Raw genomic sequence first — 112,444 nt, forward strand, 5'->3', positions numbered from 1 at the left:
CGTACCTTTTGCCCCTGTAATGCCCTTTTTCCCTTCTCCTACTTTCAAGCTCACCCCACCCTGACGACCGGCTTAGAATATCCGGCCGCCCCATCCTGCTGGATGAGTGCGGCTTTTCTTTGCCCATTTTTCAGTGTGATTCATGCAACAAGTAGTTCAGTACTTCAGCCAGTACAAAGTCAGTTACAAAAACGAAATTCTCTCGGCCTCACGGTGGCCCTGGCCTTGGTGCCAGAGGCCGTAGCCTTTTCCCTCATTGCCGGACTCTCGCCCCTGGTGGGTCTGTATGCGGCCTTCGTCATGGGCTTGGTTACCTCGCTCATCGGCGGCCGGCCGGGCATGATTTCCGGCGCCACCGGGGCTATTGCCGTGGTGCTGCTGGCTCTGGCCAAGAGCCACGGCGTGGACTACATCTTCGCCACCGTCATCTTGGCGGGCGTGCTGCAGGTAGTCGCCGGCTTGCTGCGTCTGGGCAAGTTCATTCGGTTGGTGCCGCACTCGGTCATGTTTGGCTTCGTCAATGGACTGGCTATTATTATCTTCCTCTCGCAGCTGGTGCAGTTCCAGATCGTGGACGCGGCCGGCGCGCACCAGTGGCTCACGGGCTCAGCCCCTCTACACCATGCTGGGGCTGGTAGGCCTCACTATCCTTATCATTGCCGGGCTGCCGCGCCTCACCAAAGTGGTACCGGCCTCGCTGGTGGCCATTCTGGTAGTGTCCGGGCTGGTAATTGGGCTGGGCATTTCGACCAAAACCGTGGGCGACATTGCCTCCATTAAGGGCGGGTTTCCGCCGTTCCACATCCCGGCCGTGCCGCTGACGCTGGCCACGCTGGGCATCATTTTTCCCTACGCGGCCATCATGGCCGGGGTGGGACTGATTGAGAGCCTGCTCACGCTCAACCTGATTGACGAAATCACCGAGACGCGGGGCAGCACCAACCGCGAGTGCGTGGCGCAGGGCGCGGCCAACATCGCCTCGGGCTTTCTCTTCGGCATGGGCGGTTGCGCCATGATTGGCCAGAGCCTGATTAACATCTCCTCCGGGGCGCGGGCGCGGCTCTCGGGCATCGTGGCGGCTGTCATGCTGCTCGTGTTCATCATGTTTGGCGCGTCACTCATCGAGCGGGTACCGATGGCGGCCCTTACCGGCCTCATGATTATGGTGGCCGTGGGCACATTCAGTGGGCCTCGCTGAAAACCTTCGGCAAGATGCCGGTGTCGGACCTCATCGTCATGGTGCTCGTAACGGCCATCACCGTGCTGCTGCACAACCTGGCTCTGGCCGTGCTCATCGGCGTGATTATCGCCGCCCTGGTCTTTGCCTGGGAGAATGCCAAACGCATCCGCGCCCGCAAATACGTGGACGAGGTCGGCGTGCGCCACTACGAGATTTACGGACCGCTGTTCTTCGGCTCAGCCCAGCCTTCGGCGAGAAGTTCGACGTGCTGGACGACCCCAGTGAAGTCATCATTGATTTCAAGGAAAGCCGCGTGGCTGACATGTCGGCCATTGAGGCCCTGAACAAGCTCACCGAACGCTACCACCGGGCCGGTAAAACTGTGCACCTGCGCCACCTCAGCCCCGACTGCCGCCGTCTGTTGGGCAAAGCCGATTCCATCATCGAGGTCAATATTATGGAAGACCCGCTCTACACCGTGGCCGGAGCCAACGTCATGTATTAACATTTGGCTACAACGAAAACACCGCTCTGCAAATCAGGGCGGTGTTTTTCGTTGTGGCCAGTTAGTTAGCTGGGCGCGAAGCGCCCGGCTACCGGGTGATTTCCTGGGTACGCTGCGGCTGGGCCATTTCGTAGCCCTTGCTGATTTCGCGGCGCTCGGCCCGGTCGCTGCTGTGCTCAATCACACTGCTGCCCTGCTGGCTGGCCACGGCATCGAGCGTTTGGCTGATTCGGGCAATTTCGGGCTGGTCTGTTCGGTACGAAACCTTCATCTCCGAGTGGCGGATGCCCTGCCCATCAGTCGTACTCTGAATATCGCCGGTCTTCGCGCCGCTGCCGGCCACGGCTTCTTTCACGGCTTCGGCTTGGCCACGGGCACCCGGCGCTGGCGTAACCTCGTCCACCTTGATAACGACCTGCTTCTCGTCGCCCTGCGGCGCGGGGACTGCTCCGGCGGCCCGGGGCTCCGGCGCCCCCTCGGCTGCCGGCGTGGCCGATGCCTGGTCCATGCTCCGGTCGCGGTTGTGGGGCTGAATGGCGGCGGCCTCGGCGACTACTTGGCGTACTGCACGGTCGGCCTCGCTCTCACTGACGCTAACGCCGGCATATACTTCCTGGCCGGCCTCAGCCCGGGCGTTGGTGTTCGTAATGATGGCGTGGATGATGGCAATATCGGGCTGGTCGTTGCGGTAGGTCATATCGAACTCCGCGCGACGGATGCCCTGCTCGTCAATCGTGCTTCGGATTTCGCTCGTCTTGTAGCTGTACGAACTGTTATCCAGCACCTCCTTCCAAGCCTCGGCGCGGCCGGTGGTGTTGGGGGCAACTTCGTCAATCTTCCACGTCGCGGTTTTCTCTTCAGCGGCCGGCGCGGTGGCCAGCGCCTGGGCTGGGTTTCGTTCGACGTAGCGCGCCCGGTCACGGTTCTCCTGCTGCTCGGTTTCATCCACCTTGCGGCCGGTGGGGGCGGGGTTGTCGTTGATGTACTCCTTCAGCAAAATCAGCCCCGCATCGCGGGCATGCACAAACTGCGCGGTATGCGCGGCGGCTTCTTGCTCGGACTGGTAGGAGCGGAACGGGCGCGACTCCGGCTCCGCGCCAGGACTAGCCACGGCCGCGCCCAGCACGGCCTGATTGAATCGGCGGTCGTCCGCCTCGCGCTGCTCTTGCGCTTCCGGGGTGTTCTCGCGGCGCTGCTGCTCCTGCTGGCGCGCCAGTTGGCGCTGCTCCTGCTCCTGGCGGTGCTGCTCGGCAAGGCGCTGCTGCCGCTCCGCTTCGCGCTGCTGCTCGTCGCGCTGGGCCTGGGCGCGGATTTGCTCGGCATTCAGGCCCTGCCGGGTTAACTCCAGGTCGCGGTTCCAGTCTTTTGCTACCGGATAATCTACCCGCAGGAACGTCTCCTGCTGGCGCTCCGGCTCCGGGCGTAGCTGTTCGCGCTGCCGGTATAGCTCGTGGGTCAGCACCTCCAGCTGCGCGGTGTCGGCTTTGGCCACCGACAACCGCAGTACCGTTTCCCGGTCAGAGCTGCGCTGCACCTCCAGGGCAATGGTGGGGCCGGCTTCCTGGGTGCCGTTCATCTGGCCTACCCGGTCGCTAAGCTGCTGCACCTGCTGCGCGCCGGCTTCGGCCGAGTCGTGGTGATAGGTCACTTTCAAGCCCGTGTGGTACTTGTCGCTGGTGGCGTGCCACTCCACCGGCCGCGTTGGCTCTTTGTAGGCTTCCTGCTCGGCCACGGGCACCAGCGGCCGGGCCGGGTGCAGCTCGTTCAGGTAGTTCATGTTGAACTGCCGCCCCCGGCGTCGCGGTCGTTGGCCAACACGACCTCCCGGGGCTCCTGCTTGTCAATCACCCGCTGAATCAGGGCTACCTGGGCCTCGGTCGGCGTGCCGCTGGTAGCAATGTAGATGGTGTTTTTCTGGTCCTGGCCGCTTTTCAGCTGGTGGTGGGACAACGAATCAATGGCCGACTCACTGACGATGATGCGCTCTACCTGAGTGCCTTTCCCCTCGGTGGGGTGGGATACCCAAATGCCGTTTTTAGGCAATGGAAGCAGGTTCTTGTAGTGCTCATTCTTCTGCTCGACGCTGGCCAGCCCCTCGGCGTTGTATAAGGGAAAGGCCGTGTTCTTATGCTCGTTCTGCTGCGCGGTGAAGATGCGGCCCTGAAAGGCCGGGCTGTCAATAGTCTGGTCCTCGATGCCCCGGCCGTGCAGGTACGTGCGGTCGGTCAGTTCCCGCTTCACGCCCAGCACCTCGGAAATCAGCCGCGTCCGGCGGTCTTCCTCGGCCTGGCGCTCGTGGTCGGGGTTGCCAACGGACAACGCGTTCAGCCGGGTCACGTCGGCGGCCGGGGCATAGGCACGAGTTGGGGCAGGCCCGTCATTCAGATACTCGCGTAGCTGCTGGCGGACCTGCCCCAAATTCAGCCCGTGGCCATCACCGCCCCGGGTTTTCGCAAAATCAATGACGCTGCCCTTGTCCCGGTCGTCGCCGGTATTGAGGTACACCTGATGGTCATCTTTGCGCGTGACGATGAGCACCTCCCCGTCTTTTTCGAGCTGGTGCCAGTCGCCGCGCTTGCCTTCCTTTTTTATCTGGTAGCCCTGCCGCTCGGCGTAGTCTACGAGGTCAATATCACGCTTGAACCGGTCAAGCTCGTTGGGGTCGTTCTCACGGGGTGCATTCATCGCGGGTAGCTTACTGGTGGTCTTAAATGACCAGTAGCTCCGGGCGGGGAAAGAAAAGCGGTGAGAAGTACCGCTCGGCTACCAGGAAGGCTATCCGGTCGTGGTTACGGGGGTAGGGGATTCCGCGCCGCCTGTGGGGGCTTCGGATTCGGGAAGGGGAGGGTTGCCACTGTCAAAGCATTTGAGCTGCTGCTGAAAAGTGGTCAGGGCTTCTACCGTGGGAAACAGGAAGCGGGGACTCTGGCTGTTGGGGGGGATGCGGATTACCTCTGTATCGACGGCCAGGCTGCGGAGCAGGCGCTGCAGTAAGCGCGGCTCTTCGCGTTTGAGGGAGTTGTTTTTCAGGCCCACGATGCTGGTGTAGGGAAGCTCGTGCTGTTCGCAGAACGACTTCAACTCCCCTTTGGCCAGCATCAACAGGCGAAATTGGGCGTAGCGGATGGCGTCGGCATAGGGGACGGAAAGCTTTAGGTCGGGGAAGCCCAGCGGGGCCGAAATGTGTGGAGATGGTACCATGTAAACAGTTGGTGTTATAGTGCAAAAGGTGTGAGTGGACAGATGCTTACGCAAAGAATCCACAAAGACACAAATTGCAGCTAAACGCTGCAAACAGGTAACTCAAAAAGCCAAAATAGTACGATTAGCCGTCGGTCAGCTTAATAGGTGCGGAGGCTGCGGAAACGGACTACTGCGGCTAACGCAGAAACTCTTAAGAAGTTTAAAAGAATTACTTTAGAAATCTTTCAGAACTTTATCAGAACACAGGGCGTAAAGCATCGCCAGTATGCAAGCTGCCCTGTTCTTCCTGCTGGTACTTCTGCCCCTCGCGGCCCTATTGGGGTTGGTGTGGTGGCGCTTCACCGGCAGCGGGAAGGGCAAGCCGGTGGCGCTGGTCGCCACCAGCAACCACCGGTCGGTGCGCTCCTTTCACTATGGGCCAAAGCCAACGCCCGCGCCGGCCGAAGCCGCGCCGCCCTTGTCGGCCGACAACCCCATCTCGCGCTTGATGCCCGAAGAGGATTTTCGGGCCAAGGAGGAGCAGGAGCTGCAGGCGGAAGCGGACCGCATGGAAGCCGACCAAATCACGGCGCGGGAGCTGGCGGCTACGGAATCTGCGGTGGATGCTGCAGCTGAGAATGAGGCCGCTATACCAGCAGAAGTGCCGGCCACTGAGGAGACAGAGGCCACGCCGGCCGATGCTGCGCCACCGGTAGTCTCTTCGGTTCACGCGCTAGGTACGGCGGCAGTGTCGGTTTTTGATAGGCTGGGTATAGACGAGCCGGAAAGCCCGACCACTGCGGGCATGGAAGCAGCGGCAGTTCCAGCTACTGAAACGGCCACTGCGGCTGACACTGCACATTCAGCCCCGGTAGCTGCGGCAGATGATGCCGTGCCGGAATCCCTCTATGACAACCCGATTACGACGGCCGCCCCGACCAAGAACGACCAAGCCAATCAACTGAAGCAGGTAGAGCTACGCCAGCGCAAGCGGGCAGCCCTCGCGGCCAAGAATGCCAGCCAGAAAGCGGCGCTGACAGGGCTGTATCCCGGAAAGTAAGCCGGCCCCGGCGGCCGGCACCCGACCTACTTATGAGCACGCTACCCCATCCTCATTTCTACCCTCCCGCTATGCTACCTCACTCATCCCCGCTACCCGCCGCCCCAGTCTTCCCACTTCTTCCAGTGCCCGCCCCAGCCGCCCCCAGCTGCTTTTAAGACCGGGCCAGACCTGTCTGGCCGGGGCACTGCCGCGTGCCAGCCCTGCGCCAGCCAGCCAGCCAGCCAGCCAGCTGCTGCGCTGCGCCCAATCCGTTTTCCACCGCTTCCGGGGAGATAAGCGCCCCCACACTCCATTTCCAACACCCTTTCCCCCATGTTCACCAACCCCCTTTCCCTGGCCAAGAAATTGGCTGTTGCCGGACACGCCTACCAACCATCCAAAGCAGAGAAACGCGCCTACGCCATGCTGACGGCCCTGGCGTTGTCCAACCGGGCGGCTTTTGCCCAAAGCGGTAGCGCCCAAGGTGCCCTCGAAGGGGTACAGGAAACTGTCGTGGGCATCGTGCAGGTCATCTTCGCCATTATCCTGATTATCGGCCTGATTCGCGTGGTAATGAAGTTCGTGCAGGGTGCCCCGGATGCGCTCGGCTCCCTGGGCTGGCTCGTCGGCGGGGTCATCCTGTGGTTCGGCTTCCAGCTGTTCAAGGACGACTTGGTAGGGGCCGTAGGCGGCGGCGAAGGGGGCGTACGCTAAGCCCTGAGTTTCCGCTCTCATGCGCTCCTACAAGTCTATTGAGCGACCAGCCCAGGTCCTGGGCATGAATATTCAGGACCTGGGCATCATGGTTGGCCTGTTCATCGGTTCCGTGCTGCTGCTCGGATTTCTGGGGATGGCAGTCAAAATTCCCCGCATTATCTACCTGCTCGTCATCGTCGTGGAACTGGGCCTCATCATGGGCCTGCGCTACCTGAGCCGCAAGCAAGCGCCCGGCTTCCTGATGGGGTGGCTCTCCTTCACCTTCATTCAGCCCCGCCGCCTGGCCGTGGGGCCTTTACCAACTCCCGCTCATGACAAAAAGCCAAAAACCACCGCGTTTAGCGCGGTGATGCCGGTGCATAGCTTCGAGGGCGACAAGGTCGTGTTCAAGGATGGGCGCGTCGGCGTGGGCTTCCTGGTCGAGCCGGCCGAAATGGAAAGCTGGACCATTGAAGACTACGAGGCCTTCCAGGCCGCCCTCGTCGGGGTGCTGCGGGCGCTGCCGGTGGGCAGCATCGTGCAGAAAACCGACATCTACTACGACCGGCCTTATCGGGAAGACAAAACCCAGCAGACCTACTTTGAGAACAAGATGAACAAGCACTTCTATGAACGGCTGGTGCTGTTCCAGAAGTCCTACTTGTTCATCTCGTTTGCGCCGGCGGCGGTAAAGTCGCCCAAAACCAACGCGGTGAATGCCCTGGTGGCCCGCGCCGGCGAGGCCGTGCTCAAGAATCCGTTTGCGCAGCTGGTGCAAACCCTGGAGGTGGCCGAAAGCGGCGCGGTCGAATTCATTCAGGGCATCAAGAACCTGGGCGGCGTCACCTTCGAGCGGCTCAGCAGCCAGGAAATCCACCAGCTGTACCTGCAGTACTTCAATCTCAATTTCGACGGCCAGCCCACCCGGCAGGAGCGCGAGATGGGCAACGATATGGGCACGTTCAGCGTGGGGGAGCAGAAGGTTAATGTCCTGTCGATGGTGGGGCAGGGCTCGGACGCTTACCCGGCCGTGAAAAACAGCTACGGCGTTACCGCGCCCATGCTCTACCCGCTCACGCATATTCTCCAGTGCCCGCACGTCCTCACGCAGGCCCTGATGATTCAGGATACCCGCGCTGAGCTAAGCAGTCTGGATACCGACCGCAAGCTGAATGCCTCGCTCTCCTTCCTGGCCACCCAGGATAACCACCTGCGGGCGGCCGAAGTCGAGGAGTTTACCGCCGAGGTGCGGGCCGAAAACAAGCAGATTGTGGGCCTGCACCTCTCGGTTATGCTGTGGGATACCAACGATACCAGCCGGCGGGAAAACGTCGAGCGGGCCACGGCCGCTTTCCGCTACATGTTCGGCACGGAAAGCGTCGTGGAAAGCTACCTGGCCCTGCCGGTGTTCTTCGGCCTGCTGCCGGGCAACGCCAACCAGGTACCCGACCGCTGGCTGACCACCACCGCTGACCGGGGGGCCTGCTACATGCACTGGACCGCGACCTACAAGACGGACCCGGTAGGGGAATACCTCACTGACCGGTTCCGCAATCTGGTGCAGGTGAACCTGTTCAACACGGCGCTGGACAATCAGAATGCCATGGTTATCGGGCCTTCCGGCTCGGGCAAGTCCTACACTTTCGGCAACCTGATTGTGCAGCGCTACGAGAAAGGAGCGCGGCAGATTATCATGGACGTGGGCGGCACCTACCGCAACGTGCTGCAGTCCCTGAACGGGGAGGATTTCGACAACACCTACTTCGAGTACGACCCGCAGCGGCCCATCGAGTTCAACCCCTTCATCGTGCCCCGAGACAAAGCCAACGGGAACAAGTGGCTCTACAACGATGAGAAAACCAACTTCCACCTGGCCCTGATTGCTGCCCTCTGGAAAGGGGGCAAGGATACGGGCCTGGATAAGTCGGAGCGCACCATCCTCAGCCGGTTTCTGATTGAATACTACGTGTATCTCAACGAGCACGACAAGCTGGGGCAGAAGGATGAGGAGTTTCCCGGCATGGAAAGCTTCTACCGCTTCGTGGAGCGCTACGACGCCGATATGCAAAAGCCGGTGTCGGTACCCGGCGAAGGGCAGGAAGCAGACCCGTTGGACGGCGCGCGCCGGCAGTATCAGAAAAACATGAAGTACATCGACATGCACCAGTTCTTCCTGGTGCTGGGTCAGTACATCAGCGGCGGGCGCTACGAGCGGGTGCTCAACGCCAAGCGCGACGTGGATTTGAGCGAGTACCGGCTTATCTGCTTCGACCTGGCCAAAGTGCAGGCCGACCCCGACCTGTACCCGGTGGTGGCCATGCTCATCACCGAGCTGAGCCTGGACCTGTTCCGCAAGTTCCCGGATGACGTGAAGTACATCGCCCTGGACGAAGCCTGGACGATGCTTAGCGGGGTGCTCTCGGAATTCATCGAATCCATGTACCGCACGATTCGGAAGACCAACGGCTCGGTGACCATCATCACCCAGGGCATCACCGAGATTACCAGCAGCAAGATTGGCCCGGCCATCATCAACAACTCGGCTACCAAAATTATCCTGCGCCACATCAACCCGGACTCGCTGGCCCAGCTGCAGGCCCCGCTCGGCCTGACGGGCCACGAGATGGACTTAATTAAGTCGGTGCGCTCTACCGATGCTCTGCGCGAGTTCTTCATCAAGCAGGGAGCAAAAGGGAAGGTATTTGCCCTGGAGGCCTCGCCCCAGCTCGATGCCATCCTGACTTCCAAGCCGGTGGAGCGCAACCACCTCAATAAGCTGGTGAAGTTCTACCAGCAGACCAACCGCCGCCCCAAAGTGGACAAGGCTGGCCAGCTCGTGGTCGGCACCGATGGGGAGATACAGTACGAGGACGTGAAAGTGCAGCGCCTCGACTACGCCGTGGACCAGTTTGTCGAAGATAAGCAGAGCCGCAAGCTCGGGGGAAATGATGAGCAACTTTCTAATGGTGGCCTACGGCATCGACCCGGGGTTTCTGCGCGCCTGTGACCAGACCTTAGCCATTGTGCTCACGGCCTGTCGGTTTCTGACGCCCTCGCTAATGGGCATCGCCCTGCTCTACACCATCGGGCGTGGCTTTATCAGCGGTAGCGGCCTGGCAATGGACTGGGGGCCGATTATCAAGGCTACCTGGATATTCTTCCTGCTCTTTTTCTACCAGAGCCTGATTGATACCCTGGGTACCGGCATAGCGGCCTTTACGGCCCTGTTTTCTACCGACCAATCCGCGGCCGAAGCCCTCAGCGCCCTGACCACGCCGCCGGCGGTGGCGGCAGCGGCCAGTAATGACAATATCGGGATGGGCGACATTGTATCGGGGGCGGCCGCCATGATTAGCAGCATCTCCGATACGCTCAGCTCCTTCACCTTCTCGGGCATTATGACGCGGCTTTTCACGGCCACCACCGTGCTTATCGTCCGGGAAATAATGACGTTCCTGCAACAGTTCATTCTGGGCTTCCTCTACGTTTCCGGGCCTATCGCCATGACGCTCTCCGTCATTCCGGCCTTCGGTCAGTTGGCCATGAAGTGGCTGCAGAACTTCATCGCCGTCCAGATGTGGGGGCTCACGTTCGTGCTGCTGGATACCATGTACGGCTTTTTTGCCGATACCCAGCGGGTCGCGGGTGGCATCCTGGCCAGCGGCGGGCCGGCCCAATCGGTGGATGACACCAAGTTCATGCTCATGTCAGTGGCCTTCGTGATGCTCTACATCATCGTGCCCTACCTCACGTCCATGTTCATCGGCTCCTCGGCCGTGCAGGGCTTTGCCGGCCAGATGGCCGGTATGGCAATGGGCGCGGCGACGACCGTGGCCGGGGTTGCGGCTCCCGGCGGGGGCGGTCTGGCCTCGGCCGTGGGCCGGGCAATGGGCAACGCTGGCGGCGGTAGTAGCAGTGGCGGCAGCGGTGGCGGCAGCGCAGGCAGCTCCAGTGGCGGCGGAAGTAGCAGCAGCGGAGGTGGCGGCGAAGCAAGTAGTTCCGCCTCCTCGGGCTTGCCCTCCATTACCATGTCGGACGCGCTGAACCCTTCCTACCGGCAGCGGGCCTCGGGCCTCTGGACTACCTAAATCCCCTCTTCTGAAAGGGTCTTTTCTGCTGCTCACTCAAGGGGGCGGTAGGGCAGAAAATGCCCAAACGACCTGATTTCAACCTTCCCGCCTGACTTTCTAACCAGTTATACGATGGATTCCGCCAAAGATTTGAGTACCTCCTTCTCCACCATGCGCAACCTGGCGCTGGGGAGCGTTATAGCCCTGCTGCTGGTCGCCCTGGCCTCGGGCTTCCTGGTGTACCGGGCCTACGAGAACAGCGGTAAGCGCGTGTACGTCGTCTCGCAAACCGGCTCGGTGGCGGCCCTTTCGGCCGGCACGGATGCCCACACCGCCTACGAGGCCCGCAACCTGGTGCGCCAGTTCATGCAAACCATGTTCGGCCACGACCAATACACTTACAAGGCCAACCTGGACGCAGCCCTGCCGCTGATTGAGGGCCGCGGGGGCCGCCGGATTTACGAGGGCTTCACGCGGGGCCAAGTGCTGCAGAACTACGAGCGGTACGCCGCCCGCAACGTCGTGACGGTGGATAGTGTGCTCGTGGACATGAGCAAGCGCCCCTGGGCCGGTCAGGTCTACATCAAGCAGCGCATTTTCATCGGGGGCCAGCAGAAAGAGCCGCTGCCGCTGGCAGCCAAGTTCAACCTGGAAGAAACTAACCGCTCGGATGCCAACCCCTACGGGCTGCTGATTACCAACTTCGACTACATCCCCTACACGCCCACGCTGACGCGGGAAGAAACTGAGTTGCTGCAGTCGCAGGAAGCCGACCGGCAACGTCGCCTACAGGAAGCGCAAAGTGGCTTGGCCCCGGCCCCCGATGAGGCCCCGGCTCCGGCTGCTGCCACTCGCGCGCCGGCTGGCCCGGCTCCTCGCTAACCCCTAAACCTGATGTCAATCATGCCTAATTATATCCTGCCGGCCCTGCTGGGCCTACTTTTTCCGCTGCCGGGGCCTCAGCCCAAACTGCCCGCCCGCAGCGCCCGCCTTCCTCGGTGGTAGTAGCCAATGAAACCCTGCTGGACGTGGCCGTTTCGGACAGCTCCACTACCTACCTCGTGTTCGGTGGCCCGGTGTCGCTCGTCGATGTGGGCATGGCCAATAACTACCTGGTCAAAATCGAAGCAAATGCCGTGTTCGTGCGCGCCAAACGCAAGAATGCGCCCCCTACGCCCATGCTCATTCGCTACGGCTCGAAGTATTGGATGGGGCGTCTCGTGTTTGTCAACCGGCCGGTTCTGCAACTCTATGACTTTCAGAAGGACGGGGCCCTGGGCATGAGCGGCACCGGCACGGCGGCCGGCTCGGCTCCGGAAAACGAGTTGGCGCTGGATAAGGAAGAGGAGAAGAAAAGCAGGGTCGAGGGCAAGCTCAGCCAGCTGCGCAAAGCCAAGGAAGAGCATCAGGCGGTAGCCGTGGTGGATAATGACCTGGTACTGTCGCTGGCCAACGTGCGCAACGACAAGGATTTCACCTACCTGCGCTTCAAGGTCATTAATAAGACCAACATCGACTACAACGTCGATTTCACCGACTTCCAGTTGGTGGAAAACGCCCAGAGGAAGTTTCTGGCCCGCAAAAAGAACGAAGCGCGCCGGCCGCTGGCTCCTTCGGGCGGGCTGGCCAACCAGATTATCACCGGCCGCACCACCGGCTACCTGACCTACGCCATTCCCCTGTACGCGGCCACGGAACGCGGCTACCTGGAAGTAACCCTGCGCGAACTCAACGGGGCGCGGGTGCTGGTGCTGCCGGTACCCTCGCGGGTGATTAACCGCGCCTCCACCATTTAAGGCCGCCGGCCCCTATCCCTATGGAACCCATCACCTCCCCAAATCAGCCGGCCGTTCGGCCGCCGAACCCCGATAATGAGCAGGAGCAGCGGTCAGCGGCCGCGGTTGAGAAACGTACGCCCACCGAAATTCTGCGCACCAACTGGATGGCTTTTGCCGGCCTGCTGCTGGTGCTCGTGGTCGGGGGCCTTTTCCTATGGCTTAAGTCCGCGAAGGAAGCCGCCCAACAGGAAAAGGAGCCGGTAGCGGCGGCCTCGGCCAATATTGAGCCGGAAATTGCTTCGCCCGAAACCTCGCCGGTTTCGCCCGTCGCCTCGCCTTCGGCCCAAATTGAGGCCCAGCGCCGCGCCGAGATGGACGCCAAATCGGCCCCGGCGACCCCAACCGATGAAGATGTGGTTGATGTGTTTGCCGTCGATACGACCGGGCAGGCGCTGCGTCGGCGGCGGCGCGCTCAGGCTTTCTCGCAGGCGGCAGCCCGTCGCGCCGAGGCCGCCCGCGTGGCCGCGGCCGACGTGGATACTATCGAGACGACTATTCAGGACCCAAGTACCGGCTCTTACCGCTCGGAAACGCTGGTGGTGCCTCGTCGCCGTAACACGGCCAGCGGCGGCGGTGGCCGGCGGCGCACCTCTTCGGCTGCTGCCCATAGCCTGGTGCCGGCGCGGGACGCGGACGGTACCCCGTTTGAAACCGACCCGGACGTGTTGGCGATGCTGGCCAGCTCCCCGCCCGAAACCCGCGCTGCCTACGAGCGCATGACGGGCAAACGCTACCGCGACCCCAACCAGACCGCGCAGCTGCTGGCCAACCGGATGAATGCCCCCGGCATGGATGGCTTCAATACCGTCAAGGTGGGCAACTCCTCGCGCATGATGGCGCAGGGCAACTACCAGCAGCAACAGCAGCTCACTCCCGACGTGTTTTTTAAGTGCGTCATCAACGGGGAGCAGAAAGTTCGCACCGGCTCGGTGGTCATTCTGCGCCTGCTGGAAGATGCCGTGGTCAGCGGCGTAACCTTCCCCAAAAACATGGTCTTCGCGGCCGTGGCCACGGTGGGCAATAACAACGTGACGCTGGAAGTCAACCGCCTTGGGCCCACGCGAGTCGAGGCTGACATTTACGACTTCAACTACATGCCCGGCATCATGATTGACCCGGTGAAGCGCATTGCCAAAGATGCCTCCATGGCCGGCAGCGACCTGCAGCAGCAGACCACGCAGGAACTCAGTACCGCCATCGACCGCTCGGCCTCGGCCGCTAACTCGGTGGTGGGCGTCGGGGGCCGTGTCGCGGCGACGGTGCTCTCCCGGCCCAAAACGCGCACCAAGCTGCGCGACGTGCTGCTCCCCGATGGCTACCCCATCCTGATTACCACGGCGGCGGCCGGCCAGTTGGGGCCGGAAGCCGCGAGTGGCCGCTGATTCCTTTCCGTTCACCTAAAAGCTTATGACTATGAAAAAGCTCCTTTTGCCCGCTTTGCTGGCCGTTGCGCTGGTTTTCTCCACCAAGGAGGCCTCCGCGCAAGCCGTGGTAAATGACCCGCTGCACATGGGCATTCACATTGGTGACTTCGCCAAACGGCTGGCCCAGTGGACCGAAACCGTCAAGAACTACCAGGTAGTAAAAGATGCCCGGCAGATTGCCGGCGTCACCAAGGATATTACCGGTCAGGTAAAGGACATTACCGACCAGACGCTGCAGCTGCAGCGGCAGGTGCAGGCCGACTTACGGAAGGTACAAAGCATTCAGGATTTGCGCCTCTCTAACCCGCAGGAGCTGTTTGCGCGGGCGCTGTCCATGTCGGGCCGGGGCCAGAGCAACCAGTATATGCCGGTGTTTCAGAAAGCCGAACGCCTGCGGCAGGCCCTGCAGCTTAACAATCCCCAGCAGGACCTGAACACCGTGTACGACGTGTTTTCCCGCTTTGGCGCGGGGGCCACGGCCGGCAACAACCGCATGAGTTCCTCCCAGTATCAGGCCAAGCGCGAAGAAGCCGCCGTTTCGACCTTCGCCTACGAGGAGATGATGCAGAAGAAGAAGATTGCTACTGCCTTCGGCTACTACAAGATTGCCGACGAAATGACGCAGCAAAGCATTGAAATGAATGCCACGCTGAAGAATCCGGGCCGGTACGCCATGACGGAAGGCGAGCGGATGGCCGCCCTCAACTCGTCGAACGACAACATGATTAAGGCCATGCAGCTGCGCCAGGAAGCCGACCGGCTGTTGGCCGAATCCTCGCAGCCCGGTCCCTCGCGCCAGGCGGCGGAGCTGGTGTACGCCGACGTGTTGGTTCAACAGTCACTCATTAAAATGGACCGCGCCCGTCCCCGTCGCTAATCCCGCATGAAAAAGCTCCTGCTTGTGGCGCTTGCAATGGCTGGGGCCGGCACATCGCCGGCCCTGGCTCAACGCCACGTTAAACACATCTCCAGCTGGGGTGCCCACCTCGGGCGCTCTGAAAAGGGCGACTACTACGAGTTGAGCTACAACTCCATGCTCACCGATAAGCTGGCCCTGCGGGCCAGTGGCCTGCGGGATGCCGGCAACCTCCGCACCCAGGGTGAATACTCGACCTATCAGGGCCGGCTGTTCATCGCCCCACAACTGTTCCGCATTGGGGAGTTTGCCTACGTGCATCTGCTCATCGGGGCGGGGGCCGGCTACGAGCGCACCAACGAGAATCGCACGGGCGAGCTGGCTGCCGATGCCAGCGAGCCGCAACGCTTTCACCTACGGCCCGCAAGCCGGGGCCGAAGTTGATTTCTTCCTGGGCAACCGCCTTTCCCTCGTGGCTACCGGCACGAAAGGCTACCTGTTCAACAACCCTCTCATCGACCAATTGCCCGGCAACGCGAGTGCCGGCCTGCGGTATCACTTCCGCTAATCACCCTTTCTGACCTATGAAACGACTTGCTTATTTACTGCTGAGCTGCGCGGCCCTGGCCACCAGCTGCTCGAAAGACAACGATGCTACGCCCTCGGGGCCAAAAGAGTATCAGGTAGAATACAAGGTTACCTCCAATGCCCCGGTATCGGATTACCTGAGCTACACCAACGAAAGCGGTGGCAGCACGACGCTCAGCAACACGCCCCTGCCAGCAAACTACAAGTTTAAGCGCACCATGAAGCAGGGCGACAACCTGACCATTCTGGCCAGCATCGACGGCGGCACGGCGGCCTCGGAAATCACCTGCTCCATCCTGCTGGATGGCAAAGAGGTCAAGAAGGAAACCGGCCGGGGAGTCGACGCGCAGGCCGTGCCGGTGTACGTCATCGGAGAATAGTTCTTTCAGTACGTCACCCTTAAAACAAGCGGCCCAACCAGTAACTGGTTGGGCCGCTTGTTTTAGGCCAGCCGGCAGAATTTACCGACTGGCATTTAAAGCATTTTGGCTGGTTCGCTTTACTTGGCCAGCTTCTCCAAAGCAGCTTTGAATTCGGGCGTATCGTACTCGGCCATGCCGTTGTGGCGAGCCGCTACCTGCCCATCCGGGCCGAGAATTACCGTGGACGGAATGGAGTTGGAGTCGAATGGTGGGGCCAAGGGGCCAGCGGGGAAATACACCGGGAAGGTGTAGCCCTGGCGCCTGAGCATCGCCTGCGCCTTGGCTGGGTTTTCATCCAGCGAGAGCATCACGAAAGCTACTTTCTTCGGGTCCATCTTTTTGTAGAGCGCGTGAATGCCGGGCATCTCGGCCACGCAGGGCGGGCACCAGCTGGCCCACAGATTCACGAACACCACCTTGCCTCTCAGGTCGCTCAGATTCGCGGGTTTCCCGTCGAGCGTAGTCAAGGGCAGATTGTGCGGATAAGCGGCGCTGCTGGTAAGCACAACCGGCGCTTTAGCAGGAACCAAGGCAGGTACTTCGGCTTTCCAAAGGCCGGTGGCCAACAAGCCGCGCTGCACGCCGCCCAGCACGATGGGCCGCAAGGGCGTGAACAGAACGAGTGCAAAAAGAGCTGGTGGCAGCCAGGAAATGATGGATTTACGAGTCATGGGAACTGAGTTGAGCGGAGGACAAATCTTATATGAACAAAGTTTCATTTGTTCAGCAATAACATAAACCCGCTATCCGGTCAGGAGCCGGGTAGTGGATACTTCTCAGGAAGGGGAGGAGCGGCAGCAGCAGGGCAGCGCCATGGGACTGGCAGGGACGCGAAAAAACCGGCTACTGGCCTTGAATCGAGCACAGCTAGCCGGAGACAGGCCCAGCTTGCGCTACACGCTTTCCTAAGAAAAACGGATGGGCGGCGCTTTGTTAGGATGGTTGGCCAGTGCCTGCGCGGGGCCAATGCTGGGCCCACGAACAGGAGTGGGCGCGGGCTGGCAAGCCGGGAACAGCAGACCAAAGTAGAGGGCCGCGAAGTCACCGCTCAGGCTCCCATCCAGCGGCAGTAGCTTGGCCTTGGCTTGACGGACAGATTCGACCGGCGGGGTGGCCTGCACCGTTTGCAGCTTCTTCCGGCAAAGAGTACCGCCGCGTTGCTCCTGCTGGTGGCTGCCGGCCGTGGCCGTCCCGTTCGCCCGCGTAGACAGCGGCTGACAATGCAGGTAAATACCGGCATAAAGCAGCAACAGCAAATGAGACAGCAGACGGGACATAGCTAGTGGTAACGACTGCAAAGGTGCGCTCTTTTGCCGGAAAGTGAGCCTTTGGTACCTCTCTCTGCCTACTGGCAGTCCCAGTTGCCTCTAGGGCGTCACATTGAAAAAAGTACCTACCACGGCTGACAAAGCCATGGCCAGCACTCCCCAGAAGGTTACCCGGGCGGCAGCTTTCAATACACTGGAGCCGCCCACGTACGCGGCCAACCCGCCCAGGGCAGCCAGAAACAACAGGGAGGTAATGGAAACCGTCCAGCTCAGATACGCAGCCGGGGCTACCAGGATGACCAGCAGCGGCAGCGCCGCGCCCACGGTAAAAGTAGCGGCCGACGCCAGCGCGGCCTGAATGGGGTTGGCACTCATGGTTTCGGAAATACCCAGTTCCTCCCGGGCGTGGGTGCCCAGCGCGTCATGGGCCATCAGTTGCTCGGCCACCTTCGCGGCCAGGTTCGGGTCCACTCCGCGCTCCACGTAGATGGCGGTGAGTTCTTGGTGCTCCGCGGCGGCATCCGTCTTCAACTCTTCCTGCTCCCGGGCAAGGTCCGCCGCTTCCGTATCGGCCTGCGAGCTGACGGAAACGTATTCGCCCGTCGCCATCGACATGGCTCCCGCCACCAGCCCGGCCACGCCGGCCACCAGCACACTTTCCTGCGTGGCGCTGGCCGCGGCTACCCCCACCACCAGGCTGGCCGTGGAAATAATGCCGTCGTTGGCCCCGAGCACGGCGGCCCGTAGCCAACCAATCCGATGCGTGCGATGCTGCTCCAGGTGTCTCATGAGATAAGGGTAACGGCGTGAGGCCTTCTGTACGCAGGTGCACAAACGGAGGGTATTGCCAACCGCCGCCGGGGTACATGAAGCCGACTCCCAGAAAGGTAGTAGCGCTGCCGGGGCTCACGGCGAAGGGCCGGTGCCGACCGTGAGCATCGTTGGCGCGCAGAACGGTGAACAAGTCGCTAGCCGAAGTCGCCTCCTAGCGGGTGGAAGAACCCGGGCATCTGCTTATTTCCCCGGCCGCCAGCAAGTAATAACCAACTTGTACCACGCAGCGCAAGGAGCGTAAAAACCGGATAGAGAGGCCGAATGGGTACTTATCCAGAGAAGAGCACACACTGAAATGAATTATTTGGGAACCAATAGACGAAGCAAGTTTGTATACATGAACAAATGAACATACATTTGTAGCACCTTATGAAAACGACCACTGCCACCGCTCCTGCTGACCTGAACCTGACCACTGAGAAGATGGAGAAGGTGGCGTTTATCCTCAAGACCACGGCTCATCCGACGCGCATCGCCATCGTGCAGCTGCTCGCCAACCAGGAGAGCCTGTCCGTGACCGAACTCAGCGAGGAATTGAATATCGAGCAGAGCTTAGTGTCCCACCACTTGACCGGCATGAAGCTTAAAGGCATCCTGAGCAGCCACCGTGACGGCAAGAATATCTTTTACGCGCTGAAGATGCGCGAAGTAGTGGACGTGATTCAGTGCCTGGCCGGCTGCACGTTCCTGTAACGAGAGCCGGCTTTTTTTTCACCGAATACATGAACAACCTTTCATAATTACATACGTTCACCCGTTCCCGCATGTTTCACTACCTCGGTTACTTCGCGGCTATCTTCATTGGCCTTTCGCTCGGCATTATGGGCGGGGGCGGCTCCATCCTCACCGTGCCGGTGCTGGTGTACCTGATGGGCGTGAGTCCGGTGCTGAGCACGGCCTACTCGCTGTTCGTGGTGGGCTCTACCTCCGTAGTAGGCGCCTGGGGCTACTTCCGCAAGGGGCTGGTGTCGCTGAAAACGGCCGTGGTCTTTCTGCTGCCCTCACTGCTGGCCGTGTTTGCGGTGCGCAAGCTGCTGATGCCCGCCATCCCGCACAAACTGTTCACGCTGGGCAGCATCGTGTTCACCAAGGACCTGCTGGTGCTGGTATCCTTTGCCGTGCTGATGGTCGTAGCCGCTGTCTCCATGATTCGCAGCAAGCAGGCCGAGGTCGTGCTCGACGAGGAGTTGCACCGGAAGCACGCCTTCAACTATCCGCTCGTGCTGGGAATTGGCCTGGTGGTGGGCACGCTCACGGGCTTTGTGGGCGCGGGTGGCGGCTTCCTGATTATTCCGGCCCTGGTGCTGGGGGCCCGCCTGCCCATGAAGCTGGCGGTGGGCACCTCGCTGGCCATCATTGCCCTGAACTCCCTAATAGGTTTCACCGGCGACCTGAGCGCGGGCACGCCCATTGCCTGGTCGTTTCTGGCGGGCTTCCTGGCCTTCGCCCTCGGCGGCATCGTTTTGGGAACCTACCTGGCCCGCTTCATTCCGGGGGCCAAATTGAAGCCCGCTTTCGGCTGGTTCACGCTGGCGATGGGCACGTTTATTCTCACCAAAGAGCTGCTGTTTCATCATCCCTAACTACTCTCCATTCCACTTTCTCTCACCCGTTTTTTCGTCCCAACCATGAAAATCGAACAGTTTGAAGACAAAGGCCTGGCTCACTTTTCCTACGCCATCCTGAGCGAGTGCGCCCGCGAAATCGTGCTCATCGACCCGGCCCGCAACCCGCAGCCCTACTACGACTACGCGAAGGCGAATGACGCCAAAATCGTCAGCATCATCGAAACGCACCCCCACGCCGACTTTGTGAGCAGCCACCTGGAAATTGCCCAGGCCACCGGCGCCGTCATCCGCGTGAGTAAGCTGCTGGGGGCCGATTACGCCCACGAAGCCTTTGATGAAGGCCAGGAGTTCACGGTGGGCAAGCTCACGTTCCGCGCCCTGAACACCCCCGGCCACTCGCCCGACTCTATCAGCATCGTGCTCAGCCGAGAAGGCAAGGACGAAGCCGTCTTCACCGGCGACACGCTCTTTATCGGCGACGTGGGCCGCCCCGACCTGCGCGAAAGCGCCGGCAACATGACCGCCAAGCGCGAAGAGCTGGCAGGGCAGATGTACCACTCGCTGCGCGACAAGCTCATGCCCCTGGCCGGCACGGTGCTGGTATACCCCGCCCACGGCGCGGGCAGCCTCTGCGGCAAGGCCCTGAGCGGGGCCAACAGCAGCACGATTGCTGACGAGAAGTTTGGCAACCCCATGCTGCGGGAGCTGAGCGAAGCGGAATTTGTACAAGAGCTGCTGGCCGACCAGCCCTTCATCCCCAAATACTTCGGCTACGACGTGGCCCTGAATAAGGCCGGCGCGCCCGACTACGCGCCCAGTGTGCAGCGGGTGCCGCGCCTGGCCGCCGGCACGACGCTGGAAACCGGTGCGGTTGTCATCGACACCCGTCCCGAAGCCGAGTTCAAAAAGGGGCACGCGGACGGAGCCATCAACATTCAGCAGGGCGGCAAATTTGAAACCTGGCTGGGCTCCATCGTGGGACCGGAAGAGTTGTTCTACCTCATTGCGGCCGACGAGGCCACGCTCGAAGACCTGATTCAGAAAACCGCCAAAATCGGCTACGAGCCGCTGATTAAGGGCGCGCTGGTAGGAACCCCCGCTACCGAGGCCACCATGCCCATGCTGGACGTGGCGCAGTTCCGCCAGCACCCGGAGCAGTACACCATCGTGGACATCCGCAACGCCACCGAGCACCGCGACGAGCCCATTTTTGCCGGCTCCCTCAACATTCCGCTGCCCGAGCTGCGCGAGCGGGCCAGCGAGATTCCGACCGATAAGCCGGTGGTGGTGCATTGCGCGGGTGGCTACCGCTCGGCGGCCGGCAGCAGCATTGTGGCTGACGCCCTGCCCGGCACCAAAGTGCTGGACTTGAGCGAGGCCGTGAAATCCTTTCAGCCCGCTTCGGCAACCCACTAATCCCTTTGACGGGTTGGCTCCGGCAGCCGTGCCGGGGCCCCTATCCGCTCATTCTCACACTTTCCGTTTCCCTCCCACTCAAATTCCTCCGCCATGTTCGGTTTCAATAAATCCGCCGCTCCTGCTTTTCAAAACCTGACGCCCGCGCAGTTTGCCGAGGGCCTGCGCCAGCCCGGTGCGGTGCTGCTGGACGTGCGCCGGCCCGACGAATTCGCCGCCGGCCACCTGCCCGGCGCGGTCAATATTGAAGTCACCGCGCCCGACTTCGGCCAGCGCGTGGCGGCCCTGGATAAAACCAAGCCCACCTACGTGTACTGCCGCAGCGGAGCCCGCTCGGCCAATGCCGCTGGTCAGCTTACCAGCGCCGGCTTCGCGCAGGTCAGTAACCTGCTCGGCGGCGTGCTCGACTGGCCGGGACAACTCACTACTAAATAAGTACGCTTCTTCATCTCGACTTCTGTTTTCATGCTTGAACTCCTGCAACAACCCTGGCCCTGGTACGTGGCTGGCCCTTTGATTGGCCTGACGGTGCCCGCGCTGCTGCTCGTAGGCAACAAGGCCCTGGGTATCAGCTCCTCGCTGCGTCATGTCTGCGCCGCCTGCGTGCCGGCCGGCATCCCTTTTCTGACCTATAACTGGCGGGCCGAAATCTGGAACCTGGTGTTCGTGCTCGGCATTGCGCTGGGCGGCTTCATCGGCTACCGCGTGCTGGGCCACCCCGACGTTATCGGCATCTCGGCCGCCACCGTGCGCGACCTGAAAGCCGAGATGCACCTGACCGACTTCTCCGGCCTGCTGCCCCGCGAGTTGTTCGCCCTGGAAAATCTGGCCAACTGGAAAGGCTGGGTGTTCCTAGTGCTGGGCGGCTTTCTGGTGGGCTTCGGCACGCGCTACGCCGGCGGCTGCACCTCGGGCCACGCCATTTCGGGCCTATCGAACCTGCAATGGGTGTCGCTGGTGGCCGTCATCGGGTTCTTTGCCGGTGGCCTACTGATGACCTGGATTATTTACCCGATGCTGTTCTAATCCTCCTCAATTCTCGTTCATGGAAGCTTTTGCGCCAAGTGCCGTCGATTTCTGGGATGCCCGCTACGCGGAGGAGGCCTATGCTTACGGCACCGAGCCGAACACCTACTTCCGCCAGCAGTTGGATGCGCTGCCGCCCGGCCGCCTGCTGCTGCTGGCCGAAGGCGAAGGCCGCAACGCGGTGTACGCCGCCAAGCGCGGCTGGGAAGTAACGGCCGTGGATTTCAGCGACGAAGGCCGCTCCAAAGCCCTGCGCCTGGCCGTAAGTCAGCGCGTGCGACTCCAGTACCGAGTAGCTGACCTCACCGCCCTCGCGTGGCAGCAGGCCGGCTACTATGATGCAGTGGGCCTCATTTACGCCCATTTTTCCCCGGTTGACCGCCAGGCGGTTCACGCCGCCGCCGCCAGCCTGGCCCCCGGCGGACACCTTTTACTCGAAGCCTTTAGCCCCCGGCAGCTTGGTCTGCCCTCGGGCGGCCCCAAGTCCGCCGAACTGCTTTACGAGCCGGCTACGCTGGCCACCGACTTTGCCGGGCTGACGCTACTCGAAAACCACGAGTTGGGCGTGGTGCTGCACGAAGGCAGCTTCCACGCCGGCCCCGCCAACGTGGTGCGCCTGCTGGCCACCCGCCCTTCCACCCCCGAATCCACCAACTCCCTATGAAATACCTCAAATACCTAGTGCTGGGCACACTGTTCGGCATTATTCTCACCAAAAGCGAAGTTGTCAGCTGGTTTCGGATTCAGGAAATGTTCCGCTTCCAGAGCTTCCACATGTACGGCGTCATCGGCTCGGCCATTCTGGTGGGCATGATTTCCATTCAACTCATCAAGCGCAACCGCCTCAAGTCGATTGACGGGGAGGAAATCAAGATTACCGACAAGAAATTCAACCACGGCATCTGGATTGGGGGCTTCATCTTCGGCCTCGGCTGGGCGCTCACCGGGGCCTGTCCTGGCCCGCTGTTCGCGCAGCTGGGCAGTGGCATTGGCTCGGCGGCTGTCCTGATTCTGGCCGCGCTGGCCGGCACCTGGACCTACAGCGCCCTGCGCGAAAAGCTTCCCTACTAACCCTTTCCGCCACGCCCGTCATGCTTCCCCGCTGGCTCCTGCCGGGCGTTGCGCTACTCATCGGCGCACGGCCCGCTCATGCCCAATCCGCTCCACCTGATACGCTGCTGCGGCACGCTGCCCCGGCGGCTATCGCTGCGCCTCCGGCCCCGTTGGCAGCCGATTCCACCGCCCCGCTTAGCTTACCCCAGGCCCTGCACCGGGGTACCTTCAGCGGCCACATCCGCACCGTGTTCATGGCCACGCTCAACCGCAGCACTGCCCCCGACTATTACGCCCACGGCGTGGGGGCCGGCCTACGCTACGAAACCCAAGCCTGGCACGGCTTGCAGGTGGGCCTAGAAGGCTTCTTTCTGAAAAAGCTGTATGCCAGTTCGCTGGCCGCCGAGCCGGGCCGCCCGGAAAGCCGCTACGAACTGAGCCTCTTCGACCAGGAGCACCCGCACAGCCGGGAGTTGCTGCACCAGGTGGAGGAACTGTGGGTACGCTGGCAGGCCCGACCGGGCTGGCAGCTCACCTACGGCCGGCAGCAACTAGACACGCCCCTGCTCAACTCCCAGGACTCGCGGCTGAGTCCCAACTTCGTGCAGGGCCTGTGGGTAGTAGGCCACCTCAACGCGGCCACTACCCTGCAGGGCGGCTGGCTGACGCACGTCGCGCCCCGTTCCACCGACCGCTGGTACCGGCTGGACGAGGCCGTGGGCCGCTACTCAATGGGAGTAGCCCCCGACAGCAGCCGGGCCAGCTACCTGGGCCGGGTCCGCACGCACGGGCTGGCCGTGCTGGGGCTGCGGCGCACACTGGGACCGCACACCACCGTGCAGGCCTGGCAGTATTTTGCCGACCACCTGCTGGCCACCAGTTGGCTGGAAGGCACCCGGACTCTGACGCGCCCCGCCGGCACCTGGACGGTCAGCGGCCAGGTGCTCTGGCAGCACAGCCTAACCAACGACGTGGAAAGCCCGCCCAGCCACCGTTACTCGGAGCCCAGCGAACAGGCCCGCGTCCTGAGCACCCGCCTGGCGTACCAGCGGCGGGCGTGGCAGGTGGCCGCCCAGTACACCCGCGTCTCGGCCCACGGCCGCTACCTGTTTCCGCGCGAGTGGGGCCGCGAGCCGTTTTACACCACCCTGCCCCGCGAGCGGATAGAAGGAGCCGGCGACGTGCACGCGCTGGGGGCCAGCCTGGCCTGGCAACGGCCGCACGCCCCCGGCTGGAAGCGGGCTATGGCTACTACAACCTGTCGAAGCAGGCCCGCCTCAACAAGTACAGCCTGCCCGACTTTCATCAGCTGAACCTCACGCTCACCCACGCCTTTGCCAGCACGGCCGATGGGCTGCGCCTGCGCACGCTGTACGCGGCCAGCTGGGGGCTGACCAAGCGAGCTACCGGCCCGCCCGAGTCGTCAACAAAGTGGACCTGCACCACCTGACCGTGGCGCTGGATTACGTATTTTAACCGTTTCTCCCCTATGTACCTCATGTTTTCGCTCCGCTCCCTGCTGGCGTTTCTGTTCCTAGTCAGCCTTACCCGGCCGGCCGCCGCGCAAGTGCCGGCCGCCCCGGACAAGCCCGCGTTTATGGGGGCCGTGGCGAAAAAAAACCGCTACCGGGCCGTATATCAGCTCGACAGCGACGACCCCAAGCTTATCAAGCAAACCCTGCGCAATATGAAAAACGCGCTGGCCGACCCGCGCCTGCAAGGCAAGTTGCAGCTGGAACTGGTGGTGTTTGGCGGGGGCGTGGACGTGTTCCGCAAAAGCCAGCCCTACGAGGCCGAGCTACGGGCCTTGCAGCAACAGGGCGTCCTGCTGGCGCAAGGCCAGAACACGATGAAGGAACGCCAGATTAGCCCGGACGAGCTGTTTGCCTTCATTGCCTACGTGCCCACCGGCAACGGGGAATTGATTATCCGTCAGCAGCAGGGCTGGGCGCTGGTGCATCCATAGCTAACCTTTTTTCACTCCTTGCATGAAAGCACCCCAACTCGGTCTGCGTGAAAACTGGCACCAGTTTGCGCTGCTGGTGCTCATCAACGCCTTCGTGGGCGGCATGGTGGGATTGGAGCGTAGCATCCTGCCCCGGCTGGCCGAGCAGGAATTCCACCTAGTGGCCCGCTCGGCTATTCTTTCCTTTATCGTTGTCTTCGGCCTCACCAAGGCCGTGGCCAACTACTACGCCGGAGCCTGGGCCAATAAGATTGGACGCAAAAACCTGCTGCTCATCGGCTGGCTGTTTGGTCTGCCCGTGCCGCTGCTACTGCTCTGGGCGCCCTCGTGGGGTTGGGTGATTGCGGCCAACGTGCTGCTGGGGCTTAACCAGGGCCTGGCGTGGTCGAGTACGGTAGTGATGAAGATTGACCTCGTAGGGCCAAAGCAGCGTGGGCTGGCCATGGGCTTGAACGAGTCGGCCGGCTACCTGGCCGTGGCGGCTACGGCCTTCGCCTCGGGCTGGCTGGCCACCGAATACGGCCTGCGGCCCTACCCGTTCTACCTCGGCATCGTGCTGGCGGTGCTGGGTTTGCTGGGCTCGCTGCTGGTACGCGACACCCGCCACCACGTCGCGCTGGAAGCCGCGCAGGCCCCGACCACCCCCACTGGTCCGCCGCTGTCGTTCTGGGACGTGAGCTGGCGGCATCCCAACCTGGGCTCCGTCACGCAGGCCGGCTTGGTCAACAACCTCAACGACGGCATGGTGTGGGGTTTGCTGCCGCTGCTGCTGGCCAGCAAGGGCTTCACGCTCACGCAGATTGGTACCGTGGCCGCTGTGTACCCGGCCGTGTGGGGCCTGGGCCAGCTGGTCACCGGCCCGCTGGCCGACAAGCTGTGCAAGAAAGACCTGCTGTTCTGGGGTATGCTGCTGCAGGGCGCGGTGCTGCTGGTCATGCTGTTCACCGATGGGTACCCGGCGTTTCTGGGGCTGGCGGCGCTGCTCGGTGCGGGCACGGCGCTGGTATATCCCACGTTTCTGGCGGCGGTGGCTGAGTATTCGCCGCTACCGCAGCGGGCGCACAGCGTGGGCATCTTCCGCTTCTGGCGCGACGCGGGCTATGCCATTGGGGCGCTGCTGACGGGTGTACTCGCCGATGCGTTTGGCTTGGGGGGCGGCGCTGGCCACAATCGGCGGGCTCACGGTACTTTCCGCCCTGGTTATCTGGCGGCGCATGTATTGCCTGCCCGTTGCGAGTAGCGGAGAGTCGCCCCGGCACTGCGGAACGCACCATTATGGACACTCTGTTTCCCCGCCGCTAGTCATCAGCTAAAAAATCACAAACGCCCGATTGCTCACTGAGCGGTCGGGCGTTTGTGTTTGGGTTCATACCGGAATGAAGTATTTATGGTTGCTACCACTATGGCAAGGGCGACAGTCAGTTGCACAGCTTTTAATAGCTAAACGCTTGGCCCAGACAATAGGACTTATCAGGTGAAGTATTGCAACCCTAGCATTGCACATTCCGTTAGTAAATCAAGCTATATTTTTTAGCTTTTCATCACCCAACATCCATAATCATGGACAGAAACGACAACCCAGGGAAGGGGCCCAACAACCCGGGCAATCCCAATCCGGGCAATCCCAATCCGGGTCAGCCCAATCCTCCGGGCAACCCTACACCTCCCGGTAATCCGACTGGTCCCGGACGCCCACCCGAAAAGCCTGAGCCTGGTCCTCACAACCCGCCCAAGCCCCCCAAAGACCGCCCCGTAGGATTGAATTAACAGCCATATGCCTACTGCCCCTTGGTTTGAAGCCGAACCTGACCGGCTTGAAAGGGAGCTTCAAGCCCTGATTGCGCACGGCGTTGCTCCACTGGTGGACGCAGCGGCTCGCAGTCAGGGCATTTTGAAGGTATCCTTTACGATTGACGGTTCCAATCCTGCTTTTAACTTGGCTGGGTTAGTAGAATCGGTGCAACTGGAAGCAACCTACCCGGACAACTACCCCTACTTCCGTCCGGAAGTGTTTGCGTTGAATATCGCTCTGCCCCGTCACCAGAACCCCATTGGCAAGAACCTGTGCTTGCTCCCCCGGTCGGCTGCCCATTGGGAGCCCCGTTGGAAATTGGCCACCTATCTGGTTTCGCAACTGCCCAAAGTTCTACAGAAGGGCAACATTCTAGACCCCGCCGTTCTGGCCACCGACCAGGACGAGCAGGCGGAACCGGCCAGTGAGTTTTTTGCCCATTCCCATGCGCCGGTGATTTTTGATGAAGCAGGGTTCGAGCAAACCAGTGTGCCGACTGCTCCCATTACGATTCTGGGCCGCCTGCAAATTGGCGTGCCCCGGAAGGCCGGGCTGTTAACGCGGATGGCCGCGCTGGAAACCACCGATGTGGCGGGCGTCGTTCGTAAGCTGCCAAAGGCCTTGTGGGACGTTTTCCCTACCCAGTTTTCTGGCCACTTGGTCCGTCTCAATCAAGCTCCGCCTTTTGCCCACGCGGGAGAAGGGCTGAACTGGCTCCTAGAACTAGCCAAGTCACAGGGCCTCACTACTACGTTTCAAAGCAAAGCTGTCCCTTTAGCCAAAGGCGGGATGCTTCGACGGGTAATTGGGCTGCAATTTCCGGAAGAGATTGCGCCTGGTCAGATGGGTATGGGATGGCTGTTTCTCATCGAGGGAACTATCAAAGAAACGGTAATGGGTCCCCGAGGCAAGCCCGTTGAAGTAGCCCAATCTCATTGCTTTTACGGCAAAGCATCCCGAATCAGCCCCACCGACGCTTTGCTTCGGGTTCCTGCCGTCCATGCACTTCATCAGCGGACCATTGCTGTGGTTGGGCTCGGCGCATTGGGGGCACCGATGGCGCTGGAATTTGCCCGCAATCAAGTTGGGAAGCTCCGGCTGTCAGATTACGACCACGTCGAGCCCGGGCCGACCGTGCGCTGGCCTCTGGGAATAGCCACTGCCGGCCAACTCAAGGCAGAAGCAATTCATGAATTTATCTCGGCGCACTATCCGGCAACGCAGGTTCTGCCCATCTACCATAAAGTAGGGGGGCTACGCGGGGAAGGAATGCCTTCCGAGCAGGAAGTCATGGATACGCTGCTCACCGACGCCTCCTTACTGATTGATGCCTCCGCCGATAAAGGCGTTAGTCATTTCTTAGCGGAAACCGCCCGAGCGCGGGGCATTCCCTTTATTTCAGTGTATGCCACGCCGGGGGGCTGGGGCGGCATGGTCATGCGAGTAGCCCCCGGCCACACCCGGGGATGCTGGATGTGCCTGCAGTACCATATGGATACGGGCGGCACCATTCCGGTACCAATCAGCGATGAAACGGCGGGGACCGTGCAAGCGCCGGGTTGTGGCGACATGACCTTCACCGGTGCCAGCTTTGATTTGCAAAACGTGGTATTAGCAGCGGTGCGCCTCGCGGTTTCAACCTTAAGCTCGGGGGTAGCGGGCGGCTATGCTACCACTCCGTGGGATGTGGGGGTTGTGCAACTCATGGATGCAGATGGCAGCTTAGTTGCGCCTGCCTGGAGTACGTTCCCGCTCGAAGTTCATCCGCTTTGCCCTTATTGCCACTGTGAATAGCCCAGCCCTCTCCATCACAGTGTGGTTGCCCCAATCTGCCTACGTGGCAATTTTGGCCTTGGTTAAAAGTTTGGTACAAAAGATACTGTGATGGCAAGCAAGCGATCAGCCGTCTTTATTTATCTTCGAGTCTCTGAAGGAGGACGTGCGCGTTCATCCTGCGTAGCCTCGGCCCACTTCGGTGGCCGGGGCTATTTCTTGCCCCACTAGGTGGGCAGTGGGGTAATCAGGATCATACACCCGGTCCGTTTTCCAGAGCGCGTAGCAGAGCACAAGCAGTTTGCGCATAACGGCAATGACGCCGGGCTTGCCGCTGGGGTGGCGGGTACGTAATCGGGCATAAAAGGCGATTTGCCGCGGGTTATGGCGCAGGCTGCTGAGCGCGGGCAAATAAAGCGCCGTACGTAGGCGCGTGTTGCCGCGCTTGGAGATGCGCGTCGCGTGCGCCGAGAGGCCGCTTTGCCGCTGCACCACGTCCAAGCCGGCATAGGAGGCGAGTTGACGCTCGTTCTCGACCAGAGCAAAGCCGCTGGTTTCGGCCACCACGATGACGGCCGTCGTCAGCCCAATTCCGGGAATGCTCGTCAGCTGCTGCAGCTTGCGCGCCAGCTCCGGCTCGGCCGCCTGAAGCTCGGCCAGATCTTGATCCAGGGCCGCTACCTGCTCCTGCACCAGTTGCTGTTGGGCGGCCAGACGTGCCAGCGTGCGGCTGTCAGGTTGGTAACTGTGCTGGTAGGCGTGCACGCGGGCCTTGAGCTGCGCCCCCTGTTTGGTCAACACCTGCCGCTCGCGGGCCAGCGCCCGCAGTTGCCGCAGCGCTGGCGTAGGCGGCTGCCAGGCCGGCAACGCCCGCTCCAGCCCCAGCCGGCACAGCAAGCGCGCGTCGAGTTGATCGGTCTTGCTCTTGAGTTCGGTGCTGCGGGCAAAATGCTTGACTTTGTTGGGCAACAGCACGCTGAGTAGCTGCTGCTGATCGGCCAAAAAGTACGCCAGCTCCTCGTAGTAGACGCCGGTGGCTTCGACCACAAACCAGAGCGGAGCGGCCACCTGTTGCTGCCGGGTCACCCAGTGCAGCAGGTCAGTAAAGCCGATTGGCGTGTTCTCAAAAGTAGTTTCCTTGCCGAAATGCAGACACTGGCGGCTGTCCACTTGGCCCAGGCAGGCCACAAACGAACTCTTCGCGATGTCAATGCCGACGACGTACTTGAGCGGGGTAATCTCCTGTTTTGCTAGGGGCATGGGGCGAGCGGTAAGTGGGTAAAACCATCAGCCGGCCAGGGTTTTGCCACAACTTGTCTCGTGCAAATACGGGATGCCGGCGCGCGGCGTGGGCTCCCTCCATACTGTGCAGTCTTCAGGCAAAACGGAAGCAGGGCACGCTTTCTTTTGTGCAACGTCACGGCCGCCGCCGCGCGTTTAGTTAAACGTGGTGCCCCTGCTTCCTGCTCCAGCTACCCTTTGCGGAAAGGCAGCACAATCATACGAGTTAAACGGCCGAGCTTTGGACTGGTTCTCTCGTTTTCTTTCCTGGCTAGTTCGGTTGCTGCAGCCCAGCTTCCGTACTTCCTGATTGTTAAATGGCTGCTGGTAACCTTTACGTTGCGCTGTCCTTTCTTCCCGCCTTCCCCGTCGCTTCATGGCTCCCGGTTCCCCCGCCTCAACTTCCCTGCCCTTTCCCGACAGCCTCCTGCATGACCTGCTCGACGTCTCGCTCACCGGCGTCAACGTGCTGCGCCCGGTGTACGACCCGGCCGGGGAAATCGAAGATTTTGCCATCGAGTACCTCAACCCCGCCGGCCAGCGCATGACCGGCCTCTCGGCCCAGCCCGGCGGCACGCTGCTCACCCGCTTCCCCGCCTCCATGGCCGCTGGCATCCTAGTCTACTACCGGCGCGTCTACACCGACGGGTACACCGGCCTGCACGAAATCAACTACCAGGCTGACGGCCTCGACAACTACTTCCGCCTGGCGGCCCGGCGCAGCGGCGACTGGCTCGTCGTCAGCTTCACCGACACGTCTGACCAGGACCGCAGCGCCGTCGAGCTGGCCCTGCGCGACAGCCAGGCCCGCGAGCAAGCTCTGCGCTCCGAGGCCGAGGAGCAGCGCAACGCCCTGCGCAGCTTCGTAGAGCAGGCTCCCGTGGCGGTGGCCGTGTACCGCGGGCCGCAGCACCGCGTGGAGCTGGCCAACGCCGCCACGCTGGCCATTTGGGACCGCCCGCTCCCCGACGTGCTCGGCCGGCCGGTGTTCGAGGTGCTGCCCGAGGCCGCTACCCCCGAGGTGGTGGCCCTCTTCGACCGGGTCTACGCCACCGGCACCGCCCACACGGCCCACGAGCAGCCCACCACCCTCGTCCGGCACGGGCAGCGGCAGGAAGTGTACTGGAACTTCGTGTTCCAGCCCGAATTTCTGCCGGACGGCCGCGTCATCGGCATTCGGTCCGTGGGCACCGACGTCACCGAGCAAGTGCGGGCCCGCCAGCAGCTCGAGCAACTCAACCAAGACTTGGAGACCCGCGTGCAGGCGCGCACCCAGGAAGCCTTAATCCTGCAGGCTGACCTGCTCGCCGCCGCCCGGCGGCAGGCCGACCAGCAAACCCTGCTCCACGAGGTGTTCGCGCAAACCCCGGCCCCCATTGCCTTGCTGCGCGGCCCCGGCCACCGCTTTGAGTACGTCAACGCCGCCTACCAGGCCTTTTTTTCCGCGGGGCCACTGGCGGGCCGCGAGGTGGCGGACGCCGCGCCTGAATTGGCCGCGCAAGGCTTTGGGGCGCTGCTGGACCGCGTCTACCACACCGGCGAAACCTACTTCGGGGCCGAGGCGCCCTTTGCGCCCGTGCCGGTGAACGGTGAGCCCCCCGCACGCTGTACTTCAACTTTACCTACCAAGCCTACCGCGAAAACGAGCAGATAGCGGGCGTCAGCATCTTTGCCTTCGAGGTCACCGAGCAGGTGCTCGCCCGCCGGGAGCGCGAAATCCAGCGGCAGCTGCTCACGGACGTCTTTGCGCAGGCCCCCGCCGGCATTTGGGTGGTGCGCGGCCCGGACTACGTGTTTGAGGTCATCAACCCGACCATGACGCACGTTATTAAGCGCACCGCGGAGCAGTGCCTGGGGCGGCCCTACTTCGAGGTGCTGCCGGAGTTGACCAGCCAGGGCGTGCCCGAACTGCTGCGGCGGGTGTGGGAACAAGGCGAGTCCATGTTCGTCGAAGAGTTTGCCGCGCAGCTGGACCCCCAGGCGCCGGACGAGGTGGGCTACTTCACCTTTGCCTTCCAGCCCCTGCGCGACGAGCACGGGCAGGTGACGCGCATCTCCTGTGTGGCCCTGGACGTCACCACCCAGGTCCGGGCCCGCCAGCAGGTCGACGTCCTCAACCAAGCGTTGCAGTCCACCAACGCGGAGTTGAGTGACAGCAACCAGCAGCTCACCCGCACCAACGTCGACCTCGACAACTTCATTTACACGGCCTCCCACGACCTCAAGGCCCCCATCTCCAACATCGAGGGGCTACTTTACCTGCTGCAGGAGGAGCTGCCCCCGGCCGTGGCCCAGGACCCGGAAGTCGGCCCCACGCTCACGCGCATGTCCGAGTCGGTGGAGCGCTTCAAGCGCACCATCGACCACCTCACCGAAGTCTCCAAGCTGCAAAAGGAGCACGCCCCCGCCACCACCCTGGTCGACCTGGCCGCCGTCGTCGAGGACGTGCGCCTGGACCTGGCGACGCTGCTGGAGGGTGCCGGGGCCAAGCTGTTCATTGACGTGAACGCGCTGCCGCCCGTGCAGTTTTCCGAAAAAACCTGCGCAGCATCGTCTACAACCTGCTCAGCAACGCCGTCAAGTACCATTCGCCCGACCGCCCGCCGCGCGTCGACGTGCGGGGCCACGTGCGCCCGGGCCACACCGTGCTCGAAGTGCACGACAACGGCCTCGGCATCGCGGAGAGCCAGTTACCCCGGCTGTTCACCATGTTCCAGCGCTTCCACGACCACGTCGACGGCACGGGCATCGGCCTCTACATGGTCAAGCGCATGGTCGAGAACGCGGGCGGCCGCATCGAGGTGCACTCGCAGCTCGGCGCCGGCACCACCTTTTTCGTCTACCTGCCCCACACCACTGCCGAGGCCGGCGCGCCCCCGTTCCCTGCTTACGTCCCTTCCTAAAGTTCATGGCTGCCATCTCCTGCACCCTGCTCGTCGACGACGACGACACCACCAACTTTCTCAACCAAACCCTGCTTCGGCGCATGGCCATCAGCGACGCCGTCCTGGTGGCCCAAAACGGCCAGGAAGCCCTGGACCTGCTGCAAGCCCACTGCGAGCTGCCCACTTCGCCCACCTGTCCGGCCCTGATTCTGCTCGACATGAAAATGCCGCGCATGAACGGCTTCGAGTTCCTGCAGGCCTACGCCCAACGGCCCGAACGGGAAAACCCCTCGGTGGTCATCATCATGCTCACTACCTCCCTCAACCCCAACGACGTCGAGCAGATGCAGGGCCTGCCCATCGCCGGCTACCTCACCAAGCCCCTCACCCGCGACAAAGTCAACCAGGTGCTCCAGGAGCACTTCGGCCAAGCAAGCCCCGCCAGCTAATGAGCAGCCCCCAGCCAAACAAGTAAGAGACCATCTCTAAGCATGCAGCGGTTTCCCAATTCAGGATGAATAGCGCGCTCAATGATGCGCTGCACTTCGTGATAGAAGGACTCCAGTAGTGGCCTTCATCCAGGACGCTCGTTTAACCTTTGTACCAAACTTTTAACCAAGGCCAATTTTGGAGGAGACGGTACGAAAAATACCCTTTGAAACGGGCGGCATCCTAATGGGCTATTGGGGCTCGGCGACTGAGGCCGTTATCACGGCCGTCATTGGGCCGGGGCCCAAGGCCGTGCATAAGAAGCGGTCTTTCCGCCCGGATAGCGCCTACCACGAGCAGGAAATTGCACGACTGTATGCCCAGTCCGGACGCACCGAAACGTACCTGGGCGATTGGCACACGCATCCGGGGGCAGCTGCGTACATGAGCTTTCGGGATGAGGAAACCTTGAGCGCCATAGCCAATCACAAGGAAGCTCGTTTACAGACGCCCCTGATGATGATTTTGGGCACCCGTCCTTTGGAATTGCGTGCCTGGGCACATTCTTACAAGAAGTCTCTCTTCTCTTTTAAATCGGCTTTCACCAGATGTACCGTTTTAAAGTATTAATCAGTTAAGCTGGCTAACAGAGAAAGCAACAGATTTTAGTTGAGGGAGCGTATCCCACCACAGTTCTTTTTACCTTTCAGAACAAGTTATGATAATACTTAATTATCATAACTTGTTTTTTTAGCTTAACTTAAAGGCAAATATTACTGGTAAAAGCTTCCATCACTATGCGACTCTCACCCGCAATTTATAACACCATGTCTGACTACGAAGATGGCTACGAGGTTGGCCGCAACGCGCCCAACATTCGACAGTCCTATCAAAACGGTAAGGCTATTGGCAACGGACTAGCCGTGGTGCTGGGCCTGGGCTTTCGCTTGGTAGTCGAAACGCTGGTGCTGGCTCCATTCCTAGTGCTGGGCCTGGTGCTGACAACCAACCTGGATTTTCTCGGGCCGGGTTTCGGGTATGCCCGGCTGCTGAGCATCGGGGCGCTGGCCTACGGCTTCTACGCGCTGCTCTATTTACTTAAAGGAGTGGCTATCGGCCTGCGCCTGCGCGGCACCCGGCACTGGCTGCTGCCGTTCACGCTTTGCCTACTGGTGGCCTGCTTCATCCCGTCGCTGCTGCTGCACCTGTTCATCGTGCACACCGTCAAGGCCGCTCACCCGGTTTTGGTATGGGTGGTGCCGGGGCTGTTCGCCCTCTACACGTATTCCCGTTACCGCTTCACGGAAGACATTGCCCCCAACCTCGTGCTCTGGGCTTACCGGCGTGGCTACCACTGGACTGTTAAGTAATATGAGTCAACTGGACTTTGTTGAGCGCGTGACAACTCAGGCGCTGGCCTACCTGCAGCAAGCCCGCGCTTATAAGCCTACGCCGGAAGAATATATCAGGTGGGTGGATAGTCACCCCTCGGCCATTCGGGTGCTGCTGTTACGGCGGGGCATGGCTGCGTGCTGGGCGGGCGGCTCCCCTCGTTTCAGGATTTTATTCTCACCCAACGGGGCCACTCAGTACATGACTATATGGCTCACCAGCTCAGCGAAACAGATTACCTGCGCTGGGTGAACTTCATGGACGATACCACCTTCTAAGTATGGCCTTCTCCATGCGTTGCTCAACGTTGCCCTTCACCCCGAACCATGAGTAAATCCCCACGCAACGTGCCGGCCGTAACGACAGGGTCAGCAGTCGCTGCCAACCTGGCGCGGGCTTCATCCAAAGTAGCCGGCTTCCTGGAAACGGGCCTGCAGGGTGCCGCCAACACGGAGCGAGCCTACAAGTCTGACCTAAATACTTACGCCGAGTTTTGCGCGCTGCACGGCTTTACGGCAGTGCCGGCCGACGTCACCACCCTGACGGAATACGTTGCCCACCTGGCTTCTGAAAAGCCGACTCCAGATGCTGGGGGCGGTAGGGAGAAAAAGAAGGGACAACAACCCCTCACCGGGCCGCACGCGCTGGCCACTATCCGGCGGCACTTGGCCGCCATCCGCAAGGCGCATCAGCTCAGCGGCCACCCGATGCCGGCGACGGTGGATGCGCTCAACATCGTCATGGAAGGCATTGCCCGCACCCTGGGCAAGCGGCAGGACCAGGCGCTGGCCTTCACCGTCGAGGAGTTGAAACAAGCCATTCGTAGCATCGACCTGGAAACGACGGCGGGCCTGCGGGACCGGGCACTGCTGCTAGTCGGCTTCGCGGGGGCTTTCCGACGCTCCGAGTTGGTGGACCTCAACATCGAGCAGCTGGAATTTACGGAGCGGGCCTTGCTGGTGCATCTGGCCAAAAGCAAGACCAATCAGTATGGCGCGGTGGAAGACAAAGCCATTTTCTACGCCCCTAATGCGGATTTCTGCCCCGTGCGCTGCCTCCGGGCCTGGCTTAATCTGCTGGGCCGGACCACGGGTCCACTGTTCGTGAAGATTCCGCGGGCGACTCCGGGGCAGATGGCTGCTCCTTCGACAAGCGGCTCTCGGACATTTCCATCAACAAGTTGGTGCAAAAGCGCCTCGGGCCGGCTTACTCAGCCCACTCACTGCGCGTGTCCTTTGTGACGGTAGCCGTGCTAAATGGGCAATCCCATAAGGCCATTAAGAACCAGACCAAGCAGAAAACGGATGCCATGATTGAGCGCTACACGCAGCTCAACAACGTGGTTTCTTATAATGCTGCTCAAGCGTTGGGGTTGTGATATTGACGAGTAGAGCTTGATATGGCGCCCCTCGTTTACTACAAACAAACGCCTATAGACAGCGGAATTGTATAGTGTTACTTGTAAGTGCCACTTTTTACAGATTCCCCTATTTACTGCCACTTTAAAAATCATCACATATAAAAGAAATTGTGCTATTATACGCCTTTGACTCTATCGACTTAGCTTGCATCTATTTCCTCGGCTATTCATGAAGAAGACGACATTCAAAGTCCACCCCAAGCTGGCGGCTCTGCTGGGCGAGAACTATCGTTCTTCTGAATTTGCGCTACGCGAGCTAGTTGACAACGCTTGGGATGCAGAAGCCAAGAACGTCTGGATTGTATTGCCCTCAATCTTAACTGAGGATGCCACTATTGAGTTTCGGGACGATGGGACAGGCATGACCCCGGAAGAGGTGCGCAACGAGTATCTTATCATTGCCAATAACCGACGGGACCGCAAAGGAAATACTACCCAAAACGGTCGCATGGTGAAAGGCAGGAAAGGCATAGGCAAGTTTGCGGGCTTATTTGTCGGCAGCCTGATGTTAGTGGAAACACGGGCGCGAGGAAAACGAACGACCGTCCACATTGAAAAGAAAGTGCTGGCGGCCGCCAAGCATGACATTGAGGACGTCGACTTGCCAGTTATTGAGGAGGAATGCAATCAGGAGGAACATGGCACTACCATCCGCATTCGGGATATCAACCAAAACTTGGTATTCCCCAACCCTGACCGTTTGCGGCTGGTACTCATTATGGAATACGGCCGGCAAGACCAATTCACTATTTATGTGAATGGCGATAAGCTGGATGTATCCGACGTGAAAGGCAAGGTTTTTACTTTCACCGATGTGTTAGAGGGCTTGGGCAGTGTGACACTACGTTTTGTCATTTCTGAAACTAATCAATCGCTACGCCAACCAGGACTTGCGGTGCGAGTAGGCGGAAAAACGGTCGGCAAACCCAGCTTTTTCGGCCTCGAAGATAATGGGGGCGAGATACCCGCCAAGCTACTCAAGCGGGTATATGGCGAAGTAGAAGCCGATGAGTTATTAGACTACGTAACAGCAGATTGGGGTGCGCTGATTGAAAACAGCAAGCCCGTGCAGATTCTGGAAGAGTACGTACGCCCCAAGTTGGAAGCGGCCCTGCGCGGGGTGTTTAAAAACGAAATCAGCCTGGCAAAAGCCCGGCTGCAAAAGCAGGTGGACCAGGAGTTACGGCGGCTACCCGCTTATAAGCGTGACTACGCCCGCAAAGCGCTTGACCGAGTGCTAACCACTTTTTATGCTCTGCCCGAACAGAAGCTGCAAACGCTCATTCGGGTGCTACTTGACACCATTGAAAAAGACGAGTACTGGGAAATCATCAAACGCCTAGATGAGGCTCAGTACGCCGACGTGGCCACATTTGCCGAAGCCTTGAACAAGTTTGGTCTGGTCGAGTTAGCTATGATTTCGCGCCAAGCATCCTTCCGGCTTCAGTTCCTGACTAAACTGCAAGAGTTAGTCAACAACCCCGAAACCCAAGAAAAAGACCTACACTTAGCGTTTGAGAAAAACCTTTGGCTGCTCGGTGCGGAGTATTCCTTAATGACATCCAACAGGACATTGGTATCAACCGTTGAAAAGATAACCGGTAAGCGCGAGTACAGTGGTGAAAATGCCCGTAACAGGCCGGATTTGCTGCTCAATCAAGACCGGTCGCGTCAGTACCTACTCATTGAGTTTAAGCGGCCTTCGCATACCGTTACCCGCGCCGATGTAGCTCAGGCCGAAGACTACCGGCAGGCATTATCGGCTTACCTACCGGGGGCGGCAATGCATATCATGCTTATTGGCGGTAAATCGAACGTAGCAGCTCAATACGGACTGGGGGAAAAAGTCGAAATTTTAACATTCAACGATGTTATCAGCTCGGCCTTCACGATGCTGAACTGGCTTTTGGAGGAGTTAAATCACCCAGTAAGGCATTCCTAACAGCCCCTGGCAGTCACATAAATTCAACGTTTATTCCATTGCGGAAGCGTGCTCAGTAGTCTCTAAAATGAAAATCTATGCCCACAATTAAACGCACAGTTTACTTCTACGATTTAGAGTTTCTCGACCGTAATGGTGATGCTATCAGCAATTGGCGGGAAATATTTCGATATGCCCGAGGTCTTGTTGGTCGCTCTCGTTGCCAGCAGCGTGTTGACCGATTAGCGTGCTTTCGCTTCCTGCAATTCAATCCGCAGAATGTAATTTCTGGTCATTTGGTTTTCATTCGTGAGAATGCACTTGCTCGAATCACTGACCTGGATAATGATACAGACAGAGATTTGCTGATGGCAGCGAATGAAGGCTTAATAGAAACAACCCACTTCGCCATTGCTTTTGGCCGGGGTAACCATCCACCCCGATTAGCAATTGAGTATAACCATTTCGGTCCTAGGGTAGGCGATTTGGTTAAGATACTCAGGCATCATGCCCCAAATGCCGGTGTGGGTGATTTGGCTAAGATTGTAGCCTCTTTGGTAGTGCGAGATGGAAACCATGAAGCCATTCTCAACCAAATTGGGCGAGTCTCGTCGTTGAAAATGCGGGTGTATAGAGAGAATCTGAACCGAATCAATCAGTATGCTCCTACAGGTGTGGTTTCGGGTCTGAATGCTTCCAATGGTTTTGACCAAGCGGAATACATTGAAGTCAAATACAAATTCAATTACAGCCAGCAAACAACTTTGCAGCAGGCCAGAGGTGCGGTTCTGGATTTAGTCCATGCTTTTCAAGATGCCCCGGAGCGCATGACAGACTTTGATTTGTTGGAAGCCACAGCCGAAGACAGTGGCACGGGTGGAAGTATAAAGCCCTTCGATTTACTTTCTGCTGAGTTACGGCTCGATATACAAGCTGCCACTGTACCTGGATATAGCCGCGTCATTGATAGCACTGACGTGACAGCTCGCTTAGTGGACGCTGCTATTCAATATGCGACCAATGAGTAACTACGGCAAACCAACTCCGTTGCTCACGGTTTGGGCCGACCGCTATTTCCGTTTTTCCCATGCGCCACGACTTAGTGATAGGCATAGTCGTGGCCATTGGGGGTTGGTTCATTCAAGACTACTTGCGCAAGCGTTCAGGGCTTGTTCTGACCAAAGATTCTCTGGCTTCGTTTGCCGACCAACTTTGCTCAGCAAGCATTTCTATGGCCGGTTTTGTCTTTACGGCTTTAGCACTACTCATCTCTGTTGGAGAAAACTATCGCGCTAAATTTCAGGAGTCACTTGCCCAAAAAAGTGCATCAACTGCCGAAAGCTCTAAAAACTACCATCCTGCAGATGGGTTCGAGGCTTTCTTTGTAACAGACCTGTACATCACAGTTGTGGGTGCCTTTTTGTGGGCCAGCATCGAGCTTTTCACGGCATTTTCCATGCTGGCTATTATTAAGTTCTTGTGGTCAGTGCTGCCTGATTGGCTTAGTAAAGCCTCTCTTATTTTAAGCTTCTTTCTGCTTATGGGGCCAATAATTCGTGCCGTTTATATGGTGAGTCGAGTTCTTACCATGCGTAAACCCATAAGCACAATGCAACGCTAGGAATAGAGGTACCCAACAATCTGTAGTTGTTTTGTGGGAGCTGGGTTAACTTGTCGCGTTTCTTAATAAACAGGTAGGACCTTGGTTAAAAGCGTGGACTACGCTTTCAACCAAGGTCCTATTTGTTTGACAAAACGAAAGAACGAATCCCACGCATCCCGCGCAGCAAGTACAATCAAATACAGTTCAATGCTTTGGAGCGGTTACCGAAAAGCCAACGAGACGAAAAGCGTCTCGTTGTTCTTTCCTGCCTTCTTAAATAAGCGGCAACCCCAACTCTTGCAGAAACTGATTGTGCCGGTTGGCGGCATCCGCTGCCTTCTCTTCAATAGCTACCAGCGTATCATGCACAGCCTGCAGGTCAATCGTCTCGGCTGACGTGGCGGTGCTCACGTAGCGCGAGATATTCAGATTGTAGCCGTTTTGCTCAATCTCCGCCATGGGCACTGGGCGGGAATAACGGTCTTCTTTGGTACGGTCCCGGTAGGTGGCTACTATTTTGTCGATGTCGCCCTGGCGCAGAAAGTTCTGGCGCTTGCCTTTCTCGTACTGCTCGCTGGCATTGATAAATAGGACATCGTTGGGCTTCTTGCACTTTTTCAGCACCAGGATGCAGACCGGGATGCCAGTGGAGAAGAACAGGTTGGCTGGCAGGCCGATGACCGTATCGATGTGACCGTCCTTGAGCAGCTTGGTACGGATGCGCTCCTCGGCCCCACCCCGGAACAGCACGCCGTGGGGCAGGATGATGGCCATCGTCCCTTCCTGACTTAGGAAGTGGAAGCCGTGCAGTAAAAAGGCAAAGTCGGCAGCCGACTTGGGCGCGAGGCCGTAGCCCTTGAAGCGGAAATCCTCGCCCAGGGACTCGGCGGGCTCCCAGCGGTAGCTGAACGGCGGATTGGCCACGATGGCATCGAACTCCATCTTTTGGCGGGGTTCATCTCGTTCAGTACGTCCCAGTCGTTTTTGAGGGAGTCGCCGTGGTGAATTTCAAACTCGGTATCCTTCACGCCGTGGAGCAGCATGTTCATGCGCGCCAGGTTGTAGGTGGTAATGTTGAGTTCCTGACCGTAAATCTTGCCTATGCCGTGCGGGCCCATATGTTTCCGAACATTCAGCAGCAACGAGCCCGACCCACAAGTGATGTCCAGAACTCTTTCCAGCTTGGCGCGCTTGCCAGCGGCGGGGTTCTGGCCGTCGAGTACTACGATGTCGGACAGGATGGTTGAAATAGGCTGGGGCGTGTAGAACTCGCCGGCCTTCTTACCCGAACCTGATGCAAACTGGCCGATGAGGTACTCGTAGGCGTCGCCCAGCGTGTCGGCGTCAGTCGAGAAGCCGCCGATGCCTTCGGCGATTTTCTGGATGATGTTGCAGAGCTTGGCGTTGCGCTCGGCGTAGGTGCGGCCCAGCTTTTCGGAGTTGAGGTTGATTTCCGAAAACAGGCCCTGGAAAGTGCTGTCGAAGGATTGGGTTTCGATGAACTTGAAGCCCTTTTCGAGGGTGTCGAGCAGGTCGGTGCTGTGGGTACGGGCTAGCTCGGCAATGTGGCTCCACAGGTGTTGCGGCTCTATCACGTAGTGCACGCGGCGGCGCATGAGCTGCTCAAACGCGGGCACGTCGGCGCGGTTCTCACCGTACCAGATTTCGAGCGGGGTGAAGGCGCCCAACGTTTTCAGGACATCCGCCGGGGTGTCCGGGTAATCGGTGCCCAGCTCCTTTTTCGCGGCGGTTTCGTAGTTATCGGAGAGGTAGCGCAGGAACAGGAACGACAGCATGTAGTCGCGGAAGTCGTCGGCGTTCATCGCGCCCCCGCAACTGGTCGGCAATGTTCCAGAGGGTTTTGCCCAGCTGTTGTTGTTGGTTTTGGGTACTCATGGTTAGGCAGTAACGGGGCTTACTTCCGGAAACAGGGCCGGATTGAAGCGGTAATTGGTCATGAAATCAGTGAGGATGCGCCGGAAATATTCTTTGTTTTCCGGCAGCATTTCCCGGGGCTCAAACAGCGAATAATTGCCGTGGCTGAGAATGTTGATGATGCGGGCGTGGACGTTGCCGTCCACGTCGTCGGGGGCTTGCCGGATGCAGGCCGAAAAATTGCCGAACCCGTGGAAGCTAGCCGTTTTTTCTAGCACGCCGCGCAAGATGTTGAACTGGTAGGTGTACAGCTTGCCGTCGGGTGCGGTGGCGGCCTGGTACAGGTCGCGGATAAGCGAAACGTGGTGGAAGAATGGCGTATCGGTGGTGTCCTGCACCGCGTAGGTGCCATCGGCGGTGTTCTTGCTCAGGAAATACTTCACGGCGTTGCCCAGCTCGTTGTGCATCACATTGAAGAAAAGCGAGTGGTGCGAGGATATAACCGTTTTGATGGTATTGCCCGGCCGTTTGAGCAGTTGGGCCAGGTGGCTGGCCACGGCAATGGCATTGTTGTCGTCGAGCGAAGAAATCGGGTCGTCGATGTAGAGGTACTTCACCCAGCTGTAGGCGCTGCCCTCTTCCGCATCCACGGCCAGCTGGGCCACGGCTAGAAAAAAGCACCAGACGAAGATGTTTTCTTCGCCCCGGCTCACTTTGATGAAGTCGGCGCGCTCCGTGGCGTCCGCTACCCGAATGTCGCGGTGAAACTGGACGAAGCCCGCCTCGTAGTCGATGGTGAAGTCGAAATCGGCGTAGCGCTGCAGGAGCGGGCGGATGCGGTTGTCCATCTCCAGCTCCCGCAGCCCGTTAAAAAAGCGCGACTCTGTGTTTAGGAGCAGGCGGCGCTCGGTGTCGTTCTCCAAATCGTTGTGCCAGGAAAACAGGTCTTCCGTAAACGCATTGAAGTAGAGGGTATCGGCCGCGTCGGCGGTTTTGCCCGCGTCTTTGAACGCCACCGATAGGCGCGTTTTGCCCGTGCCGTTGTAGGCGTAGAGCAGGATGTACTTCTTATTTGCCAGCGTGGCCCGGAAATGCGTGGCCAGCTCGGCTAAGGTGGGAAATGTCATACGGCGGCCTCAAGTAGCGCTGGAAACAGCCTCTGCATCAACCCTTTCTTATGAAGTTTGAGGGCTTCTATCTTTTGGCTTTGCGCCGTGATACTGTCATCGAGAGCGGAAAGGCACTCGGCAATTTTCTTTTGTTCCTCTAGTTCGGGAACATAAAATATGTATTTAAGTAGCTGGTTTCCATTTATGGAATTAATTGTTGCTCCTAAATCTTCAGAAACCTGCTTGTTGTATGAATCACTCTGAAGAAGTTGGAAAACGAAAGCTGGATTAGGTGACCTAAAAACAGTCATGAATGCGCCATGAGTACATAGCGGCATTCCGTCAGGAATAAGGGCATTTTTACCAATCAACGCTTTGGAGCCGTTTCGAACGCAAATCAGAATATCGTTTGGTTTTGACAGGTTTGCTCCCTTAACCGTTGGTGTAACATACACACAATCGTCAAGAGCAATTTTGCCGTTTTGAACGTTACTTGACCTCAACACAAGCAAACCATTTTCCCTAACATCTTTGGGACTATATGTTAGGCCAGAAACAAGGTTACCAAGTTGCCCGAACTTCTTCTCTTCCCACTCCCCCGCATCCTGAAACTCTGAAAACCTTAGCTTGGGCACCGTTTCTCCTTCGGCGGGAAAGAGTGCCTGCATTAGCCCCCTCTTGTGTGCTTGGAGCGCTGCCAGCTTAGCATTTTGCGCGGTGATGAGGTCGTCGAGGGAAGAAAAAGTAGCGGCTATCTTCTGTTGTTCTTTTACACTTGGTAGCCAGATAGCAGAACTGAGAAAGCCTTCCTTTGAAATTCGTTTCAGAGTCGTGCTAGTGCCAGTCCTTTCTAATGCAAGCGTTTTATAACTGGCGAGCATCCAGTTAAGAAAGAAGCCTGCGCTTTCTTGATTTTTAAAAGTCAGTGCAGGAATATCAGCCGAAGAAACAAATCCATTCAGTTTCTCTGGCACCAATCCGAAGGCACCATTCAACAAATCAATTTTAGAAAAAATAAATTGGCCCGTCTCGCGCTTGAAATAATTTGTGCCGCCAGTTAGCGCTGCGGCCCTATCATTTTTCACAACGCCTAGGCCATGCAGTCGAACAGTGATAATTCTTTCATTGTCGAACAAACCACCTTTTTCTGCTTTATTCCCTGAGTCAAATAGGTCTTTTATTTGCTTCTCTTCCCACTCTCCTGCCTCCCGGAACTCCGGAAAGCGCAGTTTCGGCACCGCCGTATTTGTTGTCTCGTTACTCATAGGTTGTCGTTATCGGCCGGCAGTTAGCGGGTTAGAATTTCGTGCAGGCGGGCTTGCAACAGCTTTTTATCGGGCAGCTGCAAGGTGTATTGGGCAATGAGGGCGGGCGAAAGGTTGCGTGAAAGAGCGTACTCCACCACTTCCTCGTCCTGGTCGCGGCACAGCAGCACCCCGATGCTGGGGTTCTCGTGGGGCTTTCTCACGTCGCGGTCAAGGGCTTCGAGGTAAAAGCCCAGCTGGCCCAGGTGTTCGGGCATAAACCGGCCAATCTTCAGCTCAAAAGCCACCAGTGCCGCTAGGCCCCGGTGGAAGAACAGCAGGTCGATGTAAAAATCCTGGTTGCCTACCTGCAGCCGGTATTCCTCGCCCACAAAGATAAAGTCGCTGCCCAGCTCTAGGATAAAAGCTTTCATGTGCCGGAGCAGCGCTTTTTGCAGGTCGGCCTCGCTGTGCGCTTCGGGCAAGCCCAGAAACTCCAGCACGTAGCTGTCTTTAAACGCCTGGCCAGCAGTGGGGTGTAATTCTCTCAACACCGTTGAGAGTTTTGCCTCCCCTAGCCGGCTGCGCTCAAACAAGCTCGCCGAAATCTGGCGGTCAAGCTCCCGGAAGCCGTATTTTTTCTCCCGGGCCAGGTGCAGGTAGAACGCTCGCTCGTCCGGGGTCTTGCACCGCGAAAAAATGGCCAGATTGTGCGACCAAGGCAGCTCCCGCACCAGCCGAACGAGGGCAGTGTCGGCCGCGTAGGTTTCGTAGAACTGCTTCATGCGCCACAGGTTTTTGTCGCTGAAGCCCTTTAGCTCCGGCGCGTGCCGGGCAATGTGGCGGGCCAGCTCAGCCACCACACCCTTGCCCCACGCCTCGCGCTGCACCTTCTGGCTGATAACCTGGCCTACCGACCAGTATAAGTCAATCAGCGCGGTATTCGCCTGCGCGAAGACGGCCTGCCGCGTCTGCCGGATGCGGCCCAGTAGCTCCTCAAACGCCGGCTGGTTATCGGTCGTCAGCTTACTCATATACTGCCAGCCCGGAAATTTCGCGGCCCTGAGCCAGTTTCTTCAACAGGGGAATGAGTTCGGTCATCAGCTCGCCTTCCTTGGCGGCGCGGGTTTTCCAGCCCAGGCCCAGCGGGGCCAGCAGGTCGCCCAGCGCCTCGCCATCGAAAATCATGCGCCGCAGAATGCCGTCCACGAAAGCCGTGAGGGCCTCCGGTGCCAGCCCGTGGCGGGCGGCAATAGTGGCCTGCTCAGCGGCGGTTTTCTGCTGCTTGAAGGCCTGGAAGCCCTCGCGGATTTCGGCCTCGCTGAAACCGCGGTTGGTGGGCAGGCCGGCAAAGTAGTCGGTCAGGTCGTCGGCCTCGTCCATGAGGTTGGCGCTGGAGCCCAGCAGGGCAATAATCTGCTCGCGGGTGAGCTTCTGCTTCTGCGGAGCCTGCCCGGTGCTGGCCGCCATCAGGCCCATGATGTAATCGTAGTCAATCACAGCCGAAGCGAAGAGCACGAACTCAAAGTCGAGCTGGTCCACCGCCGGATTGTCGGTGCCGCCTTTGCCCTGCTGGTCGCGCAGGCGCTTGGCCGTTTCCAGATATTGGCTGCGAAAGGCGCGCAGGTCGTCGGTGGGCAGCAGGGTTTCGAGCTGCTGCTGCTCGGGCGCGCCCAGGTCGGTGTACTGGTCGAGCTGGGTGCGCAACCGCTGCACTTCCTTGAACTTCTCCACGAACTGGCCCCGGGCGGCGTCGCCCTTCAGGTTGGCTACGTCCTGGGGGGCAGCGGTGAGGCCCTGGGCCTGCATAAAGGTTTCCAACTGCTGCACGGCGGCCTCGTAGCGTTTCAGCACCACGGGCGCGGGGTCCACCAGCCAGATTTCCTTAGCGCGGCTCTTATCCACGCCGGAAAACAGAGCAATGGCCGCGTCAACGGCCGGCTGCTGCTGCCGGAAGTCGAGCACGTTTCCGTAGGGCTTGGTATCGTTGAGCACGCGGTTGGTGCGCGAAAACGCCTGAATCAGGCCGTGGTGCCGCAGATTCTTATCCACGTACAGCGTGTTGAGGTACTTCGAGTCGAAGCCGGTGAGCAGCATATCCACCACAATGGTGAGGTCGATGCGTTTCGGGCGCGGGTAGTCGGCCACCGGCCACTTCTGGTCTTTGATGCGCTGCTGCACATCCTGGTAGTACCTATCGAACTCGCCGATGGTGTGGCTGGTGCTGTACTGGGCGTTATAGTCGGCAATAATGGTTTTGAGGGCCGCCTTCTTGCCTTCGGGGTCTTCCTGGTTGTCTTGCTTTTCCTGTTGCAGGTCTTCCTGCAGCTGCCGCACGTCGGGGTTGCCCTCGGCGGGGGGCGAAAACACGCAGGCCACGTTCAGGGGCAGGAAATCGGGGTCGGCTTCCAGCCGGCGCTGCTGCGCTTCCCGGAAGAGGCGGTAGTAAGCAATGGCGTCGTTGATGCTCTGCGTAGCCAGCACCGCATTGAAGCGGCGGTGGTGGGTGGCGGCATCGTGCTTGTGCAAAATGGCTTCTACCACGGCCGCCTGCGCGGGGGCCGCTCCGGACCGGGCCGGCGTCTTGCCATCGGGCTTGAAGTAGTCGACGTGAAAGCGCAGCACGTTCTTGTCTTCAATGGCGTGGGTGATGGTGTAGGCGTGCAGGCGCTTCTGGAAAATGTCTTCCGTGGTCTTGAAAGACCCTTCCTGCCCGTCTACCTGAGTGTAGGTGGCGTTTTCCTCGAAAATGGGCGTGCCCGTGAAGCCAAAAAGCTGGGCCTTCGGGAAAAACTCCTTGATGGCCTGGTGGTTTTCGCCGAACTGCGAGCGGTGGCACTCATCGAAGATGAAGACCACGCGCTTATCGCGCAGCGGTTGCAACTGCCCCTTGTAGTCCTGGCGGTGGCTGGGGTCGAGGGCAATACCGAGCTTCTGGATAGTGGTCACGATGACCTTGTCGGCGTAGTCGGGAGAGAGCAGCCGGCGAACCAGGGCCCCGGTGTTGGTATTCTCCTCCACGCAGCCTTCCTGAAACCGGTTGAACTCCTCACGGGTCTGACGGTCCAGGTCTTTACGGTCCACCACAAAGAGGCATTTCTCGATGTCGGGGTTGTCCTTGAGCAGCGTCGAGGCCTTGAAGGACGTGAGCGTCTTGCCGCTGCCGGTGGTGTGCCAGATGTAGCCGTTGCCCCGGTTCTGGTGAATGCAGTCGACAATAGCCTTCACCGCGTAAATCTGGTAGGGGCGCATCACCAGTAGCCGCTGCTCGCTTTCCACCAGCACCATGTAGCGGCTGATGGTTTCGGCCAGCGTACACTTGGCCAGAAAAGTAGAGGCGAAGTCATGCAGGCCGCTGATGTTCCGATTGTCGATGTCCGCGTACTGGTACACGGGCAGGAACTGCTCGTCGGCCGAAAAGCTGAAGTGCTGGGCGCGGTTGTTGGCGAAATAGAAGGTAGTGGACCGGTTGGAGACGATGAACAGCTGAATGAAGCACAGCAGCGTATTGGTGTAGCCGTTGCCGGGGTCGGCCTTGTAGTCCACAATTTGCTGCATGGCGCGGCGCGGCGTCACTTCCAGCGTCTTCAGTTCCAGCTGCACCATCGGCAGGCCGTTGATGAGCAGGATGACATCGTAGCGGTGGTGGCTGCTGGCGGTGCTGATGCGTAGCTGGTTCACCACCTCAAAATCGTTCTTGCACCACTCCTTGATGTTGACGAGGGTATAATTCAGCGGCGTCCCGTCTTCCCGGATAAAGGTGTTCTTGCCCCGCAGCGTTTTGGAGGCCAGGAACACGTCGGGATTCACAATTTCATCCCGTAGGCGGCTGAACTCTGCATCAGAGAGCTGCACACAGTTCAGGGCCTCAAACTTTTGGCGAAAGTTGGCTTCCAACGCATCTTTGGTGCGGATATCGGGCCGGTGAATGTATTTCAGCCGGGTTAGCTCCCCGATAAAGCCGTATTCTATCTGCGCTTCGTTGACCATGGAGTATAGTTGCTGTTTGCCGGGGCTTGACACCGGCTTTTTATCCGTAAAACTACCTAGCTGAAATTGGACTCGGAAGTGCCCCTCAGAACTGATTTCCCGCTTCCGCAGCCTAATGGCGCAATATCGTCAGAATAGCCGATGCGGCTGGGCCCTTTCAGTAGCACGAAGCATTGAGGTTGTCTTTTCTTTCAAAAAGCCGAATCTTTGCCTTGCCAAAAAAGTATCCGCCACATCGGCTTTGCCGGTGCTGTTTGGTTGGTACCGTATAATTCCTCGGTCATATGCTTCAACTTGCTGTTTGACCGGAAGCCCACCCTGTTGAGGGTGGGCTTTTTTGCTTGGTGCTCTACTCCAAGATGTTCCGGCACTCAAGAAACAACTGCAAAATCCGCTTTATTCCCCCCTGCTATCTTTGCCATCATGTTAGCACTGCCCCGGACTATATGACGTTTAATGATGATTCCGCCGAACGATTTGAGGCTGATTTCCCCTCGTTCGACGCCTCGTTTGCCGTAACGTATGAGGACGCACTACGCCTGGTGCGGGGGTATCTGCGCACCTACGAGCCGGCGGCCCTGCACAAGCTACTGGACCGCTGCGCAGACCTGAATCTGGCCGTTGATGCACAGCAGTTGCACCGGGTGTACTATGGTCCACTGGTTAAGCAGGAGCCTAAATTAATTCGGAACCTGCTGGGCGTGTTCGGCTATCAAGCCATGTTGCTGGGCTTCGATGTCGGGCCGATACGGGGCAAGACGTGCTACATGCTCTTCCTGAAGACGAAGGGCCGTCTGGACCGCTTTCAGCAGGAGCTAGCTGCCTTCGACGCGGAAGTATAGGGGCATACCCATCTTCCAATCGGGCGGATTTGCACGCCAAGCATAGTTTTGGCCTACTTACGGGCCGCTAGAGTTGGAACAGAATTTCTCGTGAGGAGCGAGGCATTCTACTTCTCTGTATTTTTAAGCTTTCCCCCTTCCCATCGGCCCCGCGTATGGACCAGCTCCGCATGATAGAGTACCAGCCGCGCCACTGGCGCGTGGTGTATCCAGCGGTTGTGTTGCAGCATGAGGCGCTGTTTCAGCAGGGCAAAGCTTTGCACACGGCCGCGCCGCTGGAAGCGGAGCAAATCTACCGGCGTATCATGGCCGCCTGCGGGGAGCTGCACCTGGATGCGGTGTCGCACCTGGGAATGCTGCTCAACAACCGGACGCCCGGCCTGGGCCTCACATACCTGATGCAGGCATTTATGCAGGCCCGGCTGCTGTTTCCCAAATCCTTCGAGGAAGGCCGGGATGTGCTGCTCTACGAATCCACGGGCAACGGCTTTGTACTAACTGCCTACTATGCCATGGGCGTGGAGCTGCAGAAAGCGAAGCGCTGGACCGAGGCGCTGGCCCTGTTCGAGTTCCTGGTGCTGATTAACCCAAAGGACAATCACGGGGCCGGGCGGTGGATTGCGGGCCTTAAGGAGCGGATAGCGGCGGCGGGAGGAAACCCGGACCCGGAAGCTATTTCACTGGTAAGGCCCTAAATAACTATCAAAGAAGTGGTGTAAAAAGAGGCCCGGCTACTTGTAGCCGGGCCTCTTTTTAGTTTGATTGAGTACGCTGGTGAGGCGGTGTCCAGTCCGTCCACGTCCGGGTGGTCTGGCAGCAGGTACACTGCATTCTCAACTCCGTGGCAACGGGCGACACGTCCAGTACCTCATCGTGGGCATGGAGCGTTTCCTCACCGCAAGTACTGCACATCAGTAGCTCGGTGCCGGCTATCATATCCTCCATAAAGCTTAGCTCGTCGTCTTGCATGGTCGGGTGGTTAGGTAGGGTTAGCGTTCAATTCCGCCACTGTCGCGGCCGACGTTAGGGCCACCGCGGTCAATCGTTTTGGGTGGTTTTTCCAGCACGCTAACTGAGTTGCGCAGTTCGTCGGTGTACTTGTTGCTGCTCAGGCTCGGGATGCTGCCGGCGGCCAGCATGGCCTTATGGGCGTTTTCCTGGTTCATGCCCGCAATAGCCGGGCTGCGCTCCACAAACCTGGCTACCTCCCGCAGGCGGGCGGCATCGAGTCCCTTGCCGTTTTCTTCCAAGCCCCTGGCTACCTCGCGGGCAGCTTTGATAAAGAGCGGCTGGGCCTCCTCGTGGGTTTTGGGCACAATGGCAGCCGGGTTAGCCGTGCGCTCAGCGGCTGCCGGTACTGAGGCTTGCGGCTGCCGCTGAGGTGTCACCAGTTCCTTGCCCTCGGCCAGCTGCGCCACCTGCACCGACGAAGCCCGTAGCCGCCTGGCGTCTTCCAAGTCCAACGTCATATCCTTCATGCCGGGATGCTTCAGAATCTTGTCAGCGGCCAGCTGCATTTCAATGATGCCGGGACCTTTGATGGCGACGGGGTCATGGGTAACCGCTGAAACCCGCTGGGCCAGCTTTACGCCCTGGTCATAATTGCCGGGGCCGGGCATATTGGCAATGACGTTCGCCGCCCGGTAGCCGGTCACCTCCAACTCCCGCCGGGCATCCATTGCCTTCATGGCCGGCGACAATTCCGGGGGCGCGGCAGCCAAGCTGGGGGTGCGCAGCTTTTCGGCCGCAACTCCCGGGGCCGGCGTCGTTATCTGCTGCAACATTTCCCGCAGGGGCTTGAGGTTTTTATCGGCCTCGGCCGGGGGGTACAGCCGGACCATTGCCTCGTCGCGGCTGCGGTTCAGCACTTCGGGCGAGATTTTCCCAAAGTCCACCTGGTAGCCAGCTTCCTTGCCCAACTGGGTAACCATTGCCTGCAGGGTGCGGCCGTTGCCCTCGCGGAAAGCATGGGTGTGGTTGTACTGGTCCATGTAGTAGGCAGCCCGCTCGGTGAACTTGTCTTGGTCCAGGCCTTTCAAGCCGTTCTCCTTACCCAGCTGCTCCCCGATGGCCCCTAGCCGCTGCTCTATCTCCTTGTGCGGGGCATAGGTCATGGTTTCCTTGAAGCCGGTAACGTAGGTGGCCTTGTTACCCTGAAATCCCCGGTCAGCCCGCGTCTCGCCGGCCCACTGGTACACGTCCTCAAAAAGCTTTTTGTGTAGCTCTTTCAGCTGGGCATGGTCAAACTGCCCGCCCTGGATGCCGCCCGACTCATTGAGTTTGGCCAGCTTGGGCAAGGCGCTATCATTCTCCACCTGCCGTAGCACTTCGGCATCCTTGATACCGAATTTATTGAGTAGTACCCCGTTTTCGTCGCTGAACTTGTCGTTGGCTGCCATTCGCTGGGTGATTACGGGTTACTGCTCAGTTGCTGCCGGCGTGCCGTACTTGGCCTGCAGGCGGGCGCGATTCAGCTCGTCCACCTGGTCTAAGGTCAGTTCCCCATCGACGTAGCGCTGCATCAGGGCCATTACCTCCTCGCTGGGCGCGGGGCCGTTGCTCATCAGAATAGAAACCGAGTTGGAGGCGTGGCGCTCCCGCTCCTGGCGGGCGCTCAGCTGCTCGGGCGTTAAGCCGGCGGCGGCGGGGGCAAACGTAGGTACTTGCATAGAATTCTGGTAAGAGAGTGGATATCACTTAAACGAAAAACAGGGCTTGAACGTCGCTTTTTGGCCCTTTTTCAGGTTATTCAGCAGCAATTTTTACACCTCATGCCAAGGTGTTTACGTGCAGGGCCAACGTATCCCGCACCTCCTGGCGCACCCGCATGAAATTTTCCTGCACCGCGTCGGCCAAGGCCTTCTCCGGGTCGTCGTCTGGCCCACCAAAGCTCACCATCGGGTGCAGGGGAAACTGCTCCCCGTCCACTCGGGCCGGGTGATAGTACCCTGGAAAAAGGTGCTCTCGGTTTCCACCGTCTGCCCGATGAACTCCCCCTGCTGCAAGCCGATGGTGTCCTGCACCCGAACGAGGTTGCGCTCCTGGTAGCTGGTGCTTTGGTTGGAACTGCTGTTGCGGCTGCCGGTACCGCCCTGGCTCGTGCCGGTGCTGGTGCTTATCATTTCCTTGTCTTCGCGGCCTACCAGCTCCGAAATGAACTTGGCCGTTTCCAGCGAGTTCACCTTGCCGAAAAACTGGTTGTTCAGGTTCGACACCATTACCTGCATCTTCTCCTTTCCGTAGGCATCCGTCATCTGGCTCAGGTCCTGCGTCATGTACACCATCGCCACCTTGTTGCTACGGGCCGTGGCCGGTATCACCTCCAGGCCGGGCACGTAGATGGTCGCGGCCTCGTCGAGGAACACGTAGCTGCGGTGCTTGCGCTGCTGGTTCATCAGCTTCAGCGCTACCGTTATTACGCACGACACCACCGGCGAAAACGTCTCCTTCAGGGTGGGGTCGTTGCCGATGCACAGCAGCTTAGGGGCCTTCGGGTCATTCAGATTGAGCGAGAAGCCTTCCCCCTCGGCTTCGTTGGGCGTCAGCACCCACACGATTTGCGGGCTGTTAATCCGGGTTAGAATCACCTGCAGCGTGCCCACGACGGCGGCTATCTGCTTTTCCGCTTTTTGCTTCACGGCAGTAATGATGGACCTAGCCAGGTCGCCACTCTCTAGGTCTGTATCGAGCATACTCAAAACGTGCTTGAAGTCGTCGTGCATCGCCGTAGCTACGACGTGGGGAATGGTGCACAGCGCCGGGTAGTGCTTGCGGTAAAACCAGATGATGCTGGTCAGATACGCCACGGCGCTGGTATCGAAGAACTCCATCTTGCGGATGCTGGATGGATTCAGGTTATTGATGATGGCCCGGCTGTACTCCTCGGCAAAGGCTACCACGGGCATATCATCGGGCCGCAGCGGGTTCACCCGCTCACTGCGCGTCAGGTCCCGGAAGTTGATGATGTGCAGCTGTACCGGCGGCTCGTCCTGCTCCTGCTCGGCAGTGGTCAGCTTGGCCGTGGCCTTGCCCATCATGCTATCGGCATACTTCGCTGCCTGCTGCTTCTCTTCTCGCGCTGGCGCTCGGCCAAAACCAAGGCTTTCTGCGCGGTTTCCGCCAGCACCGGAAACTTAAAGTCGTAGATGAGGCCGGCGAAATTCTTGTAGGCAAACTGCTCTACCATCGGCTCCCCTATCGAGAAGGTCTTGCCCGCGCCGGCCCCGCCCAGTACCAGCGTGCCCCGGTAGGGGTTGGCAATGGTTATCCAACCACCATCTGCCGTGCGGAAATAGATGCCGTCCGGCGTTTCTATCTTCTTGCGCTCGGTGGTCAGCCCGAAGGCCGGGCGCTTGGTAGTGGCCCACAACAGCCCCACCAGCCCACAGCTGGCCAGTACGGCAGTAGCGGCACCCGGATACCCGAACGTGATAAAGCCGGGCGTGTAGTGGTGCATATTCAGCAGCACGTAGCCAGCAATCAGGAACACGGCCGCGCCTACTCCGGCCACCACACGGAATGCCTTTTGGTTGATGGGCTTGCGCTTCGGCTTGCCCGGCACCGTAGCCGGGGCCTTCTGCACGAACACCAGCACGAGGCCCGCCAGCAGCAGCAGTGCCCGCAGCCACACCCCGGCCGGGCCGTAGAACTTGGCCGCCTTCACCAGCAGCTTCGACTTGAACCCCTGGCCCGCCTTCGCTACAGCCTCGGCGCGGGCCACGCTTTTACTCAGCGCCTGGTCGGTGGCGTGAGTCGCGGATACGGCAGCCTGTGCTCCCCTCCCCTACTACCTGGCCAGCTTCGAGCTGCGCCTTGGCAATCCTGCGCTGCCGCTGGCGCTCATTGATGGCGGCAATCCGGGCGGCGAGTTTTTCCTTGGGAGTAAGGGCCTTTATCTCGGGCTGGGTGAGCTGCACGGCCCGGGCCTGGGCTATCTCGTCACGATGCAGCAGCGTGTAATACTCGCCGCCGATGATGGCCAGCAGTAGCAGGGCGAAAATCAGACCGACGTTCTGGGTGTTGGGCGCGGCCCTGGGTGGTTGGCTAGACATAACTGTGTAGAGGGTTGTTGGAAAGGATAAGGGTGGTGGCGCTACATTTCAATATCAAGCTCCCCGGCTGTGCGGCCTCGCTTCTCGCCTATGCTCTCGGTCTGCTCGTCGCGGCCCCGGCCGGAACGGACGGCCTGTTGCAAGGCGCGGAGGGCACTGGTAGCCGCTTGCTGCTGCTGAGGCTGCTCCCGGCCGGTGGTCAACAGGTGGTACGCGTTATCAATGGGCTCCCCCGCCTTCGCCCGGCGTTCGACGGTGGCCAGTGAACGGTAAAAGGTCTTATCGTACTCGCGGCCCTGGGCTATCTTCTGCACCCGCGCTGGGTCAAGCTGCTGCGCCTTCGGCACCTGCTTGTTCAGTACCCCTACCCGCTCTCCAATCTTGGCGGCACGGCTGGCATCGCGGCTAGCATCCCGCTGCTTGACCTTCACCTTTTCGTGCTCCTGTGCGGTGTAGGTAAACTGCTTCTCGAACTGCTTGCCCGCCTGGGTCTGCCAGTTCATTAAGTCGAACCGCTGCCGGCGGCCGGCGGGGTTGAGGCTTATCTTCTGGCTCCGGTCGCGGGCACTCACGATGACGTGAATATGCGTTTGCAGACCAGACTTCTTCTCGCCCGTCTGAGCTTGGCCGGCGGCCACCTCGGGGTCAGTGCCACGGTAGCTTCTGTCTTGGTGGATGGTGGCCCCCCAAACCAAATCCTCACTGCGCAGCTGCCGTCCTTCCTTTAGGTTAAAGTTGCCGGCGTACTGCTCCATCACTGCCCGCGTGTAGGCTTTCAGCTTCTGTTCGTCATTACCGATATGCTCCAACTCGTCGGCGCTGGGGCTAATCACCAACGAGTAAAACTTGGCATCATCCGCCCGCAATCCTTTCACGTTAGTGTCGATTTCCTGCATCAGTTCTGCCGCTTCAATCCCGTCGCGGTCAGCCCCGAAAAACGTTGCTGTCTGCCCATCTTTAGCCGCTTCCTGCTTCAGATAATTGAGCGTCTGCGCGCTGCTGCCGCTGTTATTGTAAGCGGCTTTACCGTGCGTCGCGGGGTTGATTAGCTTAACGTACATGCTGGCTTAGCTGCTCAGTTCGGTATCTTTTTTCCCCGACTGCCCCTCCCCTACTCTCTTTCCTGAACCAACGGGCTGAGTACCGGTTAGCGCCTCTTTTAGCTGCCGCTCTACGGCCTCGTCATTCTGCTGCCGTAGCTTCTTCAGCGTCTCCCGGTGTGCCGCCAACTGGCCTTCACTGAGTAGGCTCAACTGGCCATTCAGGTTGTTGACCAGGATTTCATTCATCCGTAAAACCCGCTCCAGCGTGATACGGGACCGAAGCATTTCTTCCAGCATCGGGAGCAGTAAGCTGCGCTCCTCCTCCTGCATATAGCTGAAAACCCGGTCGCCCAGCTTCTTCACCTGCTGCATTATTAGCTGGCCCTCGCGGGCCACATCGTCCGCTGGGTTGAGTTGCCGGCTTGTGAAGTAGTCCAACGCTGCCTCGGTGTATTCACCAAGACTCATTTTCAGCCGGGTGGCAGCTTTCGTGGCGGCCCCGTGGCTGCTTGCATTTACCCGAATCTGCGGCTTCTGCTCTTTGGCCATTTCTACAGCTGAAACAGTGGCTAGGACTACGATTCAACGATAATATGTGAGCAAATACACACTGTAAATCAGTATGTTATGATATATAATCACATATTTTCAGCTCTGCTGAAATACAAGTAACACAAATACAAAGCTTTAGCGCCGTATTTGTGTTACTCTTCTTGCTAAAAAGAAATGAACGAGTATCAGTACGGCTTTACCTGCCCGATGTTGTCTACGGCCGTGAAATTACCAGCTGCCACTATTGCTAAGACTACCGCTAAGCTACGAGTTAGAATTACTACCCCATGGCCTAGATTGGTGCTCTCTTTCTTTTCTGATGCGCCACCTTCTATTTGATGTGTTACACCAGTCAGGCCATTGGGAGAAAAAGCCTGCTTAACCTTCTACTAACCGCTTTCCACCTTTCTACCAGAAACCCCTTGGTATCGCTGTAATCCCTCTTTAATCATTTTCTCACTACTTCACCACTTCGCTACTTTAAAATACGCATCTCATTACACCTGCTGATCATTTATTCGCTACCTCGCTACTTGACTACTTCGCCACCTAAAAAAGTTAGACATCAGGTTAATGTTTAATTTCTTCACCACCTCGCTACTTAACCACATCGCTACCTAAAAAGCCCAAATGATTAGTACTACACTGTTCGATGCTTCACTACTTCACCACTTGGCTACTTCGCTACCTACACTATCAATGCACCATCTTTTCCTCACTACTTCGCTACCTGACTACTTCGCTACTGATGCCATATCAACACTCTCGTTTTTTCGCTACTTCACCACTTGACCACTTCGACACCTTTTACTATTATATTTAATTTGCTACTTCACCACTTCGCTACTTGACTACTTAGATTTATTGCTACGTCGCTACTTAACTACCTCACTTCGTCGCTACCTCGCTACTTCGCCACGTAACTACTTCGCCACTTTTTATGTATGTTTGCGCTATCCGCCTGACTGACCACCCGGCGTAAAGTTCTTTAACCCTAACCAGTAAACCCATGCCCAAAATTATCAGCTTTGCCACTCAAAAAGGCGGCTCCGGTAAATCAACCCTACTACTCGTGCTCGCCGCTCCCCTGGCCACTGAGTATGGGCTAAAGATTGCCGTTCTGGATTGCGACTATCAGCAAAGCATCGTCAAAACCCGTGCTCAGCTGGACGCGCACAACCTGGCTAACCTTCAGAAAACCGACCCGGCGGCCAAGTACCCCTACGATGTATTCCCGCTGGCCCTGGATAAGATTTTCGAGTTCATCGACAATCCCGATAATCAGGACTACGACCTTATCATCATCGACGTACCCGGCCGGGCCGATGGCGACGATGTTTTCAACGCTCTCACGGCCTGCGACGCTGTAATTGTGCCCCTGGTATCGGATTACCTGGACCGGGCCTCTACGGCGGAGTTTATGGGCATTCTGGAAGCTATCAAGCAGTCTGCGGAGGAAGCTCAGTTGGATTTCCAATACTTCGGCCTTCCAACCAAGCGCGTCGCCGGCCGACGCGAAGAAAAGGACATGGATGAGTACATCGACGGGCTGGGCCTCTCGCGCCTCAACTCCTCCCTGGGCCTGCGCACCGCCTACAGCCGGGCCTCGACGCTCTATAGCTTGCTCAACCCTACCTACCGCACCTACGCGGGTGGCAACAAGGACACGGATGCCGAAATACGCCGCGTGTGTGAGGAACTGATAGAACGCCTGGGCTTGCCCCAGCGCAAAGCAGGGAACCAGCTCAGCGAGTCGGCCGATACGTCAACCACTAAAACCAACTAAGCAATGGGTATCGAGAAACCAAAAATCGAGCCTCGGCAGCGTATTCCCGTCTCTGCTGAGCGACGGAATCAGGCCCGGGCGGGCATGGATGGGGAGCTAGTCAAATCAACCAGTGCCACGGCTGCTGACGCTGCGCCGGCGGCTGTGGCCACCCCTGCAGTAGCCCCGCTGGCTCCGGTCGATGCTACGGTGCCTCCGGTGCCTCCGGAGCCAACGCCGGCCCCCGTAGCGGCTCCCGAGCCTGCAGCTGCATCGACCAGCCAGCCAGCACCGCCTGTTCAGGCGATGGCCACGGTGGCCCCCACGCTGCCGGCAGCCGCTCCAATGGCTAGCTCCGCTGCGCGGCCCCGGCGTGGGCGTAAGCCAGCCGCCCCGGATGCTGTGCTGATGGAAACCGAACGCTCGGTAAAAATTCCGGAAAGTGTCTGGAATGAGATTCGGCTGGCGCTGGTGCTGCTGCCCAAAGGGGAGGATAGCCCGGTTAGCATAAAGGCGTACTTGGTCGCCGCCCATCGGCACTATGAGGCGCAGCTGCGCAAGCAGGGCAAGCTACCGGCTAAGCCAGCGGAGAGTAAATAGCGTAATTTGCAGCACTGGTTAGGGGTAAGTCGTCGGTTTGGTCGCCGGCACTTGGCTTCTCCTTTCTGGCGCTGTAGCGCCAACCAAGGGCAGTTCCTACCAGGGCTGCCCTTGTTGTTACCTGCTTTCTGAGGTCAATGCACCTCCTGACATAGAAGAGCCCCGGCCTGAACAAGCCGGGGCTTTTTGTTGATGCACTTGAGTAGGGGAGGGGAGAGGTCAGCGCTCCTGCTGGTCCTGGCCACGCTCAGTTGCTTGGCTCTGCCCGGCCTCCCGCGCCTGGCCTGGGACCTGGCGGCACTGCTGGTCTTTAGCGCTTTCCATCACTTCACTACCAGACTGCCGGTGCACCGCGTCAAGCGTAGTGCTGATTCGCTCCAAGTCCGGGCTTTTCAAGCTGTACTGCACGTTCAGGTAGCTAACCCGCTGGCCCTGCTCTGATGCCGCGGCGGGCTGCACGTCGCTTACCTGTGCCCCACTCATGCGAACGGCCGCTTGTACCGCCTCGGCCTGGCCGCGGGCACCTGGCGCCCGCGCTGCTTCCGTAACCCGGATAGTTGCCTGCTGCATGTCCGCTGCCGATTGAGCTAACAACTGGTTAACCCGCTCCATCCGTTGGACGTGGGTCACGACACCCTTCACCCACTCCGGCGGCAGTGACTGCAAAGGAGCTATCAGGCCCTTTTCGATGAGCGCACCCGGCTGAAATGGCCGGCTGGTATTGTCTATCAGCTCGATGCGGTCAAATTCCTTATAGTTCTGCTTTAGCAGGGAAAGGGACTGGTGGTACCGCTGCTCGATGATGGCCGGGGGCACGTCGTGCCCGCCCTTGGCCACGCGGCTCAGTACCCGGTCCTGGCACTCGCGCACGGACTCCAAGCTGACGTACACCAACTCAATGCGGTAGCCGGCTGCTTTCGCGCCATGAATCAGCTTGTAGTCATTGGTCTGGGCCAAGTTGCTCTCAACCGAGAAAGAAACCCTGCTGTCACGTAGTTCCTTGATGCGCTGGGCGGTCATCGCCTCCACGTCAAAGCCGCTGAGCTGGGGGTTCTGCTGTTTCAGTACGTCGCCGTTCACCTGTTCCACCGATGGACTACGAGCCGCCATTGCGTTGAATAAGGTGCTTTTACCCGCGCCGTTTGGGCCGGCGAACACATAGAGTACTGGTTGCTGCTCCACCGGCCGCGCTTCGCTCACTAGGCTCCTACAGCGTCAAGCAGTAGCCGGCGCGTCTGTGGCTGGGTCAGCGAAACCTCGTACACCTCACCGGTGGCAGGGTATTCGTGCACGTAGCGGCCTTGCTCGTCCCGGTAGGAAAGGAAAGTATTCGCGGCAGCTGCCTCAGCCGCGCAGCTGCTCCCCAATGGATTTCTGAAACTCCGGCGTCGTCAGCTGGGCGAGAAAGTTGGTTACTGGGGAGTTCATGGTAGGAGGCAAAGGGTACACGAATATAACGCAAGCGCCGGTAAAGTAGTGGCATTGTGCCCAAGAAAATGAGCGCAGCAACCGGCCAGCAGGTACTGAAAGAGGGGAGGGGCAGTTGGGAAAAAAGGAAGGGATGCCCCCGCGACTTACCTACTGGTCGTGCTGCTCGTCGCCGGGATGCTCGGGGTACTCCTCGCTGTCTTGGTTATCATCCGGCTCCTCCTGGGGAGGGTATTCCGGTATCCAATCCTGCGCGGTGCCGGTGGCGACTTCCTCGGCCTGGCAGTTGGGCACGGGTTGCGCAAGCTGCTGCGGGGACTGGGGCCGGCGTGGCTCCAACTCGCGGCCAAAGAAATGGCCTAGCGTTACGCCGGGTGCCTGCTTTTGGTACCAGTCGGGCATTTCGTCCGGCTGGCAGATTACGCCTAAGTACCCGTCGGCGTGGAAATAGGCCCGCACGACGGCTGGACCAAAGCCGTTCATGTGAATATGAACGCGGGAGCCGATTTCAGGCACGGCCGAATCTCCCGACCAATCGAGGTTGATTGGCAGGCTCAGGCGGGTTGGATAGCCCAGCCACTGCGGGCAAGGGGTCACGGAATTCAGCCACTGGTAGGGGCTAATCTGGGGCTGCTTCGGCGCGGGGGTAGTATTCATAGCGGTATATTTCCTATTGAGAAAATCAGATTGGGAGCTATCCGGCTGCTGGTGCTAGGCTGCCTGGGCAAGCTGGCTGCCGAAAACGCAGTGGGCGCGGGGGTGCATCTTGTGGGCACGTCGGCTGCCGGGGTGGAAGGGCTGGGTCACGAGGCCGATAAAGCCGGCGGCGTGGCAGTAGCCCAACACCTTCACCGTTTCGACCTTCCCGCCTTGGTTAGCGCTCACGTACACCCCGACTGGGGGCACCGGCTGCTGGGCCGACCAATGCAGCCCGCCTGGCAAGGCTTTCAGGCTGGGCACGGCGGTAAACTCGGGCGTGGCCAGGCGCAGTTGGGCCGCTTCCTGGCGGGCCTGCTCAGTTGCGGCCTTCTTGGCGGCGTGGGTGGCGCGCATTTTAGCCAGACGAGCGGCGGGGATGCGGCGGGCGGGGCGGTACAGATTGGCACTTTTCATGGCTAGAAGGGCGTTTTTTACGTTGTTGCTTACACTCATTAAACGTAATAGACGCATCTTGTTGCAAAACATACATTTATAAATGTATGTTTTGCAAGTATTATTCAACCTTTTTCCCCCACTGCCCCTGAGTAGGCTAGTGCATGGTGGTATTGGTTTCATTGTGGCTTGGACCAAGAGCTGACGGACCGTGGCCAAGTGAGAGATTTTGCCCAATCCTTCATCCTGGTTGTCTGGCAACATTTCCCCCGTTCTGGAGGTCTTGGTAGCTATGAGCTACATCGTGAGAGACCAAGAGTTAGTGCTTCAGCACTGGCCGGGTAAAGGAGCCTGGACTTATCACCTTATCATCCCGAACTCGCGTGATATTCCCGGTACGTGGGGTCACATCAAGGTGTCGGGCACAATAGATGACTACACGGTTGAATCACGGAATTTGGCCCCGCGCAAAAATCAAGACAAAATGCTCTCTGTGAATGCTGCCATCCGCCAGCATTTGGGCAAGCAAGCTGGCGACACGGTGCGCGTCACGCTCTATCGCGAGCCTAACCCAGTATTGGTCCGCGAAGCCGCGGTACTAGCTTGCTTAGACGACGCCGGCGTGTTGACGTCATTTAACGCTCGGAACGCCAAAGACCGACGAGCTTTATTGCACGAGGTGTTTTCTCAGCCGGACGCCACGCGACAGGAAAAGAAAATCCTGGCCCTGATTGCTATGCTTGGCTTGCAGAGTACCACTGGGTGAATTCACGAGAAGTGCAGTTTCAGCAGGCAGTGTGGCCGCTCATTCAACTTTTGGACTAAAGTTTTAACTAAAATCCATAGGGTAGTGAATGCCGCACCCGTTCTTGGCTTCATCGGAGAATAGCTAAAACTTGCCCTGTGCGCGACTTGGCGGCTGGATGGTAGCAGCGCTACATGAACGGCTGCGGGTTGATTCTGCAGCCTCTTGAGGCACTAATTCAGCCCTTCCCGGCTCGGCTGGCCTCCATTGGTAGTGGGTTAGTAATTAGAGAAGTAATAAAGGAGTATAACAGGAAGTAGGTGATAGTAGAAAAAGGTAATTAAATCTTGAAAAAGTACAACGTGTTTTTATTCGCGTATATGCTTTTTTGGACTGTCCTGTTTTGTTGATTCTCGACTTGCCCACACAGTTTTATACCCTAAATGCTTCTCGTTCTCGCGTAACAAGGTTGTAGGTTATTTTAAGAAGATGGTAAGGTAAACCCTAATAGTAACTAGTAAGGAGTAAATCGAATAAACCTGCTTCTTTAAGGTAATAAACCTGCTTCTTTAAGGTGAGTCTGAGTGAATAAACCTGCTTCTTTAAGGTAATAAACCTGCTTCTTTAAGGTAATAAACCTGCGCACTTTTACACAAGCTGGTTTTTTTCGCCGTATGTTTCGGCCTGATATCACTGGATGAGGCAAAAGTGTCTCTGGTGGCTGCAACCGTAACCTATCGGCTAGATGTTAGGAAACCGACTACCCCGCGTTACCCTGCCTGTTCCCATGCTGGAACTAGACCTTCAGTATGAGCCCGAAGCGCTGGCGCGGGTCAAGCAGCATTGGGCAGCCACCTTCGCCCACCAGCGCAGAATTTCCGTGTACGGCAAGCGCATTATGGCGCGGGTGATGGAACAAATCAAGGAAGATGACTTGCAGCTGCGCGACTACTATCAGCTGCGGGTTTCCTCCGTGGTTGAGGGCACTGACATTGATACCGACACGGCTTATTCTTTCCTGAAAAAAGCTATCTACGAACTGGCCCACGTCACCTGGGAGTTCGAGAGCCTGGACGGGAGCGAGTGGTACATCCGCCACCTGCTGGATACGACCAAGGAACGGCGCGTAGGCTTCAAGGATGGCATTATTACCATCATTCTGAACCCGCAGCTAGCGCCTTACTTCGTTCAGATTGCCGGTCAGTATTCGACCTACAAGCTGGATGGCTACATGGGTCTGCACAGCTGGTACAGCATGCGGTTCTTTGAGATATTATCCGCGTTTCGGGATACCGGCTGGTGGGAAGTGTCGCTGGAGGAATACCGTCTGCTCATGGACTGCGGCCAAGAGCTGGACAAGTACGGCTCCCCCCAAAAAGGACCGGAAAGGCAACCCGGTCATGAAGCACGCCGACACCAACGAATTGATTAAAAAAACGGTGCTGGGGGCACAAAAGGAGTTGGAAAGAACGCCCTGCGCCTTCGTCTACAATCCTATCCTGGAGGCTAACCGGGCCGGTAGGGGACGGAAGAAGATAGTGGGCCTGCGCTTCGAGCTGCTGCACAAGCAGTCTACTGTTATCCCGGCCTCGTGGCTGGCCGACGAAATACTACGCCCGGTTATCGACCGGCTGCGGGAGTTCAAAGTTACTGAACGTAACATTGCACTTTACCTAAAAGTGATGGAGGTAGTCGAAGCCCGCAAGCTATTGCGGGAGTGGCAGCTCAAAGAGAACAGCCAGAAGAAGATTGACGACAAGCAGAAGTATTGCAACGCCGTTTTCGTGCGGGTCGGCAAGCAAATCAGCGAGGAGAAGAAGAAAGATGCTCTACTGGCCCGGCAGGTGGTGCAAGCCGCACTGGGGTTTGATAAAAAGTAGCTGGCCCGTAGAATCGCATACTCGTTCCCGATAAGGCCTGGCTCCTGAACCCAGTGGTGCTTATCAGCTTTCGATAATTGTATTCCCAACGCTACGAGAGGAAATACCTGTTAAAGGCCATTTCCGGTAGGCACTTCTATCGCTATTTACTCGACCACCTCAGGGCCCCATAGCTTCCGCACCCAGTTGCGCAAGGCATAAATACGGGAGTTGACGTAGCACTCCTGGCAGTGGCTGAAGTTCCACAAGCAATCCACCGTATCCGTGAATAGGTGGAACAGCAGACCTACGGCTACAATCTGCGTCGCCGGCAGCAGGAGCAACAGCACGTATGCCGGTATGGCGTAGAAGGAGTGCAGCGGGTGATACCCAACACTGCAGCGCAGCGGGTCGAAAATGGGTTTGGCCAGCAGGTGGTCCAGGTCAATGGCCATCGTGGCCAGCATAACTAGGTAGGCGGTTTGCCACATCAGAGGAAAAAACACCAGCGCCAACACGACCGGAAAAACGAAGTGCAGGCCGTAATGCACCAGCGTTTGGGCGCTGGATAGCTTGGGGGAGGCGTAGTCGCGGGGGCTGTGCGGAGCCACCAGCTGGGTGGCATTGCACGCCGTATCCCCGGGCGTTACTTCGGCAAACCTTCTGCCCGGCTCACCGGCCGACTTTGTCTTCTGCTTACGCCCGCTGTTTCGCATGTTTGCTACCCGAGGCCGTGCGTCGGTATTGATTCGCTGCGGCAGGGTGGGGGGATACTGGGCGGTGACGACCGTCGCTGTGTCAACGCGCTGGGCCGGCGGCGGATGGTGGTACCCGGGGCCAGTTGCAAAACGAGGGCCGATAGCCGATGAGCGGCAACCGGTCAGTAGCAGAACCAAGCCGGCAGCAACGGATAGAATGAGTCGAAAAACAGACAACGGAAGTACAATGAACATTTCCACGGAACAAGCCGGCTGGTGACCCACTTGGCCCCCATCGCTCGCTGAAAGCAAAAAAGGCAGCTCCGCAAGAGCTGCCTTTTTTCACGGACTAAAATCAGGGCTAGCGGTTACGCGTCAGCCAGCTCTGCAAGGAGGCTATTTCCTGGCGCTGGTCGGCGATGATGGCCTGGGCCAGGGCGCGGGTGGTGGTGTTGCGGCCGTATTGCAGCAGGGCCTCCGAGTTGTCGATGGCCGCCTGGTGGTGGTCCACCATAAGTTGGGCAAAGTCATAATCCGGCCGGGCCGTCATCGTGCGGGCGTCGCTGGCGGTCATCATCTTGTCCATGTTGGTTTTCTGCACGGTGTTGAACTGCGGCACCAGGGGCTGCATGGGCTGGTGGCCGCTCGTGAAGGCGTTGAACTGCCCGATTTCGGCCCGCTGCTTGGTGATGATGTCCTGGGCAATGGTCTTCATTTCCTGGTTGCTGCCGGTGCGCAACTCTTCCTCGCTCATCTTGATGGCCGCGTCGTGGTGCAGCACCATCTGGGTGGCGTAGTCGTGGTCGGGGTCCTGGGTTTTGGCCTGCGCGTCCATCTGCGTCATCATATCCATCATGATTTTCATGTAGGCGCTATCGTGCTTCATGTCGTCCATGTCGTGGCCTTTGGAGCAGGAAGCTGCGAAAAGCCCTAACAGAACCAGCAGTAGCAAGTGTAAACGGAGACGGTGCATGGCGTTGATGAGGTTTTTATGAACCCCAATAACACCAAATACCGCCTATTGGATTTTACAAATTCCTACCATTTCCTTGCATAATTTCCGGCTTCGCTTACTACTCCGGCTCGTCGTCTGCGCCACGGTTGATAATGGGCAGAATCTGGTACAGCATCTCCTTGGGAATGCCCAGCATATCGCGCTTCTCTGCGTAGTTTTCCAAAAATAAGGCGAAGGGATGCACGCTCTGCATCTGCCGCTGCTCGTCCTCGGCGTCGCTGATACCGGCCCAGGCTGGGGTACGCAGGTAAGCCACGTACTCTTCCAGCACGTCTTCAAACACCAGCCGCCCATCGCGGAAGTCCTCGTGGTAGGCTAGAAGCGTATCGGCGTCAATGATAATCAGCGGGCGCACGTTGTGCACGAATAGCCCTTCCTGCTCCAGTTTGGCTAGCTCTTCCTGAAACCAGTCGTTGACAACTACGTTCAAGCCGGGCTGGTTGTAAAGCCGGTCGTGCACCACCAGCACCGGGTATAGTATCAGCTCGGCCGGGTCGAAATCGGTATCAAAAGCCAGCTGCTTGCGGAGCAGTCGTGCTACGTTGTTGGCCAGCTGCTTCGCCGCTTTGGGGTGCTGCTTATCGTCTTCGTGAAACTTCTTTTACCTCGTCCAGGTACGTGGCAAAGTCGTGGCCCGCCTTGGCATCCTTATGCACCAGCACGTCTTTTGACTCGAAGAGCACGGCCCGGTTATCGTTACGGAAATAGTAGTCGGGCTCTGACTGCCCTTTCAGCTGCCAGCCATCGAAGATGGCCCGGCCGCTCAGAACCAACCCCCGGCCCTGAAAAATAGCATCCAGCAGCAGATAGAGCAGGTATTGTTCTGAAAACAGGTCGCAGTAAACGGAGCGCCAATCCGGCTCCCGCTGGCCTTTTGGCAGCGTCCTATTAGCGACATTGAACTGGAAATATAGTCCCTTGTGCAGTGCTTCCAGTACCAGTACTGGATAAACCAGTGCAAAAGTACCCGGCTCCTCTTCACACAGCGGCGTAGCTCGCAGACTAGTGAAATCGGCCTGGTCTAACGGTAAGTTCTCGGGAAGAGTGAAATGCCGTAAAAAGGCGCGATTAGCCTCAAAGTCAGCATCGGGAGCTAAATCAACCGCAATTCGGCCGCGTTTCGTGGCCTGAATGACGGGCCTGATTACCCCGCCAAGCTTGCGGAAGTATTCCGGCCAATCCTGGCAGCCGAAGCGCTGCAAAAAGGCTTGCAACAGAGGATTGAATCTAGCTTCTGCCTCCATAAACTCAAAAAATCGCACCGATTTCATGAGTTGCAGCATGGCAATATTGGGCAAGCGATGATTCACCAACTCAAAGTCAGAGAAAGTACCTGCCAGCGCTAGAGCCGCCAACCGTTTTGTTGGTAGCAACCGATTAGCATCCGCCATGGCCTGGTCCTGCTGCCGAATGTATGGGCCATTTAGCGCCAGGCAGGCCTTATAGAGGTTTCGCTCTACCTCTGGGTAGGACTGGGTGTCCGGACAATCGGGCAACTCAAAGCAGTAGCCATAAAGCTGAAGCACTACCTTGGGGTGCAAGAAATTAACCTTAGCCCCAGTGCGCTGAGCTAAGTCTCTCATTTTATGATACACGACCGTTGCAAAAGAGCGATTGTGCGGAGCAAAAATCTGCTCCATGTCCGTTTTATAGTCACGCTCCGAGGCGGGCACCTGACTTAGGTAACCTAGCAAATGTGCCACGCATTGCAAGCGTCGCAGCCGGCTGATACCCGCCAGATAAGTCTCAATGGGTAAGCTTGGGTCAGCAAATACGTCGGAAAAGTCAACGAGAAGTTGTCGGGTCATAACAGAGCAGGAGCCAGGAAAATAGGTGAATGGCTCCTGAATTGATGAACAGCGAAAAACTGCCCGGCGTTAATTATACTGCTGACTTTTCCCGCATATAGCCTGCTTACCCACTTACCGGCGGCTACAGCAGCGCGTCGAGGCTGCGCCGGGCGTGGCTGGCGGGCCCCAGCCGCTGAAACTCGGTAGGGGTGAGGCCCGTCACCTGCCGGAACTGCCGCGAGAGGTGGGCCGGGGAGCTGTAGCCCAGTTGCTCGGCCACCTGGGCCATGCTCAGTTCGCCGTAGCCAATGAGTTCCTTAGCCCGCTCCACCTTCTGACGGATAATGAACTTCTCGATGGTCAGCCCTTCCTCGGAAGAAAACAGGTGCGACAGATAGTGGTAGTCGCGCCCCAGGTGCTCCACCAGATAATCCGAGTAGTTCAGCAGGCGCGGGCCCGGTACCGGGTAGTGAATGAGCGTCACCAGCAGCGTCTTTATATGTTCCACCAACTGCGCCCGGGGGTCTTCGAGCAGGGCGAAGCCCGCATCGAGCAGGCTGCGGCGCACGGCCTCCAAGTCTGGCATCGCGCCAGCCGGAGCCGATACATCGGCCTCACCCAGCACCACGCGGTGCACCTGCAGGCCCAGGGCCGTCAGGTCTTCTTTCACCACCCGGATGCACTGGGGGCACACCATGTTCTTAATCAGCAGCCGGTGCGTACCGGGAGCGGGCAGCGTAAAGCCGGCGCGGAGTTCAGGGTTCATAGGGCGGGCTTATTTCACTACAAGGCTGCCCCGCAGCATACCCATGCCACAGGTAAATGTGAAGGTACCCGCCTGCTGGGGCAGCAGTTCCACCAGCGTCGTTTTGAAGGCCGGCAGGTCGCGGCGAATGCTGAAATCGGGCATGAGCAGTTCCTCGGAACAGCTGTTCTCCTCGTCGCGGTAAAAGCTCAACTGCACGGGCTTGCCGCGCTCCACCTCAATCACGTCGGGCGAGTAGCCGCCCTTCACGGTGATGTCTACCTCCTGCACCCCGCTGATAGTAGAAACCGCGCTAGCCGTCTGGCGGGCGGAAAAGAAGAAGTACCAGATAACAAAGCCGCATAAGGCCAGGCCTGCCAGAGTCACGATGATTTCGGGAGTATCCATCACGTTAGTTTTTAACCGGGGAGAAGCTGCGCAGCCGCAGCGAGTTGGTGAGCACGGATACTGAGCTGAGGGCCATCGCTCCTGCCGCCAGCATGGGCGAAAGCAGGATTCCAAAGAAGGGGTACAGCAGCCCGGCCGCAATGGGAATACCCAGGGTGTTATAGATAAAGGCGAAAAACAGATTCTGCTTGATGGTGCGAATCGTCTGACGCGAGAGTTCAATGGCTGTCACCACGCCCTGCAAATCCGAGCGCATGAGCGTGATGCCGGCGGCTTCCATCGCCACGTCGGTGCCGCCACCCATCGCCAAGCCGATATCGGCCTGGGCCAGGGCTGGCGCGTCGTTGATGCCGTCGCCGACCATCGCTACCGTGCGGCCTTCGGCCTGCAACTCCTTCACCTTGCCGGCCTTGCCGCTCGGCAATACCTCGGCGAAGTAGCGCGTGATGCCGACCTGACCGGCCACCTGGGCGGCGGTCTGGGGGTTGTCGCCGGTCATCATCACCACCTCAATGCCCATACTCTGCAGCCGCTTGATGGCGGCAGCCGAGGTTTCGCGCACGGTGTCGGCCACCCCAATTACGCCCGCCGCCTGGCCGGCTACGGCCACGTAGAGCACCGTTTTGGCCTGGGCCAACAGTTCGTCGGCCTGCTGGCGCACGGCCGGGGGCAGAGAGATGCCGGCTTCTTCAAGTAGACGGAAGTTGCCAATGAGCACGGGCTGGCTGTTTACCACGGCCTGCGCACCTTTTCCTTCCACGGCCTGGAAGTCGCTGGCCGAAACCATCACCGTTTGCCGGGAGTCGGCGTAGCGCACCACGGCTTCGGCCAATGGATGCTCACTCTGCCGCTCCACAGCGGCTACCGCTTGTAGTAGCAAACCTGCATCCTGCCCGGTCGCCGGCACGAAGTCTGTCACGGCGGGCTCGCCGCGGGTGATGGTACCGGTTTTATCGAGCAGCACAGTATTCACCTGGTGGGCTTTCTCCAACGCCTCGGCGTTGCGGATGAGCACGCCGTGCTCGGCGCCTTTGCCGGTGCTCACCATGATGGCCGTAGGTGTAGCCAGCCCCAGAGCACAAGGGCAGGCAATGATGAGCACAGCCACGAAGTTGACCAGCGCCAGCGGTAGCCGCGCTTCCACCGGAGCCAGGTCGAACCAGAGCACGAACGTTAGGATGGCAATGACCACCACGGTGGGCACGAAGATGGCGCTGACCTTATCGGCCAGCCGCTGGATGGGAGCACGGCTGCCCTGGGCATCCTCCACCAGCTTTACAATCTGTGAGAGCATGGTATCAGCCCCTACTTTGGTCACGCGGAAGCGGAAGGAGCCCGTTTTGTTGAGCGTGGCCCCAAATACCGGGTCGCCGGCTTTCTTCTCCACCGGCAGGCTTTCGCCGGTGAGCATGGCCTCGTCCACGGCGGAGCTGCCCTCCAGGATGAGGCCGTCGGTGGCCACCTTTTCACCTGGCCGCACGACTACCACATCCTCCAGCTTCACCTGCTCGATGGGCACGTCCACTTCCTGACCGTCCGACCGCACCACCCGGGCCGTTTTGGCTTGCAGCCCCATCAGGGCCTTGATGGCGGCCGACGTCTGCGTTTTGGCCCGCAGTTCCAGTAGTTTGCCCAGCAGAATCAGGGCAATGATGGTGGCTGTCGTGTCGTAGTACACCTCGGGCATAATGCCCCGGCGCATAAACCAGCCCGGCACCACCGTGGCCGCGAGGCTATAGAGGAAGGCAGCCCCGGTGCCCACGGCAATCAGCGTATCCATGTTGGCGGCCCGATGCTTGAAGCCGTTCCAGGCCGAAGTGTAGAACTCGCGCCCACTGTAGAGCAGCACCGGCAAGGTCAGCGCGAGCAGGCCATAGTTCAGCCACTGCATATTTACGCGGGCCATCATCGCCGGCCAGAGCATGAGCATGCTCAGGGGCATAATGACGACGGCCAGCCCCGTGGCCACCCAGAAGCGACGCTTAAGCTTGACGTAGGCCAGGGCTTTCTGCTGGTCGATTTCCGCTTGCCGGTCGGCAGCGCTGGTGTCGGGGGCGCGCTCGGTTACGCCGTAGCCGGCCTGCACAACGGCCTCTTTCAGCGTGGCCGGGCTGGCCTGGGTGGGCAGGTAGTCAACCGTGGCCTTTTCAGTGGCGAAGTTGACCACGGCCCGCTGCACGCCCGGCGTGCGGGTCAGGGACTTCTCGACGAAGGACGCGCACGAGGCGCAGGTCATGCCTTCAATATCGAGGGTTTCGGTTTTGGTGGTTGGTTCCATAGAAGGTTGCAGCAGGACCGCTACGTGGGGCCGGGAAACGCGTAGTTCTCAGCGCTAGAAAGTACATTACAAAGGAACGGCCACCCCGCAGCAGGGTTAGTACGGAATCCCACCCGATACTTGCATAATTTGCACGTAGCCAAGCTGGCAATGGATTTACATAATCCGGCCGTGGACTTGCATAATTTTGCGGTCTTTTACCCAGGCCTCTTACCACGAGCCCAGCGGAAAGCAGCCTGATGCCTTTTTGAGGTCCCTTTTCCCAGGCGAAGTGCCCTCCCGACCAAACGACCCGGAAACTCTTTGCTTGGAAACGGGGTAAGTGAGCGGTACCGCCTTTTCGTAGAGAAGTCTACTTTTGCGGTTGCTTAGCGCCTGTCATGTTCCGTAGCCTGTTTCCTTTCCGCCGTTTGCTGGCGACGAGCTTCCTGCTCGTCTTCGTCAACGTGTTCGTGGGGCAGTGCTGGTGCGCGACGATAAATCCCGTGCAGGCCGCGCCCGCGCCGGTAGCCCAGACCGCTGCCTCGAAGAAGCCCACGCACCCCGGCTGCCACGGTCACGGCAAAGCGTTGACCCAGCAGCAACCGGTTAAGACCAAGCAAGGCCACGGCCATTCCAGCTCCAAGCCCATGGGCAAGGAGGACTGCTGCAAAGACAACTCGGCGACCATTCTTAAGTCGCTCGCGACACCCGGTGAAAAGCAGCTGCTCTCGCCCGCCCCGGCCCTGCTGCCGGTCAGCAATGAGTTCTTTTTCCGGCCCGCCGCTGGCGCGTGGGACCGCACGCACTCGGTCGTTCTGGTGCTCCGTGAGCACCTACCCCCCAAAATACCCGACATCCGAATCTTTATTCAGTCCCTGACGGTCTGATTGATTTGACGCACCCAAGGCTCGCCCTGGCATAGCTCCGCTATGTCCGGGGCGGGCCTTTGTTTTGGCGTGTCCGCCCGGCGTATCGAGCCGCTTATCTCCCTCATCTTACTGGTTTTACCTCACTCAACAATGAAGAGTTGTTGCCAGGAAGCGGGCGCTCCGCCCCCGAGAGGGCCAATTCGTCGCCTGCTTTCCTACCTGCTTTATGCCGCGGTGGCCGCCGTGTTGGGCTTCGTGCTCTGGCAGCAATGGCAGGCCTAACCCTTCGGCAGAAACACACCGGGGCTGCTGGATTCAGCGCCCTCCAACCAAACCCCATTCCTCTTTCTATGCACCGCTTACCCCTTTCCCTGCTGGCCGTTGCCAGCCTGCTCACCGCTGCCAGCTGCTCCTCCGACTCGGCCTCCAGCAGCGCCACCGACACCATTACGACGCCCACCAACGGCCCGGCTGAAGGCACCGCCGACCACGCCGGCGGCCACACCTATGCCTGCCCCATGCACCCCGAGGTGACCAGCACCCAGGACGGCGAGAAGTGCCCCAAATGCGGCATGAAGCTGGAGCACAACGACGCCGTTTCCAATGGCAAGACCTACGAAATGAAGCTCGTGCCCACGCCCACGCAGGTGACGGCCGGACAGCCCACCACGCTGGCTTTCACGCCTCGTGAAACCGGCAACGAATCGGCTCCCGTGCCCTTGGCCGTGGTGCATGAGAAGAAGATTCACCTCATCATTGTGAGCAAGGACCTGGGCCAGTTCTACCACGAACACCCCGAGTACACCGCCGCCGGCGACTACAAAGTGCAGTACACCTTCCCGAAGGGCGGCGACTACGTGCTGTTTCAGGACTATACACCCACCGGCTCGGGCCACCAGCTGGGCCGCCAGCCCCTCACGGTGAAAGGCACCGCCTACGCGCCGGTCAAGTTCAAAAACGACGATATGCAGTGGGAAAAGGATGGATACCAGGCCACGCTTTCCTTCGACAAAGACCTGAAAGTGGGCCAGCTGCTGGGCATGAAAATCAACATCAGCAAAGGGGGGCAGCCAGTAACCGACCTGGACAATTACCTCGGGGCGCTGGGCCACGTGGTGGTCATCAGCGAGGACACGCAGAACTACCTGCACGTGCATCCCAACGACCAGGCCGACAAAGGCCCCAACATCGGCTTCAACACCAACTTCGAGAAGCCCGGCCTCTACCGCGTGTTTCTGCAGTTCAACCACGCGGGCAAAATCCACACTGGCGACTTCACCATCAACGTGAAGGCCTAGCCTGGCCCGGCTCCCTTTTCATTTCCCACTTATCTCCGCCAAACCCATGAAAAAGTCTGCTTTTTTCCTTGCCACCCTCTGCTCGGGCTCCTTGCTGGTGGCCAGCTGCAATAGCGATAAGGCTGCCGATTCGACGGCTACGACCACAGAAACCACTACCGATGCCGCGGCTTCCGGCGATATGGCCGGCATGGACCACTCTGCGATGGGGCACGAGGGCGCGGCTGCGGCCGGCAGCTCGCCGCAGTTGGTAGCCATGAACGAGATGATGACCAAGATGCACGCCGCGCAACCTAAGGGCAACACCGACCACGACTTTGCCCACCACATGTTGGAGCATCACAAGGGCGCGGTAGTAATGGCTGACATCCAGCTGCGCGACGGCAAAGACGCCACCATGCGCCGCATGGCCGAGCAAATCAAAGCCGACCAGCTCAAGGAAATCACCGCGCTGGAAACCGCCGCCACCCGCCTGGATAATGCCCCGACCAACTACCAGCCCAATGACCCGGCAGACCCTTTCACCAGCAAGATGAAGGCTTCGATGGACGGGATGATGCAGAACATGCCCAAGGCAGTAGCCGACCCCGACATGAACTTCAACATGCTGATGACGGTGCACCACCAGAGTGCCGTGGACATGGCCAAAGCCGAACTGGCCCACGGCAAGGACACCAAGCTCAAAGAGATGGCCCAGCAGATGATTGATGCCCAAGAAAAGGAAATCGCCGGCTTCAAGGCCTGGCACCAGCAGAACGCCGACAAGATGTAATCCCTCGGGGGGCAGGCCGCACCGCCGGTTGGCGGCCGTGGCCTGCCCCCATCATCACCCACCCCAATCATACCCGTTTCCCATGAAGATTCACCACGTTCTCGCTGCCGCCCTGTTGCTGGCCGCGCCGCTATCCGCTGCGGCCCAGCATAGCCACAAGCCCGGTACTGCCGCCCACGGCCATAAGGCCGCCGGTGAAACCCACGCCCATAAATCTCCCCACGGCGGCATCGTACGCACGGCGGGCAAGTACCATGTAGAGTTGGTGCAGCAGGCCGGCCAGGTCCACGTGTACCTGCTCGATGACAACGAAAAGGCGTTGCCCGTGGACCGCGCTACCGGCACCGCTATGCTGCTCAGTACGACGGGCAAAACCAGCAGCGTGAAGCTGACTCCTACCGGTGACCACCTGGTGGCCGCCGTGCCCGTCGGCACCACCCTGCGCACGGCCATCGTGAGCCTCAAGGCCAACGGCAGCTCGCTCAACGCCCGGTTTGAGAAGCTTGACGCGGCTGCAAAAGCCGGTAAGGCCGTTTCCAATGCGTATGCCTGCCCGATGAACTGCGAAGGCAGTGCCAGCCCAGAACCCGGCAGCTGCCCCAAGTGCGGCATGGCCCTCGTGAAAAAGTCGTAGGCGGGCGCCGTTTGGGCTGCCTGCTGCTGCAACAGCGGGTGGCCCACCGACTGGTTTTAACCTGATTGTATGAAGTTCTTGAACGTAAAAAGCGGGTATTGTTGGCTGCTGACGCTGTTGCTGCTGGCGCTTTGCTCCGGCGCGGCGCGGGCGCAAACCACCATCAGCCTGGACAGCGCCGAGGCCCAGACCCTGCGCCGGCACCCCCGGCTGCGGCAGTCAACCCAGGAGATTGAGGAGCAGCGCGCCCTCAAGCGGGGCTCCTTTGCGCCGGCCAACCCGGATTTTCTCTTTTCGGCACCCACGGGCGAGATGTGGGCCCCGGGCGTGGTGCAAACCATTGACCTGCCCAACGTATACCGACGGCAGCGGCAGGTGGCCGAGGCCGGTATCACGCTGGCCGAGCGCAACCGCGACGTGAGCCGGGCCAGCGTGCTGCGCGACACCCGCCTGGCCTACCTGAGCCTGCAGTTTGCTGAGGCTCAGGTGCGCCAGCTCACGTATCAGGACAGCCTGTTTCGGGTGCTGCGCCTGGCCACCGAGCGGCTGTTCACGGCCGGCGAAGTCACCTCGCTGCAGCGCATCAGCACCGACGCCGAAGCCCGGCAGGTGACCGTGCTGCTGCAACAAGCCACCGCCGACCAACAGGCCGCCCAGCGCCGGCTGGGGCTGCTGCTGGGCCGGCCCGCCGAGGCCCTGGCTACCAGCACCGACTTGAGCCGCACCGGCGCGGAGCTAGCCCAAACGGGTACTACCCTACTCAGCGGGCTGCCAGTTGAAGACAGTGCCGCCCTCGTGCGCAGCCCCACGCTGGCGGCCGCCACCCAGAACGTCGCCCTGAGCCAGTCGGGCATCAGCCTGGTGCGGGCGCGGCGCACGCCGGCTCTCACGGTGGGCTACCAAAATCAAGCATTTGAGAACTCGGCGCTCCGATACCGCTTTCAGTTTGGCGTGTCGGTGCCCGTGTGGTTCTGGACTTACCGCTCGCAGCTGCAGGCGGCCACGGCCCGCTCTCAGGCCGCCAGCTACCAGCTGCAGGCCCAGCGCCTGGAACTCAGCACCCAGTACGAGCAGGCCTTGGCGGATACGCGCAAGTTTTCGACATCGCTGGCTTACTACGAGCAAACCGGCCTGCCCCAGTCGCGGGCCATCATCAGCCAGTCGCAGCGCCTGTTCCGGGCCGGCGAAGTGAGCTACCTGCAGCTTATTCTGAGCCTGAATCAGGCCTTTGCCATTCAGAATACTTACCTGACCACCATCCGCGACTACCGCCAGGCTTTGGTCGAGCTTAACTACCTGCGGGGCGAATAACCGTCAACTATCATGAAACAACTCCTGATTTTGCTGCTGGGTTTGCTGCTGACCAGCCCGGCTTACGCCCACGGGGGCGAAGACCACGGCGACGGGACGAAGGCGGGTACGGCGGCGGGCGCTACCTCGTTTTCGGTCGCGGCCCTCTCGGAGCAGTTCGAGGTGCTGCTGCGCTACGAGCCCCTGGAAGGCGGCCAGCCGGCCGACCTGCGCCTGTTCTTATCCGACTACGCCACCAACGCCCCTATCAAGGGCGCGAAGCTCACGCTCACCAATCCGGAAGACGCCAACCTGAAATGGGCGGCAACCGAGCAGGAGCCGGGCATTTACCTGGTTGAGGGCCAGTTTCCGGCTAACAAGGCTTACAGCTTTGCGGTGAACATCGTGGCCGGCGAAACGGCCGATTTACTGCTGCTCGAAGGCATCAAGGTCGGGGAGAAGCTACCCGTGGCGGCTACGGCCCCCGCTGCGGCCCCGTCGCTTTTCTCATCCTGGAAAACCATTCTGGCCCTGATTGGGGCCTTTGCGCTCGGTATCGGCCTGACGGCCCTGCTGCTGCGTCGTCGTCGCCGCTCAGAATCCGTGCCGCAGACTTCGGAACAGGCGCTGACCGCCAGCCGCCGTGCCCCCTTCCCTTAATGCCACTTCTGATATGAAAACCAAGCATAAATTCCTAGCCGCCACGGCCGCCTTCGGACTGGTACTAACTGTGCTGCTGCCCCCACCCAGCCTAGTGCAGGCGCACAGCGGCGAAGACCACGGCGGCGAAGCCAAAGCCAGCACCGGCGTGGCCCTCACCGACGAGGTGCTGCTGCCCAAGGAAAGCCAGTTTCTGTTCGAGGTCCGCACCAATCTGGCTGCTTATTCCACCACCTACAGCCGGGCCACCCTCTACGGCACGGTATCGGCCGCGGCCGGGGGCGAGGGGCGCGTGGTAGTGCCCCAGACCGGGCGCATCGTGAGCCTCGCTGCGCAGGTGGGCAAAACCGTGCGGGCCGGCCAGACGCTGGCCGTGATTGAGCAAACCCTCGACGCCACCCAGCAAATTGGCCTCAGCACCGAGCGCGCCAACGCTCAGGCTGAGCTGCGCGCCGCACAGCAAGACTACTCCCGCCTGCAAACCATCGCCGACATTGCCGCCCGCAAAGACGTGGTGGCCGCTGAGCTGCGCCTGCGCCAGGCCCGCCAAAACGCGGCCATCTACAACGGGCAGGCCAGCCAGCGGCGCGTGAGCATCACCTCGCCGGTGAGCGGCACCGTGGACGTGTTTAACCTAGCCGTGGGCCAGCAGGTGAACCAGGGCGACGAGCTGTTTCGGGTCATCAACCCCGGCAAGCTGCGCGTGGAAGCCCAGGTGTTTGCTCAGGATTTAGCGAAGGTGACGCCCGGGGCTTTGTTTCGGGTAGAAGGCTTGCAGGGCCAAGCGGGCGTGCCGGCCCGGCTGGTGGTGTTCAGCAACGTGGTGAACCCCGTGAACCAGGCCCGGCAGCTGGTGCTGGAACTCGATGCCACCGAAGGCAGCGCCTACCGCGCCGGCCAGGCCGTGAACGTGCAGGTGGTGGGCCAGACCGGCGGCGGCAAACCCCAACTGGTAGTGCCGACCTCGGCCATTACGGACTTGAATGGCAAGCCCGTGGTCTTCGTGCACACCGAACCCGAACACTTCAAGATTCGCTATGTGCAGCCGGGGGCCATGAATGGCCAGCAGACCGTGCTCGTGCAGGGTCAGGTCAACGAAAATGACCGGGTGGTGACGGCTGGCACCTACCAGCTTAAATCCATTTATCTCAACCAATAGCTCCGCCTCACCCGCTGGTCTTCTCGCTTCCTGCTTCTAATTCCCATGAAAAACCTCCTTGCTCTCGCCACGCTGACGGCCACGCTTCCCCTCATCACCCCGACTGCGCAGGCCCAGACGGTTCCGCCCGGCGGCTCAGCTGCTGACGAAGCCGCCGTGAAAGCGGTGCTCACCAAGTACCAGCAGGCCGTGCAAAAACTCGACACCACGGGTACTAGTCGCCTGTTCGCGGCCAATTCGCAGGTATTCGAGTCGGGCAGCGTGGAAGGCACCTACCGGCACTACGCCGCGCACCACCTGGGCCCGGAGCTTAGGGAGTTCAGGGCCTTCACTTTCAGCGACTACAAGGCCGCCGTGCAGGTAGATGGTCCCTACGCTTTTGCGACGGAAACCTATATCTACACCATCAATCTCAAGAAAGACCCCAAGGAAAAGGAAGCCAAGGCCCCCATCGTGCGCCGTGGGGTGGCTACCTCGGTGCTGCGCAAAAACGCCTCCGGGCAGTGGCAAATCATGAGTACCCACAGTTCGGCCCGTACGCCTCGTTCTAAAAAATAGGCTACTCAACTGGCCTGGGCCACTGCCCGGAACACTCCCGAAGCCACGAGGGGAGGGGCCAACCGGCCGCTTCCGCTTCTTCCTCTTTGCGCTACTAACCGATGCTTGACAAGATAATTCGCTTCGCCCTGCAAAACCGACTGCTGATGCTGGCCTTCGCCCTGGGCCTCATCATAGCTGGCAGCTATACCGCCAGCCAGCTACCGGTGGACGTGCTACCCGACCTAGACCGCCCCCGCGTCACCGTATTTCTGGAAGCCCCCGGCATGGCCCCGGAGGAAGTGGAAGCCCTGGTGACGCTGCCCGTGGAGACGGCCCTGAATGGGGCCACCGGCGTATCGGCAGTGCGCTCCAACTCAGCCATTGGCCTGGGCATGGTGTTCGTGGAGTTCGACTACGGCACCGACATCTTCACGGCTCGCCAGATTGTGAGTGAGAAGCTGCAAACCACCGGCGAACAGCTGCCCGAAGGCATTACGCCGGTGTTGGGGCCGATTTCCTCAGTCATGGGCCAGATTATGCTGGTGGGCCTCTCGGGCGGGAAAGAAACCAACGCCGCCGATTTGCGCACCCTGGCCAACTACACCGTGCGGCAGCGCCTGCTCAGCATCCCGGGCGTGGCCCAGGTCATTCCTATCGGCGGCGACAACCTGCAGTACCAGGTACTGCTGGATATGCCCCGCCTGAATGCCACGGGCCTGACCGTAAACCAGGTGGAAGATGCTTTGCGCCAGTCCAACCTGAATACCACCGGCAACTTCTTCGACCGCAACGGCTCGGAGGTACTCATCCGCAACCTGGGCCGGCTGCGCTCGGTGCAGGACATTGAGAACATCATCGTGGGCTACCGCGAGCAGTCGCCCATCCGGGTAGCCGACGTGGCCAAGGTGGAGTTCGGGGCCCGCTTCAAGCGCGGCGACGGCAGCGTGAACGGCCAGCCCGCCGTGATTCTGAGCATCGAGAAGCAGCCGGGGGCGGCCACCGTGGGCCTCACGGAAGCCGTGGAAAAAGCGCTGGTGGAACTCAAGCCCTCGCTCCCCAAAGATGTACAGGTGAACACCCGGCTGTTCAAGCAGTCGGAGTTTATTGAGTCCTCCATTAGCAATGTAGAGGAAGCCCTGCGCGACGGGGCCATTCTGGTGGTCATCGTGCTGTTTGCCTTTTTGCTGAACGTACGCACCACGTTTATTTCGCTGGTGGCCATTCCGTTGTCGCTACTGGTTACGGCGCTGGTATTCCGCTTCGTCGGCATTTCTATCAACACCATGACGCTGGGCGGGCTGGCCATTGCTATCGGCGAGTTGGTGGATGACGCCATCGTGGACGTAGAAAACGTGTACCGCCGCCTACGCGAAAACAAGCAACGGCCTGACCCGCAACCGGTGCTGCGGGTAATTTATGCCGCTTCGTCAGAGGTACGCAACTCCATTGTGTACGCCACTATCATCGTGGTGCTGGTGTTCCTTCCGCTGTTCGCGCTGGAAGGTATGGAGGGCCGCATTTTCGCGCCGCTGGGCATTGCCTACATCACCAGCATTGTGGCCTCGCTGTTTGTATCGCTCACCGTGACGCCGGTGCTGTGCTACTACCTGCTACCCCGCATGAAGCAGATGGACCACCCCGAAACCGACGGCGGGCTGGTGCGCTGGCTCAAGAAGAAGGACACCCGACTGCTGGGCTGGGGACTTAATCACCCCAAGCTAGTGCTTACTTCTACCGCTCTGCTATTTGTCATGGCTGCGGCCATGGTGCCATTTTTCGGCACGGAGTTCCTGCCGCCCTTTAATGAAGGCTCTTTAACGGTTAACTTCTCCGCACCCGCCGGCACCTCACTCACCGAGTCTAACCGCCTGGGCACGTTAGGCGAGCAGCAGATGCTCAAGATTCCAGAGGTGGCTTACACGGCCCGCCGCACCGGCCGCGCCGAACTGGACGAGCATGCCGAGTCGGTGAACAACTCGGAAATCGAGGTGGCTTTCAAGACCAAGGAAGAGTTGAAGAAGGAAGGCAAAACCATGCGCAGCCGCGACGAAATCCTGGCCGATATGCGCCAGAAGCTCAGCCTCATTACGGGCGTGAACGTGAACATCGGCCAGCCCATTTCTCACCGCCTCGACCACCTGCTCTCGGGCGTGCGGGCCCAGGTGGCCATCAAGGTGTTCGGCAACGATTTGCTGGAGCTGCGCCGCTACGCCAACGAGGTGCGGGCCGCCGCGGGCACTGTGCCCGGCGTGGTGGACTTGCAGGTTGAAAAGCAGGTCCAGATTCCTCAGTTGCTCATCCGACCCAAGGATGACGCCCTGCGCGCCTATGGCATGGCACGGGGTGAAGTGGTGCGCGACCTGGAAACGCTGTTTCAGGGCGCTGTGGTCTCCCAGATGCTCGACGGGCAGAAGCGCTTCGACCTGGTAGTGAAGCTGCCCGAAGCCCAACGCAACGACATCGCGGCCATCAGCCAGACCCGCATCGAAACGCCCAGCGGCGAGATGATTCCGGTAAGTGAGGTGGCCGACGTGGTGTACGAGCCCGGCCCCAACACCGTCAACCACGAAAACACCCAGCGCCGCATCACCATTTCACTGAACGTGGCGGAGCGCGACTTGGGCTCCACCGTGAAGGAGATTCAGCAGAAAGTCAGCCAGCAGGTGAAGCTGCCGCCGGGCTACTATCTCACCTACGGCGGGCAGTTTGAGAGCCAGCAGTCGGCTTCGCAGAAGATTCTTTGGCTGAGCTTGTTTTCGCTGGCCGGCATCTTCCTGGTGCTGTTCTCGCACTTCAAGTCCTCGCTGATGGTGGGCCAGATTATGCTCAACATTCCGCTGGCGCTTATCGGCTCGGTGGTGGCGGTGCTGCTCACGGGCGGTACGTTCAGCATTGCCTCCCTCGTGGGTTTCATCACCCTCACCGGTATTGCCTCCCGCAACGGCATCATGATGATTTCGCACTACATCCACCTCGTGGAGCACGAAGGCGAGAAATTCGGCCTCCCGATGATTATCCGCGGCTCGCTGGAACGGCTGGTGCCGGTGCTGATGACAGCCCTGGTGGCTGCGCTGGCCCTGGTGCCGCTCACGCTGGCCAAGGACGCGCCCGGCAAGGAAATCCTGTATCCGGTGGCCACGGTCATCCTCGGCGGCCTGCTCTCGTCCACTTTCCTCGACATCATCGTGACGCCGGTGGTGTTCTGGCTGGTGGGCGAAAAAGCCCTAGCACAATACTTCGCCTCTCATCAGGAAACGGGCTTGGATGAGCACCCGCAGGAACTCGACGCGCAGCCGCTCACCCCGCCATCGGACCTGAATCCGGTGCTGCCCACACGTTAGGCCATGTCGCTTCGCCCCGCCTCTGCTTCGCCCACCACCGTGCTGTACATCAAGTATATGGTGTGCCCGCGTGGTATCCGGGTGGTCCGGCAGGAACTGCAGGGCATCGGGCTACAGGTGCTCGACGTGTGCCTGGGGGCGGCGACCGTCGCCGGCCGGCCGGAAGAACTCGACTGGCCCCGCCTGCGGGCCACACTAGAAGCGGCCAAGTTTGCACTGCTCGAAACCTTCCACCAGACCTTGGTGGAACGGGTAGGCGTAGCGGTAAACCACTTACTGCGTGAGCCGACCGAGAGTCTGCGCCACCGGGCCTTCGGGGCGGCGGTGGCCCGCGAGTTGGGGATGACATACAGACAGCTCTGCCCGGCTTTTACCCGCCTGATGGGAGGCAAGACGCTGGCAGACTACATTCTGAGCCAGCGGCTGGCCTATGCGCAGGAACTGCTGGCTTCAACTTCCCTGGGTGTTGGCCTCATTGCCCGGCGCTTGGGGTATGCCAGCCTGGCCCACTTTTCCGGGCAGTTCCGGCGCGTGACCCGCTGCTCTCCCTCCACCTATAGGAAGCTCCTGCGCAATGAAAAGCCGACCCTAGCGGCGGATTTTCCGCCAAATGATGCAAGCGAAAGGCGCTAGTTATGCAAAACTGCACGGCCGGGCCGGGGTATAAATAAAAGCTACCCTGATAAGGTCAGCTATCCGTTTCCACCTTACCCCATTTCCCATGCATACGCAAAACCAACCCCTGCTCGACGCCCTCAATGCCTGCATCGCCGCCTGCGAGCACTGTGCCACCGCCTGCCTGCACGAGGACAACGTGAAGATGATGGCCCGCTGCGTCCTGTTGGACCGGGACTGTGCAGACGTGTGTGCCCTTACTGCCCGTCTCGTGGCCCGCGGCTCGGAGCATGCTGCCCATCTGCTGAAAGAATGTGCCGAAATCTGCAAGGCCTGCGCCGACGAGTGCGAGAAGCACGGGGCCCACTCCGAACACTGCCGCGCATGCGCTGAAGCCTGCCGCCGTTGCGAGCAGGCCTGCCGTCAGGGTATCGCTGCCTAGGTATTTATTAAGTACAGTAACAGCCAGCTGGTAGGTATACCAGTTGGCTGTTACTGTGTTCCGGGGTCAGGAAATCATGCAAGCCCCAGACGTAATTGTGTACCCCGGCCGGCGCACCCCGCGCTACTTTTGGGTGTTCTTATGTCGAACCCGCCCGACTTGGGCAACACCTTTTCAATCTCCATGAAAACGCTTCAATTCAACACCAATATCAACTGCGGCAGTTGCATCAAGGCCGTAACGCCCACGCTCAACAACGAGCAGGACATTGCATCGTGGCAGGTGGACACTGCCAATCCCAACAAGGTGCTTACCGTAACCGGCGACATTACCGAAGCACAGGTTTTGGCCCTGGTGGAAGACGCCGGCTTTAAGGCACAGGCAGTTTAGCGCTTCCCCCTAAACCAGCAGTGAGATGGCCACCCTTTCGGGTGGCCATTCTGTTTTTTAGGCAGCTTCAAGCGAAATGTTATTTCCCACAGCTATTAGGGGTAGCACAATAGTAGGAACGGTAAACAACGGTAGGGAAATTCAACGAGCTATTCTTAGGCTCTTTACATCAGCGGGGGCTAAAACTGCTTTAAGCCCTGTGCGGCCAGCTGTGTTAGAGCGTGTTTGGGAATTAGTCGGCTGTTGCTCGGCGCAAGGTTATGGTCAAGTTAGCAACCAGCAGCCAAGCCGCATGGCTGCTGGTTGTGCGCTCGTAATCCATGGCCAGCCGGCGAAAGCAGTTCAGCCAGGCAAAGGTGCGCTCCACGACCCAGCGCTGGGCCACCGGCACAAACCCGCGAGTGGCACTGGGTGGCCGACTGGCTACCTGGTGCTGCCAACCCAGCCCTTGCACCTGCTGGGCGAATTGTCCGCCGTATGCTTTGTCGGTCAATATCTTGCGTAGTCGGCTAGCCCAGGCCGGGCGCAGGTGCGTGGGGGGCGGGCAGCAACGGCCGCGCCGCCCGGCTGTCATGGCCGTTAGCCGCGTGGACGTGCACGCGCCAAATGCGCCCGCCCGTGTCACAGAGCACTTGCCGTTTGCGTCCGTTGACGCGCTTGTGTGCATCAAGGCCCCGCTGCTGGCCCAGACGCGGGGCCAACTTGACGCTCTGCGCGTCAACCAGCGCCAGCGACGGGGTGGGCAAGCGCTGACTCGCCAGCCGGTCGGCGCGGTTCGCCGCCTCATTGAGCCGTTGCAGCAGGCCGGTGGCTTGCCAGCGGGCGAAATAGTAGTAGACCGCCGACCAGGGCGGAAAACACGCCGGCAAGCTGCGCCACTGGCAGCCCGTGCGGCACACGTAGCGCAGAGCGTCAACGACTTGACGCAAACACAAACGCCGCTTGCGTTGCAGGGGCAGCAATGGCACAATAACTTGCCACTGCGAGTCAGTGAGGGGATGATAGCACTCAACCATAAAGCGAACCGGAGCCTAGGAACTCCGACCGCAACTTACTGGCTCGTTTCTTTTTGCCCTACCTAATTCCCAAACACGTTCTAAGTTGAGCGGGTGCTCAGACGTGGTCTCTCGCCGTATTACACATTGTATTGACGAAGCGATGACCTTGCGCACTACCGCGGGTGCCGCGTCGTGGCCTAGTGTCAAGCCGCAGCCTGCTGGAAAACATTTTTTGCGGGCTGGTGTGATATAGCGACCGGGAGCGCGAACAATTAGGCAGAACACACCAACCTGCCTGCCCTGATGATGTCGCCCAAATTCGTCGCCACCTTGCTGCTAGGCCTGGGCCTTAGCACGGCTGCCCAGGCCCAGGATTTCCTGGCTTACTTCCACGGCAACCGTGACAGTCTGGTGGCCGCCGCCACCCGCATGGTGCACACCCCGCCCCCAGCGTTTACCGCCCCGCCGCCCCCCGCCGCCCTGGCACCGGCAGCCGCCGACCCAGGGTGTTGTTAAACAAATAGGGTAAAACCTCCGACTCGGCCCTACGCCGGTTTGCTTGGCGGCTGCCAGGTAGCAATCAGGTCCATGTCAAACGGGGCTTCGGCCAGCAGGGGGTGGTCGGAGAAGTCGTACTCGCCGTGCAGGTTCAGGTGGCGGTAGGAGAGCACGGCGAAGGGCGAGAGCGTGGCCAGCGTAGCCGCTTGCTGCTCGGGCGGCAGCCGGGCCAGGTGCTGGGAGAGGTGCAGGTAATTCCAGCAGATGATGGCGTTCATCAACAAGCGCTTGCAGGTCTCGGCCACCAGCTGCTCGGAGCGGGTGGCGGCGTGAAACTCCTGGTTGCGGCCGTGCCAGACGGCGTGGGCCAGCCGGTGGGCGCTCTCGCCCTTGTTGAGCTGCTTCTGGATGCGCTGGCGCAGTTCCACCTGGTCAACGTAGCGCAGCAGGAACTCGGTTTTAACCAGCCGGCCCAGCTCTTTCAGGGCCCGGTAGAGCGGGTGCTGGCGGGCGTAGGAGTTGAGGCGGCCGAACAGGCGGGAGGCCTCGCTGTGGCGCAGCTTCAGGGTGACGACCAGGCGCAGGACCTCGTCCCAGTGCCGGGCGATGCGCTCGGGGTCGAGGCGCGCGTCGGGCAGCAGGGTCTGCCCCAGTTGCCGGTGCGTGGCCACCGGCTCCCAGCTGTAGAGCTGCTGGTTGGTGAGCTGGCGGATGCGCGGCTCGTAGGCGATGCCCAGCATGCGAGTCACGGCGAAGATGACTTCGGTGTAGCCGTGCGTGTCGGTGCTGTGCACGTCGGTGGGCCGCACGGCGTGGCGCAGCAGCCCCTCCAGCAGGTGCGTGGCCTCGCGGTCGGCGGCGCTGAACACGGTCGAGTCGAAGACGAGCAGCGTTTCGTCCACGTAGGAGTAGGCCGTCAGGCCGCGGCGGTTGCCGAAATACTTGAACGAGGCACTGCCGCCGAGCGAGTCCACGGCCAGGTCATACTTCTGCCCGTCGCTGCTGCTGTGCAGCACGTCGGGGGAGCGCCGAAAGGCCTCGCGCAGGCGCAGCTGGCGGGTAAAGTTCAGAATCAGTTCATTGGCCTGGCGCAGGTTATCGAGCGAGAAATGCGTGCTAGCCAGGCGCTGCAGGGCCGCTTCGTCCACCTGGGGCGCGACTTGGGCCAAGCGGCGCAGGCCCAGGTTGCAGCCCAACCCGACCAGGGCGGCTAGCAGCTGCGACAAGGGCGGTGGCGTGCGGGCGTGTTTGCTGGGCAGCGAGCCGAAGGCCGTGTCAAACTGCGTCAGCCGGGCCACGCTGGTGAGTACCTCCCGCAAGGGTACGACCCGGTGGCGCGGAAACAGGTGGGCCGGCAGGCGCGGCTGCTCGGCCGGCAGCCGGGGCGTCGTGAGGCGGTAGCGCCCGGCCGGGGTGCGGTGCGCGTGCGGGTTGTCGGCCCCGCTCAGGTGGGCGTTCGTGGCGGCAAACTGGGCCTGCAGTTGCGCGTGTAGCGTGGCCTGCACCGTCGCAAAATCGCGCCAGGCACTCAGCCCCGCCTGCTCCAGCAAGGCCTCGTGCTGCTTGGCCCACTGCGCGGCCGGCAGCAGGTAGTGCTCAAACGCCCGGTACTGGTAACAGCACGTAAAGTTGAGTTGGCCGGACTTGATGGCCGTGGCCATCTCCATAAACAGCAGGGCTTTATAAAGGGAGGTGCGTAACCGACCTTGCGCATCGAGGACGTAGGCCCGTTGCGTGAGCGAGAGAAAGTCCAGCGGCACCTGCGCGCCCAGGTGCCCGTCGTGCTGCTGGTAGTAGTGCACGGCCCGCCACAGGTCGGCGCGGGTGGTCGCCTCGTCCACGACCAAGGCTTTGACCAACGCCCCGAGCTTGGCCTGCAGGCGCAACGAGGCAGCGGCCAGCGCCTCGTGAAACAGCGCCTCGCCCGCCTGCTGCTCGGTGGCCAGGCGCAGCTGCTCCAACTGCTGGTGGTCTTCGCTGAGCTGGGCGGCCGTGACCTGGTGGCGCTGTAGCAGGGTGTCGATGCGCGCCAGTTTCTGCTCGGCGGCCACGTCGGGCGCATCAACTAGGGCGCGAATCTGGGTAAGGGCCTGCAGGTGCCGGTAGCCCCGGCCCGTGACCTGACTCGTCAGTTGCTGGGTGGTGGTGCGCTGCTGGTAGAGCGTCTCCTTGACCTGCTCGCGGCACTGATTGGTCGTGCTGGTCACCGTTTGCAGCAACGTATCGACCAGGGCATCATCCAACTCGTAGTACTGGTGCACCACGAAGCTGAGTAGGTAGAGGTAGCGCCGCTCGTCACGGCGGTAGAGTTGCGCGGCCTGGGCCCGCAGCACGTACTCGGCGTAGTAGGTGATGGCCTGGTCCGAGAGGCGCAGGCGCTGCCAGAGCGGCTGCAGCTGCTCGAAGAGCTGCCGCAGGGACGCGAAATGGGTGACCCGTTCGCGGATTTCCCCGGGGCGCAGGCCCTGGCGAATGCGCTTGAGAAAGGTGAGCGGGTAGCGCCGGTCCGCCTCCGCTTCGCGGGCGTCGGGGTCGTCGGCGGCCAGCAGCCGGTCCAGCAAGCGCTGCTCGCCGGGCTGCAGGTGCTGCTGCAAGCGGTGGAGCAGCCGTTTCTCGAACGCGAGCAGGGCCCGCGTGATGAGGTCGGCCAGCGTGTTGTAGGTGGGCAGCTCCAGCCGGTGCTCGTGCAGAAACAGCACCAGGTAATCGAAGACCGACGCCGGCTTCAGGTGCTGGCTGCTTAGGCGGACCGCCTCCTGGTACAGCCGGTCCGCCGCGGCCGCCTCGAACCGCGCAATACCCAGTTGCTCGCACAAGAGCTGCTGGTGGGCATAATAGCGGGCATCGGCGTAGCGAAGCGGGTCAAAGTCGGCGGGCCCCAGGCCCAGCTGCTGGGCCACGTACGCCACATCGGCCGCGTGGTAGCGGGTGGCCACGTAGAAGCGCTGGCTAATCTGGAAGTAGCCCAGCTGCAAGACAAACCCGACGCGGTTGCCCGGCGCCAGCATCCGGGCCAAGTGAACATCCGCCCAATCCGGGACGGCAAAGACCCGCGCCTGCTCGGCCGCTGGTACCAGCGGGGGCTGCTCGTAGAGCTCACGTTCCTTGCCCAGGTGAATCCGCAGGTGCGTGGCCATAAGCTACCCAAAAGGCGATGGTGTAAACGACCGTTATTTCTACCCACCAATGATAGCGTTAACGTCCATGTAAAGGTATCGAAAACCGGTACCTTTACGAAGCGCATTTACCTTATCGCTAACCTGCCCGTTTTGCCCATGCTATTTGGCTACGTCCGCGTCTCCACGAGCGCCCAATCGGCCGAGAGCCAGAAGAGCCTCATCGCCCGCTATCTGGTCGAGCACCGCTGGACCCTCGACGAGTGGATTGAAGTAGAAATGTCTTCCCGCCGCACCGCCGGGCAGCGCCGCCTGCCCGAGCTGCTGGCCAAGGTTGCTGCCGGCGATACGGTCATCGTCTCCGAGCTCTCCCGGCTGGGCCGCTCGCTGCGCGAAGTGCTGGGCCTGATTGAAGAGTTGATTCACCAGAAGCGGTGCCGGCTGATTCTGGTCAAGCAGGGCCTGGACCTGGACCCGCAGAATCACCGCGACATGACCCACAAAATCCTGCTCACCATTTTCGCCATGCTGGCCGAGCTGGAGCGGGACTTCGTTTCCGAGCGCACGAAGGAAGGCTTGCGGGCGCGGCGCGAGCAGGGCATCGTGCTGGGCAAGCCCAAGGGTGTGGTGCAGCCCTCCATGTACGACGCCGACCGCGAGCGGATTCTGCACCTGCACGCGCTGGGCGTACCGCTCACCACCATCGTGGACGTGCACCTGAAGTACGGCAAGTACCTCTCCCTGAAAAACTACCTGGCCAAACTGCAGCGGTAACCGAGCCGAAATGCCGCCCCCTAACCGGACGACTCGGAGGTTTTACCCTATTTGTTTAACACCACCTAAATTACCTATATAATTATAATTTTTTTATATACTATGCGCCGTATGGGGTCTCTTTGGGAGCCAGCAGCCTATAGAAGAAAGCCTGCGGTCTGGTTGAGAAAAACGATTTCTCCAGCCAAACGCTAGCAGCTCAACAGCGCTAGCTTTCTTCTGCTTTTGCGAACCCAACTGATTCACGAAAAAACTGCGGCGATACGGCCGTATTTTTCTTGAAGAAGCGGCTGAAATAGTATTCATCCCCGAAGCCCAGCGCGAAGGCGATAGCCTTGACGGATTGACTGGTTAGGTACAGTTCGCGCTTGGCCTCCATAATGATTCGCTCCGTGATGAGTTGGCTGAGCGTCTTCTGATAATGGGACTTGACTAGGCGCGTTAGGCTTCGGGCGGGAACTCGTAACAGGTCGGCATACTCCCCGGCCGTGTGCAGGTGGCGGTAGTGCGTATTGATGGCATCTTGAAGTTGCTGCAGAAGCCAGGGCTCCCGGCCAGACGGGTTCTGCTCGGTGCCTAACGCGGGCTGTGCAGTACGAATTCGGATAGCTTTCAGCAAAAAGAGCTTCAGATATAATACGATGGACTCTTGTTGTGCTACCTCTTGACGCCGTACTTCCTCTTGCATCACAGCTGCCAGGGCGGCAAATTCACGCACCGCCTCTGTTGTAACCGGGAAGAAGGGCGGCTCAAAAATTGTGTTGAACAAGATGCCATTGCTAGCTACCTCCTGCTGATGCCGGTAGATGCAGAAAAAGTCGGCATGAAAATCCAGGACCAGGCCCGCTACAGCGGTGCTGGCTTGGATAGTGTAAGGTTGGTAAGGGCCAAAACAACACAGCGTACTGCCAGCAAACAGGTAGGTGGCAAAGTTGGCGCGTAGCTCGCCGCTGCCCTGCGTAAGCAGAATGAGGGAGTAATAATTATTGCGTTGTAAGTAATTAAACGGGGTGTCGTCGCTAAAGGAGTAGCTTCGAAACGCTAATTCACCCGTGTGCGGATGAGTTAGCAGGAGACAGTCAATCGCCATCGCGTGAGAAGAATAGCAGCTAGCCAACCGGACTAACTGCCCGCCAGCCCCTAAAGCGACCTATGCCCAGGCATAGGTCGCTTTAGGGGCTGGTAATTATTTGGCAGCCAAGATAGCTACTTGTTCAATGACAGGCGGCACGGCCAGCAAGTCGGCCGCATGGGCCATCAACGCAGCGGCAATAGGGCCGTTCAGATGCGCCTGCCGGCCTGCTTCATCCGGAAAGGTATCAAAGATACCGAAGGTGGCCGGCGCCAGCTGAATAGCATACCAGGTTATGGTAGCCGGCTCTTGCTGAGCCAGGGGCAGAGCGCCCGTCAAAAAATCGAGTACTGCCTGCTCTTTACCGGGCTTCGCTTCGAGCCGGACCAGCAATCCTACATTCTTCATGGAAGTGGGGGTTAGGTAAATTGATATAACAAAGGTGCTGCCTCTCTGAAAGGATTAACATGGACGGACGCAACTAGTGGCTGGACAAAAAGACCATGGCCGCTTCAAACCAGTATGTGAGCTCGTGTATCATGGTTTAACTGGCCCCGAATGGTGCAGTGGCTGTTGCAGAACTCGGCACGATGCAAAACGTGAAGGGCTTGAGGCTTCGAGCCAGGCTAGAAAAGAACATGAGCAGGCCGTTCATCTAGGCTCAGTAACTATTATACGTAGTTGCTGAGCTGCCTTGAGAATTCTGTAAGGGGTTCTTTTGCCAAAAGGGCGGATTTACACGCTAAGCCCGGTTATCAAAGAGGGTTATAGTACTGCCTGAGAAAGACTGATTCTACGCTGTAGAGCGGGTGCGTGCTGCCTATCAACAAGGAACTCCTTTTTGATAACCTCCGATGCCCGCCAACCCGACCGACCAGCCCACCCGCGTGGCGCTCTATGCCCGCGTCTCCACCCTCGACAAAGGGCAGGCCCCGGAGACGCAGCTGCGCCCCCTGCGCGAGTACGCCCAGCGCCGCGGCTTTGCCGTTGTCGATGAATACGTGGACTAGGCCTCGGGTACCAGCGAGGAATGAACTCAGTACAAACGGATGATGGCGGCGGCCAAGAACCGGTAGCTCGACGCGGTGCTGGTCCGGCGCTACGACCGCTTTGCCCGCTCGACCCAGGCGCTGGTCAACGCGCCGAAGGAATTCCAGAGCCTAGGGGTGGACTTCGTCTCCTACCAGGAAAATATCGACACCACCACGCCCACGGGCGAGTTGGTGTTCCACGTCATGGCTTCGCTGGCCCTGTTTGAGAGCACGCTCATCAGCCAGCGCGTGCGCGCCGGCATGGCCCGGGCCAAAGCCCAGGGCAAGCATGTGGCCCGGCCGCCACTGGCCCAGTCTAAGCAGGAGGCCATTGCGCAGCTTCTGCGCAATGGCTTATCTATGAATCAAGTCATCAAGCAGTTAGACCTGGCCTATGGCACCGTCTACAATTACGCCCAGAAGCTAAAAAGTGCTTAGCGTGTAAATCCGCCCTTTGGGAAGAAGAACCCCTTTTAGCCATGGACTCGGAGGTTTTACCCTATTTGTTTAACAACACCCACCCACTGCGGCACCGCTACTTCAAGGCCCGCGACGGGGGGCGTCTGCACACCGCCCGGTACGGCCGCCGCTCTCCCCATACCATCCTGTTGCTGCACGGCGTGGGGGCCAGTGGTGCCGCGCTGCACGAGGCCGCCGGCCGACTGCAGCAAGCGACCGGTGCCGAAGTGTACGCCCTCGACCTGCGCGGGCATGGCCGCTCGGCCGGCCGGGCCGGCGATGTGGACTACATCGGGCAGTACGCCGATGACGTAGCCGACGTGGCGGCGGCCCTCCGGCGCGACAAGCCCCGGGGCAAGCTCGTGCTGGCCGGGCACAGCATGGGCGGGGGCATTGCCCTGCTCTACGGGCAGCAGGCCAGCCCCCGGGTAGACGGCCTGCTGCTGCTGGCCCCGCTGCTGGGCCACGACTCGCCGGCCTTGGCCGCCGCGCTCCCGCCGGCTGGCCCCGACAGCGCCAACGCCAGCGGCCCCGATTTGATGCACGTACATATCGGGCGTATCATTGGGCTGAAAATGCTGAACAGCGTGCAGTTGCACCAGCACGATAGCCTGCCCGTGCTCTTCCTGAATGTACCGCCCGCCGCGCCGCTGCGGCACTATTCGTACCGCGCCAACGCCAGCATGGCCCCCGAGCACTACGCCGCCGGCCTGCGGGCCGTGACCGGGCCCCTGCTGGTGCTGGTGGGCGGGCAGGACGAGGTGTTTGCCGCCGAGGCCCAGCACCGGGCCGTGCAGGCCCACAGCCGCGGACAGGTGGAAGTGGTGGCCGGGGCCAGCCACAACGGCCTTTGCCGCGAGGCCCGCACGTTCCAGGTGGTCCGGGAGTGGTTTGCCCGCCTGTAGCCCATGACCGCCGCCCCCACTCCGCAGCAGTTCCCGGCCTGGCTGGCGCAGCACCGCGGCATCTTGCACAAAGTAGCCCGCGCCTACTGCCGGGACGAAGACGACCGGCAGGACTTATTGCAGGAAATGCTGCTGCGGCTGTGGCAGGCGCTGCCGCGCTACAACCCGGCCCAAGCGGCCGCCTCCACCTGGGTGTACCGGGTGGCGCTGAACACGGCCATCTCGTTCTACCGTCAGCACGCCGCCCGCCGCGCCGCCCGCGCCCCCCTGCCCGCCGAGTTGCCGCAGCCCTCCGAGGCGGAGGCCCCCGAGCGGGAGCAGCAGCTGCGCCAGCTGGAGCAGTTCATCGACGAGTTGCGCGAGCTGGACAAGGCGCTGATGCTGCTGTACCTGGAAAGCAAGAGCCACGCCGATATTGCCGACATCCTGGGCATTTCGGTGAGCAACGTGGCCACCAAAGTGAGCCGAATCAAAGAGCACCTGCGCCAACGCTTCGCGCGCCAACCCGCCTGACGACCATGCAAAACGACGATTTTCAACACCTCTGGCAGCAAACTCAGGCCGCTGCCGATGCTCCGCTGCCCGCCCTGCCCCCGTCGGCAGCGGTCCTGCCGCCCCTGGCCCGCGTGCTGGGGCCGCTGCGACCGGCCAAGCTGGTGGGCGTGCTGCTGGGCCTGGTCTGGGTGGCCGCCGTTGACCTGCTGCTCTACCGCGTCTGGGCAGTCGCCAGCCCATTTTTCCTGACATCAGCCGCCGTGCAGGTGCTGCTGACCAAGCTGATGGTGGGCCTCTATCTGTACCAGCTGGTGCTGGTGCAGTGCGTCGACGCGGGGCAGTCGGTGGTGACGGCGCAGCGGCGGGTGGCCCGACTGCAAGCCTCCACGCTGTGGGTGGTGCGCCTGGGCTTTCTGCAGCTGCCCGCCTGGACGACGTTCTTCTGGACCGAGGGGCTGCTACGGGCGGCTGCCCCCTGGCAACTGGCGCTGCTGCTGGGCACCACGCTGCTGTTCACCCTGGCCGCCGGCTGGCTGTTCGTCAACGTGCGCTACCAAAACCGTCACCGGCGCTGGTTCCGGCTGCTGTTCCGTGGCCCTGAGTGGGACCCACTCGTACGAGCCATGCACCTGCTCGAACAAACCGAAGATTACCCAGCGGCCCCTTCGGCCAACCCCAGCCGCCAGGGCTGACGGGCAGGGAGCGCCCCGGAGCTGACATCGGAGGTCGGCGCGTTGGGACCGGGTAGTGCCCGTTGCCGCCGGATACGGGGTCGCACAATAATAGTAGGAACGGAAAACAACGTTAGGGAAATTCAACCAGCTGTTCCTGCCAGTTGGCCAGGTTGCGGAGCGGCCGCAGCTCACCGGCTGCCACGCGTTCGGGCAGGGTAAAATCGTAGCGACCCAGCATGTTGATGTGCTCGTGCAGCAAGGGCGAGAGCCGGGCCACGTCGCCCGGTTCTGGGGCTCCTTCCGTGGCCTGGTGCTCTTCCAGGGCTTGTTGCAGGTACCGGGCGTTCCACAGCACCAGGGCGTTGACGACCAGACCCAGGGCGCCCAGCTGGTCTTCCATGCCCTCGCGGTAGCGCTGGCGCAGTTCGCCCTTCTTGCCGTGGAAGACGGCCCGGGCTACGGCGTGCCGCCCCTCGCCCCGGTTGAGCTGCACCAGGATGCGCCGGCGGTAGGCCTCGTCCTGCACGTACGCCAGCAGGTACAGCGTTTTCTCCACCCGACCCAGCTCCGCGACGGCCCGTCCGAGGCCCGAGAGGGCACCCGCCCGTTGCAGCGTGCGCATGACGGCGGTGGCTTTGACCTTGCCGAGTTTGAGCGAGCCGGCCAAGCGGAGCATGTCGTCCCAGTGGTCGTGAATCAGCCGGGCGTTGACGAGGTGGCGACCCAACTCGTTGAGGGGACCGTAGTCGTCCTCCTTTTCCAACCGCCAGAAGCGCTGGTCGGCCAGGTCCGCCAGGCGGGGGCTAAAGCGGTAGCCCAGTAGGGCAAACAAGCCGAACACCACTTCGCTAAAGCCGTGCGTGTCGGTCATGATTTCGCGCGGGTCCAGGCTGGTTTGCTGTTCCAGGAGCCCGGCCAGCAGGAACAGGGAGTCGCGCAGGGTGCCGGGAATCACGATGCCGTGAAAGCCGGAGAACTGGTCGCTGGTGAAGTTGTAGTAGGTGATGCCGCGCTCGGCCGCGTAGTATTTGCGGTTCCAGCCCGCGTGAATCGTGCGCACGGGTACCACGAAACGCATGCCGTCGGCCGAGGCGACCTCCCCGCCGCCCCAGGCCTGGGCCAGGGGCAACTGCGCCTGGGCGTCGACCAGCCGGGCGTTGGCGGCCGTAAGCGTTTCCACCCGCAGGTAGTTGTGCTGCACCCAAACCAAGTGTGGCAGCGTTAGGGCCGGCACCTCGGGCCGGGCGACGCTTTTCAGGCCGATGTTGCAGGCCTGCGCCAGCAGGACCGCGCAGAGGCTGAGCGGCAGGTCGGCGGCGGCCGGCTGGCCGTCGGCTAGGTGCGTGAAGGCCCCGGTAAAGTCGGTAAAGGCCGCCACTTCCAGCAGCAGGGCCGCCAGCTCGACGGGGGGCAGGCGGGCACTCAGTTGCTGGCGCAGGCGCGCCAGGCCAGCCGATTCGGCTTGCGCGGCCAGGGGGGTGAGCACGATGTAGGGCTGCCCGTCTTCTTCCAGCACTTGCAAGGCGGTGTTATCGACCAGGTTCGCACCCACTTCTTGGTAAGCGGCGCGCACCTGCTGGCGAAGGCGGTTCAGTTCCACGGCCGGGTCGGTGGAGCGGTCCAGGGCGCGGGCCACGGCCTCGCGGGCGGCTTCCCAAGCCTCGCCGCGCAGCAATTCGGCCCGCGGGTCCCCATACCGCTCACTGGTGGGCGCAAACACCTCGCGACGGCGCAAGGCTTGGTGCAGTCGGTCGAGCACGCACAGGGTGTAGGCGTGCGGATTCACCTCGCCTTTGGCCGGAAACACCCGCCGCGCCCAACTTTTAGGCACCACCGCCCGCGGGGCCATCGCCCACTTGGGCCGGCTCCGGCCGCCGGCTTCCTGGGCTTGCAGAAAGTACCAGGCCGCGAGCAGGGGCTGGGCCGAGGGCGTTCCCTCCAAGGAAATGCCCGCCAGCAGCGCCGGCAGAAAGCGCCGGACCGAGGCGTAGCTGCCGCTGAGCACTTGCAGGGCGGGGTCCTCGTCGCTGGCCAGGTGTTGCACGACCTCGGCGGCGGCCCTCAATTGGGCTTCGCCCACCGTATCGAGCACCTGCTGGCGCAGGGACGCGGCCGGCACCCCGTCGTCGAGCAGCAGCTGCACGGCCTGCTGCAAGACCAGCGCTGCCGCGTCCAGGTCTTTGAGCGTGCGCAGCCGCTCGCGGCGGCGGCGGGTCTCCCCGCGCAGGGCCAGCGTGGTCATCAAGTTGTCGAACAGGTCGAGCACGTCGTCGGTGGCCGTGCGCTCCAGCGTTTGCACAAACACGAGCAGCGTGGCGTGGCGGCGCTCCTCGCCCAGGCGTCCCAGCGGCTGGGCCCAAGCCAGTTGGGCGTGCCGAGCCAGGCGCGCCAACCGCGCTTCCGGCAAATCTTGCACCGGCACCGTGCTTACGCCCACCGCCCGAATTTGGTCCAGGCGCCGCAGAGCGGCCACCAGGGCTGGGGCCGATACGCGGGTAGGCGGAGTGCGCAGCACCTCCAACGGGGTCAGCCGCTCCCCGGGCGAGGCGACCAGCAGTGCATCCAACTGGTCGCGCTGCGCGCCGCTGAGGCGCGCCTGCAGCTGGCGGTAGAGCGACCGGCCCGTGCGTTCCCGCACCCGCGCAATGAGCCGAGCCAGCAGCGAGACGCCCGGTAACACTATGCGCTGGGCCACCAGGTGCGCGGTCGCCAGGTCAAACAGCACGCCGGGCCGCAGGGTGCTCGTGCTCACCTGGGCGTAGAGCCAGCGGGTCAAGCCGAAGGCCGGCCGGCCCTCGAAGACCCGGTAGTCCAGGTAGGCCACCAGCTGCGCCTGGTGGTCATAAATCGTGTTGGGCCGCGTGTAGCGGGTGTGCCAGTCGTCGCTAGGCACCTGCAACTGCTCGGCCAGCGTACGCACGACCACGGCCGGCACCTGGGTGGGTGCCGGCAGAAAGGTGCCCAGAAACCGCAGCGTGCAGAGCTGCACGGCGCAGCCGAGCCGGGTATGTGGCAGGCGGTAAGGGGCCAGAAACTGGACATCCGCTGGACTCAGGTAAAAGAAGCGGGCGAGCTGCTCTGGGCTGGGCTCGGAGTGGTAGCGCCCGTAGCGGGCAGCTTGCTCGTCGCTGAGAAATTCGACCGGCATCGGCTAGGGCTGCGTGACGCCTAGGTTACCGGTCGGTACGCCCAAGTGGGCGAGGTAACGGTAAATCGTGGCCCGACCTACGCTCAGCAGCAGGCCGATTTCGGCCACGGTTTTGTCTTGCTGCAGGTAGAGCGTCTTGGCGGCCTGGGCCTTGGAGAGTGCTTCTTTCGACAAGCCTTTGGGCCGCCCGCCCTGCCGGCCCCGCGCCCGCGCTGCCGTGAGCCCGGCCTTGGTGCGCTCGCGGATAATGTCGCGCTCAAACTCGGCCAGCGAGGCGAACAGGTTAAACATAAGCCGGCCCTGTGCCGTGGTCGTGTCCAGTGGTCGTGCAGGCTCACGAAATGGATACCCTTCTCCTGAAAGCCTGTGACCAGCGTCACCAAGTCTTTGAGCGAGCGGCCCAGTCGGTCAAGCTTCCAGACCACCAGGGTATCGCCGGCCCGCAGCCGGGTTAGCAGTATCTGCAGCTGTGGCCGGTCCTTGGAAGAAGACGCTTTTTCCTGGACAATGTCGGCGCAGCCGGACGCCTGCAGGGCATCGACTTGTAAATGCAACTGCTGGTCCTGGGTACTGACGCGGGCGTAACCGACTTTCATGAGCTTTTGTCTTATAAAGTCACGGCGGCGAAGATACGCGAACGTAGTTTCGTGAGACCAACTAATAAGACATTTTTTCCGGCAGCTTATCCGGTCTTTGCACCGGAAGTTGGCGTCGCTCAAAAACGGTCGTTTTCTGAGACGCCCCGACCGCCACAAACTCAAGTCCACCCCAACCCGGCCGGCGCTCCCTACCGTTGTTTTCCGTTCCTACTATTGTGCGACCCCTATTACGGGGGTTTCGATACAACTGGGCGAAAGATTACGCTAAGCCGTTTCAGCATCCATCTGCTGCAGGAAGGTCCAATCCTCGACCGAGAGTAGTTGCTGCATGAAGGCCGCGTAGCCGAGGTCGCGGCGTTCGAGCACGTGTCGTCGAAAAGCCCAACTGCTATTTGCCGCCGCGAAACCGGCGGCAGTCATCGCCTGACGCATCCGGGGCGGCAGCCCGGCCAGCCAGTGCTGAAAGTCGGCCTCCGTGAGGCGGCTATCCGCTAATTGGTGGTAGCGATACGCGGCATTGCCCACGCGCAACAACTGCGCCTGCTCGGCACGTTCCGTTTCCGGCATTTGCTGCAACGCCTGCACCTGCTATTCGTGCAGGCGCGGGAGGGGGTGCCGGGGAACTAACAGGTCGTCAAGGTTCATCGCAGCACAAGATGTTACTCGGCCTTATTGAGTGGCGTTTTACGAGCGTTGGGGTCGGCCGCGCACTCTTGGTACACTAGCTTGGCAATATCTAAGTAAGGCACTTTCAGAGCGGCAGCAAGCTTGTGTAGCTCGTCCTGGGTCATGCCACCCGGCTGGTCATGACGCTTATCGTAGGTGCGCGGGTTGATGTTCCATAGGGCGACAATATCCTTTTTCAGCATCCGGGTTCCATCCAGCAGTTCCGCCAGCGTCGAAGCTTTGATGGTCAGGTCGGTGTTATCTAACGTAACCTTAAAGGAAATGGGCGCGGGCGCGGAAGTCGATGCCATAAGGAGAATGAAGGGTAATACCAGCCGGAAAGTTACCTCTTTGCTTGATGCGCTGGTAAATTCGTCATTGGGGAGTACGGCAAAATATGGCCCGTTGGCGCAGTTGCCCGAACAAATTACCTCACTCAGTGCTATCGGACCTCAACTGCAGTCTGTTTCCGGCCATCATTGTATAAGTAAGTAGTCGCGCCCCCATTCCTTAGCGAACAAAATAGGGGCAGTGGGGAAGAAAAAATTGGCCCAACTCCCGGTCTGTGCGGGGGATGGGCCAGTTTGGTTAGACCGTCGGCGGGGCGTAGGGCGTGAACCGGAAATCATACCAGCTACGCACCTCCGCTGGCGTGTGGGCCACGAGATAGGGAAAGGCGTGGCCCTTAGTGGGCGCAATTTCGACGTAGTACCGCTGCGCCCCGTCTGGCTGCTGCCACAGGGTCACGGTGCCGTAGCCCTGGCCCTGTTCCGGGGTAGCGCGCTTGCCGGAATGGTAGGCGTACGAATCGTGCGGATAGGTGCCCAAGTTCAACTCTACCGGCTCCCACGGGCATTCCCCGCTGCCGCCCATCTCTTCCTCAAACGCAAACCACCGGAGTAGTTCACCCTGCGCCACGATGCGCCCCCGGTATTGCGCGGGCTGGGGCTTCATTTCAGCGGCCAGGTCGCTCAGCGTCGCGTACTCGTCGGCCTGGTCAGTGGCCGTGAAGGGTACCCGCCCCGGAATACGAAAAGGGCCGGGGTGCTGAGCGGTAACGTCCTTCACCTGGTCTACGGTGCCCGCGACGAGTTCAAAAATCCGCGGTGCCCCTTCGGCGGGCACTTCCAAGTACAAGAAGTCAGTAAGGTCTTGCCAGTTGCCAACATCGGCCCGCTGCGCGGCATCCTGTTGGTCGGTGCCAGCAAACTCTTCTATATCATAAAAGCCGTAGAAATCGGACAACTCGCCCCGGACTACAATAAGGCTACCGTTCTCGTGGTGCTGGAAATGGTAAACTGGCTGGTTGGAAGCGGGCATTTCTGGTCTGGTCTTTTTCATCGGAGTAAGGACTTGGGTAGGGACTAATAGAGGTAGTTGGGGTGAGCGGCTGGGCCTAACTCACGGGCTTCTTTCTCAAGCTGAGTGTCTTCCCATTTCTCGCTCTCGGCAATGGCCAGGGCCTTCCACTTCATCAGTTGGGCCGCGTCAGTGGATTTGCTAATCAGGTCCTCGGCCTTCTGGCGGCGCTCCGGCGTGAAAGCCGGGTGGTTCAGCACGCGCCGTAGGTTGCTGCGGGCTGACTGTACCATCAGCATCAGGCCAGCATTGGAAAGCGTGGCAACGGAGGCGGGAGTGGGGGCGGTCAGCATAGAAAGAAGGCTAAAGGGTGAGCAGCTTTGCTATACTTGTTAAACGTAAATCATACCTAAATATATGTACTTTGTACATTTATTTATGCGTTTTTTATCGGCAAGTTTTTGCGGAACGGGCACGAAAAAAGCCGCCCGGTTGGGGGCGGCTTTCTTACCTGAAGTAACTAGCGCAGCTGCTCGGATTTCATTAGAACAACGGTGCCGACTACTACATCAATCGGGCTGTACTGCTCGGGCGGGTAGGTATCAAACCAAGCGGCCGTAGCCAGCATATTGAGCGCGGCCCCGCTGTATTTGCCGTTGTCGTCGATTACCAGAATATAGCCGGCAAGCGGGCCGTGCTGGAAATAGTGAATGTCCAGCGTATCAGCGCCGATAAGGGGCCGTAGCTGGTCGAACTTGAAGTTTTTGCCTTTGGTCGGGCGTATCCCGGTCAGGCTCCCGTCCAGTCTCAGCACCGTGGCAGTGCCCTCGGCCGGCACCATTGCGGAACGCTGGGCCAACAGGTACTCGCCTAGCTCCCGGACGGTAGAAAACACGCGTTCGGTGCCCTCGATGCGGAACGGGCCTAAGTAGCAAGCCGGCGTCGTCACCACCTGGCCGCGGGCGGTTACGCCGACCATCGTTGCCAACAAGGCCGCGCCGCGCTGGGTGACTTGCAGAAACACGGTAGCGGGGAGCTTCTTCCACCATGCGGCCACGGTCAGGGCGGCACCGGCACCGCTGTAGAACATCTGCACATTGGACAGATTGAAAAGGTGCGGGCCAACCAGAACGATAGGGTGCGCAGCGGGCTGGGGAACGGGGGTAATTTCCATATCAGAAAGGGTTTTAGGTACGTTTCCTACTTATTTATTAAACGTAAATCATACATAAATAGATGCACTTTGTACATTTATAATAACGCATTTTACATCTACTTTTCCCCACTGCCCCTGCTGGAATGGGCAAAAAAGAGCGCAACAACCGGGAAGGCTGCTGCGCTCGGTGGCTTGATGGCGGCGGGGCTACTCGTGTAGTATGCACGCCACGCGCTCAGTCATCGCGTAGGGGTGCTGGTAGTGATTGGAACCCCGGCAACGGGCAAGCCCTGCTCGGTGCGGATGCTGCGGCGGGGGCCGCTGGGCACCCTGGGCTCGAACCAATCCCGGTAGGCCGTGGTCAGCCGGTCAGCGACGACGGCCAGCCGTTCCGGGCCGCGCTGCCCGGCGTCGGCCGGGGTACGCTTAATCCAGATGTGGCAACTGCCGCACCCTATTTGGTAAGCGTCACCCATCAGTTCCCGGATTGCGCCGGCTAGGTCGCGCAAATCATTCTGGTGGCTGTGGGCCTGCACATAGCGGCGCGCCTGCTCCAGCAACTGCTTTTCGGCCTTATTGCGGGGTTGCTGCTCAATGACTAAATATGCCTGCTGCGCAGCGTAAGTCCGGGGGGTGGGGTCGAATTTCTCGGCTTGGCTCATCGGGGTACTGGTTAGGGATGAAGTAGCGGCCGGGCTAGTCAGGCGCGGCCGGCGGCCTAGCGCTGCGGGGCGCTGGCTAATGTGCGCGAGAGGTGCAGGACGTGGGCGTTGTGGAAGGCCTCGGCAAACACGCCGCGCCGGAAGTCGCCGGCCAGCTGGCCGACGTCAGCAAATTCGTAGCGCAGGCCCGTATCACCCAGCGGCACCAAGTATAGGTCAGCCTCCTCGGCATTAAAGCCGCCCACGTTGCGCCCGTCGCTCAGCAGCAGCGAAACGCCGGGCCGGTGGTCGGGTCCGTCAACGAACGTATAGGTTTCATAAATCAGCCCTACCGCCTTCTCAAAGGGGTAATACACGGCCTCGCCTACGGCTAAATCCTTATATTCTGGCATGGGTAGGTAGCATAAGATGGAAAGGAGAAGGGAATCATACGAGAAGCAAGGCGTACTGGCCTCCCTGCTCCTCGCGGGTCATGCGCAGGCCCTCGCGGGCTATTGCCCGGGTCGCCCGAACCAGCTTTAGCAGCGCCTCGTACGCCTCGGGCGTGTCTATTTCCATCATCAGGCGCTCGGCTACCTCCTCGGTCAGCACCTCGCTGTTAATGCCTTTGCCAAGCTGCTGCATCATTACCTCCACATCGGCGATGGCGGCTATTATCCGGTTGCGGTACTGGTTCCAGTTGGGGTGCTGAATGGTGGGGGCTTCGCTGGCTTTCATCAGGAAAGAGACTAGAATTAGAGCTAGGGCTAGAGTTATGGCTAGAGCTAGGAGCTTTAGGGTAGCAGCGGCTTTGCTGCTACCCCGGCCCTGAGAGCTAAGCGGCGGCTAGCCAGCTCAACTCCGCGGCGGCGTACTCGCGGCCGATGGCATCAAGCTCGGGCGCTGCCTCGCTCGTGGCGGCCACCATCACCGCGCCGGGCGCCGGCTGCTGCAACTGCTCGGCGGGCTGCTCCTGAACCTGCGGCTCGTCCGGCTCGGTGGTGTGACCCAGAATCAGCTCGGCGGCTTTCTGGGCCTTGCTGGCGGCTTTGATGACTAGCTGCTTATCATTTTTCAGCCGCTCCAACCAACTTTGGATATAGGCCACGGCGTTTTCCTCGGTCTGCTCGGTGGCAATGCCGGCGGCGGCACTCAGGAACGAAGCACCCATTTCGGCGGTCAACTCCTCGCGGGCATAGCTCAGGCTTTGCTTGCCTTCGCCGGCGGTCAGGTCGGCGCGGTCAAGGCGGGCCTTGTGGCCGGTGCTGTGGGTCAACTCGTGGAAAAGCGTTTGGTAGTAGCCTTCTGACGTGGTGAACGTCTCCGGCTTGGGCATATTCACAAAGTCCAGCGAAGGAGAGTAATAGGCGCGCTGGTGCAGGTGCTGAATGGCGGGCTTACCGTCCCACGCCTCCACAATACCTTCGGCTACCTCGCTGGGGGTGAATTCGCGCTTCTCCACTTTGGGCAAATCGAACGCAATGCCTTCGATATCCTCCACCGAAAACACGGTGTAATACTTTAGAAAGGGCATTTTTTCCTCTTTGCCGGTTTGCTTGTTCTCGCGGGTGGAAACGTTGTAATACACCACCTGATGGCCTTTGGCCCCCTTGCGGACATTACCGCCCATTTCGAGGGCCTGCTTGAACGTCATGAAAAACGGCAGGGCACCGCTGAAATGCAGCAAAAACAGGTTGATACCACTATAAACGCGGCCGGTGGCGTAGTTGCGGGGCAAGCCGTAAACCGCGTTCCACGGCTTGCGCCACGGAATAATGCCGCCTTCGAGGGCCGAAATGATGCGGTCGGTTACAATCTGGTAAACGTCGGGGCGGGTGGTGGTGGTCTTGCTGGTGGCTTTCTTGGCGGCGGCTTTCGTGGTCTTTTTCATGATAAGCGGTTGCTGTTGTGTGTGTTGCTATATACTTATTAAACGCAAATCATGCCTTTATTGTTGCATTATTTACATTTATTAACGCGCATTTTACATAGATTTATTCCGCTTTTTTTCCCCACTGCCCCAATCGTTGCTCCTTTGTTGAGTCGGTAATGGAATAAGGACCGATGCTTATTCATCTGCCTCTTGTTGTCGGTCCTGACGCAACGCTTTCAATAAGTTTAGCCCTCTGCTGCTGTCGCTGCATCTTATTTTGGTGTTGTAGCACGTATGAACAGCTACTTATACCTTGTTCATGATGGTTGTCAAATCACTTGTCCGTCCATTGGTGCGGCCTTTTGCTGAGTTTTTTCGCCGCGAAGCTGCTAGCGGCATTGTCCTGATGATAAGTGCCATACTGGCGCTGGTGCTGGCCAATACCGATTGGGGGCCGGCCCGCTACTTCCCCGCCATCTGGGACCAGCACCTGCGCCTGGCCGTGAACGGCTACGCCCTCGACCACACGGTAGTGGAATGGATAAACGACGGGCTGATGACCGTGTTTTTCCTCATCGTGGGCCTGGAAATCAAGCGAGAAGTGCTTGACGGCGAGCTGTCCTCACCGCGCCAGGCCGCGCTGCCTATCGCCGGGGCCCTCGGCGGCATGCTTATGCCCGCACTGCTGTTTACCGTCTTCAATCACGGCACACCCACTGCCGGGGGCTGGGGCATTCCCATGGCCACCGACATTGCCTTTGCGCTGGCCGTGCTGCAGTTGCTGGGCCCACGGGTGCCGCTTGGCCTGAAAGTATTTCTGACCGCGCTGGCCATCGTCGATGACCTGGGCGCGGTGCTGGTTATTGCCGGTTTCTATACGACGGAGCTGCATCTGCACTACCTGTACCTGGCGCTGGGGACCTGGGCGGTGCTGCTGGCCTTCAACTGGCTGCGCATACGCAGCTTGAGGGCCTACCTGCCGCTGGGCGCGGTGCTGTGGTTTTTTATGCTCAAATCGGGTATTCATGCCACCCTGGCCGGGGTACTGCTGGCGGCGGCCATCCCGTTTCGCATTCCCTTCTCGCGGCCGGAGCTGCTGCGCCGCGTGGACGAGCGGCTGGCCCTGCTGCGCGAGAAAACTCAGGAGCCCGAGGCAACCCCACGCGTCATCAGCGAGGAATTGGAGTTTCTTTACCTGCGCAGCAGCTCGCCCGCGCAGCGGCTGGAGCAACAGTTGCACTCGGTGGTGAGCTTTGGTATCATTCCCTTGTTTGCCTTCGCCAACACCAGCCTGGTGATTGAGCCGTCGGCCGTGCGTGGGCTGCTTTCGCCGCTGGGGCTGGGCATTCTGGCCGGGCTCGTGGTAGGCAAGCCGCTGGGCATTGCAGCGCTGAGTTGGCTCACGGTGCGCCTGGGCTGGGCCGAGTTGCCGCCCGGCGTAAGCTGGCGGCAACTCTGGGGTGCTGGCATCCTGGCCGGCATTGGGTTTACCATGTCCATCTTCGTCACGCTGCTGGCCCTGGGGGAGCATTCGGCCGGCACCGATGTGGCCAAGCTGGCTATTCTGGTGGCATCGCTCACGGCGGGCACGCTGGGGTTTGGGCTGCTGCGCACGGCTCCCACCGGGCCGACCATTGAGCCCTGAAAGGGTGAGTAAAGCCTGCCATTAACTGATTTAGCGTACCTTTGCCCCTGTAATGCCCTTTTTCCCTTCTCCTACTTTCAAGCTCACCCCACCCTGACGACCGGCTTAGAATGACCCGGCCGCCCCATCCTGCTGGATGAGTGCGGCTTTTCTTTTGCCCATTTTTCAGTGTGATTCATGCAACAAGTAGTTCAGTACTTCAGCCAGTACAAAGTCAGTTACAAAAACGAAATTCTCTCGGGCCTCACGGTGGCCCTGGCCTTGGTGCCAGAGGCCGTAGCCTTTTCCCTCATTGCCGGACTCTCGCCCCTGGTGGGTCTGTATGCGGCCTTCGTCATGGGCTTGGTTACCTCGCTCATCGGCGGCCGGCCGGGCATGATTTCCGGCGCCACCGGGGCTATTGCCGTGGTGCTGCTGGCTCTGGCCAAGAGCCACGGCGTGGAATACATCTTCGCCACCGTCATCTTGGCGGGCGTGCTGCAGGTAGTCGCCGGCTTGCTGCGTCTGGGCAAGTTCATTCGGTTGGTGCCGCACTCGGTCATGTTTGGCTTCGTCAATGGACTGGCTATTATTATCTTCCTCTCGCAGCTGGTGCAGTTCCAGACCGTGGACGCGGCCGGCGCGCACCAGTGGCTCACGGGCTCAGCCCTCTACACCATGCTGGGGCTGGTAGGCCTCACTATCCTTATCATTGCCGGGCTGCCGCGCCTCACCAAAGTGGTACCGGCCTCGCTGGTGGCCATTCTGGTAGTGTCCGGGCTGGTAATTGGGCTGGGCATTTCGACCAAAACCGTGGGCGACATTGCCTCCATTAAGGGCGGGTTTCCGCCGTTCCACATCCCGGCCGTGCCGCTGACGCTGGCCACGCTGGGCATCATTTTTCCCTACGCGGCCATCATGGCCGGGGTGGGACTGATTGAGAGCCTGCTCACGCTCAACCTGATTGACGAAATCACCGAGACGCGGGGCAGCACCAACCGCGAGTGCGTGGCGCAGGGCGCGGCCAACATCGCCTCGGGCTTTCTCTTCGGCATGGGCGGTTGCGCCATGATTGGCCAGAGCCTGATTAACATCTCCTCCGGGGCGCGGGCGCGGCTCTCGGGCATCGTGGCGGCTGTCATGCTGCTCGTGTTCATCATGTTTGGCGCGTCACTCATCGAGCGGGTACCGATGGCGGCCCTTACCGGCCTCATGATTATGGTGGCCGTGGGCACATTCGAGTGGGCCTCGCTGAAAACCTTCGGCAAGATGCCGGTGTCGGACCTCATCGTCATGGTGCTCGTAACGGCCATCACCGTGCTGCTGCACAACCTGGCTCTGGCCGTGCTCATCGGCGTGATTATCGCCGCCCTGGTCTTTGCCTGGGAGAATGCCAAACGCATCCGCGCCCGCAAATACGTGGACGAGGTCGGCGTGCGCCACTACGAGATTTACGGACCGCTGTTCTTCGGCTCAGCCCAGGCCTTCGGCGAGAAGTTCGACGTGCTGGACGACCCCAGTGAAGTCATCATTGATTTCAAGGAAAGCCGCGTGGCTGACATGTCGGCCATTGAGGCCCTGAACAAGCTCACCGAACGCTACCACCGGGCCGGTAAAACTGTGCACCTGCGCCACCTCAGCCCCGACTGCCGCCGTCTGTTGGGCAAAGCCGATTCCATCATCGAGGTCAATATTATGGAAGACCCGCTCTACACCGTGGCCGGAGCCAACGTCATGTATTAACACCTAACTGGCCACAACGAAAAACACCGCTCTGCAAATCAGGGCGGTGTTTTTCGTTGTGGCCAGTTAGTTAGCTGGGCGCGAAGCGCCCGGCTACCGGGTGATTTCCTGGGTACGCTGCGGCTGGGCCATTTCGTAGCCCTTGCTGATTTCGCGGCGCTCGGCCCGGTCGCTGCTGTGCTCAATCACACTGCTGCCCTGCTGGCTGGCCACGGCATCGAGCGTTTGGCTGATTCGGGCAATTTCGGGCTGGTCTGTTCGGTACGAAACCTTCATCTCCGAGTGGCGGATGCCCTGCCCATCAGTCGTACTCTGAATATCGCCGGTCTTCGCGCCGCTGCCGGCCACGGCTTCTTTCACGGCTTCGGCTTGGCCACGGGCACCCGGCGCTGGCGTAACCTCGTCCACCTTGATAACGACCTGCTTCTCGTCGCCCTGCGGCGCGGGGACTGCTCCGGCGGCCCGGGGCTCCGGCGCCCCCTCGGCTGCCGGCGTGGCCGATGCCTGGTCCATGCTCCGGTCGCGGTTGTGGGGCTGAATGGCGGCGGCCTCGGCGACTACTTGGCGTACTGCACGGTCGGCCTCGCTCTCACTGACGCTAACGCCGGCATATACTTCCTGGCCGGCCTCAGCCCGGGCGTTGGTGTTCGTAATGATGGCGTGGATGATGGCAATATCGGGCTGGTCGTTGCGGTAGGTCATATCGAACTCCGCGCGACGGATGCCCTGCTCGTCAATCGTGCTTCGGATTTCGCTCGTCTTGTAGCTGTACGAACTGTTATCCAGCACCTCCTTCCAAGCCTCGGCGCGGCCGGTGGTGTTGGGGGCAACTTCGTCAATCTTCCACGTCGCGGTTTTCTCTTCAGCGGCCGGCGCGGTGGCCAGCGCCTGGGCTGGGTTTCGTTCGACGTAGCGCGCCCGGTCACGGTTCTCCTGCTGCTCGGTTTCATCCACCTTGCGGCCGGTGGGGGGCGGGGTTGTCGTTGATGTACTCCTTCAGCAAAATCAGCCCCGCATCGCGGGCATGCACAAACTGCGCGGTATGCGCGGCGGCTTCTTGCTCGGACTGGTAGGAGCGGAACGGGCGCGACTCCGGCTCCGCGCCAGGACTAGCCACGGCCGCGCCCAGCACGGCCTGATTGAATCGGCGGTCGTCCGCCTCGCGCTGCTCTTGCGCTTCCGGGGTGTTCTCGCGGCGCTGCTGCTCCTGCTGGCGCGCCAGTTGGCGCTGCTCCTGCTCCTGGCGGTGCTGCTCGGCAAGGCGCTGCTGCCGCTCCGCTTCGCGCTGCTGCTCGTCGCGCTGGGCCTGGGCGCGGATTTGCTCGGCATTCAGGCCCTGCCGGGTTAACTCCAGGTCGCGGTTCCAGTCTTTTGCTACCGGATAATCTACCCGCAGGAACGTCTCCTGCTGGCGCTCCGGCTCCGGGCGTAGCTGTTCGCGCTGCCGGTATAGCTCGTGGGTCAGCACCTCCAGCTGCGCGGTGTCGGCTTTGGCCACCGACAACCGCAGTACCGTTTCCCGGTCAGAGCTGCGCTGCACCTCCAGGGCAATGGTGGGGCCGGCTTCCTGGGTGCCGTTCATCTGGCCTACCCGGTCGCTAAGCTGCTGCACCTGCTGCGCGCCGGCTTCGGCCGAGTCGTGGTGATAGGTCACTTTCAAGCCCGTGTGGTACTTGTCGCTGGTGGCGTGCCACTCCACCGGCCGCGTTGGCTCTTTGTAGGCTTCCTGCTCGGCCACGGGCACCAGCGGCCGGGCCGGGTGCAGCTCGTTCAGGTAGTTCATGTTGAACTGCCGCCCCCCGGCGTCGCGGTCGTTGGCCAACACGACCTCCCGGGGCTCCTGCTTGTCAATCACCCGCTGAATCAGGGCTACCTGGGCCTCGGTCGGCGTGCCGCTGGTAGCAATGTAGATGGTGTTTTTCTGGTCCTGGCCGCTTTTCAGCTGGTGGTGGGACAACGAATCAATGGCCGACTCACTGACGATGATGCGCTCTACCTGAGTGCCTTTCCCCTCGGTGGGGTGGGATACCCAAATGCCGTTTTTAGGCAATGGAAGCAGGTTCTTGTAGTGCTCATTCTTCTGCTCGACGCTGGCCAGCCCCTCGGCGTTGTATAAGGGAAAGGCCGTGTTCTTATGCTCGTTCTGCTGCGCGGTGAAGATGCGGCCCTGAAAGGCCGGGCTGTCAATAGTCTGGTCCTCGATGCCCCGGCCGTGCAGGTACGTGCGGTCGGTCAGTTCCCGCTTCACGCCCAGCACCTCGGAAATCAGCCGCGTCCGGCGGTCTTCCTCGGCCTGGCGCTCGTGGTCGGGGTTGCCAACGGACAACGCGTTCAGCCGGGTCACGTCGGCGGCCGGGGCATAGGCACGAGTTGGGGCAGGCCCGTCATTCAGATACTCGCGTAGCTGCTGGCGGACCTGCCCCAAATTCAGCCCGTGGCCATCACCGCCCCGGGTTTTCGCAAAATCAATGACGCTGCCCTTGTCCCGGTCGTCGCCGGTATTGAGGTACACCTGATGGTCATCTTTGCGCGTGACGATGAGCACCTCCCCGTCTTTTTCGAGCTGGTGCCAGTCGCCGCGCTTGCCTTCCTTTTTTATCTGGTAGCCCTGCCGCTCGGCGTAGTCTACGAGGTCAATATCACGCTTGAACCGGTCAAGCTCGTTGGGGTCGTTCTCACGGGGTGCATTCATCGCGGGTAGCTTACTGGTGGTCTTAAATGACCAGTAGCTCCGGGCGGGGAAAGAAAAGCGGTGAGAAGTACCGCTCGGCTACCAGGAAGGCTATCCGGTCGTGGTTACGGGGTAGGGGATTCCGCGCCGCCTGTGGGGGCTTCGGATTCGGGAAGGGGAGGGTTGCCACTGTCAAAGCATTTGAGCTGCTGCTGAAAAGTGGTCAGGGCTTCTACCGTGGGAAACAGGAAGCGGGGACTCTGGCTGTTGGGGGGGATGCGGATTACCTCTGTATCGACGGCCAGGCTGCGGAGCAGGCGCTGCAGTAAGCGCGGCTCTTCGCGTTTGAGGGAGTTGTTTTTCAGGCCCACGATGCTGGTGTAGGGAAGCTCGTGCTGTTCGCAGAACGACTTCAACTCCCCTTTGGCCAGCATCAACAGGCGAAATTGGGCGTAGCGGATGGCGTCGGCATAGGGGACGGAAAGCTTTAGGTCGGGGAAGCCCAGCGGGGCCGAAATGTGTGGAGATGGTACCATGTAAACAGTTGGTGTTATAGTGCAAAAGGTGTGAGTGGACAGATGCTTACGCAAAGAATCCACAAAGACACAAATTGCAGCTAAACGCTGCAAACAGGTAACTCAAAAAGCCAAAATAGTACGATTAGCCGTCGGTCAGCTTAATAGGTGCGGAGGCTGCGGAAACGGACTACTGCGGCTAACGCAGAAACTCTTAAGAAGTTTAAAAGAATTACTTTAGAAATCTTTCAGAACTTTATCAGAACACAGGGCGTAAAGCATCGCCAGTATGCAAGCTGCCCTGTTCTTCCTGCTGGTACTTCTGCCCCTCGCGGCCCTATTGGGGTTGGTGTGGTGGCGCTTCACCGGCAGCGGGAAGGGCAAGCCGGTGGCGCTGGTCGCCACCAGCAACCACCGGTCGGTGCGCTCCTTTCACTATGGGCCAAAGCCAACGCCCGCGCCGGCCGAAGCCGCGCCGCCCTTGTCGGCCGACAACCCCATCTCGCGCTTGATGCCCGAAGAGGATTTTCGGGCCAAGGAGGAGCAGGAGCTGCAGGCGGAAGCGGACCGCATGGAAGCCGACCAAATCACGGCGCGGGAGCTGGCGGCTACGGAATCTGCGGTGGATGCTGCAGCTGAGAATGAGGCCGCTATACCAGCAGAAGTGCCGGCCACTGAGGAGACAGAGGCCACGCCGGCCGATGCTGCGCCACCGGTAGTCTCTTCGGTTCACGCGCTAGGTACGGCGGCAGTGTCGGTTTTTGATAGGCTGGGTATAGACGAGCCGGAAAGCCCGACCACTGCGGGCATGGAAGCAGCGGCAGTTCCAGCTACTGAAACGGCCACTGCGGCTGACACTGCACATTCAGCCCCGGTAGCTGCGGCAGATGATGCCGTGCCGGAATCCCTCTATGACAACCCGATTACGACGGCCGCCCCGACCAAGAACGACCAAGCCAATCAACTGAAGCAGGTAGAGCTACGCCAGCGCAAGCGGGCAGCCCTCGCGGCCAAGAATGCCAGCCAGAAAGCGGCGCTGACAGGGCTGTATCCCGGAAAGTAAGCCGGCCCCGGCGGCCGGCACCCGACCTACTTATGAGCACGCTACCCCATCCTCATTTCTACCCTCCCGCTATGCTACCTCACTCATCCCCGCTACCCGCCGCCCCAGTCTTCCCACTTCTTCCAGTGCCCGCCCCAGCCGCCCCCAGCTGCTTTTAAGACCGGGCCAGACCTGTCTGGCCGGGGCACTGCCGCGTGCCAGCCCTGCGCCAGCCAGCCAGCCAGCCAGCCAGCTGCTGCGCTGCGCCCAATCCGTTTTCCACCGCTTCCGGGGAGATAAGCGCCCCCACACTCCATTTCCAACACCCTTTCCCCCATGTTCACCAACCCCCTTTCCCTGGCCAAGAAATTGGCTGTTGCCGGACACGCCTACCAACCATCCAAAGCAGAGAAACGCGCCTACGCCATGCTGACGGCCCTGGCGTTGTCCAACCGGGCGGCTTTTGCCCAAAGCGGTAGCGCCCAAGGTGCCCTCGAAGGGGTACAGGAAACTGTCGTGGGCATCGTGCAGGTCATCTTCGCCATTATCCTGATTATCGGCCTGATTCGCGTGGTAATGAAGTTCGTGCAGGGTGCCCCGGATGCGCTCGGCTCCCTGGGCTGGCTCGTCGGCGGGGTCATCCTGTGGTTCGGCTTCCAGCTGTTCAAGGACGACTTGGTAGGGGCCGTAGGCGGCGGCGAAGGGGGCGTACGCTAAGCCCTGAGTTTCCGCTCTCATGCGCTCCTACAAGTCTATTGAGCGACCAGCCCAGGTCCTGGGCATGAATATTCAGGACCTGGGCATCATGGTTGGCCTGTTCATCGGTTCCGTGCTGCTGCTCGGATTTCTGGGGATGGCAGTCAAAATTCCCCGCATTATCTACCTGCTCGTCATCGTCGTGGAACTGGGCCTCATCATGGGCCTGCGCTACCTGAGCCGCAAGCAAGCGCCCGGCTTCCTGATGGGGTGGCTCTCCTTCACCTTCATTCAGCCCCGCCGCCTGGCCGTGGGGCCTTTACCAACTCCCGCTCATGACAAAAAAGCCAAAAACCACCGCGTTTAGCGCGGTGATGCCGGTGCATAGCTTCGAGGGCGACAAGGTCGTGTTCAAGGATGGGCGCGTCGGCGTGGGCTTCCTGGTCGAGCCGGCCGAAATGGAAAGCTGGACCATTGAAGACTACGAGGCCTTCCAGGCCGCCCTCGTCGGGGTGCTGCGGGCGCTGCCGGTGGGCAGCATCGTGCAGAAAACCGACATCTACTACGACCGGCCTTATCGGGAAGACAAAACCCAGCAGACCTACTTTGAGAACAAGATGAACAAGCACTTCTATGAACGGCTGGTGCTGTTCCAGAAGTCCTACTTGTTCATCTCGTTTGCGCCGGCGGCGGTAAAGTCGCCCAAAACCAACGCGGTGAATGCCCTGGTGGCCCGCGCCGGCGAGGCCGTGCTCAAGAATCCGTTTGCGCAGCTGGTGCAAACCCTGGAGGTGGCCGAAAGCGGCGCGGTCGAATTCATTCAGGGCATCAAGAACCTGGGCGGCGTCACCTTCGAGCGGCTCAGCAGCCAGGAAATCCACCAGCTGTACCTGCAGTACTTCAATCTCAATTTCGACGGCCAGCCCACCCGGCAGGAGCGCGAGATGGGCAACGATATGGGCACGTTCAGCGTGGGGGAGCAGAAGGTTAATGTCCTGTCGATGGTGGGGCAGGGCTCGGACGCTTACCCGGCCGTGAAAAACAGCTACGGCGTTACCGCGCCCATGCTCTACCCGCTCACGCATATTCTCCAGTGCCCGCACGTCCTCACGCAGGCCCTGATGATTCAGGATACCCGCGCTGAGCTAAGCAGTCTGGATACCGACCGCAAGCTGAATGCCTCGCTCTCCTTCCTGGCCACCCAGGATAACCACCTGCGGGCGGCCGAAGTCGAGGAGTTTACCGCCGAGGTGCGGGCCGAAAACAAGCAGATTGTGGGCCTGCACCTCTCGGTTATGCTGTGGGATACCAACGATACCAGCCGGCGGGAAAACGTCGAGCGGGCCACGGCCGCTTTCCGCTACATGTTCGGCACGGAAAGCGTCGTGGAAAGCTACCTGGCCCTGCCGGTGTTCTTCGGCCTGCTGCCGGGCAACGCCAACCAGGTACCCGACCGCTGGCTGACCACCACCGCTGACCGGGGGGCCTGCTACATGCACTGGACCGCGACCTACAAGACGGACCCGGTAGGGGAATACCTCACTGACCGGTTCCGCAATCTGGTGCAGGTGAACCTGTTCAACACGGCGCTGGACAATCAGAATGCCATGGTTATCGGGCCTTCCGGCTCGGGCAAGTCCTACACTTTCGGCAACCTGATTGTGCAGCGCTACGAGAAAGGAGCGCGGCAGATTATCATGGACGTGGGCGGCACCTACCGCAACGTGCTGCAGTCCCTGAACGGGGAGGATTTCGACAACACCTACTTCGAGTACGACCCGCAGCGGCCCATCGAGTTCAACCCCTTCATCGTGCCCCGAGACAAAGCCAACGGGAACAAGTGGCTCTACAACGATGAGAAAACCAACTTCCACCTGGCCCTGATTGCTGCCCTCTGGAAAGGGGGCAAGGATACGGGCCTGGATAAGTCGGAGCGCACCATCCTCAGCCGGTTTCTGATTGAATACTACGTGTATCTCAACGAGCACGACAAGCTGGGGCAGAAGGATGAGGAGTTTCCCGGCATGGAAAGCTTCTACCGCTTCGTGGAGCGCTACGACGCCGATATGCAAAAGCCGGTGTCGGTACCCGGCGAAGGGCAGGAAGCAGACCCGTTGGACGGCGCGCGCCGGCAGTATCAGAAAAACATGAAGTACATCGACATGCACCAGTTCTTCCTGGTGCTGGGTCAGTACATCAGCGGCGGGCGCTACGAGCGGGTGCTCAACGCCAAGCGCGACGTGGATTTGAGCGAGTACCGGCTTATCTGCTTCGACCTGGCCAAAGTGCAGGCCGACCCCGACCTGTACCCGGTGGTGGCCATGCTCATCACCGAGCTGAGCCTGGACCTGTTCCGCAAGTTCCCGGATGACGTGAAGTACATCGCCCTGGACGAAGCCTGGACGATGCTTAGCGGGGTGCTCTCGGAATTCATCGAATCCATGTACCGCACGATTCGGAAGACCAACGGCTCGGTGACCATCATCACCCAGGGCATCACCGAGATTACCAGCAGCAAGATTGGCCCGGCCATCATCAACAACTCGGCTACCAAAATTATCCTGCGCCACATCAACCCGGACTCGCTGGCCCAGCTGCAGGCCCCGCTCGGCCTGACGGGCCACGAGATGGACTTAATTAAGTCGGTGCGCTCTACCGATGCTCTGCGCGAGTTCTTCATCAAGCAGGGAGCAAAAGGGAAGGTATTTGCCCTGGAGGCCTCGCCCCAGCTCGATGCCATCCTGACTTCCAAGCCGGTGGAGCGCAACCACCTCAATAAGCTGGTGAAGTTCTACCAGCAGACCAACCGCCGCCCCAAAGTGGACAAGGCTGGCCAGCTCGTGGTCGGCACCGATGGGGAGATACAGTACGAGGACGTGAAAGTGCAGCGCCTCGACTACGCCGTGGACCAGTTTGTCGAAGATAAGCAGAGCCGCAAGCTCGGGGGAAATGATGAGCAACTTTCTAATGGTGGCCTACGGCATCGACCCGGGGTTTCTGCGCGCCTGTGACCAGACCTTAGCCATTGTGCTCACGGCCTGTCGGTTTCTGACGCCCTCGCTAATGGGCATCGCCCTGCTCTACACCATCGGGCGTGGCTTTATCAGCGGTAGCGGCCTGGCAATGGACTGGGGGCCGATTATCAAGGCTACCTGGATATTCTTCCTGCTCTTTTTCTACCAGAGCCTGATTGATAC

The 112,444-nt window shown here is 60.2% G+C and carries 111 protein-coding genes and 6 pseudogenes (1 of these 117 cut by a window edge); 65 read left to right on the forward strand and 52 right to left on the reverse strand.

Going from position 1 to position 112,444, the window contains the following annotated elements; all coding sequences use genetic code 11:
- The first annotated feature begins 142 nt into the window (after positions 1-142).
- Positions 143-1,685 (forward strand): annotated as a pseudogene (locus LRS06_RS23640) (SulP family inorganic anion transporter).
- 88 nt (positions 1,686-1,773) lie between these two features.
- Here the strand turns inward: LRS06_RS23640 and LRS06_RS23645 are convergent.
- The 3 genes from LRS06_RS23645 to LRS06_RS23655 form a co-directional block, all read right to left on the reverse strand.
- Positions 1,774-3,462 (reverse strand): hypothetical protein, encoded by a 1,689-nt coding sequence (locus LRS06_RS23645; protein WP_257873750.1) that lies wholly within the window; start codon positions 3,460-3,462, stop codon positions 1,774-1,776.
- Positions 3,459-4,370: a toprim domain-containing protein gene (locus LRS06_RS23650; protein ID WP_257873751.1), complete on the reverse strand. Its 912-nt coding sequence runs from the start codon at positions 4,368-4,370 to the stop codon at positions 3,459-3,461. Before LRS06_RS23650 ends, LRS06_RS23645 begins: the two co-directional genes overlap by 4 nt.
- Before the next feature lie 90 nt (positions 4,371-4,460).
- The gene (locus LRS06_RS23655; RefSeq protein ID WP_257873752.1) at positions 4,461-4,886 is read right to left on the reverse strand and encodes a hypothetical protein; all 426 of its coding nucleotides are present in this window, start codon (positions 4,884-4,886) and stop codon (positions 4,461-4,463) included.
- 268 nt (positions 4,887-5,154) lie between these two features.
- Between LRS06_RS23655 and LRS06_RS23660 the strand changes: the two genes are divergently transcribed.
- The 10 genes from LRS06_RS23660 (at position 5,155) to LRS06_RS23705 (ending at position 15,762) form a co-directional block, all read left to right on the forward strand.
- Positions 5,155-5,928: a hypothetical protein gene (locus tag LRS06_RS23660; RefSeq protein WP_257873753.1), complete on the forward strand. Its 774-nt coding sequence runs from the start codon at positions 5,155-5,157 to the stop codon at positions 5,926-5,928.
- 315 nt (positions 5,929-6,243) lie between these two features.
- Positions 6,244-6,624 (forward strand): hypothetical protein, encoded by a 381-nt coding sequence (locus tag LRS06_RS23665; RefSeq protein ID WP_135398391.1) that lies wholly within the window; start codon positions 6,244-6,246, stop codon positions 6,622-6,624.
- Positions 6,625-6,643: 19 nt separating this feature from the next.
- Positions 6,644-9,613, forward strand: a complete 2,970-nt coding sequence (locus LRS06_RS23670) for a VirB4 family type IV secretion system protein (protein WP_257873754.1) — start codon at positions 6,644-6,646, stop codon at positions 9,611-9,613.
- The gene (locus tag LRS06_RS23675) at positions 9,555-10,694 is read left to right on the forward strand and encodes a hypothetical protein (RefSeq protein ID WP_257873755.1); all 1,140 of its coding nucleotides are present in this window, start codon (positions 9,555-9,557) and stop codon (positions 10,692-10,694) included. The genes LRS06_RS23670 and LRS06_RS23675 overlap by 59 nt, the downstream gene beginning before the upstream one ends.
- A gap of 114 nt (positions 10,695-10,808) precedes the next feature.
- On the forward strand, positions 10,809-11,558 hold the full coding sequence (locus LRS06_RS23680; RefSeq protein ID WP_257873756.1) for a conjugal transfer protein TraK: 750 nt from the start codon (positions 10,809-10,811) through the stop codon (positions 11,556-11,558).
- Positions 11,559-11,674: 116 nt separating this feature from the next.
- A complete protein-coding gene (locus LRS06_RS23685; RefSeq protein WP_257873757.1) occupies positions 11,675-12,472 on the forward strand; it encodes a conjugative transposon protein TraN in 798 nt (265 codons plus the stop codon).
- Between the two features lie 20 nt (positions 12,473-12,492).
- Entirely contained in the window at positions 12,493-13,896 is a 1,404-nt protein-coding gene (traM, locus tag LRS06_RS23690; RefSeq protein WP_257873758.1) for a conjugative transposon protein TraM, read from the forward strand.
- Between the two features lie 31 nt (positions 13,897-13,927).
- The gene (locus LRS06_RS23695) at positions 13,928-14,815 is read left to right on the forward strand and encodes a hypothetical protein (protein ID WP_257873759.1); all 888 of its coding nucleotides are present in this window, start codon (positions 13,928-13,930) and stop codon (positions 14,813-14,815) included.
- 6 nt (positions 14,816-14,821) lie between these two features.
- On the forward strand, positions 14,822-15,238 hold the full coding sequence (locus tag LRS06_RS23700; RefSeq protein WP_257873760.1) for a hypothetical protein: 417 nt from the start codon (positions 14,822-14,824) through the stop codon (positions 15,236-15,238).
- 140 nt (positions 15,239-15,378) lie between these two features.
- Complete coding sequence (locus tag LRS06_RS23705) at positions 15,379-15,762, forward strand: hypothetical protein (RefSeq protein ID WP_257873761.1); 384 nt, start codon at positions 15,379-15,381, stop codon at positions 15,760-15,762.
- Positions 15,763-15,881: 119 nt separating this feature from the next.
- Here LRS06_RS23705 and LRS06_RS23710 read toward each other — a convergent pair whose 3' ends face one another.
- The 3 genes from LRS06_RS23710 to LRS06_RS23720 form a co-directional block, all read right to left on the reverse strand.
- On the reverse strand, positions 15,882-16,475 hold the full coding sequence (locus tag LRS06_RS23710) for a TlpA disulfide reductase family protein (RefSeq protein WP_257873762.1): 594 nt from the start codon (positions 16,473-16,475) through the stop codon (positions 15,882-15,884).
- Between the two features lie 234 nt (positions 16,476-16,709).
- Positions 16,710-17,081 (reverse strand): hypothetical protein, encoded by a 372-nt coding sequence (locus LRS06_RS23715; RefSeq protein WP_257873763.1) that lies wholly within the window; start codon positions 17,079-17,081, stop codon positions 16,710-16,712.
- A 90-nt stretch (positions 17,082-17,171) separates the two neighbouring features.
- Positions 17,172-17,861, reverse strand: coding sequence for a VIT family protein (locus LRS06_RS23720; protein ID WP_257873764.1), 690 nt, complete (start codon positions 17,859-17,861; stop codon positions 17,172-17,174).
- A gap of 414 nt (positions 17,862-18,275) precedes the next feature.
- Between LRS06_RS23720 and LRS06_RS23725 the strand changes: the two genes are divergently transcribed.
- The 11 genes and pseudogenes from LRS06_RS23725 (at position 18,276) to LRS06_RS23775 (ending at position 28,521) form a co-directional block, all read left to right on the forward strand.
- Entirely contained in the window at positions 18,276-18,599 is a 324-nt protein-coding gene (locus tag LRS06_RS23725; protein WP_257873765.1) for a helix-turn-helix transcriptional regulator, read from the forward strand.
- 71 nt (positions 18,600-18,670) lie between these two features.
- A complete protein-coding gene (locus tag LRS06_RS23730; RefSeq protein ID WP_257873766.1) occupies positions 18,671-19,489 on the forward strand; it encodes a sulfite exporter TauE/SafE family protein in 819 nt (272 codons plus the stop codon).
- Positions 19,490-19,534: 45 nt separating this feature from the next.
- A complete protein-coding gene (locus LRS06_RS23735; RefSeq protein WP_257873767.1) occupies positions 19,535-20,890 on the forward strand; it encodes a rhodanese-like domain-containing protein in 1,356 nt (451 codons plus the stop codon).
- A gap of 93 nt (positions 20,891-20,983) precedes the next feature.
- Positions 20,984-21,325 (forward strand): rhodanese-like domain-containing protein, encoded by a 342-nt coding sequence (locus LRS06_RS23740; RefSeq protein WP_257873768.1) that lies wholly within the window; start codon positions 20,984-20,986, stop codon positions 21,323-21,325.
- Between the two features lie 30 nt (positions 21,326-21,355).
- Positions 21,356-21,916, forward strand: coding sequence for a YeeE/YedE family protein (locus LRS06_RS23745; RefSeq protein ID WP_257873769.1), 561 nt, complete (start codon positions 21,356-21,358; stop codon positions 21,914-21,916).
- A 19-nt stretch (positions 21,917-21,935) separates the two neighbouring features.
- On the forward strand, positions 21,936-22,580 hold the full coding sequence (locus LRS06_RS23750; protein WP_257873770.1) for a bifunctional 2-polyprenyl-6-hydroxyphenol methylase/3-demethylubiquinol 3-O-methyltransferase UbiG: 645 nt from the start codon (positions 21,936-21,938) through the stop codon (positions 22,578-22,580).
- Entirely contained in the window at positions 22,577-22,987 is a 411-nt protein-coding gene (locus LRS06_RS23755; RefSeq protein WP_257873771.1) for a YeeE/YedE family protein, read from the forward strand. The genes LRS06_RS23750 and LRS06_RS23755 overlap by 4 nt, the downstream gene beginning before the upstream one ends.
- Before the next feature lie 20 nt (positions 22,988-23,007).
- Positions 23,008-24,282, forward strand: a complete 1,275-nt coding sequence (locus LRS06_RS23760; protein ID WP_257873772.1) for an OprD family porin — start codon at positions 23,008-23,010, stop codon at positions 24,280-24,282.
- 176 nt (positions 24,283-24,458) lie between these two features.
- On the forward strand, positions 24,459-24,935 hold the full coding sequence (locus tag LRS06_RS23765; protein ID WP_257873773.1) for a DsrE family protein: 477 nt from the start codon (positions 24,459-24,461) through the stop codon (positions 24,933-24,935).
- A 22-nt stretch (positions 24,936-24,957) separates the two neighbouring features.
- A pseudogene (locus tag LRS06_RS23770) lies at positions 24,958-26,248 on the forward strand (MFS transporter).
- Positions 26,249-26,709: 461 nt separating this feature from the next.
- On the forward strand, positions 26,710-28,521 hold the full coding sequence (locus tag LRS06_RS23775; RefSeq protein WP_257873774.1) for a ThiF family adenylyltransferase: 1,812 nt from the start codon (positions 26,710-26,712) through the stop codon (positions 28,519-28,521).
- Between the two features lie 153 nt (positions 28,522-28,674).
- On the opposite strand, the gene LRS06_RS23780 is transcribed toward LRS06_RS23775, so the two are convergent.
- Entirely contained in the window at positions 28,675-29,760 is a 1,086-nt protein-coding gene (locus tag LRS06_RS23780; protein WP_257873775.1) for an IS110 family transposase, read from the reverse strand.
- A 397-nt stretch (positions 29,761-30,157) separates the two neighbouring features.
- Between LRS06_RS23780 and LRS06_RS23785 the strand changes: the two genes are divergently transcribed.
- The 11 genes and pseudogenes from LRS06_RS23785 to LRS06_RS23835 all read left to right on the forward strand — a co-directional run bounded on the left by LRS06_RS23785 (position 30,158) and on the right by LRS06_RS23835 (position 39,449).
- Positions 30,158-31,435: a PAS domain-containing protein gene (locus LRS06_RS23785; RefSeq protein WP_257873776.1), complete on the forward strand. Its 1,278-nt coding sequence runs from the start codon at positions 30,158-30,160 to the stop codon at positions 31,433-31,435.
- A gap of 137 nt (positions 31,436-31,572) precedes the next feature.
- Positions 31,573-32,163, forward strand: a pseudogene (locus LRS06_RS25685) (PAS domain-containing protein); the annotation flags it as partial.
- A gap of 158 nt (positions 32,164-32,321) precedes the next feature.
- Positions 32,322-32,684: an ATP-binding protein gene (locus LRS06_RS23795; RefSeq protein WP_257873885.1), complete on the forward strand. Its 363-nt coding sequence runs from the start codon at positions 32,322-32,324 to the stop codon at positions 32,682-32,684.
- A 5-nt stretch (positions 32,685-32,689) separates the two neighbouring features.
- Positions 32,690-33,115 (forward strand): response regulator, encoded by a 426-nt coding sequence (locus tag LRS06_RS23800; protein WP_257873778.1) that lies wholly within the window; start codon positions 32,690-32,692, stop codon positions 33,113-33,115.
- A gap of 178 nt (positions 33,116-33,293) precedes the next feature.
- Complete coding sequence (locus LRS06_RS23805) at positions 33,294-33,725, forward strand: Mov34/MPN/PAD-1 family protein (protein WP_257873779.1); 432 nt, start codon at positions 33,294-33,296, stop codon at positions 33,723-33,725.
- Positions 33,726-33,922: 197 nt separating this feature from the next.
- The gene (locus LRS06_RS23810) at positions 33,923-34,465 is read left to right on the forward strand and encodes a hypothetical protein (protein ID WP_257873780.1); all 543 of its coding nucleotides are present in this window, start codon (positions 33,923-33,925) and stop codon (positions 34,463-34,465) included.
- A gap of 348 nt (positions 34,466-34,813) precedes the next feature.
- The gene (locus tag LRS06_RS23815; RefSeq protein ID WP_257873781.1) at positions 34,814-35,728 is read left to right on the forward strand and encodes a hypothetical protein; all 915 of its coding nucleotides are present in this window, start codon (positions 34,814-34,816) and stop codon (positions 35,726-35,728) included.
- Positions 35,716-35,865: a hypothetical protein gene (locus LRS06_RS23820; protein ID WP_257873782.1), complete on the forward strand. Its 150-nt coding sequence runs from the start codon at positions 35,716-35,718 to the stop codon at positions 35,863-35,865. The genes LRS06_RS23815 and LRS06_RS23820 overlap by 13 nt, the downstream gene beginning before the upstream one ends.
- 211 nt (positions 35,866-36,076) lie before the next feature.
- A complete protein-coding gene (locus LRS06_RS23825) occupies positions 36,077-37,849 on the forward strand; it encodes an ATP-binding protein (protein WP_257873783.1) in 1,773 nt (590 codons plus the stop codon).
- A gap of 77 nt (positions 37,850-37,926) precedes the next feature.
- Positions 37,927-38,856: a hypothetical protein gene (locus LRS06_RS23830; protein WP_257873784.1), complete on the forward strand. Its 930-nt coding sequence runs from the start codon at positions 37,927-37,929 to the stop codon at positions 38,854-38,856.
- 59 nt (positions 38,857-38,915) lie between these two features.
- The gene (locus LRS06_RS23835; RefSeq protein WP_257873785.1) at positions 38,916-39,449 is read left to right on the forward strand and encodes a hypothetical protein; all 534 of its coding nucleotides are present in this window, start codon (positions 38,916-38,918) and stop codon (positions 39,447-39,449) included.
- A gap of 255 nt (positions 39,450-39,704) precedes the next feature.
- Here LRS06_RS23835 and LRS06_RS23840 read toward each other — a convergent pair whose 3' ends face one another.
- The 6 genes and pseudogenes from LRS06_RS23840 to LRS06_RS23865 form a co-directional block, all read right to left on the reverse strand.
- Positions 39,705-40,373, reverse strand: coding sequence for an SAM-dependent methyltransferase (locus tag LRS06_RS23840; protein ID WP_257873786.1), 669 nt, complete (start codon positions 40,371-40,373; stop codon positions 39,705-39,707).
- 86 nt (positions 40,374-40,459) lie between these two features.
- Positions 40,460-41,254: pseudogene (locus LRS06_RS23845) on the reverse strand (N-6 DNA methylase); the annotation flags it as partial.
- A gap of 75 nt (positions 41,255-41,329) precedes the next feature.
- Positions 41,330-42,433 (reverse strand): AAA family ATPase, encoded by a 1,104-nt coding sequence (locus LRS06_RS23850; protein ID WP_257873787.1) that lies wholly within the window; start codon positions 42,431-42,433, stop codon positions 41,330-41,332.
- Complete coding sequence (locus LRS06_RS23855) at positions 42,430-43,680, reverse strand: restriction endonuclease subunit S (RefSeq protein WP_257873788.1); 1,251 nt, start codon at positions 43,678-43,680, stop codon at positions 42,430-42,432. The genes LRS06_RS23850 and LRS06_RS23855 overlap by 4 nt, the downstream gene beginning before the upstream one ends.
- Positions 43,681-43,703: 23 nt before the next feature.
- Positions 43,704-44,693 carry a YhcG family protein gene (locus LRS06_RS23860; protein ID WP_257873789.1) on the reverse strand — a complete coding sequence of 330 codons (990 nt, stop codon included), beginning with the start codon at positions 44,691-44,693 and terminating at the stop codon, positions 43,704-43,706.
- Positions 44,686-47,649 (reverse strand): type I restriction endonuclease subunit R, encoded by a 2,964-nt coding sequence (locus tag LRS06_RS23865; RefSeq protein ID WP_257873790.1) that lies wholly within the window; start codon positions 47,647-47,649, stop codon positions 44,686-44,688. The genes LRS06_RS23860 and LRS06_RS23865 overlap by 8 nt, the downstream gene beginning before the upstream one ends.
- A 446-nt stretch (positions 47,650-48,095) precedes the next feature.
- Here LRS06_RS23865 and LRS06_RS23870 point away from each other — a divergent pair, with 446 nt between their 5' ends.
- Together LRS06_RS23870 and LRS06_RS23875 are read left to right on the forward strand one after the other, a co-directional pair.
- Positions 48,096-48,491, forward strand: coding sequence for a hypothetical protein (locus LRS06_RS23870; RefSeq protein WP_257873791.1), 396 nt, complete (start codon positions 48,096-48,098; stop codon positions 48,489-48,491).
- Between the two features lie 155 nt (positions 48,492-48,646).
- Positions 48,647-49,186, forward strand: coding sequence for a hypothetical protein (locus tag LRS06_RS23875; protein WP_257873792.1), 540 nt, complete (start codon positions 48,647-48,649; stop codon positions 49,184-49,186).
- A gap of 58 nt (positions 49,187-49,244) precedes the next feature.
- On the opposite strand, the gene LRS06_RS23880 is transcribed toward LRS06_RS23875, so the two are convergent.
- From LRS06_RS23880 to LRS06_RS23920, 9 genes are all read right to left on the reverse strand, one after another.
- On the reverse strand, positions 49,245-49,460 hold the full coding sequence (locus LRS06_RS23880; RefSeq protein WP_257873793.1) for a hypothetical protein: 216 nt from the start codon (positions 49,458-49,460) through the stop codon (positions 49,245-49,247).
- A gap of 20 nt (positions 49,461-49,480) precedes the next feature.
- Positions 49,481-50,890: a Fic family protein gene (locus LRS06_RS23885; protein ID WP_257873794.1), complete on the reverse strand. Its 1,410-nt coding sequence runs from the start codon at positions 50,888-50,890 to the stop codon at positions 49,481-49,483.
- Between the two features lie 18 nt (positions 50,891-50,908).
- On the reverse strand, positions 50,909-51,160 hold the full coding sequence (locus LRS06_RS23890) for a hypothetical protein (protein ID WP_073112438.1): 252 nt from the start codon (positions 51,158-51,160) through the stop codon (positions 50,909-50,911).
- Positions 51,161-51,260: 100 nt separating this feature from the next.
- Positions 51,261-51,389 carry a hypothetical protein gene (locus LRS06_RS23895; protein ID WP_257873795.1) on the reverse strand — a complete coding sequence of 43 codons (129 nt, stop codon included), beginning with the start codon at positions 51,387-51,389 and terminating at the stop codon, positions 51,261-51,263.
- A complete protein-coding gene (locus LRS06_RS23900) occupies positions 51,383-52,528 on the reverse strand; it encodes a type IV secretory system conjugative DNA transfer family protein (protein WP_257873796.1) in 1,146 nt (381 codons plus the stop codon). The genes LRS06_RS23895 and LRS06_RS23900 overlap by 7 nt, the downstream gene beginning before the upstream one ends.
- On the reverse strand, positions 52,525-53,211 hold the full coding sequence (locus LRS06_RS23905) for a type IV secretory system conjugative DNA transfer family protein (protein WP_257873797.1): 687 nt from the start codon (positions 53,209-53,211) through the stop codon (positions 52,525-52,527). The genes LRS06_RS23900 and LRS06_RS23905 overlap by 4 nt, the downstream gene beginning before the upstream one ends.
- 4 nt (positions 53,212-53,215) lie before the next feature.
- A complete protein-coding gene (locus tag LRS06_RS23910; RefSeq protein WP_257873798.1) occupies positions 53,216-53,542 on the reverse strand; it encodes a hypothetical protein in 327 nt (108 codons plus the stop codon).
- A gap of 41 nt (positions 53,543-53,583) precedes the next feature.
- Positions 53,584-54,603, reverse strand: coding sequence for a DUF5712 family protein (locus LRS06_RS23915; RefSeq protein ID WP_257873799.1), 1,020 nt, complete (start codon positions 54,601-54,603; stop codon positions 53,584-53,586).
- A 6-nt stretch (positions 54,604-54,609) separates the two neighbouring features.
- Positions 54,610-55,134 carry a BfmA/BtgA family mobilization protein gene (locus LRS06_RS23920; RefSeq protein ID WP_257873800.1) on the reverse strand — a complete coding sequence of 175 codons (525 nt, stop codon included), beginning with the start codon at positions 55,132-55,134 and terminating at the stop codon, positions 54,610-54,612.
- Positions 55,135-56,146: 1,012 nt separating this feature from the next.
- Here LRS06_RS23920 and LRS06_RS23925 point away from each other — a divergent pair.
- Together LRS06_RS23925 and LRS06_RS23930 are read left to right on the forward strand one after the other, a co-directional pair.
- Positions 56,147-56,923 (forward strand): ParA family protein, encoded by a 777-nt coding sequence (locus tag LRS06_RS23925; protein WP_257873801.1) that lies wholly within the window; start codon positions 56,147-56,149, stop codon positions 56,921-56,923.
- A gap of 3 nt (positions 56,924-56,926) precedes the next feature.
- Positions 56,927-57,502, forward strand: a complete 576-nt coding sequence (locus tag LRS06_RS23930; RefSeq protein WP_257873802.1) for a hypothetical protein — start codon at positions 56,927-56,929, stop codon at positions 57,500-57,502.
- A gap of 219 nt (positions 57,503-57,721) precedes the next feature.
- On the opposite strand, the gene LRS06_RS23935 is transcribed toward LRS06_RS23930, so the two are convergent.
- From LRS06_RS23935 to LRS06_RS23945, 3 genes are all read right to left on the reverse strand, one after another.
- Positions 57,722-58,702, reverse strand: coding sequence for a zeta toxin family protein (locus LRS06_RS23935; protein WP_308239933.1), 981 nt, complete (start codon positions 58,700-58,702; stop codon positions 57,722-57,724).
- 378 nt (positions 58,703-59,080) lie between these two features.
- The gene (locus LRS06_RS23940; protein ID WP_257873803.1) at positions 59,081-59,587 is read right to left on the reverse strand and encodes a hypothetical protein; all 507 of its coding nucleotides are present in this window, start codon (positions 59,585-59,587) and stop codon (positions 59,081-59,083) included.
- 54 nt (positions 59,588-59,641) lie between these two features.
- Entirely contained in the window at positions 59,642-60,043 is a 402-nt protein-coding gene (locus LRS06_RS23945; RefSeq protein ID WP_257873804.1) for a hypothetical protein, read from the reverse strand.
- A 271-nt stretch (positions 60,044-60,314) separates the two neighbouring features.
- Here LRS06_RS23945 and LRS06_RS23950 point away from each other — a divergent pair, with 271 nt between their 5' ends.
- From LRS06_RS23950 to LRS06_RS23960, 3 genes are all read left to right on the forward strand, one after another.
- A complete protein-coding gene (locus tag LRS06_RS23950) occupies positions 60,315-60,788 on the forward strand; it encodes a DUF1905 domain-containing protein (RefSeq protein WP_135533143.1) in 474 nt (157 codons plus the stop codon).
- 766 nt (positions 60,789-61,554) lie between these two features.
- On the forward strand, positions 61,555-62,199 hold the full coding sequence (locus LRS06_RS23955; RefSeq protein ID WP_257873805.1) for a replication initiation protein: 645 nt from the start codon (positions 61,555-61,557) through the stop codon (positions 62,197-62,199).
- Positions 62,168-62,647: a hypothetical protein gene (locus tag LRS06_RS23960; protein ID WP_257873806.1), complete on the forward strand. Its 480-nt coding sequence runs from the start codon at positions 62,168-62,170 to the stop codon at positions 62,645-62,647. The genes LRS06_RS23955 and LRS06_RS23960 overlap by 32 nt, the downstream gene beginning before the upstream one ends.
- Before the next feature lie 146 nt (positions 62,648-62,793).
- Here LRS06_RS23960 and LRS06_RS23965 read toward each other — a convergent pair whose 3' ends face one another.
- The 7 genes from LRS06_RS23965 to LRS06_RS23995 all read right to left on the reverse strand — a co-directional run bounded on the left by LRS06_RS23965 (position 62,794) and on the right by LRS06_RS23995 (position 69,560).
- Complete coding sequence (locus LRS06_RS23965) at positions 62,794-63,237, reverse strand: DUF6122 family protein (RefSeq protein WP_257873807.1); 444 nt, start codon at positions 63,235-63,237, stop codon at positions 62,794-62,796.
- Positions 63,238-63,685: 448 nt separating this feature from the next.
- The gene (locus tag LRS06_RS23970) at positions 63,686-64,297 is read right to left on the reverse strand and encodes a DUF305 domain-containing protein (protein ID WP_257873808.1); all 612 of its coding nucleotides are present in this window, start codon (positions 64,295-64,297) and stop codon (positions 63,686-63,688) included.
- A 100-nt stretch (positions 64,298-64,397) separates the two neighbouring features.
- Positions 64,398-64,799: a hypothetical protein gene (locus tag LRS06_RS23975; protein ID WP_257873809.1), complete on the reverse strand. Its 402-nt coding sequence runs from the start codon at positions 64,797-64,799 to the stop codon at positions 64,398-64,400.
- Between the two features lie 118 nt (positions 64,800-64,917).
- The gene (locus LRS06_RS23980; RefSeq protein WP_257873810.1) at positions 64,918-66,147 is read right to left on the reverse strand and encodes a hypothetical protein; all 1,230 of its coding nucleotides are present in this window, start codon (positions 66,145-66,147) and stop codon (positions 64,918-64,920) included.
- Between the two features lie 124 nt (positions 66,148-66,271).
- Positions 66,272-66,895, reverse strand: coding sequence for an AraC family transcriptional regulator (locus LRS06_RS23985; RefSeq protein WP_257873811.1), 624 nt, complete (start codon positions 66,893-66,895; stop codon positions 66,272-66,274).
- A 9-nt stretch (positions 66,896-66,904) separates the two neighbouring features.
- On the reverse strand, positions 66,905-67,282 hold the full coding sequence (locus LRS06_RS23990) for a cupredoxin domain-containing protein (RefSeq protein WP_257873812.1): 378 nt from the start codon (positions 67,280-67,282) through the stop codon (positions 66,905-66,907).
- Between the two features lie 4 nt (positions 67,283-67,286).
- Positions 67,287-69,560, reverse strand: coding sequence for a cation-translocating P-type ATPase (locus LRS06_RS23995; RefSeq protein ID WP_257873813.1), 2,274 nt, complete (start codon positions 69,558-69,560; stop codon positions 67,287-67,289).
- Positions 69,561-69,940: 380 nt separating this feature from the next.
- Between LRS06_RS23995 and LRS06_RS24000 the strand changes: the two genes are divergently transcribed.
- The 12 genes from LRS06_RS24000 (at position 69,941) to LRS06_RS24055 (ending at position 81,552) form a co-directional block, all read left to right on the forward strand.
- Complete coding sequence (locus LRS06_RS24000; RefSeq protein ID WP_257873814.1) at positions 69,941-70,429, forward strand: hypothetical protein; 489 nt, start codon at positions 69,941-69,943, stop codon at positions 70,427-70,429.
- A gap of 332 nt (positions 70,430-70,761) precedes the next feature.
- Positions 70,762-71,709 carry a heavy metal-binding domain-containing protein gene (locus tag LRS06_RS24005; RefSeq protein ID WP_257873815.1) on the forward strand — a complete coding sequence of 316 codons (948 nt, stop codon included), beginning with the start codon at positions 70,762-70,764 and terminating at the stop codon, positions 71,707-71,709.
- 46 nt (positions 71,710-71,755) lie between these two features.
- On the forward strand, positions 71,756-72,481 hold the full coding sequence (locus LRS06_RS24010; RefSeq protein WP_257873816.1) for a DUF305 domain-containing protein: 726 nt from the start codon (positions 71,756-71,758) through the stop codon (positions 72,479-72,481).
- 82 nt (positions 72,482-72,563) lie between these two features.
- On the forward strand, positions 72,564-73,115 hold the full coding sequence (locus LRS06_RS24015) for a heavy metal-binding domain-containing protein (protein ID WP_257873817.1): 552 nt from the start codon (positions 72,564-72,566) through the stop codon (positions 73,113-73,115).
- A 69-nt stretch (positions 73,116-73,184) separates the two neighbouring features.
- On the forward strand, positions 73,185-74,426 hold the full coding sequence (locus tag LRS06_RS24020; RefSeq protein WP_257873818.1) for a TolC family protein: 1,242 nt from the start codon (positions 73,185-73,187) through the stop codon (positions 74,424-74,426).
- Positions 74,427-74,438: 12 nt separating this feature from the next.
- A complete protein-coding gene (locus LRS06_RS24025; protein WP_257873819.1) occupies positions 74,439-75,065 on the forward strand; it encodes a hypothetical protein in 627 nt (208 codons plus the stop codon).
- Between the two features lie 13 nt (positions 75,066-75,078).
- Positions 75,079-76,224, forward strand: a complete 1,146-nt coding sequence (locus LRS06_RS24030) for an efflux RND transporter periplasmic adaptor subunit (protein WP_257873820.1) — start codon at positions 75,079-75,081, stop codon at positions 76,222-76,224.
- A 45-nt stretch (positions 76,225-76,269) separates the two neighbouring features.
- Complete coding sequence (locus LRS06_RS24035; protein ID WP_257873821.1) at positions 76,270-76,782, forward strand: nuclear transport factor 2 family protein; 513 nt, start codon at positions 76,270-76,272, stop codon at positions 76,780-76,782.
- Positions 76,783-76,883: 101 nt separating this feature from the next.
- Positions 76,884-80,105 (forward strand): efflux RND transporter permease subunit, encoded by a 3,222-nt coding sequence (locus tag LRS06_RS24040; RefSeq protein WP_257873822.1) that lies wholly within the window; start codon positions 76,884-76,886, stop codon positions 80,103-80,105.
- Between the two features lie 3 nt (positions 80,106-80,108).
- Positions 80,109-80,738 carry a helix-turn-helix transcriptional regulator gene (locus LRS06_RS24045; RefSeq protein WP_257873823.1) on the forward strand — a complete coding sequence of 210 codons (630 nt, stop codon included), beginning with the start codon at positions 80,109-80,111 and terminating at the stop codon, positions 80,736-80,738.
- Between the two features lie 88 nt (positions 80,739-80,826).
- Entirely contained in the window at positions 80,827-81,162 is a 336-nt protein-coding gene (locus tag LRS06_RS24050; protein ID WP_257873824.1) for a four-helix bundle copper-binding protein, read from the forward strand.
- Positions 81,163-81,345: 183 nt separating this feature from the next.
- Entirely contained in the window at positions 81,346-81,552 is a 207-nt protein-coding gene (locus tag LRS06_RS24055) for a heavy-metal-associated domain-containing protein (RefSeq protein ID WP_257873825.1), read from the forward strand.
- 232 nt (positions 81,553-81,784) lie between these two features.
- Here LRS06_RS24055 and LRS06_RS24060 read toward each other — a convergent pair whose 3' ends face one another.
- Both LRS06_RS24060 and LRS06_RS24065 read right to left on the reverse strand, forming a co-directional pair.
- Entirely contained in the window at positions 81,785-82,045 is a 261-nt protein-coding gene (locus LRS06_RS24060) for a transposase (RefSeq protein WP_257873826.1), read from the reverse strand.
- 16 nt (positions 82,046-82,061) lie between these two features.
- Positions 82,062-82,568: an IS5 family transposase gene (locus tag LRS06_RS24065; protein WP_257873827.1), complete on the reverse strand. Its 507-nt coding sequence runs from the start codon at positions 82,566-82,568 to the stop codon at positions 82,062-82,064.
- Positions 82,569-82,853: 285 nt separating this feature from the next.
- Between LRS06_RS24065 and LRS06_RS24070 the strand changes: the two genes are divergently transcribed.
- Positions 82,854-83,066, forward strand: a complete 213-nt coding sequence (locus LRS06_RS24070) for a hypothetical protein (protein WP_257873828.1) — start codon at positions 82,854-82,856, stop codon at positions 83,064-83,066.
- A gap of 29 nt (positions 83,067-83,095) precedes the next feature.
- On the opposite strand, the gene LRS06_RS24075 is transcribed toward LRS06_RS24070, so the two are convergent.
- Positions 83,096-86,185: a Tn3 family transposase gene (locus LRS06_RS24075; RefSeq protein ID WP_257873829.1), complete on the reverse strand. Its 3,090-nt coding sequence runs from the start codon at positions 86,183-86,185 to the stop codon at positions 83,096-83,098.
- A 138-nt stretch (positions 86,186-86,323) separates the two neighbouring features.
- Here LRS06_RS24075 and LRS06_RS24080 point away from each other — a divergent pair, with 138 nt between their 5' ends.
- Positions 86,324-86,938, forward strand: coding sequence for a recombinase family protein (locus LRS06_RS24080; protein ID WP_019949548.1), 615 nt, complete (start codon positions 86,324-86,326; stop codon positions 86,936-86,938).
- A 208-nt stretch (positions 86,939-87,146) separates the two neighbouring features.
- Here LRS06_RS24080 and LRS06_RS24085 read toward each other — a convergent pair whose 3' ends face one another.
- Together LRS06_RS24085 and LRS06_RS24090 are read right to left on the reverse strand one after the other, a co-directional pair.
- Positions 87,147-88,028, reverse strand: a complete 882-nt coding sequence (locus tag LRS06_RS24085; RefSeq protein ID WP_019949547.1) for an AraC family transcriptional regulator — start codon at positions 88,026-88,028, stop codon at positions 87,147-87,149.
- A gap of 96 nt (positions 88,029-88,124) precedes the next feature.
- Positions 88,125-88,418, reverse strand: a complete 294-nt coding sequence (locus LRS06_RS24090; RefSeq protein WP_019949546.1) for a putative quinol monooxygenase — start codon at positions 88,416-88,418, stop codon at positions 88,125-88,127.
- A 446-nt stretch (positions 88,419-88,864) separates the two neighbouring features.
- Here LRS06_RS24090 and LRS06_RS24095 point away from each other — a divergent pair.
- The 4 genes and pseudogenes from LRS06_RS24095 to LRS06_RS24110 all read left to right on the forward strand — a co-directional run bounded on the left by LRS06_RS24095 (position 88,865) and on the right by LRS06_RS24110 (position 91,592).
- Positions 88,865-89,479 (forward strand): annotated as a pseudogene (locus tag LRS06_RS24095) (recombinase family protein).
- A 65-nt stretch (positions 89,480-89,544) separates the two neighbouring features.
- Positions 89,545-90,405: an alpha/beta hydrolase gene (locus tag LRS06_RS24100; protein ID WP_257873830.1), complete on the forward strand. Its 861-nt coding sequence runs from the start codon at positions 89,545-89,547 to the stop codon at positions 90,403-90,405.
- 3 nt (positions 90,406-90,408) lie between these two features.
- On the forward strand, positions 90,409-90,918 hold the full coding sequence (locus tag LRS06_RS24105; protein ID WP_257873831.1) for an RNA polymerase sigma factor: 510 nt from the start codon (positions 90,409-90,411) through the stop codon (positions 90,916-90,918).
- Positions 90,919-90,923: 5 nt separating this feature from the next.
- Positions 90,924-91,592 (forward strand): hypothetical protein, encoded by a 669-nt coding sequence (locus tag LRS06_RS24110; RefSeq protein ID WP_257873832.1) that lies wholly within the window; start codon positions 90,924-90,926, stop codon positions 91,590-91,592.
- A 112-nt stretch (positions 91,593-91,704) separates the two neighbouring features.
- Here LRS06_RS24110 and LRS06_RS24115 read toward each other — a convergent pair whose 3' ends face one another.
- The 12 genes and pseudogenes from LRS06_RS24115 to LRS06_RS24165 all read right to left on the reverse strand — a co-directional run bounded on the left by LRS06_RS24115 (position 91,705) and on the right by LRS06_RS24165 (position 100,974).
- Positions 91,705-94,722: a Tn3 family transposase gene (locus LRS06_RS24115; protein ID WP_257873833.1), complete on the reverse strand. Its 3,018-nt coding sequence runs from the start codon at positions 94,720-94,722 to the stop codon at positions 91,705-91,707.
- Between the two features lie 3 nt (positions 94,723-94,725).
- Positions 94,726-95,013 (reverse strand): recombinase family protein, encoded by a 288-nt coding sequence (locus tag LRS06_RS25480; protein ID WP_374679469.1) that lies wholly within the window; start codon positions 95,011-95,013, stop codon positions 94,726-94,728.
- Positions 95,014-95,102: 89 nt separating this feature from the next.
- Positions 95,103-95,318, reverse strand: a pseudogene (locus LRS06_RS25485) (recombinase family protein); the annotation flags it as partial.
- A 267-nt stretch (positions 95,319-95,585) separates the two neighbouring features.
- Positions 95,586-95,906, reverse strand: a complete 321-nt coding sequence (locus LRS06_RS24125) for a hypothetical protein (protein ID WP_257873834.1) — start codon at positions 95,904-95,906, stop codon at positions 95,586-95,588.
- 74 nt (positions 95,907-95,980) lie between these two features.
- Positions 95,981-96,298, reverse strand: a complete 318-nt coding sequence (locus tag LRS06_RS24130) for a hypothetical protein (RefSeq protein WP_092743615.1) — start codon at positions 96,296-96,298, stop codon at positions 95,981-95,983.
- Between the two features lie 277 nt (positions 96,299-96,575).
- On the reverse strand, positions 96,576-97,328 hold the full coding sequence (locus LRS06_RS24135; RefSeq protein WP_257873835.1) for a hypothetical protein: 753 nt from the start codon (positions 97,326-97,328) through the stop codon (positions 96,576-96,578).
- Between the two features lie 23 nt (positions 97,329-97,351).
- Positions 97,352-97,639, reverse strand: coding sequence for a hypothetical protein (locus tag LRS06_RS24140; protein ID WP_257873836.1), 288 nt, complete (start codon positions 97,637-97,639; stop codon positions 97,352-97,354).
- 167 nt (positions 97,640-97,806) lie between these two features.
- The gene (locus LRS06_RS24145) at positions 97,807-98,460 is read right to left on the reverse strand and encodes a DUF3846 domain-containing protein (RefSeq protein WP_257873837.1); all 654 of its coding nucleotides are present in this window, start codon (positions 98,458-98,460) and stop codon (positions 97,807-97,809) included.
- Positions 98,461-98,681: 221 nt separating this feature from the next.
- A complete protein-coding gene (locus tag LRS06_RS24150; protein WP_257873838.1) occupies positions 98,682-99,104 on the reverse strand; it encodes a hypothetical protein in 423 nt (140 codons plus the stop codon).
- A gap of 56 nt (positions 99,105-99,160) precedes the next feature.
- The gene (locus LRS06_RS24155) at positions 99,161-99,496 is read right to left on the reverse strand and encodes a hypothetical protein (protein WP_257873839.1); all 336 of its coding nucleotides are present in this window, start codon (positions 99,494-99,496) and stop codon (positions 99,161-99,163) included.
- A gap of 34 nt (positions 99,497-99,530) precedes the next feature.
- A complete protein-coding gene (locus LRS06_RS24160; protein WP_257873840.1) occupies positions 99,531-99,821 on the reverse strand; it encodes a hypothetical protein in 291 nt (96 codons plus the stop codon).
- A gap of 97 nt (positions 99,822-99,918) precedes the next feature.
- On the reverse strand, positions 99,919-100,974 hold the full coding sequence (locus LRS06_RS24165) for an ArdC family protein (protein ID WP_257873841.1): 1,056 nt from the start codon (positions 100,972-100,974) through the stop codon (positions 99,919-99,921).
- A gap of 301 nt (positions 100,975-101,275) precedes the next feature.
- On the opposite strand from LRS06_RS24165, the gene nhaA reads away from it, so the two are divergent.
- Both nhaA and LRS06_RS24175 read left to right on the forward strand, forming a co-directional pair.
- A complete protein-coding gene (gene nhaA / locus LRS06_RS24170) occupies positions 101,276-102,601 on the forward strand; it encodes a Na+/H+ antiporter NhaA (RefSeq protein WP_257873842.1) in 1,326 nt (441 codons plus the stop codon).
- A gap of 177 nt (positions 102,602-102,778) precedes the next feature.
- The gene (locus tag LRS06_RS24175; protein ID WP_257873843.1) at positions 102,779-104,323 is read left to right on the forward strand and encodes a SulP family inorganic anion transporter; all 1,545 of its coding nucleotides are present in this window, start codon (positions 102,779-102,781) and stop codon (positions 104,321-104,323) included.
- A 93-nt stretch (positions 104,324-104,416) separates the two neighbouring features.
- Here LRS06_RS24175 and LRS06_RS24180 read toward each other — a convergent pair whose 3' ends face one another.
- The 3 genes from LRS06_RS24180 to LRS06_RS24190 form a co-directional block, all read right to left on the reverse strand.
- Positions 104,417-105,277: a hypothetical protein gene (locus LRS06_RS24180; protein WP_257873844.1), complete on the reverse strand. Its 861-nt coding sequence runs from the start codon at positions 105,275-105,277 to the stop codon at positions 104,417-104,419.
- Positions 105,270-107,015, reverse strand: coding sequence for a toprim domain-containing protein (locus LRS06_RS24185; protein ID WP_257873845.1), 1,746 nt, complete (start codon positions 107,013-107,015; stop codon positions 105,270-105,272). The genes LRS06_RS24180 and LRS06_RS24185 overlap by 8 nt, the downstream gene beginning before the upstream one ends.
- Positions 107,016-107,119: 104 nt before the next feature.
- Complete coding sequence (locus LRS06_RS24190) at positions 107,120-107,530, reverse strand: hypothetical protein (RefSeq protein ID WP_135533111.1); 411 nt, start codon at positions 107,528-107,530, stop codon at positions 107,120-107,122.
- A gap of 268 nt (positions 107,531-107,798) precedes the next feature.
- Here LRS06_RS24190 and LRS06_RS24195 point away from each other — a divergent pair, with 268 nt between their 5' ends.
- The 5 genes from LRS06_RS24195 to LRS06_RS24215 form a co-directional block, all read left to right on the forward strand.
- Positions 107,799-108,572, forward strand: coding sequence for a hypothetical protein (locus LRS06_RS24195; protein ID WP_257873753.1), 774 nt, complete (start codon positions 107,799-107,801; stop codon positions 108,570-108,572).
- Positions 108,573-108,887: 315 nt separating this feature from the next.
- On the forward strand, positions 108,888-109,268 hold the full coding sequence (locus LRS06_RS24200; protein WP_135398391.1) for a hypothetical protein: 381 nt from the start codon (positions 108,888-108,890) through the stop codon (positions 109,266-109,268).
- A gap of 19 nt (positions 109,269-109,287) precedes the next feature.
- Positions 109,288-109,614 (forward strand): hypothetical protein, encoded by a 327-nt coding sequence (locus LRS06_RS24205; RefSeq protein ID WP_257873846.1) that lies wholly within the window; start codon positions 109,288-109,290, stop codon positions 109,612-109,614.
- Positions 109,583-112,258, forward strand: a complete 2,676-nt coding sequence (locus LRS06_RS24210) for a VirB4 family type IV secretion system protein (RefSeq protein WP_257873847.1) — start codon at positions 109,583-109,585, stop codon at positions 112,256-112,258. Before LRS06_RS24205 ends, LRS06_RS24210 begins: the two co-directional genes overlap by 32 nt.
- Positions 112,200-112,444, forward strand: the 5' portion of a protein-coding gene (locus tag LRS06_RS24215) for a hypothetical protein (RefSeq protein ID WP_257873755.1). 895 nt of this gene lie beyond the right edge of the window; only the first 245 of its 1,140 coding nucleotides appear in the window; its start codon is at positions 112,200-112,202; the stop codon falls past the right edge of the window. The genes LRS06_RS24210 and LRS06_RS24215 overlap by 59 nt, the downstream gene beginning before the upstream one ends.

The organism is Hymenobacter sp. J193, assembly GCF_024700075.1.
In the GTDB taxonomy this organism is placed as follows: Bacteria; Bacteroidota; Bacteroidia; order Cytophagales; family Hymenobacteraceae; genus Hymenobacter.

Bases quoted from the DNA above. Each gene is read 5' to 3' on its own strand.
- LRS06_RS23645 (WP_257873750.1), bottom strand. From the start codon at position 3,462: ATGAACTACCTGAACGAGCTGCACCCGGCCCGGCCGCTGGTGCCCGTG.
- LRS06_RS23650 (WP_257873751.1), bottom strand. From the start codon at position 4,370: ATGAATGCACCCCGTGAGAACGACCCCAACGAGCTTGACCGGTTCAAG.
- LRS06_RS23655 (WP_257873752.1), bottom strand. From the start codon at position 4,886: ATGGTACCATCTCCACACATTTCGGCCCCGCTGGGCTTCCCCGACCTA.
- LRS06_RS23660 (WP_257873753.1), top strand. From the start codon at position 5,155: ATGCAAGCTGCCCTGTTCTTCCTGCTGGTACTTCTGCCCCTCGCGGCC.
- LRS06_RS23665 (WP_135398391.1), top strand. From the start codon at position 6,244: ATGTTCACCAACCCCCTTTCCCTGGCCAAGAAATTGGCTGTTGCCGGA.
- LRS06_RS23670 (WP_257873754.1), top strand. From the start codon at position 6,644: ATGCGCTCCTACAAGTCTATTGAGCGACCAGCCCAGGTCCTGGGCATG.
- LRS06_RS23675 (WP_257873755.1), top strand. From the start codon at position 9,555: ATGAGCAACTTTCTAATGGTGGCCTACGGCATCGACCCGGGGTTTCTG.
- LRS06_RS23680 (WP_257873756.1), top strand. From the start codon at position 10,809: ATGGATTCCGCCAAAGATTTGAGTACCTCCTTCTCCACCATGCGCAAC.
- traM (WP_257873758.1), top strand. From the start codon at position 12,493: ATGGAACCCATCACCTCCCCAAATCAGCCGGCCGTTCGGCCGCCGAAC.
- LRS06_RS23695 (WP_257873759.1), top strand. From the start codon at position 13,928: ATGAAAAAGCTCCTTTTGCCCGCTTTGCTGGCCGTTGCGCTGGTTTTC.
- LRS06_RS23700 (WP_257873760.1), top strand. From the start codon at position 14,822: ATGAAAAAGCTCCTGCTTGTGGCGCTTGCAATGGCTGGGGCCGGCACA.
- LRS06_RS23705 (WP_257873761.1), top strand. From the start codon at position 15,379: ATGAAACGACTTGCTTATTTACTGCTGAGCTGCGCGGCCCTGGCCACC.
- LRS06_RS23710 (WP_257873762.1), bottom strand. From the start codon at position 16,475: ATGACTCGTAAATCCATCATTTCCTGGCTGCCACCAGCTCTTTTTGCA.
- LRS06_RS23715 (WP_257873763.1), bottom strand. From the start codon at position 17,081: ATGTCCCGTCTGCTGTCTCATTTGCTGTTGCTGCTTTATGCCGGTATT.
- LRS06_RS23720 (WP_257873764.1), bottom strand. From the start codon at position 17,861: ATGAGACACCTGGAGCAGCATCGCACGCATCGGATTGGTTGGCTACGG.
- LRS06_RS23725 (WP_257873765.1), top strand. From the start codon at position 18,276: ATGAAAACGACCACTGCCACCGCTCCTGCTGACCTGAACCTGACCACT.
- LRS06_RS23730 (WP_257873766.1), top strand. From the start codon at position 18,671: ATGTTTCACTACCTCGGTTACTTCGCGGCTATCTTCATTGGCCTTTCG.
- LRS06_RS23735 (WP_257873767.1), top strand. From the start codon at position 19,535: ATGAAAATCGAACAGTTTGAAGACAAAGGCCTGGCTCACTTTTCCTAC.
- LRS06_RS23740 (WP_257873768.1), top strand. From the start codon at position 20,984: ATGTTCGGTTTCAATAAATCCGCCGCTCCTGCTTTTCAAAACCTGACG.
- LRS06_RS23745 (WP_257873769.1), top strand. From the start codon at position 21,356: ATGCTTGAACTCCTGCAACAACCCTGGCCCTGGTACGTGGCTGGCCCT.
- LRS06_RS23750 (WP_257873770.1), top strand. From the start codon at position 21,936: ATGGAAGCTTTTGCGCCAAGTGCCGTCGATTTCTGGGATGCCCGCTAC.
- LRS06_RS23755 (WP_257873771.1), top strand. From the start codon at position 22,577: ATGAAATACCTCAAATACCTAGTGCTGGGCACACTGTTCGGCATTATT.
- LRS06_RS23760 (WP_257873772.1), top strand. From the start codon at position 23,008: ATGCTTCCCCGCTGGCTCCTGCCGGGCGTTGCGCTACTCATCGGCGCA.
- LRS06_RS23765 (WP_257873773.1), top strand. From the start codon at position 24,459: ATGTACCTCATGTTTTCGCTCCGCTCCCTGCTGGCGTTTCTGTTCCTA.
- LRS06_RS23775 (WP_257873774.1), top strand. From the start codon at position 26,710: ATGCCTACTGCCCCTTGGTTTGAAGCCGAACCTGACCGGCTTGAAAGG.
- LRS06_RS23780 (WP_257873775.1), bottom strand. From the start codon at position 29,760: ATGCCCCTAGCAAAACAGGAGATTACCCCGCTCAAGTACGTCGTCGGC.
- LRS06_RS23785 (WP_257873776.1), top strand. From the start codon at position 30,158: ATGGCTCCCGGTTCCCCCGCCTCAACTTCCCTGCCCTTTCCCGACAGC.
- LRS06_RS23800 (WP_257873778.1), top strand. From the start codon at position 32,690: ATGGCTGCCATCTCCTGCACCCTGCTCGTCGACGACGACGACACCACC.
- LRS06_RS23810 (WP_257873780.1), top strand. From the start codon at position 33,923: ATGTCTGACTACGAAGATGGCTACGAGGTTGGCCGCAACGCGCCCAAC.
- LRS06_RS23815 (WP_257873781.1), top strand. From the start codon at position 34,814: ATGAGTAAATCCCCACGCAACGTGCCGGCCGTAACGACAGGGTCAGCA.
- LRS06_RS23825 (WP_257873783.1), top strand. From the start codon at position 36,077: ATGAAGAAGACGACATTCAAAGTCCACCCCAAGCTGGCGGCTCTGCTG.
- LRS06_RS23830 (WP_257873784.1), top strand. From the start codon at position 37,927: ATGCCCACAATTAAACGCACAGTTTACTTCTACGATTTAGAGTTTCTC.
- LRS06_RS23835 (WP_257873785.1), top strand. From the start codon at position 38,916: ATGCGCCACGACTTAGTGATAGGCATAGTCGTGGCCATTGGGGGTTGG.
- LRS06_RS23840 (WP_257873786.1), bottom strand. From the start codon at position 40,373: ATGGAGTTCGATGCCATCGTGGCCAATCCGCCGTTCAGCTACCGCTGG.
- LRS06_RS23850 (WP_257873787.1), bottom strand. From the start codon at position 42,433: ATGACATTTCCCACCTTAGCCGAGCTGGCCACGCATTTCCGGGCCACG.
- LRS06_RS23855 (WP_257873788.1), bottom strand. From the start codon at position 43,680: ATGAGTAACGAGACAACAAATACGGCGGTGCCGAAACTGCGCTTTCCG.
- LRS06_RS23860 (WP_257873789.1), bottom strand. From the start codon at position 44,693: ATGAGTAAGCTGACGACCGATAACCAGCCGGCGTTTGAGGAGCTACTG.
- LRS06_RS23865 (WP_257873790.1), bottom strand. From the start codon at position 47,649: ATGGTCAACGAAGCGCAGATAGAATACGGCTTTATCGGGGAGCTAACC.
- LRS06_RS23870 (WP_257873791.1), top strand. From the start codon at position 48,096: ATGACGTTTAATGATGATTCCGCCGAACGATTTGAGGCTGATTTCCCC.
- LRS06_RS23875 (WP_257873792.1), top strand. From the start codon at position 48,647: ATGGACCAGCTCCGCATGATAGAGTACCAGCCGCGCCACTGGCGCGTG.
- LRS06_RS23880 (WP_257873793.1), bottom strand. From the start codon at position 49,460: ATGCAAGACGACGAGCTAAGCTTTATGGAGGATATGATAGCCGGCACC.
- LRS06_RS23885 (WP_257873794.1), bottom strand. From the start codon at position 50,890: ATGGCAGCCAACGACAAGTTCAGCGACGAAAACGGGGTACTACTCAAT.
- LRS06_RS23890 (WP_073112438.1), bottom strand. From the start codon at position 51,160: ATGCAAGTACCTACGTTTGCCCCCGCCGCCGCCGGCTTAACGCCCGAG.
- LRS06_RS23895 (WP_257873795.1), bottom strand. From the start codon at position 51,389: ATGGTGAGCTTTGGTGGGCCAGACGACGACCCGGAGAAGGCCTTGGCC.
- LRS06_RS23900 (WP_257873796.1), bottom strand. From the start codon at position 52,528: ATGATGGGCAAGGCCACGGCCAAGCTGACCACTGCCGAGCAGGAGCAG.
- LRS06_RS23910 (WP_257873798.1), bottom strand. From the start codon at position 53,542: ATGTCTAGCCAACCACCCAGGGCCGCGCCCAACACCCAGAACGTCGGT.
- LRS06_RS23915 (WP_257873799.1), bottom strand. From the start codon at position 54,603: ATGTACGTTAAGCTAATCAACCCCGCGACGCACGGTAAAGCCGCTTAC.
- LRS06_RS23920 (WP_257873800.1), bottom strand. From the start codon at position 55,134: ATGGCCAAAGAGCAGAAGCCGCAGATTCGGGTAAATGCAAGCAGCCAC.
- LRS06_RS23925 (WP_257873801.1), top strand. From the start codon at position 56,147: ATGCCCAAAATTATCAGCTTTGCCACTCAAAAAGGCGGCTCCGGTAAA.
- LRS06_RS23930 (WP_257873802.1), top strand. From the start codon at position 56,927: ATGGGTATCGAGAAACCAAAAATCGAGCCTCGGCAGCGTATTCCCGTC.
- LRS06_RS23940 (WP_257873803.1), bottom strand. From the start codon at position 59,587: ATGAATACTACCCCCGCGCCGAAGCAGCCCCAGATTAGCCCCTACCAG.
- LRS06_RS23945 (WP_257873804.1), bottom strand. From the start codon at position 60,043: ATGAAAAGTGCCAATCTGTACCGCCCCGCCCGCCGCATCCCCGCCGCT.
- LRS06_RS23950 (WP_135533143.1), top strand. From the start codon at position 60,315: ATGAGCTACATCGTGAGAGACCAAGAGTTAGTGCTTCAGCACTGGCCG.
- LRS06_RS23955 (WP_257873805.1), top strand. From the start codon at position 61,555: ATGCTGGAACTAGACCTTCAGTATGAGCCCGAAGCGCTGGCGCGGGTC.
- LRS06_RS23960 (WP_257873806.1), top strand. From the start codon at position 62,168: ATGAAGCACGCCGACACCAACGAATTGATTAAAAAAACGGTGCTGGGG.
- LRS06_RS23970 (WP_257873808.1), bottom strand. From the start codon at position 64,297: ATGCACCGTCTCCGTTTACACTTGCTACTGCTGGTTCTGTTAGGGCTT.
- LRS06_RS23980 (WP_257873810.1), bottom strand. From the start codon at position 66,147: ATGACCCGACAACTTCTCGTTGACTTTTCCGACGTATTTGCTGACCCA.
- LRS06_RS23985 (WP_257873811.1), bottom strand. From the start codon at position 66,895: ATGAACCCTGAACTCCGCGCCGGCTTTACGCTGCCCGCTCCCGGTACG.
- LRS06_RS23990 (WP_257873812.1), bottom strand. From the start codon at position 67,282: ATGGATACTCCCGAAATCATCGTGACTCTGGCAGGCCTGGCCTTATGC.
- LRS06_RS23995 (WP_257873813.1), bottom strand. From the start codon at position 69,560: ATGGAACCAACCACCAAAACCGAAACCCTCGATATTGAAGGCATGACC.
- LRS06_RS24000 (WP_257873814.1), top strand. From the start codon at position 69,941: ATGTTCCGTAGCCTGTTTCCTTTCCGCCGTTTGCTGGCGACGAGCTTC.
- LRS06_RS24005 (WP_257873815.1), top strand. From the start codon at position 70,762: ATGCACCGCTTACCCCTTTCCCTGCTGGCCGTTGCCAGCCTGCTCACC.
- LRS06_RS24010 (WP_257873816.1), top strand. From the start codon at position 71,756: ATGAAAAAGTCTGCTTTTTTCCTTGCCACCCTCTGCTCGGGCTCCTTG.
- LRS06_RS24015 (WP_257873817.1), top strand. From the start codon at position 72,564: ATGAAGATTCACCACGTTCTCGCTGCCGCCCTGTTGCTGGCCGCGCCG.
- LRS06_RS24020 (WP_257873818.1), top strand. From the start codon at position 73,185: ATGAAGTTCTTGAACGTAAAAAGCGGGTATTGTTGGCTGCTGACGCTG.
- LRS06_RS24025 (WP_257873819.1), top strand. From the start codon at position 74,439: ATGAAACAACTCCTGATTTTGCTGCTGGGTTTGCTGCTGACCAGCCCG.
- LRS06_RS24030 (WP_257873820.1), top strand. From the start codon at position 75,079: ATGAAAACCAAGCATAAATTCCTAGCCGCCACGGCCGCCTTCGGACTG.
- LRS06_RS24035 (WP_257873821.1), top strand. From the start codon at position 76,270: ATGAAAAACCTCCTTGCTCTCGCCACGCTGACGGCCACGCTTCCCCTC.
- LRS06_RS24040 (WP_257873822.1), top strand. From the start codon at position 76,884: ATGCTTGACAAGATAATTCGCTTCGCCCTGCAAAACCGACTGCTGATG.
- LRS06_RS24045 (WP_257873823.1), top strand. From the start codon at position 80,109: ATGTCGCTTCGCCCCGCCTCTGCTTCGCCCACCACCGTGCTGTACATC.
- LRS06_RS24050 (WP_257873824.1), top strand. From the start codon at position 80,827: ATGCATACGCAAAACCAACCCCTGCTCGACGCCCTCAATGCCTGCATC.
- LRS06_RS24055 (WP_257873825.1), top strand. From the start codon at position 81,346: ATGAAAACGCTTCAATTCAACACCAATATCAACTGCGGCAGTTGCATC.
- LRS06_RS24065 (WP_257873827.1), bottom strand. From the start codon at position 82,568: ATGGTTGAGTGCTATCATCCCCTCACTGACTCGCAGTGGCAAGTTATT.
- LRS06_RS24070 (WP_257873828.1), top strand. From the start codon at position 82,854: ATGATGTCGCCCAAATTCGTCGCCACCTTGCTGCTAGGCCTGGGCCTT.
- LRS06_RS24075 (WP_257873829.1), bottom strand. From the start codon at position 86,185: ATGGCCACGCACCTGCGGATTCACCTGGGCAAGGAACGTGAGCTCTAC.
- LRS06_RS24080 (WP_019949548.1), top strand. From the start codon at position 86,324: ATGCTATTTGGCTACGTCCGCGTCTCCACGAGCGCCCAATCGGCCGAG.
- LRS06_RS24085 (WP_019949547.1), bottom strand. From the start codon at position 88,028: ATGGCGATTGACTGTCTCCTGCTAACTCATCCGCACACGGGTGAATTA.
- LRS06_RS24090 (WP_019949546.1), bottom strand. From the start codon at position 88,418: ATGAAGAATGTAGGATTGCTGGTCCGGCTCGAAGCGAAGCCCGGTAAA.
- LRS06_RS24105 (WP_257873831.1), top strand. From the start codon at position 90,409: ATGACCGCCGCCCCCACTCCGCAGCAGTTCCCGGCCTGGCTGGCGCAG.
- LRS06_RS24110 (WP_257873832.1), top strand. From the start codon at position 90,924: ATGCAAAACGACGATTTTCAACACCTCTGGCAGCAAACTCAGGCCGCT.
- LRS06_RS24115 (WP_257873833.1), bottom strand. From the start codon at position 94,722: ATGCCGGTCGAATTTCTCAGCGACGAGCAAGCTGCCCGCTACGGGCGC.
- LRS06_RS25480 (WP_374679469.1), bottom strand. From the start codon at position 95,013: ATGTTTAACCTGTTCGCCTCGCTGGCCGAGTTTGAGCGCGACATTATC.
- LRS06_RS24130 (WP_092743615.1), bottom strand. From the start codon at position 96,298: ATGGCATCGACTTCCGCGCCCGCGCCCATTTCCTTTAAGGTTACGTTA.
- LRS06_RS24135 (WP_257873835.1), bottom strand. From the start codon at position 97,328: ATGAAAAAGACCAGACCAGAAATGCCCGCTTCCAACCAGCCAGTTTAC.
- LRS06_RS24140 (WP_257873836.1), bottom strand. From the start codon at position 97,639: ATGCTGACCGCCCCCACTCCCGCCTCCGTTGCCACGCTTTCCAATGCT.
- LRS06_RS24145 (WP_257873837.1), bottom strand. From the start codon at position 98,460: ATGGAAATTACCCCCGTTCCCCAGCCCGCTGCGCACCCTATCGTTCTG.
- LRS06_RS24150 (WP_257873838.1), bottom strand. From the start codon at position 99,104: ATGAGCCAAGCCGAGAAATTCGACCCCACCCCCCGGACTTACGCTGCG.
- LRS06_RS24155 (WP_257873839.1), bottom strand. From the start codon at position 99,496: ATGCCAGAATATAAGGATTTAGCCGTAGGCGAGGCCGTGTATTACCCC.
- LRS06_RS24160 (WP_257873840.1), bottom strand. From the start codon at position 99,821: ATGAAAGCCAGCGAAGCCCCCACCATTCAGCACCCCAACTGGAACCAG.
- LRS06_RS24165 (WP_257873841.1), bottom strand. From the start codon at position 100,974: ATGAAAAAGACCACGAAAGCCGCCGCCAAGAAAGCCACCAGCAAGACC.
- nhaA (WP_257873842.1), top strand. From the start codon at position 101,276: ATGATGGTTGTCAAATCACTTGTCCGTCCATTGGTGCGGCCTTTTGCT.
- LRS06_RS24175 (WP_257873843.1), top strand. From the start codon at position 102,779: ATGCAACAAGTAGTTCAGTACTTCAGCCAGTACAAAGTCAGTTACAAA.
- LRS06_RS24185 (WP_257873845.1), bottom strand. From the start codon at position 107,015: ATGAATGCACCCCGTGAGAACGACCCCAACGAGCTTGACCGGTTCAAG.
- LRS06_RS24190 (WP_135533111.1), bottom strand. From the start codon at position 107,530: ATGGTACCATCTCCACACATTTCGGCCCCGCTGGGCTTCCCCGACCTA.
- LRS06_RS24195 (WP_257873753.1), top strand. From the start codon at position 107,799: ATGCAAGCTGCCCTGTTCTTCCTGCTGGTACTTCTGCCCCTCGCGGCC.
- LRS06_RS24200 (WP_135398391.1), top strand. From the start codon at position 108,888: ATGTTCACCAACCCCCTTTCCCTGGCCAAGAAATTGGCTGTTGCCGGA.
- LRS06_RS24205 (WP_257873846.1), top strand. From the start codon at position 109,288: ATGCGCTCCTACAAGTCTATTGAGCGACCAGCCCAGGTCCTGGGCATG.
- LRS06_RS24210 (WP_257873847.1), top strand. From the start codon at position 109,583: ATGACAAAAAAGCCAAAAACCACCGCGTTTAGCGCGGTGATGCCGGTG.